Annotated in this window: 105 protein-coding genes and 4 tRNA genes (2 of these 109 only partly in view); 25 read left to right on the top strand and 84 right to left on the bottom strand. The window is 67.4% G+C overall.

All coding sequences use genetic code 11. From position 1 onward, the window contains the following. The 5 genes from FHX60_RS04025 to uvrC all read right to left on the bottom strand — a co-directional run. A tRNA-Cys gene (locus tag FHX60_RS04025) sits at positions 1-59 on the bottom strand (it extends 15 nt beyond the left edge of the window). A gap of 123 nt (positions 60-182) precedes the next feature. After that, a tRNA-Gly gene (locus FHX60_RS04020) sits at positions 183-258 on the bottom strand. A 60-nt stretch (positions 259-318) separates the two neighbouring features. After that, positions 319-394: transfer RNA gene (locus FHX60_RS04015), tRNA-Gly, on the bottom strand. 171 nt (positions 395-565) lie between these two features. Then, positions 566-1,165: a CDP-diacylglycerol--glycerol-3-phosphate 3-phosphatidyltransferase gene (gene pgsA / locus FHX60_RS04010; protein ID WP_092309570.1), complete on the bottom strand. Its 600-nt coding sequence runs from the start codon at positions 1,163-1,165 to the stop codon at positions 566-568. 116 nt (positions 1,166-1,281) lie between these two features. Then, positions 1,282-3,282, bottom strand: a complete 2,001-nt coding sequence (gene uvrC, locus FHX60_RS04005; RefSeq protein WP_183282835.1) for an excinuclease ABC subunit UvrC — start codon at positions 3,280-3,282, stop codon at positions 1,282-1,284. A gap of 172 nt (positions 3,283-3,454) precedes the next feature. On the opposite strand from uvrC, the gene earP reads away from it, so the two are divergent. Together earP and efp are read left to right on the top strand one after the other, a co-directional pair. After that, the gene (gene earP / locus FHX60_RS04000) at positions 3,455-4,642 is read left to right on the top strand and encodes an elongation factor P maturation arginine rhamnosyltransferase EarP (protein WP_183282596.1); all 1,188 of its coding nucleotides are present in this window, start codon (positions 3,455-3,457) and stop codon (positions 4,640-4,642) included. Between the two features lie 205 nt (positions 4,643-4,847). Next, complete coding sequence (gene efp, locus FHX60_RS03995) at positions 4,848-5,408, top strand: elongation factor P (RefSeq protein ID WP_010814696.1); 561 nt, start codon at positions 4,848-4,850, stop codon at positions 5,406-5,408. Between the two features lie 96 nt (positions 5,409-5,504). Here efp and nagZ read toward each other — a convergent pair whose 3' ends face one another. The 23 genes from nagZ to FHX60_RS03880 all read right to left on the bottom strand — a co-directional run bounded on the left by nagZ (position 5,505) and on the right by FHX60_RS03880 (position 25,654). Next, positions 5,505-6,554, bottom strand: a complete 1,050-nt coding sequence (gene nagZ, locus FHX60_RS03990) for a beta-N-acetylhexosaminidase (protein WP_183282595.1) — start codon at positions 6,552-6,554, stop codon at positions 5,505-5,507. A gap of 14 nt (positions 6,555-6,568) precedes the next feature. Next, a complete protein-coding gene (gene acpS, locus FHX60_RS03985; protein WP_112773975.1) occupies positions 6,569-6,991 on the bottom strand; it encodes a holo-ACP synthase in 423 nt (140 codons plus the stop codon). Next, positions 6,988-7,770 carry a pyridoxine 5'-phosphate synthase gene (gene pdxJ / locus FHX60_RS03980; protein WP_112773974.1) on the bottom strand — a complete coding sequence of 261 codons (783 nt, stop codon included), beginning with the start codon at positions 7,768-7,770 and terminating at the stop codon, positions 6,988-6,990. The genes acpS and pdxJ overlap by 4 nt, the downstream gene beginning before the upstream one ends. A 34-nt stretch (positions 7,771-7,804) precedes the next feature. Continuing rightward, positions 7,805-8,692, bottom strand: coding sequence for a DNA repair protein RecO (gene recO / locus FHX60_RS03975; protein WP_092309588.1), 888 nt, complete (start codon positions 8,690-8,692; stop codon positions 7,805-7,807). Positions 8,693-8,746: 54 nt separating this feature from the next. Next, the gene (gene era, locus FHX60_RS03970) at positions 8,747-9,682 is read right to left on the bottom strand and encodes a GTPase Era (RefSeq protein ID WP_112773972.1); all 936 of its coding nucleotides are present in this window, start codon (positions 9,680-9,682) and stop codon (positions 8,747-8,749) included. Next, complete coding sequence (gene rnc / locus FHX60_RS03965) at positions 9,679-10,449, bottom strand: ribonuclease III (protein ID WP_012353305.1); 771 nt, start codon at positions 10,447-10,449, stop codon at positions 9,679-9,681. Before rnc ends, era begins: the two co-directional genes overlap by 4 nt. 1 nt (position 10,450) lies before the next feature. After that, positions 10,451-10,846, bottom strand: coding sequence for a DUF4845 domain-containing protein (locus tag FHX60_RS03960; protein ID WP_183282594.1), 396 nt, complete (start codon positions 10,844-10,846; stop codon positions 10,451-10,453). Between the two features lie 46 nt (positions 10,847-10,892). Then, a complete protein-coding gene (gene lepB / locus FHX60_RS03955) occupies positions 10,893-11,792 on the bottom strand; it encodes a signal peptidase I (RefSeq protein ID WP_092309597.1) in 900 nt (299 codons plus the stop codon). Between the two features lie 92 nt (positions 11,793-11,884). Beyond that, positions 11,885-13,678, bottom strand: coding sequence for a translation elongation factor 4 (gene lepA, locus FHX60_RS03950; protein WP_092309600.1), 1,794 nt, complete (start codon positions 13,676-13,678; stop codon positions 11,885-11,887). 196 nt (positions 13,679-13,874) lie between these two features. Then, positions 13,875-14,180, bottom strand: a complete 306-nt coding sequence (locus tag FHX60_RS03945) for a glutaredoxin family protein (RefSeq protein ID WP_092309603.1) — start codon at positions 14,178-14,180, stop codon at positions 13,875-13,877. A 6-nt stretch (positions 14,181-14,186) separates the two neighbouring features. Beyond that, complete coding sequence (locus tag FHX60_RS03940; RefSeq protein WP_112773968.1) at positions 14,187-15,674, bottom strand: DegQ family serine endoprotease; 1,488 nt, start codon at positions 15,672-15,674, stop codon at positions 14,187-14,189. Positions 15,675-15,804: 130 nt separating this feature from the next. Next, positions 15,805-16,884, bottom strand: coding sequence for a MucB/RseB family sigma factor regulatory protein (locus FHX60_RS03935; RefSeq protein WP_183282593.1), 1,080 nt, complete (start codon positions 16,882-16,884; stop codon positions 15,805-15,807). 8 nt (positions 16,885-16,892) lie between these two features. After that, positions 16,893-17,522, bottom strand: coding sequence for a sigma-E factor negative regulatory protein (locus FHX60_RS03930; protein WP_092309609.1), 630 nt, complete (start codon positions 17,520-17,522; stop codon positions 16,893-16,895). Between the two features lie 120 nt (positions 17,523-17,642). Further along, entirely contained in the window at positions 17,643-18,242 is a 600-nt protein-coding gene (rpoE, locus tag FHX60_RS03925) for an RNA polymerase sigma factor RpoE (protein ID WP_012353313.1), read from the bottom strand. Positions 18,243-18,298: 56 nt separating this feature from the next. Then, positions 18,299-18,895 (bottom strand): hypothetical protein, encoded by a 597-nt coding sequence (locus tag FHX60_RS03920; RefSeq protein ID WP_221209887.1) that lies wholly within the window; start codon positions 18,893-18,895, stop codon positions 18,299-18,301. Continuing rightward, on the bottom strand, positions 18,876-20,108 hold the full coding sequence (gene fabF / locus FHX60_RS03915; protein WP_183282592.1) for a beta-ketoacyl-ACP synthase II: 1,233 nt from the start codon (positions 20,106-20,108) through the stop codon (positions 18,876-18,878). Before fabF ends, FHX60_RS03920 begins: the two co-directional genes overlap by 20 nt. 190 nt (positions 20,109-20,298) lie before the next feature. Further along, positions 20,299-20,538, bottom strand: a complete 240-nt coding sequence (gene acpP, locus FHX60_RS03910; protein WP_008644813.1) for an acyl carrier protein — start codon at positions 20,536-20,538, stop codon at positions 20,299-20,301. 169 nt (positions 20,539-20,707) lie between these two features. Next, positions 20,708-21,457 carry a 3-oxoacyl-ACP reductase FabG gene (gene fabG, locus FHX60_RS03905; RefSeq protein WP_112773966.1) on the bottom strand — a complete coding sequence of 250 codons (750 nt, stop codon included), beginning with the start codon at positions 21,455-21,457 and terminating at the stop codon, positions 20,708-20,710. 16 nt (positions 21,458-21,473) lie between these two features. Beyond that, the gene (gene fabD, locus FHX60_RS03900) at positions 21,474-22,403 is read right to left on the bottom strand and encodes an ACP S-malonyltransferase (protein WP_183282591.1); all 930 of its coding nucleotides are present in this window, start codon (positions 22,401-22,403) and stop codon (positions 21,474-21,476) included. A gap of 83 nt (positions 22,404-22,486) precedes the next feature. Then, on the bottom strand, positions 22,487-23,467 hold the full coding sequence (locus FHX60_RS03895; RefSeq protein ID WP_112773964.1) for a beta-ketoacyl-ACP synthase III: 981 nt from the start codon (positions 23,465-23,467) through the stop codon (positions 22,487-22,489). A 52-nt stretch (positions 23,468-23,519) separates the two neighbouring features. Next, complete coding sequence (plsX, locus tag FHX60_RS03890; protein ID WP_062800881.1) at positions 23,520-24,599, bottom strand: phosphate acyltransferase PlsX; 1,080 nt, start codon at positions 24,597-24,599, stop codon at positions 23,520-23,522. A 165-nt stretch (positions 24,600-24,764) separates the two neighbouring features. After that, positions 24,765-24,944, bottom strand: a complete 180-nt coding sequence (gene rpmF / locus FHX60_RS03885) for a 50S ribosomal protein L32 (RefSeq protein ID WP_010814675.1) — start codon at positions 24,942-24,944, stop codon at positions 24,765-24,767. Positions 24,945-25,063: 119 nt separating this feature from the next. Continuing rightward, positions 25,064-25,654, bottom strand: coding sequence for a DUF177 domain-containing protein (locus FHX60_RS03880; RefSeq protein ID WP_092309624.1), 591 nt, complete (start codon positions 25,652-25,654; stop codon positions 25,064-25,066). Between the two features lie 195 nt (positions 25,655-25,849). On the opposite strand from FHX60_RS03880, the gene FHX60_RS03875 reads away from it, so the two are divergent. Continuing rightward, a complete protein-coding gene (locus FHX60_RS03875) occupies positions 25,850-26,449 on the top strand; it encodes a Maf-like protein (RefSeq protein ID WP_112773961.1) in 600 nt (199 codons plus the stop codon). Positions 26,450-26,474: 25 nt separating this feature from the next. After that, positions 26,475-27,206, top strand: coding sequence for an SAM-dependent methyltransferase (locus FHX60_RS03870; protein WP_183282590.1), 732 nt, complete (start codon positions 26,475-26,477; stop codon positions 27,204-27,206). Between the two features lie 74 nt (positions 27,207-27,280). Here the strand turns inward: FHX60_RS03870 and FHX60_RS03865 are convergent, their stop codons facing one another. The 4 genes from FHX60_RS03865 to FHX60_RS03850 are packed head-to-tail and all read right to left on the bottom strand — an operon-like array spanning position 27,281 to position 30,565. Continuing rightward, a complete protein-coding gene (locus tag FHX60_RS03865) occupies positions 27,281-28,459 on the bottom strand; it encodes a S49 family peptidase (protein WP_112773959.1) in 1,179 nt (392 codons plus the stop codon). Between the two features lie 23 nt (positions 28,460-28,482). Further along, a complete protein-coding gene (locus FHX60_RS03860) occupies positions 28,483-28,881 on the bottom strand; it encodes a Rieske (2Fe-2S) protein (protein WP_183282589.1) in 399 nt (132 codons plus the stop codon). Further along, on the bottom strand, positions 28,874-29,533 hold the full coding sequence (locus FHX60_RS03855; RefSeq protein ID WP_112773957.1) for an HAD-IA family hydrolase: 660 nt from the start codon (positions 29,531-29,533) through the stop codon (positions 28,874-28,876). The genes FHX60_RS03860 and FHX60_RS03855 overlap by 8 nt, the downstream gene beginning before the upstream one ends. A gap of 30 nt (positions 29,534-29,563) precedes the next feature. Further along, the gene (locus FHX60_RS03850) at positions 29,564-30,565 is read right to left on the bottom strand and encodes an RluA family pseudouridine synthase (protein ID WP_183282833.1); all 1,002 of its coding nucleotides are present in this window, start codon (positions 30,563-30,565) and stop codon (positions 29,564-29,566) included. 793 nt (positions 30,566-31,358) lie between these two features. On the opposite strand from FHX60_RS03850, the gene FHX60_RS03845 reads away from it, so the two are divergent. From FHX60_RS03845 to FHX60_RS03825, 5 genes are all read left to right on the top strand, one after another. Beyond that, positions 31,359-34,505, top strand: coding sequence for an Rne/Rng family ribonuclease (locus FHX60_RS03845; protein WP_183282588.1), 3,147 nt, complete (start codon positions 31,359-31,361; stop codon positions 34,503-34,505). Positions 34,506-34,741: 236 nt separating this feature from the next. Continuing rightward, positions 34,742-35,866: a GTP 3',8-cyclase MoaA gene (moaA, locus tag FHX60_RS03840; protein WP_183282587.1), complete on the top strand. Its 1,125-nt coding sequence runs from the start codon at positions 34,742-34,744 to the stop codon at positions 35,864-35,866. A gap of 20 nt (positions 35,867-35,886) precedes the next feature. Then, positions 35,887-36,486, top strand: a complete 600-nt coding sequence (gene mobA / locus FHX60_RS03835) for a molybdenum cofactor guanylyltransferase MobA (protein WP_183282586.1) — start codon at positions 35,887-35,889, stop codon at positions 36,484-36,486. A gap of 36 nt (positions 36,487-36,522) precedes the next feature. Then, a complete protein-coding gene (gene moeA / locus FHX60_RS03830) occupies positions 36,523-37,821 on the top strand; it encodes a molybdopterin molybdotransferase MoeA (RefSeq protein ID WP_183282585.1) in 1,299 nt (432 codons plus the stop codon). Positions 37,822-38,014: 193 nt separating this feature from the next. Then, the gene (locus FHX60_RS03825; protein ID WP_018005172.1) at positions 38,015-38,296 is read left to right on the top strand and encodes a hypothetical protein; all 282 of its coding nucleotides are present in this window, start codon (positions 38,015-38,017) and stop codon (positions 38,294-38,296) included. A 96-nt stretch (positions 38,297-38,392) separates the two neighbouring features. On the opposite strand, the gene FHX60_RS03820 is transcribed toward FHX60_RS03825, so the two are convergent. The 5 genes from FHX60_RS03820 to pncB all read right to left on the bottom strand — a co-directional run bounded on the left by FHX60_RS03820 (position 38,393) and on the right by pncB (position 44,461). Further along, positions 38,393-39,901 (bottom strand): DNA recombination protein RmuC, encoded by a 1,509-nt coding sequence (locus FHX60_RS03820; RefSeq protein ID WP_183282584.1) that lies wholly within the window; start codon positions 39,899-39,901, stop codon positions 38,393-38,395. 9 nt (positions 39,902-39,910) lie between these two features. Next, positions 39,911-40,906, bottom strand: coding sequence for a 2-hydroxyacid dehydrogenase (locus tag FHX60_RS03815; protein WP_092309659.1), 996 nt, complete (start codon positions 40,904-40,906; stop codon positions 39,911-39,913). 4 nt (positions 40,907-40,910) lie between these two features. Further along, positions 40,911-42,329: a sodium:proton antiporter gene (locus tag FHX60_RS03810; protein WP_112773950.1), complete on the bottom strand. Its 1,419-nt coding sequence runs from the start codon at positions 42,327-42,329 to the stop codon at positions 40,911-40,913. A gap of 158 nt (positions 42,330-42,487) precedes the next feature. After that, positions 42,488-43,174 (bottom strand): LutC/YkgG family protein, encoded by a 687-nt coding sequence (locus FHX60_RS03805; RefSeq protein WP_183282583.1) that lies wholly within the window; start codon positions 43,172-43,174, stop codon positions 42,488-42,490. A gap of 108 nt (positions 43,175-43,282) precedes the next feature. Next, a complete protein-coding gene (gene pncB / locus FHX60_RS03800) occupies positions 43,283-44,461 on the bottom strand; it encodes a nicotinate phosphoribosyltransferase (protein WP_092309668.1) in 1,179 nt (392 codons plus the stop codon). Between the two features lie 365 nt (positions 44,462-44,826). On the opposite strand from pncB, the gene fdxA reads away from it, so the two are divergent. The 3 genes from fdxA (at position 44,827) to FHX60_RS03785 (ending at position 46,659) form a co-directional block, all read left to right on the top strand. Next, positions 44,827-45,150: a ferredoxin FdxA gene (gene fdxA / locus FHX60_RS03795; protein ID WP_012353337.1), complete on the top strand. Its 324-nt coding sequence runs from the start codon at positions 44,827-44,829 to the stop codon at positions 45,148-45,150. An 86-nt stretch (positions 45,151-45,236) separates the two neighbouring features. Continuing rightward, positions 45,237-46,346 (top strand): NAD(P)/FAD-dependent oxidoreductase, encoded by a 1,110-nt coding sequence (locus FHX60_RS03790; RefSeq protein WP_260163417.1) that lies wholly within the window; start codon positions 45,237-45,239, stop codon positions 46,344-46,346. A 237-nt stretch (positions 46,347-46,583) separates the two neighbouring features. After that, a tRNA-Asn gene (locus FHX60_RS03785) sits at positions 46,584-46,659 on the top strand. 122 nt (positions 46,660-46,781) lie between these two features. Here FHX60_RS03785 and FHX60_RS03780 read toward each other — a convergent pair. The 12 genes from FHX60_RS03780 to FHX60_RS03725 form a co-directional block, all read right to left on the bottom strand. Then, positions 46,782-47,549 carry an IclR family transcriptional regulator gene (locus FHX60_RS03780; protein WP_183282582.1) on the bottom strand — a complete coding sequence of 256 codons (768 nt, stop codon included), beginning with the start codon at positions 47,547-47,549 and terminating at the stop codon, positions 46,782-46,784. A gap of 60 nt (positions 47,550-47,609) precedes the next feature. Next, positions 47,610-48,770 (bottom strand): CaiB/BaiF CoA transferase family protein, encoded by a 1,161-nt coding sequence (locus tag FHX60_RS03775; RefSeq protein ID WP_183282581.1) that lies wholly within the window; start codon positions 48,768-48,770, stop codon positions 47,610-47,612. Positions 48,771-48,782: 12 nt separating this feature from the next. Continuing rightward, complete coding sequence (locus FHX60_RS03770; protein ID WP_092309676.1) at positions 48,783-49,949, bottom strand: acyl-CoA dehydrogenase family protein; 1,167 nt, start codon at positions 49,947-49,949, stop codon at positions 48,783-48,785. 40 nt (positions 49,950-49,989) lie between these two features. Then, a complete protein-coding gene (locus FHX60_RS03765) occupies positions 49,990-50,967 on the bottom strand; it encodes a Bug family tripartite tricarboxylate transporter substrate binding protein (RefSeq protein WP_183282580.1) in 978 nt (325 codons plus the stop codon). 47 nt (positions 50,968-51,014) lie between these two features. Next, a complete protein-coding gene (locus tag FHX60_RS03760; RefSeq protein ID WP_112773944.1) occupies positions 51,015-51,404 on the bottom strand; it encodes a cupin domain-containing protein in 390 nt (129 codons plus the stop codon). Positions 51,405-51,579: 175 nt separating this feature from the next. After that, positions 51,580-52,275 carry a two-component system response regulator KdpE gene (gene kdpE / locus FHX60_RS03755; RefSeq protein ID WP_116295664.1) on the bottom strand — a complete coding sequence of 232 codons (696 nt, stop codon included), beginning with the start codon at positions 52,273-52,275 and terminating at the stop codon, positions 51,580-51,582. A 31-nt stretch (positions 52,276-52,306) separates the two neighbouring features. After that, positions 52,307-55,174: a DUF4118 domain-containing protein gene (locus FHX60_RS03750; protein WP_183282579.1), complete on the bottom strand. Its 2,868-nt coding sequence runs from the start codon at positions 55,172-55,174 to the stop codon at positions 52,307-52,309. Between the two features lie 75 nt (positions 55,175-55,249). Further along, entirely contained in the window at positions 55,250-55,879 is a 630-nt protein-coding gene (gene kdpC, locus FHX60_RS03745; RefSeq protein ID WP_183282578.1) for a potassium-transporting ATPase subunit KdpC, read from the bottom strand. Between the two features lie 28 nt (positions 55,880-55,907). After that, a complete protein-coding gene (kdpB, locus tag FHX60_RS03740) occupies positions 55,908-57,986 on the bottom strand; it encodes a potassium-transporting ATPase subunit KdpB (protein WP_260163556.1) in 2,079 nt (692 codons plus the stop codon). A 136-nt stretch (positions 57,987-58,122) separates the two neighbouring features. Then, complete coding sequence (kdpA, locus tag FHX60_RS03735) at positions 58,123-59,940, bottom strand: potassium-transporting ATPase subunit KdpA (protein ID WP_183282577.1); 1,818 nt, start codon at positions 59,938-59,940, stop codon at positions 58,123-58,125. Next, positions 59,940-60,029: a potassium-transporting ATPase subunit F gene (locus tag FHX60_RS03730; protein ID WP_062800936.1), complete on the bottom strand. Its 90-nt coding sequence runs from the start codon at positions 60,027-60,029 to the stop codon at positions 59,940-59,942. The genes kdpA and FHX60_RS03730 overlap by 1 nt, the downstream gene beginning before the upstream one ends. Beyond that, complete coding sequence (locus FHX60_RS03725; RefSeq protein ID WP_181486959.1) at positions 60,029-60,178, bottom strand: hypothetical protein; 150 nt, start codon at positions 60,176-60,178, stop codon at positions 60,029-60,031. Before FHX60_RS03725 ends, FHX60_RS03730 begins: the two co-directional genes overlap by 1 nt. A 451-nt stretch (positions 60,179-60,629) precedes the next feature. Between FHX60_RS03725 and rpsU the strand changes: the two genes are divergently transcribed. The 4 genes from rpsU to FHX60_RS03705 all read left to right on the top strand — a co-directional run bounded on the left by rpsU (position 60,630) and on the right by FHX60_RS03705 (position 63,187). After that, complete coding sequence (gene rpsU / locus FHX60_RS03720; protein ID WP_010814647.1) at positions 60,630-60,842, top strand: 30S ribosomal protein S21; 213 nt, start codon at positions 60,630-60,632, stop codon at positions 60,840-60,842. Positions 60,843-61,004: 162 nt separating this feature from the next. Beyond that, positions 61,005-61,916, top strand: a complete 912-nt coding sequence (gene nodI / locus FHX60_RS03715) for a nodulation factor ABC transporter ATP-binding protein NodI (protein ID WP_092309696.1) — start codon at positions 61,005-61,007, stop codon at positions 61,914-61,916. Between the two features lie 25 nt (positions 61,917-61,941). After that, positions 61,942-62,793 (top strand): nodulation factor ABC transporter permease subunit NodJ, encoded by an 852-nt coding sequence (locus tag FHX60_RS03710; RefSeq protein WP_092309699.1) that lies wholly within the window; start codon positions 61,942-61,944, stop codon positions 62,791-62,793. Positions 62,794-62,836: 43 nt separating this feature from the next. Beyond that, a complete protein-coding gene (locus tag FHX60_RS03705; RefSeq protein WP_183282576.1) occupies positions 62,837-63,187 on the top strand; it encodes a hypothetical protein in 351 nt (116 codons plus the stop codon). A gap of 4 nt (positions 63,188-63,191) precedes the next feature. Here the strand turns inward: FHX60_RS03705 and FHX60_RS03700 are convergent, their stop codons facing one another. From FHX60_RS03700 to FHX60_RS03565, 28 genes are all read right to left on the bottom strand, one after another. Further along, positions 63,192-64,397 carry an O-succinylhomoserine sulfhydrylase gene (locus FHX60_RS03700; RefSeq protein WP_183282575.1) on the bottom strand — a complete coding sequence of 402 codons (1,206 nt, stop codon included), beginning with the start codon at positions 64,395-64,397 and terminating at the stop codon, positions 63,192-63,194. Between the two features lie 313 nt (positions 64,398-64,710). Beyond that, positions 64,711-66,240, bottom strand: a complete 1,530-nt coding sequence (purF, locus tag FHX60_RS03695) for an amidophosphoribosyltransferase (RefSeq protein ID WP_183282574.1) — start codon at positions 66,238-66,240, stop codon at positions 64,711-64,713. A 103-nt stretch (positions 66,241-66,343) separates the two neighbouring features. Further along, positions 66,344-66,841, bottom strand: a complete 498-nt coding sequence (locus tag FHX60_RS03690) for a CvpA family protein (protein WP_025585719.1) — start codon at positions 66,839-66,841, stop codon at positions 66,344-66,346. A gap of 41 nt (positions 66,842-66,882) precedes the next feature. Continuing rightward, positions 66,883-67,623, bottom strand: coding sequence for an SPOR domain-containing protein (locus FHX60_RS03685; protein ID WP_183282573.1), 741 nt, complete (start codon positions 67,621-67,623; stop codon positions 66,883-66,885). A 107-nt stretch (positions 67,624-67,730) separates the two neighbouring features. Next, on the bottom strand, positions 67,731-69,041 hold the full coding sequence (gene folC / locus FHX60_RS03680) for a bifunctional tetrahydrofolate synthase/dihydrofolate synthase (protein ID WP_112773935.1): 1,311 nt from the start codon (positions 69,039-69,041) through the stop codon (positions 67,731-67,733). A gap of 147 nt (positions 69,042-69,188) precedes the next feature. Next, positions 69,189-70,061, bottom strand: a complete 873-nt coding sequence (gene accD, locus FHX60_RS03675; RefSeq protein ID WP_112773934.1) for an acetyl-CoA carboxylase, carboxyltransferase subunit beta — start codon at positions 70,059-70,061, stop codon at positions 69,189-69,191. A gap of 181 nt (positions 70,062-70,242) precedes the next feature. Next, positions 70,243-71,040 (bottom strand): tryptophan synthase subunit alpha, encoded by a 798-nt coding sequence (gene trpA / locus FHX60_RS03670; protein ID WP_112773933.1) that lies wholly within the window; start codon positions 71,038-71,040, stop codon positions 70,243-70,245. 2 nt (positions 71,041-71,042) lie between these two features. Next, the gene (locus FHX60_RS03665; RefSeq protein WP_183282572.1) at positions 71,043-71,957 is read right to left on the bottom strand and encodes a DNA-methyltransferase; all 915 of its coding nucleotides are present in this window, start codon (positions 71,955-71,957) and stop codon (positions 71,043-71,045) included. Beyond that, the gene (gene trpB / locus FHX60_RS03660) at positions 71,957-73,150 is read right to left on the bottom strand and encodes a tryptophan synthase subunit beta (RefSeq protein WP_092309723.1); all 1,194 of its coding nucleotides are present in this window, start codon (positions 73,148-73,150) and stop codon (positions 71,957-71,959) included. The genes FHX60_RS03665 and trpB overlap by 1 nt, the downstream gene beginning before the upstream one ends. A gap of 125 nt (positions 73,151-73,275) precedes the next feature. Further along, a complete protein-coding gene (locus FHX60_RS03655) occupies positions 73,276-73,998 on the bottom strand; it encodes a phosphoribosylanthranilate isomerase (protein ID WP_112773931.1) in 723 nt (240 codons plus the stop codon). Next, on the bottom strand, positions 73,985-74,803 hold the full coding sequence (truA, locus tag FHX60_RS03650; RefSeq protein ID WP_092309725.1) for a tRNA pseudouridine(38-40) synthase TruA: 819 nt from the start codon (positions 74,801-74,803) through the stop codon (positions 73,985-73,987). The genes FHX60_RS03655 and truA overlap by 14 nt, the downstream gene beginning before the upstream one ends. A gap of 129 nt (positions 74,804-74,932) precedes the next feature. Next, a complete protein-coding gene (locus FHX60_RS03645) occupies positions 74,933-77,767 on the bottom strand; it encodes a motility hub landmark protein FimV (protein ID WP_183282571.1) in 2,835 nt (944 codons plus the stop codon). 283 nt (positions 77,768-78,050) lie between these two features. After that, on the bottom strand, positions 78,051-79,187 hold the full coding sequence (gene asd / locus FHX60_RS03640; protein ID WP_183282570.1) for an aspartate-semialdehyde dehydrogenase: 1,137 nt from the start codon (positions 79,185-79,187) through the stop codon (positions 78,051-78,053). Positions 79,188-79,508: 321 nt separating this feature from the next. Next, positions 79,509-80,576 carry a 3-isopropylmalate dehydrogenase gene (leuB, locus tag FHX60_RS03635; protein ID WP_183282569.1) on the bottom strand — a complete coding sequence of 356 codons (1,068 nt, stop codon included), beginning with the start codon at positions 80,574-80,576 and terminating at the stop codon, positions 79,509-79,511. A gap of 22 nt (positions 80,577-80,598) precedes the next feature. After that, on the bottom strand, positions 80,599-81,249 hold the full coding sequence (gene leuD, locus FHX60_RS03630; protein WP_183282568.1) for a 3-isopropylmalate dehydratase small subunit: 651 nt from the start codon (positions 81,247-81,249) through the stop codon (positions 80,599-80,601). A gap of 20 nt (positions 81,250-81,269) precedes the next feature. Beyond that, the gene (gene leuC, locus FHX60_RS03625; RefSeq protein WP_183282567.1) at positions 81,270-82,679 is read right to left on the bottom strand and encodes a 3-isopropylmalate dehydratase large subunit; all 1,410 of its coding nucleotides are present in this window, start codon (positions 82,677-82,679) and stop codon (positions 81,270-81,272) included. Between the two features lie 344 nt (positions 82,680-83,023). Further along, complete coding sequence (locus FHX60_RS03620; RefSeq protein WP_018005201.1) at positions 83,024-83,725, bottom strand: ABC transporter ATP-binding protein; 702 nt, start codon at positions 83,723-83,725, stop codon at positions 83,024-83,026. Next, positions 83,725-84,498 (bottom strand): high-affinity branched-chain amino acid ABC transporter ATP-binding protein LivG, encoded by a 774-nt coding sequence (gene livG, locus FHX60_RS03615; RefSeq protein ID WP_112774257.1) that lies wholly within the window; start codon positions 84,496-84,498, stop codon positions 83,725-83,727. The genes FHX60_RS03620 and livG overlap by 1 nt, the downstream gene beginning before the upstream one ends. A 20-nt stretch (positions 84,499-84,518) precedes the next feature. Next, positions 84,519-85,799: a high-affinity branched-chain amino acid ABC transporter permease LivM gene (locus FHX60_RS03610; RefSeq protein WP_244981198.1), complete on the bottom strand. Its 1,281-nt coding sequence runs from the start codon at positions 85,797-85,799 to the stop codon at positions 84,519-84,521. 12 nt (positions 85,800-85,811) lie between these two features. Then, the gene (gene livH, locus FHX60_RS03605; protein ID WP_018005204.1) at positions 85,812-86,738 is read right to left on the bottom strand and encodes a high-affinity branched-chain amino acid ABC transporter permease LivH; all 927 of its coding nucleotides are present in this window, start codon (positions 86,736-86,738) and stop codon (positions 85,812-85,814) included. Between the two features lie 85 nt (positions 86,739-86,823). Then, positions 86,824-87,939: a branched-chain amino acid ABC transporter substrate-binding protein gene (locus tag FHX60_RS03600; protein WP_183282566.1), complete on the bottom strand. Its 1,116-nt coding sequence runs from the start codon at positions 87,937-87,939 to the stop codon at positions 86,824-86,826. A 534-nt stretch (positions 87,940-88,473) separates the two neighbouring features. Beyond that, the gene (gene gltA, locus FHX60_RS03595; protein WP_092309742.1) at positions 88,474-89,775 is read right to left on the bottom strand and encodes a citrate synthase; all 1,302 of its coding nucleotides are present in this window, start codon (positions 89,773-89,775) and stop codon (positions 88,474-88,476) included. A 43-nt stretch (positions 89,776-89,818) separates the two neighbouring features. Further along, entirely contained in the window at positions 89,819-90,106 is a 288-nt protein-coding gene (locus tag FHX60_RS03590; RefSeq protein WP_012353370.1) for an FAD assembly factor SdhE, read from the bottom strand. Between the two features lie 78 nt (positions 90,107-90,184). After that, positions 90,185-90,886, bottom strand: coding sequence for a succinate dehydrogenase iron-sulfur subunit (locus FHX60_RS03585; RefSeq protein ID WP_011298473.1), 702 nt, complete (start codon positions 90,884-90,886; stop codon positions 90,185-90,187). A gap of 34 nt (positions 90,887-90,920) precedes the next feature. After that, positions 90,921-92,699 carry a succinate dehydrogenase flavoprotein subunit gene (gene sdhA / locus FHX60_RS03580; protein ID WP_092309745.1) on the bottom strand — a complete coding sequence of 593 codons (1,779 nt, stop codon included), beginning with the start codon at positions 92,697-92,699 and terminating at the stop codon, positions 90,921-90,923. A 3-nt stretch (positions 92,700-92,702) separates the two neighbouring features. Then, positions 92,703-93,068, bottom strand: a complete 366-nt coding sequence (gene sdhD, locus FHX60_RS03575) for a succinate dehydrogenase, hydrophobic membrane anchor protein (RefSeq protein ID WP_012353372.1) — start codon at positions 93,066-93,068, stop codon at positions 92,703-92,705. Between the two features lie 11 nt (positions 93,069-93,079). Beyond that, positions 93,080-93,490, bottom strand: a complete 411-nt coding sequence (gene sdhC, locus FHX60_RS03570; RefSeq protein ID WP_012353373.1) for a succinate dehydrogenase, cytochrome b556 subunit — start codon at positions 93,488-93,490, stop codon at positions 93,080-93,082. A gap of 274 nt (positions 93,491-93,764) precedes the next feature. After that, the gene (locus FHX60_RS03565; RefSeq protein ID WP_092309751.1) at positions 93,765-94,667 is read right to left on the bottom strand and encodes a GntR family transcriptional regulator; all 903 of its coding nucleotides are present in this window, start codon (positions 94,665-94,667) and stop codon (positions 93,765-93,767) included. 412 nt (positions 94,668-95,079) lie between these two features. Between FHX60_RS03565 and FHX60_RS03560 the strand changes: the two genes are divergently transcribed. From FHX60_RS03560 to FHX60_RS03530, 7 genes are all read left to right on the top strand, one after another. Further along, positions 95,080-96,063 carry a malate dehydrogenase gene (locus FHX60_RS03560; RefSeq protein WP_092309754.1) on the top strand — a complete coding sequence of 328 codons (984 nt, stop codon included), beginning with the start codon at positions 95,080-95,082 and terminating at the stop codon, positions 96,061-96,063. Positions 96,064-96,191: 128 nt separating this feature from the next. Next, positions 96,192-97,172, top strand: a complete 981-nt coding sequence (locus tag FHX60_RS03555) for an HpcH/HpaI aldolase/citrate lyase family protein (protein ID WP_092309757.1) — start codon at positions 96,192-96,194, stop codon at positions 97,170-97,172. A 53-nt stretch (positions 97,173-97,225) separates the two neighbouring features. Beyond that, on the top strand, positions 97,226-98,434 hold the full coding sequence (gene prpC / locus FHX60_RS03550) for a bifunctional 2-methylcitrate synthase/citrate synthase (protein WP_183282565.1): 1,209 nt from the start codon (positions 97,226-97,228) through the stop codon (positions 98,432-98,434). 175 nt (positions 98,435-98,609) lie between these two features. Continuing rightward, entirely contained in the window at positions 98,610-99,191 is a 582-nt protein-coding gene (locus tag FHX60_RS03545; RefSeq protein WP_183282564.1) for a hypothetical protein, read from the top strand. Positions 99,192-99,467: 276 nt separating this feature from the next. Continuing rightward, complete coding sequence (acnA, locus tag FHX60_RS03540; RefSeq protein WP_183282563.1) at positions 99,468-102,185, top strand: aconitate hydratase AcnA; 2,718 nt, start codon at positions 99,468-99,470, stop codon at positions 102,183-102,185. A gap of 211 nt (positions 102,186-102,396) precedes the next feature. Beyond that, the gene (locus FHX60_RS03535) at positions 102,397-102,552 is read left to right on the top strand and encodes a hypothetical protein (protein WP_165835099.1); all 156 of its coding nucleotides are present in this window, start codon (positions 102,397-102,399) and stop codon (positions 102,550-102,552) included. A gap of 106 nt (positions 102,553-102,658) precedes the next feature. Then, positions 102,659-103,861 (top strand): DUF2863 family protein, encoded by a 1,203-nt coding sequence (locus tag FHX60_RS03530; protein WP_062800995.1) that lies wholly within the window; start codon positions 102,659-102,661, stop codon positions 103,859-103,861. A gap of 61 nt (positions 103,862-103,922) precedes the next feature. Here the strand turns inward: FHX60_RS03530 and trmB are convergent, their stop codons facing one another. Further along, a complete protein-coding gene (trmB, locus tag FHX60_RS03525; RefSeq protein WP_183282562.1) occupies positions 103,923-104,609 on the bottom strand; it encodes a tRNA (guanine(46)-N(7))-methyltransferase TrmB in 687 nt (228 codons plus the stop codon). A gap of 117 nt (positions 104,610-104,726) precedes the next feature. On the opposite strand from trmB, the gene FHX60_RS03520 reads away from it, so the two are divergent. Then, positions 104,727-106,367: an ABC transporter substrate-binding protein gene (locus tag FHX60_RS03520; RefSeq protein ID WP_183282561.1), complete on the top strand. Its 1,641-nt coding sequence runs from the start codon at positions 104,727-104,729 to the stop codon at positions 106,365-106,367. Positions 106,368-106,422: 55 nt separating this feature from the next. Here FHX60_RS03520 and FHX60_RS03515 read toward each other — a convergent pair whose 3' ends face one another. The 6 genes from FHX60_RS03515 to FHX60_RS03490 form a co-directional block, all read right to left on the bottom strand. Continuing rightward, positions 106,423-107,295: a class I SAM-dependent methyltransferase gene (locus FHX60_RS03515; protein WP_092307307.1), complete on the bottom strand. Its 873-nt coding sequence runs from the start codon at positions 107,293-107,295 to the stop codon at positions 106,423-106,425. A 55-nt stretch (positions 107,296-107,350) separates the two neighbouring features. Beyond that, the gene (locus tag FHX60_RS03510; protein WP_112774594.1) at positions 107,351-108,103 is read right to left on the bottom strand and encodes a hypothetical protein; all 753 of its coding nucleotides are present in this window, start codon (positions 108,101-108,103) and stop codon (positions 107,351-107,353) included. Positions 108,104-108,317: 214 nt separating this feature from the next. Continuing rightward, positions 108,318-108,755 (bottom strand): universal stress protein, encoded by a 438-nt coding sequence (locus FHX60_RS03505; protein WP_092307303.1) that lies wholly within the window; start codon positions 108,753-108,755, stop codon positions 108,318-108,320. A gap of 232 nt (positions 108,756-108,987) precedes the next feature. Beyond that, complete coding sequence (locus tag FHX60_RS03500) at positions 108,988-109,500, bottom strand: DNA-deoxyinosine glycosylase (protein WP_183282560.1); 513 nt, start codon at positions 109,498-109,500, stop codon at positions 108,988-108,990. A 99-nt stretch (positions 109,501-109,599) separates the two neighbouring features. Then, positions 109,600-111,501, bottom strand: coding sequence for a molecular chaperone HtpG (gene htpG / locus FHX60_RS03495; protein ID WP_092307299.1), 1,902 nt, complete (start codon positions 111,499-111,501; stop codon positions 109,600-109,602). 117 nt (positions 111,502-111,618) lie between these two features. Next, complete coding sequence (locus FHX60_RS03490; RefSeq protein WP_183282559.1) at positions 111,619-113,166, bottom strand: aminotransferase-like domain-containing protein; 1,548 nt, start codon at positions 113,164-113,166, stop codon at positions 111,619-111,621. 84 nt (positions 113,167-113,250) lie between these two features. Between FHX60_RS03490 and FHX60_RS03485 the strand changes: the two genes are divergently transcribed. Further along, a protein-coding gene (locus FHX60_RS03485) for a VOC family protein (RefSeq protein WP_183282558.1) crosses the window boundary here: on the top strand, positions 113,251-113,761 show its 5' portion. It continues 167 nt past the right edge of the window; only the first 511 of its 678 coding nucleotides appear in the window; the start codon lies at positions 113,251-113,253; its stop codon lies off the right edge, out of view.

The raw sequence follows: 113,761 nt of genomic DNA, 5'->3' as shown, positions 1-113,761 counted from the left end.
GAATCGAACCGGCGTACACGGCTTTGCAGGCCGCTGCATAACCACTCTGCCACCCCGCCAGGTGACGTGCTGCTGGATTGTATCCGCATTCAGCCGAGGCTGCCGCAGCGCTTCGATGCGGCATGCCGCGGTGCGGCGATTCAATCCAAACAAAAAGGGAAGCGCTGCTTCCCTTTGGGGATTGGAGCGGGAGACGAGTCTCGAACTCGCGACCTCAACCTTGGCAAGGTTGCGCTCTACCAACTGAGCTACTCCCGCATACAACTTTTACTGCCAGCCCCGCACCGCGATGACCACGCTGCCGGACCTGATTTGACCTGGAGCGGGAGACGAGTCTCGAACTCGCGACCTCAACCTTGGCAAGGTTGCGCTCTACCAACTGAGCTACTCCCGCAGGGCACCACTAAAATCGAATCAAGGTGTTTTATGCCACAAAACGCCGACATCTCACAACATCTTGCGTCAAACCCACCTTATCTCGCTGCTTTCGCTTGCGTCGTCAGCAACGAGAATGAGATTATGCAAAGAACTGCCCTCTCCGTCAACCACTTTTTCGAATTTCTTTTCATTTCGGCGCGCCTGCGCGCGCCACCACGTTGCTGCGTTCGCGAATCTGCGGCCACGCCAGCTTCATGTAGTAGATCATCGACCACAGCGTCAGCACCGCCGCAACATAGATCATCCAGGTGCCGAGCAGATGGGCATTGAAGCCGAACAGGTGGTCGCTGAACAGCAGCAGCGGAATCGCCACCATCTGCGCGGTGGTCTTGAGCTTGCCGAGGAAATTCACCGCGACGCTCTTGGAGGCGCCGATCTGCGCCATCCACTCGCGCAGCGCCGAAATGGTGATCTCGCGGCCGATGATCACCAGCGCGATCAGGTCGGTGACCCGGTCCAGCGCCAGCAGCGACAGCAGCGCCGCGGTCACCATCAGCTTGTCGGCGACCGGGTCCAGGAACGCGCCGAACGACGAGGTCTGGTTCCAGCGCCGCGCGAGGAAGCCGTCGAGCCAGTCGGTCACCGCGGCGATGATGAAGAACGCCGCCGCGGTCAGGTTCTTGGTGTGCATCGGCAGCCAGGCGTCGGGCAGGTAAAAGACCCCCACCACCAGTGGAATCATGGCGACGCGAAGCCAGGTCAGCAGGATCGGGATATTGAAGGGCATGGAACTCGGACGGCGGGGGGACGGTAACCAATCCTGCGATTGTCGCCGATTTCGGGGCCAATCGAGCATTTCCGGCGATTGGCGTGCCGGCCCGCCGCGGGTCGCGGCGGGCGCGGTCAGTGCAGCTGCCGGTAGATTTCCTCGGCAAGGCCGCGCGAAATGCCCTCGACGCTGGCCAGTTCGTCGACGCTGGCGGCCATCACGCCGCGCAGGCCGCCGAAGCGGGTCAGCAGCTTCTGGCGCCGGCGCGCGCCGATGCCCTCGATCTCTTCCAGCCGCGAGGTGGTGCGCGTCTTGGCACGGCGCGCGCGCATGCCGGTGATGGCAAAGCGGTGCGCCTCGTCGCGGATCTGCGCCACCAGCATCAGCGCGGCACTGCCCTGGCCCAGTTCCAGCGCGGGGCGGCCATCGGCGAACACCAGCGTCTCCAGTCCCACCTTGCGGCCCTCGCCCTTGGCGACGCCGACCAGCAGGCCGATATCCAGGCCCAGCTCCTCGAACACCTGCCGCGCCACCTCGACCTGGCCCTTGCCGCCGTCGATCAGCACGATCTGCGGCACCAGCGCCGCGGCCTCGCTGCCTTCGATGCCGCCGTCTTCCTGGATCTGCTCGACCAGCTTCTGGTAGCGCCGCGTCAGAACCTGGCGCATCGCCGCGTAGTCGTCGCCCGGGATGATGTCCTGGATGTTATAGCGGCGGTATTCGCTGTTCTGCATGTCGTGGTGGTGGTACACCACGCACGATGCCTGCGTGGCTTCGCCGGCGGTATGGCTGATGTCGAAGCACTCGACGCGCAGCAGCGCCAGGTCATCAAGATCGAGCCCGATGGTTTCCGCCAGCGCACGCGTGCGCGCTTCCTGGCTGCCCTGCTCGGCCAGGCGGCGCGACAGCGCCAGCGCCGCGCCCTGCTGCGCCATCTCCAGCCAGATCTTGCGCTGGCCCTGCGGCTGGCGCACCAGCGTGACCTTGCGCCCGGCGTGCAGCGCCAGCGCCTCGAGCACCGCGCCGTCGTCCGGCACATGGCTGACCACGACGATGGGCGGCGCCGGCTGCTCCAGGTAGTGCTGCACCATGAAGGCCGACAGCACGCGCGTGGCGATGCGGTCTACCGTCAGCGGCAGCGCGGCGTCCGCGGCGCTATCCTCGACGCTGTCCTCGGCGCGCTCGTCGGCGTCCTCGACGATCATTGCCGCTTCATCCGCATGGGCCGGGAAGTAGGCCTTGTCGCCCAGGTGGCGCCCGCCGCGCACCATCGCCAGGTTGACGCAGGCGCGGCCACCCTCAACCGCAACCGCCAGCACGTCGATGTCGCGCGCCTGGCCGCCCACCTCTTCCACCGCCTGGCGCTTGAGCACGGTCGACAGCGCCGCGATCTGGTCGCGCACCGCCGCCGCCAGCTCGAACTCCAGCCGCTCGGCGTGCTGCTCCATCTTGCCCTGCAGGCCCTCCAGTACCTCGCTCTGGCGGCCTTGCAGGAAGCGCGCCGCGTTGGCGACATCGCGCGCGTAGTCGTCCTCGCTGATGGCGTTGACGCACGGCCCGGTGCAGCGGTGGATCTGGTGCAGCAGGCATGGCCGCGTGCGGTTGTTGAAGACGGTGTCCTCGCAGGTGCGCAGCTGGAACACCTTCTGCAGGATCTGCATGCTCTCGCGCACCGCGTAGGCGCTCGGGAACGGGCCGAAGTACTGGTGCTTGCGGTCGGTCGCGCCGCGGTAGTACGCCATGCGCGGGAAGCGGTGCCCGGTCAGCTTCAGGAACGGGTACGACTTGTCGTCGCGGAACAGGATGTTGTAGCGCGGCGCCAGCGCCTTGATCAGGTTGTTCTCGAGCAGCAGCGCCTCGGCCTCGGTGCGCACCACCGTGGTCTCGATGCGCGCGATGCGCGACACCATCATCGCGATGCGCGGCGACAGCTGGGTCTTGTTGAAGTAGCTCGCCACCCGCTTCTTCAGGTCGCGCGCCTTGCCCACGTAGAGCACGTTGCCGTTCGCGTCGAAATAGCGGTAGACGCCAGGCAGGCCCGGCAGGCGCGAGATGACGGGACGGGCATCGAAGGGCTCGGCCGGAGCCTCGGCCGGGGCTTCAGATTGCGTTTGCGCTGGCGCAGCCGAAGGCATCTCGGCGTGCGCCTCGGCCGGTACCTCGTCGGCGGGTTTCGGGGAATCGGGTTGCTGGTCTGACATGTGGGGACGGTGACCGCTGCGGACCGGCGCGCGTCAATGCCGCGCGGCCTCTAAAATCGCAAGTTTAGAGCAATTCAACCGCGCGCCCCGCCGGCCACCACCTCTCATGCCTATCCGCTCCTGGGACATCTTCTGCACCGTGATCGACAACTTCGGCGACATCGGCGTCTGCTGGCGGCTGGCCCGCCAGCTGGCGCAGGAGCACGGGCACGCGGTGCGGCTGTGGGTCGATGACCTGGCCAGCTTCGCCCGGCTGGCGCCGGAGCTGGATACTGCCGCCGCGGTCCAGCACATTGCCGGCGTGGAAATCCGCCCCTGGCATCCGTCCGCCGCGGCCGGCGAGGTGGACGGCGAAGCGGACAGCGAAGCGGACGGCACCGCCGGCGCCATGCCGCACGATGCCGTCATCGAAGCCTTCGCCTGCCACCTGCCGGCGACGTTCCTCGAGCGCATGGCGGCGCGTGCGCCCAAACCCGCGTGGATCAACCTGGAGTACCTGAGCGCCGAACCATGGGTGCGCGAACACCACGCGATGCCGTCGCCCCACCCACGCCTGCCGATGGTCAAGCACTTTTTCTTTCCCGGATTCGAGCCCGGCACCGGCGGGCTGCTGCGTGAATCGATGCTGGGCGCGCAACGCGCCGCCTTCCTCGACGGCGCGGCGGCGCAGGCGTCATTGTGGCACCGGCTGGGCGTGACGCCGCTGACCGACGCGCTGCGCGTGAGCCTGTTCGCCTACCGCAATCCGGCGCTGCCCGCGCTGCTGGAGCAATGGCGCGACAGCACCGAGGCCGTCCATTGCCTGGTGCCGGCCGGCCTGGCGGCAAGCCAGGCAGCGGAGTGGCTCGGCGCCCCGCTGCAGCCGGGCCGGCCGGTCGCGCGCGGCAGTCTGTGCGTGCAGGCTATCCCCTTCGTGCGGCAGGAACACTATGACGAACTGCTGTGGGCCTGCGACCTCAATTTCGTGCGCGGCGAGGACTCCTTCGTGCGCGCGCAGTGGGCGGCGCGGCCGCTGGTCTGGCATATCTATCCGCAGGACGACGACGCCCACCGAGCCAAGCTCGACGCCTGGCTCGACCTTTTCGCGAAGAGCGGCGTGGCGACGGAAGCGGCCGCGGCGCTGGCCGATTTCTGGCACGCCTGGAACGGCTACGGCAATGCGCCCGACTGGCCGCGACTGCGGGCGCAGCTGCCGGCACTTGCGGCGATCGCGCCGCGCTGGGAGCGGCGTTTGCTGCATCCCGGCGACCTTGCCGCCAACCTGGTGGCGTTTTGCGAAAATCAGGTAAAATAACCGGTTGATCCAAATGGCGACCGGGCCGGAGAACCAGGGTCTTGCCGGGCGTGAAATCACCACGCGAGGCAACGGCCCAAAGCAAGCTGGGCACGGGGTCGCGAGCGCGTGGATCCTGGCTCTCGCGGGCTTACCGCGGGCACGCCGGCAGCGCGCCTTCGCCATTCCAAATTCCTAGACTTTATTTTTCAGGAAATCAGTTCAGATGAAAATCGCACAGGAACTCCGCGTCGGTAACGTGTTCATGATCGGCGGCGATCCGATGGTCGTGCAGAAGGCCGAGTACAACAAGTCGGGCCGCAACGCCGCTGTGGTCAAGATGAAGTACAAGAACCTGCTGACGGACGCACCGGGCGAGTCGGTGTTCAAGGCCGACGACAAGTTCGAAGTGGTGGTGCTCGAGCGCCGCGAATGCACCTACTCGTACTTCGCTGACCCGATGTACGTGTTCATGGACGCCGACTACAACCAGTACGAAGTCGAGAAGGACAGCATGGGTGACTCGCTGAACTACCTCGAGGACGGCATGAACGTTGAAGTCGTGTTCTACAACGACAAGGCCATCTCGGTCGAAATGCCGACCACGCTGGTCCGCGAAATCGTCTACACCGAGCCGGCCGTCAAGGGCGACACCTCGTCGGGCAAGGTGCTCAAGGGCGCCAAGATCAACACCGGCTTCGAGCTGCAAGTGCCGCTGTTCTGCAACATCGGCGACAAGATCGAAATCGACACCCGCACCGGCGAATACCGCAGCCGCGCCAACTAAGGCGCTGGTCTGGCCCCGCTTCAACGCGGGGCGGGCAATAAAAAATGGCAGCCTCGGCTGCCATTTTTGTTTGCGCACGACGCGCGGCTCACGCGTTCAGGCGATCAGCTCGTGTTCCTTCAGCGTGCGCAGCGCGGCGCGGTACTCGCCCTCCTGCTGCAGCTTGTTCCAGTCGAGCGGCTTGCGGCGCGCAAACAGCTTGCGGATGCGGCGCTGCGAGGGCTTGTCGATCTCGACGTCGAGCTCGCTCAACAGCTGGTCGGCGCGGTCCGGGTGGTTGCAGATCAGCACCATGTCGCAGCCCGCGCCCAGCGCGGCGCGCGCGGCCTCGGTGACGGTGCCGGCGACGCTGGCGCCTTCCATGCTGAGGTCGTCGCTGAAGATCACGCCCTCGAAGCCCAGCTGCGCGCGCAGCACGTCCTGCAGCCAGTAGCGCGAGAAGCCGGCCGGGCTGGGGTCCACCTTGGGATAGATCACGTGCGCCGGCATCACCGACGACAGCGACAGCCCCAGCCATTCATACGGGCGCGCGTCCTGGCCCAGGATCTGGTCCAGCGTGCGTTCGTCGACCGGGATCGCCACGTGCGAATCCGCCTCGACGTAGCCGTGGCCGGGAAAGTGCTTGCCGCAGTTGCTCATGCCCGCCAGCAGCAGGCCGTGGTTCAGGTGGCCGGCCAGCATCGACACCACGCGCGGGTCGGCGTGGAAGGCGCGGTCGCCGATCACGGCGCTGCGGCCGTAGTCGAGGTCCAGCACCGGAGTGAAGCTCAGGTCGATATCGCAGGCGCGCAGCTCGGCGGCCAGCACGTAGCCGCAGGCGACCGCCGCCTTGGTCGCGGCCAGCACATCGCGTTCCCACAGTTCGCCCAGGCGATGCATCGCCGGCAGGTGGGTAAAGCCGTCGGTCTTGCAGCGCTGCACCCGGCCGCCTTCATGGTCGATGCAGATCAGCACGTCGTCGCGCACCGCGCGGATCGCGCGCGTCAGCGCCTGCAGCTGCGCGCGCGACTCGAAATTGCGCGCGAACAGGATCACGCCGCCGGTGAGCGGATGCGCGATGCGGCGCGCGTCTTCAGCGTCGAGCTGCTTGCCGACGACATCGAGGACCACCGGGCCCGGCCGCTTGCCGGAATTCTTCTTGGACATGGAAGTGGTTGGGTTCACAAGGCTGTAGGTTGAGACGCCGCCGCGCCGCTGCGCTCGGCAATGGCAAAGGCGACTGCGTAATCATGTTCGTCACTGACACTGACCCGCACGACCAGCCCGCGTTCCGCCAGCCACGCAGCGAGCTCGCCATGGCACACCGCGGTGGGCTCGCCGGACGGCAGGTTCATCAGTTCCATCGCGCGCCACGTCATCGGCCAGCGCATGCCCAGGCCGATCGCCTTGGAGAACGCCTCCTTGGCGGCGAAGCGCGTCGCCAGGAACGCCAGGCCGCGCTTTTCCGAACGCGCCTTGCGGGCATGGTACTTGGCCAGCTCGTCGGGGCCCAGCACCTTTTCGGCGAAACGGCCGTTGGTGCGCGTCATCACGCCCTGCACGCGGGCGATCTGGATGATGTCGGTGCCGAGGCCGTAAATCACGCCGGGGTGCCCCCGGCCGGATATTGCGTGCCCAGGCGCGCGGCCACCATGATCGCCTTCATCTCGCGCACCGCATTCTCCCAGCCTGCGAATACCGCATGCGCGACGATGGCGTGGCCGATGTTCAGCTCCTTGATGCCCGGCAGCGCCGCGATCGGCTGCACGTTGGTGTAGTGCAGCCCGTGGCCGGCATTGACCACCAAGCCGTGCTTCTGGCCGGCATCGGCGCCGTCGGCGATGCGGCGGAACTCGGTGGCCTGTTCGTCAGGCGTATGCGCGTCGGCATAGCGGCCGGTATGCAGCTCGATCACGGGCGCGCCGCAGGCCGCGGCCGCGGCGATCTGGTCCACGTCCGGATCGATGAACAGCGACACGCGGATGCCGGCGCCGGCCAGCTGCGCGCACGCCGCCTTCACCTGCTCGAAACGGCCGGCCACGTCGAGCCCGCCTTCGGTCGTCACCTCTTCCCGGCGCTCCGGCACCAGGCACACGTCCTGCGGGCGGATCTCGCAGGCGATGTCGAGCATCTCCTGCGTGATTGCGCATTCCAGGTTCATGCGCGTGGCCAGCTGCGGGCGCAGCGCGCGCACGTCGGCATCGCGGATGTGGCGGCGGTCTTCGCGCAGGTGCAGCGTGATCAGGTCGGCGCCGGCCTGTTCGGCCAGCAGCGCGGCGCGAATGGGATCGGGGTACACGGTGCCGCGCGCGTTGCGCAGCGTGGCCACGTGGTCGATGTTGACGCCAAGGTCGATGACGCCCGGATTTGCGTGGAAGATCATGCGAGCAGGTGCAGGAGTAAGTCGGAGGTTCTTGTCAGAGGTACTGCAGGTCGATCAGTATCTGGCGTGTCTTCAGCGGCGCGCCTTGCAGATAATAATGCAGCAGGAACCGCATCAGCGCGCGGCTTTGCGCGGCGGTCTGCGCGCGGCTGTAGTCGTCCTGCGCCATGTCCAGCAGGGTCTGGCCCGACACTACCGGCCAGGTCGACGGATCGCTCGGCTGGGCGCGGCGCACGCCGCGCTCGGGCTGGTAGACATAGTCAAGGCCCGGCAGCACCCGCTCGCCGGTGCTCAGGCACTGGTCGAACGCCACCGCGAAACCGGTTTCCTGCAGCAGCACGCGCTCGAAGCCGCGCAGCACCAGCCCGGCCGGCTCGCCGTGCGCCAGCCGCGTGAGCGTCGACAGGTAATGGCGGAACAGCACCGGATGGGCGTCCTCGCGCGGGCAAAAGCGCATCAGCAGTTCGTTCAGGTAGAACGCCGACAGCAGCGCGTCGCCGGCCAGCGGCGGCATGCCGCCGACCCACTCGGCCTTGGTCAGGGTCTTGACCTCGCCGCGGCCGCTCCATGACACCGAGACCGGATGGAAGTGCTGCAGCACCGCGCGCAGCGCCGAGTGCGGGCGCTTGGCGCCCTTGGCCACCATCGAGATGCGGCCGTAGTCGCGCGTGAACACGTCCAGGATCAGGCTGGTCTCGCGGTAGGGCCAGGCGTGCAGCACGAAACCCGGCTGCTCGGCCACGCGCGACTCGGGCCGCGCCGGCACGATGCGCATGGCACGATCCATCATCGCGCGCGCGGCGGCGTCGGCCATGCCGGGCAGCGCGCCGCTGTCGAGCAGTTCGGCGGCCTCGTCGACCACGGGGTCGGCGCGCCGGCCCTTGGGCGCGGGCGCGCGCGCGATGTCAGCGGTCTTGCTCACGGGGCGCTCGCTGGGGGCTCGCTGTCAGGTTGGGCTTCGGGACCGTTGCCGGGTTCACTCGTAGCCGTACGCGCGCAGGCCGGCTTCATTGTCGGCCCAGCCGCTCTTCACCTTGATCCACATTTCCAGGTAGACCTTGCCGTCGAACAGCTTTTCCATGTCCAGGCGCGCCTCGGTCGAGATCTGCTTGAGCTTGCTGCCCTTGTTGCCGATGATCATGGCCTTGTGCGCATCGCGCTCGACCAGGATGGTGGCAAAGACGCGGCGCAGGCGCCCTTCGGTCTCGAACTTGTCGATGATCACGGTGCTGGTGTACGGCAGTTCGTCGCCGGTCCAGCGGAACACCTTCTCGCGGATGATTTCCGAGGCCAGGAAGCGCTCGCTGCGGTCGGTCATGGCGTCGGCGTCGTACATCGGCTCGCCTTCCGGCAGGTAAGGCCGGATGATGTCGAACAGCCGCGCGATATGGTCGCGGGTCTTGGCCGACATCGGCACCACTTCGCGGAACGGGAACAGCTGCCCCATCTTTTCCAGGAAGGGCATCATCACTTCCGAGCGGTTCTCGCCGATGCGGTCGAGCTTGTTGGCCACCAGCAGCACCGGCGTGTTCTTCGGCAGCAGCGACAGCACCTTCTCGTCGTCGGCGCCGTAGTAGCCGGCCTCGACCACGAACAGCACCAGGTCCACCGACGACAGCGTGGACGTGACCGCGCGGTTCAGCGAGCGGTTCAGCGCGCTGGCGTGGCGGGTCTGGAAGCCCGGCGTGTCGACGAACACATACTGCGCGTCATCGGTGGTCTGGATGCCGACGATGCGATGCCGCGTGGTCTGCGCCTTGCGCGAGGTGATGCTGATCTTCTGGCCGACCAGCGCGTTCACCAGCGTGGACTTGCCCACGTTGGGGCGGCCGACGATGGCCACGGTGCCGCAGCGGAACGCCGCGGCCGGGGTATCCGCCGCGTCTTGCTGCGGATGGGTAGATTCGGTCATTCCTTCAACCTGAGAGACAGCTGCGGGTCCTGCGGCTGGGGTTGCTTGCGGGTCTTGCCGGTACGCTCGGCGCGGCTGCGCTTGAGCAGCTGCGGCACCAGCTTCTGGACTTCGTCCAGCGCCAGCTTGGCGGCGGCCTGCTCGGCGGCGCGCCGTGACGCGCCGGTGCCGAACACCCGGACTTCCAGTTTAGGCACGGTGCACTCGACTTCAAACTGCTGGCTGTGCGCGGCGCCATGTGTGGCGATTACGTTATATTGCGGCAGGGCAATCTTGTGGCCCTGCAGGTATTCCTGCAGCAGGGTTTTGGCGTCCTTGCCCAGCGTGCGCGGGTCGACCTGCTCCAGGATCGGGATATAGAGCTTGCGGATCAGCGCGCGCGCGGCATCGAAGCCGGCGTCGAGAAACACCGCGCCGACGATGGCTTCGAGCGCATCGGCCAGGATCGACGGGCGGCGGAAGCCGCCGCTCTTCAGCTCGCCCTCGCCCAGGCGCAGGGTGTCGGACAACTGCAGCATCTGGGCGATCTCGTACAGCGCCTGCTGCTTGACCAGGTTGGCCCGCACCCGCGACAGGTCGCCCTCGTCGAGCTTGCCGAACATGCCATAGAGCATGTCGGCCACGGCGCAGTTGAGCACCGAGTCGCCGAGGAATTCCAGGCGTTCGTTGTGCTGGGCGCTGTGGCTGCGGTGCGTCAGCGCCTGTTGCAGCAATTCGGGCTTGCTGAATCGGTAGCCGAGTCGTTGCTGCAAGGCGTCGAGGTTCATATCAGTGCTGCGTTCCTGAATAGGTAATCAACAGGCTCAGGGGTCCGTAGACAGGCACCTCGGTGCGGTACGAGAAATCGACCGACTGGATGGTGCCGTTATCGTCTTCCCGGATCAGCAGGTCCTCGCCCTTGACCGCGGTAATGCGGTCGATGGCGGCCTGCTTCTCGAAGAATTCGACCACTTCACGTTTGTTGGCGGCGCGCTGCTTGGCATAGCCGGCGGCGCGCTTGACCGAAAAATATTCCACCAGGCTCGGGATCGCGCGCAGCGCCGGCAAGGCCACGCCGACCACGAACACCACGATCACCAGCAGCGTCCAGACGGAAAATCCGCCGGTTACGCCCCGGCGCCATGCCGGATGGTTTCCTGCCCCCACCTTCCCAAATCGACCCATCGCGCCTGCCCTCGTTTTGTTGAGTGTTCTTGCGCCGCGGAGATGCTTATTTAAACGATCCCACGCGTCCGAAATTGCCCAGGTTCATCCAGATCACGAACGCCTTGCCGACGATGTTCTGGTCCGGCACGAACCCCCAGTAGCGGGAATCGAGGCTGTTGTCGCGGTTGTCGCCCATAACGAAATAGTGACCTGCAGGTACCTTGCAAGTCACACCCTGTTGATTGTAGGTGCAGTTGTCCCGGTACGGAAAATCAGGATCCGCGCCGGCGATAAAGGCTGGGCGGTCGGCGTCGTTCAGGATGCCATGGTCGACGCTGCCCGGGAGCTTTTCGCGGAAATGACGCGAATAGGCCAGGCGCTCCTCGTCGAGGAAATCAGGCAGCGTGGTGTACTCGGCCGGCTTGCCGTTGATGGTCAGCCGCTTGTTGGCGTACTGCACCACATCGCCCGGCACGCCGATCACGCGCTTGATGTAGTCGAGCGACGGATCTTTCGGGTAGCGGAACACCATCACGTCGCCGCGCTGGGGTTCGCCCATGTCCATGATCTTCTTGTTCACCACCGGCAGGCGGATGCCGTACTCGTACTTGTTGACGAGGATGAAGTCGCCGATCAGCAGCGTCGGGATCATCGAGCCTGACGGGATCTTGAACGGCTCGACCACGAACGAACGCAGCACGAACACCGCCAGGATCACCGGGAAGAAGCTGGCCGAATATTCCAGCCACCACGGCTGGCGCAGCTTCTCCTCGGCCAGGCGCTTGCGCGTGGCGTCGGCATCGGCCGTGCCGAAGCTGCCCTGCAGGCGGCCCTGCTGCGAATCGAACTCGGCCAGCGCGAGCCGCGCCGAAGAGCGGCGCTGCCGCTCGAACACGAGCTTGTCGGCCACCCACGCCACGCCCGTAATCACCACCAGCACAAAAAGGATCAGTGCAAAATTCATGACGGCTTCTGGTTCTTGGAAATCCTGGTACAGCCTGTTCTGTCACCACGCCGGCAAGGCTGCCGGGCATGGCCCTGCCCTGCGCGCGGCAATTATTTGTCGTCGACTTGCAGGATGGCCAGGAAGGCCTCCTGCGGAATCTCGACGGTACCGACCTGCTTCATCCGCTTCTTGCCCGCCTTCTGCTTTTCCAGCAGCTTCTTCTTGCGCGAGATATCGCCGCCGTAGCACTTGGCCAGCACGTTCTTGCGCAGCGCCTTGACGTTTTCGCGGGCGATGATATTGGAGCCGATCGCGGCCTGGATCGCCACGTCGTACATCTGGCGCGGAATGATCTCGCGCATCTTGGCCGCGACTTCGCGCCCGCGGTATTGCGAATTGGAGCGGTGCACGATCACCGACAGCGCATCGACCTTGTCGCTGTTGATCAGGATATCGACCTTGACCACGTCGGACGGACGATATTCCTTGAACTCGTAATCCATCGACGCGTAGCCGCGCGACACCGACTTCAGGCGATCGAAGAAGTCCATCACGATTTCCGCCATCGGGATCTCGTAGGTGAGCTGCACCTGCTTGCCGTGGTAGCTCATATTGATCTGCGAGCCACGCTTCTGCGTACACAGCGTGATCACCGAGCCGACATACTCCTGCGGCATATACAGATTGACCGTGACGATCGGCTCGAGGATCGCCTCGATCTTGCTGGGGTCCGGCATCTTCGCCGGATTTTCCACGGTGACCGTGGTGCCGTCGCGCATCTCGACCTGGTACACCACCGTCGGCGCGGTCGTGATCAGGTCCATGTCGAACTCGCGCTCCAGGCGCTCCTGCACGATCTCCATGTGCAGCAGGCCCAGGAAGCCGCAGCGGAAGCCGAAACCCAGCGCCTGCGACACTTCGGGCTCGAACATCAGCGAGGCATCGTTGAGCCGGAGCTTTTCCAGCGACTCGCGCAGCGCCTCGTACTGGTTGGCTTCGACCGGGTACAGGCCGGCGAACACCTGCGGCTTGACTTCCTTGAAGCCCGGCAGCGGCGCTTCGGCCTTGCGCTGCACCGTGGTGATGGTATCGCCCACCTTGGCGGCCTTCAGTTCCTTGATGCCGGCAATGACAAAGCCCACCTGCCCGGCGGTCAGCGCGTCGCGCTGGATCGACTTGGGCGTGAACACGCCCACCTGCTCGACCAGGTGCTGCGAGCCGGTAGCCATCAGCAGGACCTTGTCCTTGGGGCGCAGCGTGCCGTTGACCACGCGCACCAGCATCACCACGCCGACATAGTTGTCGAACCACGAATCGATGATCAGCGCCTGCAGCGGTGCATCGGCATCGCCCTTGGGCGGCGGCACCTTGGCGATCAGCGCCTCGATCACGTCCTGCACGCCCTGGCCGGTCTTGGCCGAGCACGGCGTGGCGTCCTGCGCATCGATACCGATGACGTCCTCGATTTCCTGGATCGCGTTGTCCGGGTCAGCCTGCGGCAGGTCGATCTTGTTCAGCACCGGCACCACTTCCACGCCCAGCTCGATCGCGGTGTAGCAGTTGGCCACGGTCTGGGCCTCGACGCCCTGCGAGGCGTCGACCACCAGCAGCGCGCCTTCGCAGGCGGACAGCGAGCGGCTGACTTCATAGCTGAAGTCGACGTGTCCCGGGGTGTCGATCAGGTTCAGGTTATAGACCTTGCCGTCGCGCGCCTTGTAGCTCAGCGCGGCGGTCTGCGCCTTGATGGTGATGCCGCGCTCTTTTTCGATATCCATCGAATCGAGAACCTGCGCTTCCATCTCCCGATCCGACAGCCCTCCACAAAGCTGAATGATCCGGTCGGCCAGGGTGGACTTCCCATGGTCGATGTGGGCAATGATCGAGAAATTACGGATATGGTCCATCTAGTGTTCAGGGAAGCGCCGGCTGAAAGCCCGGGCGGCAACAAGCAGTGAAGCGGCCCGGCGCCGCGCGCCGCAAGGCGAGCGCGGGCGTACCGCGGGTTCGGGGGTGCAATTTTTGCGCCAATCCGCAATTTTACCGGATTTTCAATGACTTCCGGGTCGTCATATGGTGGCGTGGCGCGGATGCGGGCGGCGTTCAGCGATCGGTGCGCGCGGCGCCATGTGCGGCAAGCCATACCCTTGTCGCCGCCTCGTCGAGGAAATAGTGACAAAGGGGCGCGGCATTCGCCGACGAGTCTGCCGACAAGTCCGCCGGCGTGCCGGGCATCAGCACCGGTACCAGCTCGCCAAAGCGCGCCTCCAGCGCGGCATCGGCGTCGACATCGACTTCATGAAGGATGAAAGAAAAATCGCGCCGGAGCGTCTCCAGCGCGACTTTCATGTCTTCGCAAAGGTGGCAGTACGCCCGGCCGTACAGCGTCAGCGCGGGCGTGCCAGCCATGGCGGATCAGCGCGCCGAGGCGGCGCCGGGTCGCAGCGTCAGCACCTGGGTGGCGTCGCCGCGCCGCACGAACACCGCGGCGATCCGGCTCTTGTCCAGGCCGCGCACCAGCTCGTTGAACTGGCGCGCGTTGGTCACGTCGGTGTCGCCCAGGCGCAGGATGATGTCGCCCGGACGGATGCCGGCACGCAACGCCGGGCCGTCGGCCACTTCGACCTCGACGCCGGACTTGAGCTTGAGCTCTTTCAGGCGCGCCTCGGGCAGGTCGCTGACCACCAGGCCGAGCGCGTTGGGCTTGCCCGCCTGCGGCGCGCTGTCGTCCTTCGGCGTCGCCCCGCTGCGGGCGCGGGCCTTGCCGTCCGGCTCCAGCTCGGTGACGGTGATGCTGACCTCGCGGGTCGCGCCCTTGCGCCACAGCTGCAGCGGCACGCGCGTGCCGGGCTTGGTCTCGCCGACCATGCGCGGCAGGTCCGAGGCCCGCTCGATATCGCGGCCGTTGAACTTCAGGATGATGTCGCCCGCCTCGATGCCGGCCTTCTCGGCAGGACCGCCCGGCTCGACGCTGCCGACCAGCGCGCCGCGCGCACGGCCCAGGCCCAGCGAATCGGCGACTTCCTTGGTGACGTCGCCGATCGCCACGGCAATGCGGCCGCGCGTCACGCGCCCGGAGGACTTGAGCTGCTCCGACACGCGCATGGCCTCGTCGATCGGAATCGCGAACGAGATCCCCATGTAGCCGCCGCTGCGGCTGTAGATCTGCGAGTTGATGCCGATCACTTCGCCGCGCAGGTTGATCAGCGGCCCGCCGGAGTTGCCGGGATTGACCGCCACGTCGGTCTGGATGAAGGGCAGGTAGTCGCCGGTGTCGCGGCCCTTGGCCGAGACGATGCCGGCGGTCACGCTGTTGTCCAGCCCGAACGGCGAGCCGATCGCCAGCACCCACTCGCCGGCGCGGACCTTGTTGGAATCGCCCAGCGGCAGGCGCGGCAGCCCGCTGGCCTCGACCTTGAGCAGCGCCACGTCAGTGCGCTTGTCGGAGCCGATCAGCTTGGCCTTGAACTCGCGCTTGTCCGGCAGCGTCACGTAGATGGTCTCGGCGTCGGCGACCACGTGCGCGTTGGTCATCACATAGCCGTCCTGGCTGATGATGAAGCCCGAGCCCACGCCCCGGCTCTGCTCTTCCTGCTGCGGCGGCTGGCCGCGGCGCGGCGGGGTGCCGGGTGCGGGGGCGCCGGGCATCGGCACGCCGAAGAAGCGGCGGAAGAACTCGGCCATCTCGTCGTCGTTGCCCGGCACGCCGCGCTGGCGCACCAGTTCGGTGGTGCGGATATTGACCACGGCCGGGCTGGCCTTCTCCACCAGGTCGGTGAAGTCAGGCAGGTTGTAACTGGAGGCAGCGGCCTGGGCGTGGCTGACTTCGGCAACGGTCGGGCCGAGCAGCATCATGGCAGCCATGACCACGGTCCGCGCCAGGGCTGGAGATCTGAACATCATCGACAACTCCCGGGATTCAGCGAAAAGAAGAAAAACCGACTGGATGTGATCCCGTGGCGGGGGACCCCTGCGCAGGTTTCATGGAGCCGGCTCCGGACGAAATCCGGGCACCGGCTGCACCTGCTCACGCTCAGTGTACCGTCTTGGGCGGACGGTACTCTACGGCCGTCGCAAACTGGCGCACGGTGCTCGCCGGCACCTCGCCCACCACCGTGATCCAGAAATCGGCAACCCGGCGCACCACGACCTGGGTCGCGCCGAGCGCGGCCACGCCTTCGCGGCGCGCACGTTGCTCGGAAACCGGCTCAATGAAGACCGACAGGCCGGTCAGCCCGTCGCTGTAGACCACTTGCAGCACTTCGAACACCTGCCCGCGGGCATTGCCGGCAGCCGGAGCGCGCAACTCGCCGAGCGGGCGGCGCACCTCGCGAATCTTCTGGAACCCCTTGAGCGGCACCGCGATCGTCCAACCCTCGTCGGCGATGTTGGTGGGCTGGTAGGTCACCTCGTAGTGATTCCAGCTGCTGGAATTCTTGATCGCACCAAGGATGCGCTGCTTCTCGGACGGCACGCCGATCTGCACCTGCGAGAACGATACCTGCTCCAGCACCTTGCCGCCGTCGCCGATGGTCTGCGCGCGCATCAGCAGGCCGGAGTTCTTCTCCGCCCACAGGCGCACCGCATAGCGCGCGGCATCGTGCGGTTCCAGCGCAAACACCTCGCACTCCATGCCGGCCACGCGCTCGGCGGGCATCTTGCGCATGTCGTACAGGTCCAGCACATCGTTCTTGTTGGTGGCGAGCAGCGCCGGGAAGCGGTCCTTGGCTTCCTGCTTTTCCACCACCACCAGCTTGGCTTCAGGGATCAGGCTGTGCACCACGTCGTTCTGCCGCAGCACTTCGCGCGGCTTGCCGTCGAGGGTTTCCAGCCGCTCGTATTCGTTGTGGACGAGGTCGCTGTAATGCTGGATACGCGAGGCGTGCATGACGCTGCCGCGCTGATAGATCAGCGTGCCGACATAGTTCTCGCGCTGTGCGGCTTTATGGATCTTGTTGAGCCAGGCAGTGGCGTCGCGTCGGTTCAGCGTATTGTCCGCGGGCTGCGCGGTGGCCGCTGCAGCGCTCAGACACAAGGCCAGAAAAAAGGACCTACGCAGGGCCCTAATTCTCTGCGCGCCCGCTACATAGGCGGACGAACCTCCTTTATGCATGTCCGGCATTATTCCTGCGTATTTTCCTGAGTGAAGTTTGCACCGTTGGCAACCGTGCGCATGGTCGGCACGAAAGCATCCGTTGCCACTGAAGTGCGATGCGCACGCAGGTATTCGTCCAGGCGCGGGTCGCGGATCATCTGCGGCGCGTCCGCGGCGACCGTGACGATGCCGGCGGCCTGGCCGGCGGCCGGCTGCTCGGCACGGGCCACCACGGCGTCAGGCGTTCCGACCGTGGCCGGGCCGCGCATCTGCGGCACCACCACCCAGCTCACCGCGGCCACGGCGGCGGCGATCGCGGTGCCCGGCATCACGCGGCGCACCCACGACGGCCTGACCAGCAGGCGATGGCGGGCGCCGGCCTGCGCCACCGCCGGCACCAGCACGTGCGGCTCGGCCTCCAGGCGCGCGGAGAAACGCGAGAGGAAATCGGCGGTCGACCCAGCCTGCGTCAGGTCTTCGGAACGCAGCGCGTCGCCGATCAACTGGTATGTGGTCCAGTCGGAAAGGCCGGCCTCGCTCTTGGCGAGATCCAGCACGGCATCGACTTCGTGCGGTGCCAGTTCGCCATCCATCAATACGGAGATCTGCTCCGCTGCTTCCACTACATGAACCGACTGCTTATGAGCCTGACCCATTTCCCACCCCAAGACATTCCATTGAACACCGATAATCCCGTTACTGCTGTCGCTTATCGATGCAGGAATAGGCTGCAACGCTGGCCGCACGACATTCTTCTCTACCACCTGAACCGCCACTTACCACCGCTTGCCCTCTGCCGTTCCCAGCAGCGGGCGCAATCGTTCGGCAATCGCCTCGCGCGCACGGAAGATCCGCGAGCGCACCGTGCCGATCGGGCATCCCATCGCTTCGGCGATTTCCTCGTAGCTGAGGCCCTCGATCTCGCGCAGCGTGATGGCGGTCCGCAATTCTTCCGGAAGTGCTTCCATCGCGCGGTTCACCGTCTCGGCGACTTGCCGCGTGTGGAGCATCGACTCCGGCGTATTGATATCCCTTAGTTGTTCACCGTCCGCAAAAGTTTCAGCCTCTTCCGCATCGATATCGCTGGACGCTTCCGGGCGGCGGCCCTGGGTGGCCAGGTAGTTCTTGGCGGTATTGACGGCGATCCGGTACAGCCACGTGTAGAAGGCCGACTCCCCGCGGAACTGGGGCAAGGCGCGGTATGCCTTGATGAAGGCATCCTGCGCCACATCCTCGACTTCAGCGGGATCCCGGACCAGGCGCGAGATCAGGCGAATGATCTTCCGATGGTATTTGGTCACCAGAAGTTCAAAGGCCCGCTTGTCGCCCTGCTGGACGCGTTCAACTAGGAGCTGATCGGCTTCGCGTTCGCTCACGTATGGCTCACCTGCAGTGTATCTCTTGGTTTGGTCGTCACGACAAACGTTGTATTTTACCTACGATTCTCAGCCCGCCCGGTGAAGCAACGCGCATCCTGTGACCGCAAGCTAACAAAATCGTTCCCTGTCCCGGCACCAGGTTGCACCCGCAGTGCAACTCGCGCGGACCGTCGCAGCCATCGCGCCAGTTCGGGGCCGGCTGCCTGCCAGGGGAGAAGAATGACGCCGGGCATGGCACGGCCGCCGGGGGCAAGGCACACCACTGTGGCGCCGCCGATCTGCCAGCACTGCCGCACGATGGCCTCGCGCCGCGCACCGCCTGGGGCCTCCAGCCAGATACGCAGAGGTCCTTCGGCGTCGGCGTCCTGCACGGCCGTACAGGTCCAGCGCAGGCCGCGCCACCATGCCGGCCACGCGCGCAGGGTCGTCACGGCGGCCAGCGCGAGGCCCGCGCCCGCGGCGAGGTGCCACCACGGGAATCCGGCCTGGCTGCCAGCGAGGGCGTCGGCCAGCGCGCGCGCCAGCAGCGCGAGCGCCAGCAATTCGCCGGCACAAAACACGAACAGGGCCCACCCCAGCGGGTGGACCCTGCCATGGCGCAGCCCGGTGCGGGCCCGCCTCAACCACGGATCAGGCGCGGCGGAAAACAAGCGTGCCGTTGGTGCCGCCGAAACCGAAGTTGTTCTTCACCGCCACCTCGATCTTCATCTCGCGCGCCGTGTTGGCCACGTAGTCCAGGTCGCACTCGGGATCCTGGTTGTCGAGGTTGATCGTCGGGGGCGAGACCTGGTGGTGCAGCGCCAGCACGGTGAAGACCGATTCCAGGCCACCGGCGCCGCCCAGCAGATGGCCGGTCATCGACTTGGTCGAGTTCACCACCATCTTGTAGGCCTGGTCGCCGAATGCCGCCTTGATTGCATCGGACTCGTTCTTGTCGCCCAGCGGCGTGGAGGTGCCGTGCGCGTTCAGGTAGTGCACCTGGTCGGTGTTGATGCCGGCATCCTTGATCGCGTTGACCATGCAGCGGCGCGGGCCGTCCATGTTCGGTGCGGTCATGTGGTAAGCGTCGCCGCTCATGCCGAAGCCGATCAGCTCGGCATAGATGCGCGCGCCGCGCGCCTTGGCCGACTCGTACTCTTCCAGCATCATCACGCCGGCGCCCTCGCCCAGCACGAAGCCGTCGCGGTCCTTGTCCCACGGACGCGAGGCCGCTGCCGGATCGTCGTTGCGCGTCGACAGCGCGCGCGCGGCGGCGAATCCGCCGATGCCCAGCGGCGACACGGTCGATTCGGCACCGCCCGCGAGCATGGCGTCGGCATCGCCGGCCTGGATCAGGCGGGCGGCGAGGCCAATGCTGTGCAGGCCGGTGGTGCACGCCGTCACGGCTGCCAGGTTCGGGCCCTTGATGCCGTGGATGATCGACAGGTGGCCGGCGATCATGTTGATGATCGAGCCCGGCACGAAGAACGGCGAAATCCGGCGCGGACCGCGCTCGCTCAGCACGGCATGGGTATCTTCGATCATCGGCAGACCGCCGATGCCCGAGCCGACCAGCACGCCGATGCGGTCGGCATTGGCTTCGGTCACTTCCAGGCCGCTGTCTTTAAGCGCCTGGGTCCCGGCCGCGATGCCGAAATGGATAAACGTATCCATGTTGCGGGCTTCCTTGGCCGGGATGTAGTCCTCGGCATTGAAACCCTTTACCTCGCCGGCGAAGTGCACGGACAGCGCGGAGTGATCGAATTTGGTGATGGTGGCGATGCCGGACTTGCCGGCTACCAGGTTGGCCCAGCCTTCGGCAACCGTGTTTCCGACCGGAGACACAAGGCCAAGCCCAGTGACGACGACGCGACGACGGCTCACTATGTTTTCCTACGGGTGCGTGAAACGGGAACGGAACGCGGAGTTGCCCGCCGCCGGCCTACCAGGCCGCGCGGCGAGGCTCATTCCATTCTGCTTCTTCGAACAGACGAAAGCCACAGAAAACAGCAAGGCGCGGCCGCAACGGCCCGCCCACCTGCCTTCTGTGGCTCGGAATGCAGAGACGACGGGCTTAGGCCTTGACGTGCGCGGTGGCGTAGTCGATAGCCTGTTGCACGGTCGTGATCTTTTCGGCTTCCTCATCAGGAATTTCCATGCCGAATTCATCTTCCAACGCCATCACGAGTTCAACCGTGTCCAGCGAGTCCGCACCGAGATCGTTCACGAACGAGGATTCGTTCTTGATGTCTGCCTCGGCCACGCCAAGCTGTTCTGCCACGATTTTCTTGACGCGTTGTTCGATATTGTCCATGTAACCCTCCAGGGAAGTTCGACAAAAAGTGGGCGCATTTTAGCAGGTTTGGGACAACAGAAATGCTGCCTGCCAAGCTTTGCAAGAATCGCGCCCGATTGGTTCGGAAAACTACGACTTCCGGCGGCTTCTTCCGGCTTCTTGGCCGAAAAACCGCGCCGGAAAACCATTAATTCATGTACATCCCGCCGTTCACATGCAGCGTGGTGCCGGTGATGTAGGCGGCTTGCGGACCGGCCAGGAAGGCGACCGCATTGGCGATATCCTCGGGCTGCCCCAGGCGCCCCAGCGGGATCTGCGTCTTGAGCGAAGCATGCTGCTCTTCGGACAGCGCCTTGGTCATGTCGGTATCGATAAAGCCCGGCGCGACGCAGTTGACGGTCACGTTGCGGCTGCCAATCTCGGCGGCAAGCGAACGGGTCATGCCAGCCACGCCGGCCTTGGCCGCGGAGTAGTTCATCTGGCCGGGATTGCCGACCGAGCCCACCACCGAGGTGATGTTGATGATGCGGCCCTGGCGCGCCTTCATCATCGGGCGCAGCACCGCGCGCGACAGCCGGAACACCGAAGTCAGGTTGGTCTGGATCACGGCCAGCCAGTCCTCGTCTTTCATGCGCATCGCCAGCTGGTCCTGCGTGATGCCGGCATTGTTGACCAGCACGCCGATGCCGCCATGGCCCTTGACGATCTCGTCGATGAGCGCGTCGCAGGCAGCGGCGTCGTTGACGTTGAGCACGGCGCCCTTGCCCTTCAGGCCTTCGGCGCCGAGGTAGTCGGTGATGCCGGCCGCGCCGGCTTCGCTGGTCGCGGTGCCGATCACGGTGGCGCCCTGCCGGGCCAGTTCCAGCGCGATGGCGCGGCCGATGCCGCGCGAGGCGCCGGTGACCAGCGCAACCTGGTTGTCGAGTAGTTTGGTCATGCGGTTGTCCTGTTGCTTACTTCAGCAATGCCAGCGTGTCCTGCAGCGAGGCGGGATCGAAGATCGCGCCGCCGCTCAGGTTGCCGTCGATGCGCTTGGTCATGCCGGCCAGCACCTTGCCCGGACCGCATTCGATCACGTGGGTGATGCCTTCGGCGGCCATCTTCTGCACGCACTCGACCCAGCGCACCGGCGCGGCGGCCTGGCGCACCAGCGCATCCTTGATCGACTCCGGATCGTTGACGATGGCGACGTCGACGTTGTTCACCAGCGGGATCGACGGCGCCGAAAAAGCCAGGCCGGCCATGCGCTCGCGCAGGCGGTCCGAGGCCGGCTTGAGCAGCGACGAGTGGAACGGCGCCGACACCGGCAGCGGCAGCGCGCGCTTGGCGCCCTTGGCCTTGGCGATTTCGCAGGCGTTCTCGACCGCGCCCTTGTGGCCGGCGATCACCACCTGCGACGGCGCGTTGAAGTTGACGGCCTCGACCACGCCCGCGGCCGACGCTTCGGCGCACGCGGCGCGCACGTCGTCATCCGACAGGCCGAGGATCGCGGCCATGCCGCCCTCGCCCACCGGCACGGCTTCCTGCATGGCCTGCGCGCGGAAATGCACCAGCGGTACGGCGTCGGCAAACGGAATCACGCCGGCGGCTACCAGCGCGGAGTACTCGCCCAGGCTGTGGCCAGCCACCAGTGCCGGCGCCGGGCCACCGGCACCGAGCCAGGCGCGGTAGATCGCCACGGCGGCAGTCAGCATCACCGGCTGCGTATTGGTGGTCAGGTTCAGTTCTTCGGCAGGGCCTTCGGCGATCAGGCGGCCGAGATCCTGGCCGAGCGCCGCCGAGGCTTCTTCCACGGTGGCGCGCACCACGGCGTTGTCAGCGAAGGCATTGAGCATGCCGACCGACTGCGAACCCTGGCCGGGAAATACGAAAGCGAATTTCATCGGATGGAAACCCTAACAAGAAATCGGGGGCCGGCGCCGGGGCAGGTCGTGCCTGCGCGGCACGCCCCGGCACCGGCCGCGTATTACATGCGCAGCAGCACCGCGCCCCAGGTGAAGCCGCCGCCCACGCCTTCCATCAGCACGGTGTGTCCCGGGCGGATGCGGCCGTCGCGCACGGCGACGTCCAGCGCCAGCGGGATCGAGGCGGCCGAGGTGTTGCCGTGCTCGTGCACGGTCGCGACCATGCGCTCGGCCGGCAGGCCCAGCTTCTTCGCCGTGCCCTGCATGATGCGGATATTGGCCTGGTGCGGAATCAGCCAGTCGACCTGGTCAGGCGACACGCTGGCGGCTTCCATCGCTTCGCGCGCCACCTTGTCCAGCACATTCACGGCAAGCTTGAACACTGCCTGGCCATCCATGTGCAGGAACGGGTTGCCGGTGATGTTGCCGCCGGCGACGTTGCCCGGCACGCACAGGATGTCGACATGGCTGCCGTCCGAATGCATGGCGCTGGACAGGATGCCCGGCTCGTCGGACGCCGACAGCACCACCGCGCCGGCACCGTCGCCGAACAGCACGCAGGTGGTACGGTCGTTGAAGTCGAGGATGCGCGAGAACACTTCGGTGCCGATCACCAGCACGTTGCGGTGCGAGCCGCTGCGGATGAACTTGTCGGCGGTGGCCAGCGCGTAGACAAAGCCGGAGCACACCGCCTGCAGGTCGAAGGCCGGGCAATGGTTGGTGATGCCCAGCTTTTCCTGCACGATGCAGGCGGTGCTGGGAAACACGAAGTCCGGCGTCGAGGTGGCGACGATGATCAGGTCGATGTCCTGGCGGTCGATGCCGGCGGCCTCGAGGGCCTGCTCGGCGGCCTTGACCGCCAGCGTGCTGCTGGTCACATCGGGTTCGGCCCAGTGCCGCGCCGAGATGCCGCTGCGCGAGACGATCCACTCGTCGCTGGTCTCGATACCCTTCTCGGCAAGCTGCGCGGCCAGGTCATGGTTGGTCACGCGCCGCGGAGGCAGGTAGCTCCCGGTACCGATGATTTTTGCGTACTTGGTCATGTATTGTCGGATCGTATGGCCCGCGGGCACCCTCGACCGGCGCGCGTGGCGCTCAGGCGACGTGGGGGCTGGGATGCGCGCCGGGCGCCTCTGTCTCCGGGGCGGGCTGGGCACCGCCCGCGGCGCTGGATTTATCGGCGAAAGCCCGGGTAATGCGGGCGATCACGCCATTCTTGGCGGCATCATACCCGCGTTTGATAGCCCACTCAAAAGAATGGGCATCGGCCGAGCCGTGACTCTTGATCACCAGCCCGCGCAGGCCCAGCAGCGACGCGCCGTTGTAGCGCGCCGGGTCGAGCCGCTTGGCCAGGCGCGACAGCACCGGCATGGCGACCGCGGCCAGCAGCTTGGTGAACCACGAGCGGGTGAATTCTTCCTTGATCATGCTGCCGATCATCTTGGCCAGGCCCTCGGTGCTCTTGAGCGCCACATTGCCGACGAAGCCGTCGCAGACCACGATGTCGGTGGTGCCCTTGAAGATGTCGTTGCCTTCCACGTTGCCGTAGAAATTCAGCTCCGAGGCGCGCAGCAGTTCGCCGGCGCGCTTGACCACCTCGTTGCCCTTGATGACTTCCTCGCCGATGTTGAGCAGGCCCACCGTGGGGTGTTCCTTGTGGTCGACGACGGCCACCATGGCCTCGGCCATGCGCGCGAACTGCAGCAGGTGCTCGGGCTCGCAGTCGGCATTGGCGCCGAGGTCCAGCACCGTGGTGCCCCAGCCCTGCTCGTTGGGGATGGTGGTGGCGATGGCCGGCCGCTCGATGCCTTCGAGCGTCTTCAGCACGTAGCGCGATACCGCCATCAGCGCCCCGGTGTTGCCGGCGGAGATGCAGGCCCCGGCCAGCCCTTCCTTGACCTGGGTGACGGCAACGCGCATCGAGGAGTCGCGCTTCTTGCGCAGTGCCACCTCGACCGGGTCATCCATGGTGATGACCTCGGTGGCCTCGACGATGCTGACGCGCGGATGGTCCAGCGCGTGCAGCTTCTTCAGCTGCGCCCGGATGGCGTCGGGCAAGCCGACCAGCACCATCTCGGCATCGTCGTGGCGGGAAAGAAAACTGATCGCCGCGGGCACCGTCACGGAAACTCCGTGATCGCCGCCCATGCAGTCGATAGCGATTTTGATCGTCATTGTTCCTGGTACGGATAGCGCGGCGGCGCACGCCACGCCCGGCGGGAATCCCGAGCGCCCAACAAAAAAGCGGCAACGATCTTGCCGCTTTTTTGTGTCTGACCGATTATTGTCCGACCCACAGGCATGCGCGAGCGAGACGCAACGTCACGCCTAGCGAAGCTATCAGTCGTTCTTGGTCTTGATGACCTTGCGACCACGGTAGTAGCCGTTCGGGCTCACGTGGTGGCGCAGGTGGGTTTCGCCGGTGGTCGGCTCGACTGCCAGCGGCGCGGCCGACAGGTGGTCGTGCGAACGGTGCATGCCGCGCTTGGACGGCGACTTCTTGTTCTGTTGAACAGCCATGATGACTCCTTCGAGAATTTTTCAATATTAACACACGCATCCCGCCCAAGGCGTAGCCGGGGCCCGGCCGGATGCTTCAGATTCACCTGCAAAACCCTGCAGGCCGCGCGCTGGCGGCTTCAGTGCCGGGTCTTCAGGCCGGCCAGCGCCGCGAAGGGCGAAGGCCGCTTTTCTTCCTCTGGCTCAGCTTCAGGCTGGGCCTCGCCGTCCGATCCGGTCACGAGGCTTTCGTGCACCGTCGGGCAGACGTCATGCTTGGGTGCCACCGGCAACGCCAGCAGCACTTCATCTTCTATCAGTTCCAGCAGCGAGAACCGCTTCGAGCCGGCGATCACGTCGACTTCGTCGTCGTCCATCGGCGCGGCATCGGCCGCTTCTTCGCTTTCCACCACCTCGAAACGCGTCGCCGCATCGATCGGCTGGGCATAGGGCGCCAGGCAACGCTGGCAATCCAGCCACATCCGGCCCTGCACCGTCACGTCCAGGAACAGCCGCTGCGCCACCGGGGCGCCGGGCTCGGCCGCCTCCTCGCGCACGAAGCCGGTGGCCGTATAGGCGAAGGTCTCATCGGGTGCCGAAGCTGGCGCTTGCGCGGCGGTCTCGGCTAAGATGCGCGGCAAATCCCGCACCGCCACGTCGCCGGCCAGGCTTTCACCCTTTCGGCACATGGCGAAGAGGTCAAGCGCGCGCAGGTCGATCGGCTGGGTCATGTGCGTGGCTCCTGTCGCAAATCAATGACGGGTTCGCCACATTCCTTGCCTGACGGACTGCGGGCCGCGCACATTGGCGGCACTGCGCCCGGGTGCGGATGCGGCTAAACGCGCGATTATACGGTGTAAACCTACCCGAGGTCAAAGGCCTTGCTCCGGAAGCCACACGGCTTCCTGCCCCTGATTCTATTACTTATGTCTCCAGACCCACGCCCCCGGCTTATCCTCGGCTCCGGCTCTCCCTACCGCCGCGAACTGCTGGAGCGGCTGCGCATTCCCTTCGAAGTCGCGGTGCCGGACATCGACGAAACCCCGCTGGCCGGCGAAGCGCCCGAGGCCACGGCGCTGCGGCTGTCGCAGCGCAAGGCCGAGGCCATCGCGGCGCGCCACCCCGGCGCGCTGGTGATCGGCTCCGACCAGGTGCTGACGCTGGACGGCGCCCAGATGGGCAAGCCTGGCACGCATGACAACGCCGTGGCCCAGCTGCGCCGCATGCGTGGCCGCACCGCGACCTTTCACTCGGCACTGTGCCTGCTGGATTCCCGCACGGGGAGCGCGCAGCTGGCCGACGTGCAGACCCGCGTGACGATGCGCGATCTCAGCGACGCCGAAATCGAGACCTATCTGCAGCTGGAGCGCCCCTACGATGTGGCCGGCAGCGCCAAGTCCGAGGGACTCGGCATCACGCTGCTGGCGCGGGTCGAGTCCGACGATCCCACCGCGCTGGTCGGCCTGCCGCTGATCGCGCTGACCGGCATGCTGCGCCAGGCCGGCTACCCTCTCCTTTCCGCATGATCTGCACCCACCGCACCTACCCACGATGAGCGGCACCCTGTACCTGATCCCCAATACCCTCGGCAAGCGCGACGAAGCCGACCCGCTGGCCGACGTGATCCCGGCCGGCGTGCAGCAGGTCGCAGCCGGGCTGGACTACCTCGTCGCCGAGAACGCCAAGACCGCGCGCGCCTTCCTGAAAAAGCTGGGCGAAACAACGCCGCTGGCGCGCCCGATCCAGCAGATCGAGATCCAGGAACTGAATGTCAATACGCGCGCCGACGCCCTGGCGGCGCTGCTGGCGCCGCTGCAGGCCGGCCGCGACGGCGGCCTGCTGTCAGAGGCCGGCGTGCCGGCGGTGGCCGACCCGGGCGCCGACCTGGTGCGGCTGGCGCATGCGCGCGGCATCCGCGTGCGGCCGCTGGTGGGTCCCAGTTCGATCCTGCTGGCGGTGATGGGCTCGGGCCTGAACGGCCAGAGCTTTGCCTTCAACGGCTACCTGCCGGTCGATGCCGACGAGCGCGCGCAGCGGCTGCGCGAACTGGAACAGCGCTCGCGCAAGGCCAGCCAGACCCAGGTCTTCATCGAAACGCCGTACCGCAACGGCGCGCTGCTGGAGGCCATGCGCCAGCACTGCGCCGGCACCACGCTGCTGTCCGTGGCGGTGGACCTGACCCTGCCCGGCGAGACCATCGTCACGCTGCCGCTGTCGGACTGGCGCCCGGAGCGGATCGCGCTGCACAAGCGCCCGGCGATCTTCTCGCTTCTCGCCCTATAGGGGTAAACAGCGGGACAGCAAATGACAAAAGGGGCGCTCGCGCCCCTTTTTTTCCCTCGCTGCCGCGGCAGGCTTCAGCGCATGCCCTGCATGCCGGTGCTCCACAGCATGGTTTTCATCGCCGCGGTGCCCACGGCCGCGCCGAAGCGCTTGGCCACGCGTTCGGCGATGTTCTCCTTGACCGTGTAGTCGACGATGTCCTCGGCCTTGAACAGGTCGCGCGCGACGTACTCGGCACTGCCCAGGCCGTCTGCCAGCCCCAGCGCGACGCTGCGCTCGCCCGACCAGAACAGGCCGGAGAACAGTTCCGGGTCGTCCTTGAGCCGATCGCCCCGGCCTTCCTTGACCACGTCGATGAACTGCTGGTGGATCTGCTTGAGCATGGCTTCGGCAAAGGCCTTCTGCTTCGGCACCTGCGGCGAGAACGGGTCGAGCATGCCCTTGTTGGCGCCCGAGGTATAGAGCCGGCGTTCGACCCCCAGCTTGTCCATCAGCCCGGTAAAGCCAAAGCCGTCCATCAGCACGCCGATCGAGCCGACGATGCTGGCCTTGTCGACATAGATCTTGTCGGCCGCCGCCGCCACGTAATAGCCGCCGGAAGCACAGATTTCCTCGACCACCACATACAGTGGCTTGGACGGGTAGAGGCCGCGCAGGCGATGGATCTCGTCGTTGATGATGCCTGCCTGCACGGGCGAGCCGCCGGGCGAATTGATCTTCAGGATCACGCCGGCGGCATTGCTGTCGGCAAAGGCCGCCTGCAGCGAGGCGTTGATCGCTTCGGCGCTTGCCGGCGTGCCGGCGGCGATTTCGCCTTCGAGCGTAACCATCGCGGTGTGGCGGCCCGAGGCGCTGATGGCGCCGTCACCCTTGAAGTCGAACACCGCGAACAGGATCAGCGCCAGCAGGCCCAGGGTCACCAGCCGGAAGAAGATGCGCCAGCGCCGCGCCGCGCGCTGTTCGCGCAGCGAGGCGGTCAGCACCTTTTCCAGCACATCGCGCTCCCAGCCGCCACTTACTTGCGCGCCGCCAGTGGCGCCGGCCAGGCGCGCCTTGCGCTCGCGCGCTTCGCGCCGCGCGGCGTCATCGCCCGCGCGGAGTTCGTCTTCCAGCGGAAACTCGGCACGCGGTGCGGTCACCAGGCGCTCGGACTCGGGCACGGGGGCCGCTCCGGCCTCGCCGGCGGGCTTGCGCGGGTCCGGCTGGCCCGGTTCGTTAGGCTCATCCGAGGGCGGTTTCTGTTGTTCTGTCATGCAAATCGCTCGTGGAAATCGATTCAGGCGTCGCCGGAAGGCCCGGGCGCGCGGTACGGGGTCCGCGGCAGCCAGTAGACCTGGCCGTCGCGTTCTTCGACCTGCAGCTTGGCCAGCGCGGCGCCGCGGCAGGGACCGCCAACGCACTCGCCGCTATCCGGCGCGTACACCGCGCCATGAGTGGCGCACATCAAGTATAGGCCCGAGGCATCGAAGAACCGGCCCTCCTGCCAGTCCAGCTCCATCGGCACGTGCGCGCACTGGTTCAGGTAGGCATGGGCAACGCCATCGAAACGCACCACAAAGGCACCGATCTCGCGCTGGTCGAGCGCCACCGAGAAGCGCACGCCGAGCCCGCCGTCCTGCAATGCATCGGCGTCGCACAGCCGCACCGGCGCCTGGCCGGAGGCCGCCTCAGGCATGGGCCAGCAGCCACTCGGTCAGGTCCGGGATCGAACTGGCGCAGTGCACCGGCGCCATGGCGCGCAGCGACTCGGCCGGATGCGCCCCGTAACAGACCCCCAGGCCCTTGGCACCGGCGTTGGCCGCCATCTGCAGGTCATGGGTGGTGTCGCCGATCATCACCGTGCGCTCCACGTCCTGGCCCAGTTCGCGCGTGAGTTCGTGCAGCATGGCCGGGTGCGGCTTGGAGAAGGTCTCGTCGGCACAGCGCGTGGCGTCGAACAGCGCGGTCAGGCCGCTGGCTGCGAGCGCGCGCTGCAGGCCAACGCGGGTCTTGCCGGTAGCCACGCCGAGAAAGTAGTGTTCCGCGCGCAGCGTTTCAAGCATTTCGCGCACGCCGTCAAACAGCACCAGATCGGCGTCGCGGGTCAGGAAATGGTAGCGATAGCGCTCGGCCAGCCGCGGATAGTCGGCGGGATCCAGCGTCGGCACCGCATACGACAGCGCATCCTTCAGCCCCAGCCCGATCACGTGGCTGGCGGCGCTGTCGTCGGGCACCGGCAGGCCCAGGTCCCGGCTGGCGAGCTGGATGCACTTGGCGATGGTCGGGGTCGAGTCCATCAGCGTCCCGTCCCAGTCGAAAACGATCAGGTCAAACTGTTGCCTGGCCATGGAAGTCCTTGTGGCGTTTGAGGCACTACCCTACTCCGGGGCGTGCAGTTCTCGCAATTGTTGCAGGAATCCGACGCATTCGTCGGGCAGGGGCGCCTCCACGGCCAGCGGCTCGCCGGTGGCAGGGTGGATAAACACCAGCCGGTGCGCGTGCAGGAACATGCGCTTGATGCCGGGCTTGGCCGCGGAACGCGCCAGCGACTTGTTCAGCGTGAAATCGCCATATTTTTCGTCGCCGACAATCGGGAACCCCGAATGGGCCAGGTGGACGCGGATCTGGTGCGTGCGCCCCGTCTTAAGTTCGGCCTCCAGCAGCGTGAAACCCTGGAACGCCTCGATCCGGTTGAACACGGTATGCGAGGCCAGTCCGTCGGCCTGGACCCGCACCCGGCGCTCACCGTCCGGCGTGCTGTATTTATATAGCGGCAGCTTCACGTGCTGGCGGGCGTTGGGGAATTCGCCGGCGACGCAGGCGAAATAACGCTTGTCCATGGCGTTGCCGCGAATCTGCTCATGCAGGTGGACCAGCGCCGTGCGCTTCTTCGCCAGCACCAGGATGCCCGAAGTCTCGCGGTCCAACCGGTGCACCAGTTCCAGGAACTTGGCCTGCGGCCGCGACCGGCGCAGTTGCTCGATCACCCCGAAGGCGACGCCCGAGCCGCCATGCACGGCGACGCCCGCCGGCTTGTTGATGACCAGCAGGTGCGCGTCCTCGAACAACACCGGGAATTCGCCGGCCGGCACGGGAGCCGCGCCGGATTGCGTTGCACTCGCCACCCGCATCGGCGGGATGCGCACCACATCGCCGGACTGGAGGCGATAAGTGGCGTCGATACGCCCTTTATTGACACGGACCTCGCCCGAACGGAGCACCCGGTAGATATGGCTCTTGGGTACCCCCTTGGCCACCTTCAACAGGAAGTTGTCGATGCGCTGGCCTTCGGAGCCTTCGTCAATCGTGACATACGCCACCTGGGGGCTGACCGGCGCAGCTTCGGCAGCCTTTTCAATTTGATGGCGTAACTCATTCATTTTCAATATAATTTCCTCGCTGTTCCGGCTCGTGGCCGGCAGCGCAAGACCTGTGTAAGCGATGGATCTTCGAGTTTTATTCGATTTTTCGCATTCTACACTTGGGGTTGCCGTCGACCCCGCCCGTCTCCCGCTATTCGCGTTACGCCAAGCGCCAGACGGGCAAATGGCAGCAAAAAGCAGCACGCACGGTGCCGCCGGCATGCAGGAAGTCGCCCAAAGGTGGCTTCGGCACGGGCAGGCGGTGACGTGGGAACTGAGTGTTCAGGTAAAACAGAATTTAAAGGCGGATGCCGCAGCCGGCATCCGCTTCGGTGAGAGAAGTCCCGCCCGCACCGGGAAACGGTGCCGGCCGGCAGGTTGACCTGCCGCCTGACTGGAAATTACCGGCGCCCGGTCGCAGAACTCCAAGAAGTAGTAGGTGCGCCCGCCAGGAGAAGTCAGGCAGCAACGGCAACCATGCCGTGTCCGAAAAATTTGCTCTTTGACGCGTCTAGGCCTTCCGCGGCCGGCCGCGATGCCACCGGCGCTGGTTGCGCCGGCCCCAGCATCGCCTCCGGGATGGGAATGCGCCGGATGTCTGCGCAAGAGCAGCCTCCGGTGTTCTCTCCTGCCCTGCGGTCGTTACCCCGACGTCATCGCTCTCTTTCACCCGCGCCCAGCCGCTCGCATGTCCTGCGCAGCGGCGCTTTCCGGCAATTCTCGCGCCTCGCTCGCTCCCTCGCGTGCTCCATGGATCGCCGCGGACACCGCCCAGACGGTGCCACCCGCGACACTGGAGTGAGGTATTGCGATGAAACGCATGCTGTTCAACGCGACGCAACAGGAGGAATTGCGCGTCGCCATCGTCGACGGTCAGAAGCTGATCGATATCGACATCGAGACTGCCGGGCGCGAACAGCGCAAGGGCAACATCTACAAGGGTGTCATCACCCGCATCGAACCTTCGCTGGAAGCCTGCTTCGTCAACTACGGCGAAGAGCGCCACGGCTTCCTGCCGTTCAAGGAAGTCGCGCGCGCCTTCTTCAAGGAAGGCATCGACGTGCGCAACGCGCGCATCCAGGACGCCCTGCATGAAGGCCAGGAACTGATCGTCCAGGTCGAGAAGGAAGAGCGCGGCAACAAGGGCGCGGCCCTGACCACCTTCATCTCGCTGGCCGGCCGCTACCTGGTGCTGATGCCGAACAACCCGCGCGGCGGCGGCGTGTCGCGCCGCATCGAGGGCGAAGACCGCCAGGAGCTGCGCGAGACCATGGCGCAGCTGACCGTGCCGGAAGGCATGAGCATCATCGCCCGCACCGCCGGCATCGGCCGCTCGGCCGAGGAACTGCAGTGGGACCTGAACTACCTGCTGCAACTGTGGAAGGCCATCGACGGCGCCGCCGGCGACAACAAGGCGCCGCTGCTGATCTACCTGGAATCCAGCCTGGTGATCCGCGCCATCCGCGACTACTTCCAGCCGGATATCGGCGAGATCCTGATCGACACCGACGAGATCTACGAACAGGCCCGCGCCTTCATGAGCGTGGTGATGCCTGACAACATGAACCGCGTGAAGAAGTACCGCGACGACGTACCCCTCTTCTCGCGCTTCCAGATCGAGCACCAGATCGAATCCGCGTACTCGCGCATGGTGATGCTGCCGTCGGGCGGCGCCATTGTGATCGACCACACCGAGGCGCTGGTCTCGGTGGACGTGAACTCGGCGCGCGCCACCAAGGGCGCCGACATCGAGGAAACCGCGCTGCGCACCAACCTCGAGGCCGCCGACGAGATCGCCCGCCAGCTGCGCCTGCGCGACCTGGGCGGCCTGATCGTGATCGACTTCATCGACATGGAGTCGGGCAAGGCCCAGAAGGACGTGGAAACGCGCCTGAAGGACGCGCTGCGCCACGACCGCGCGCGCGTGCAGATGGGCAAGATCAGCCGCTTCGGCCTGATGGAGCTGTCGCGCCAGCGCCTGCGCCCGTCGCTGTCCGAGGGCTCGCACATCACCTGCCCGCGCTGCAACGGCACCGGCCATATCCGCGATACCGAATCGTCCGCCCTGCAGGTGCTGCGCATCATCCAGGAAGAGGCGATGAAGGAAAACACCGCCGCTATCCACTGCCAGGTGCCGGTGGAGGTTGCCGCCTTCCTGCTGAACGAGAAGCGCCAGGAAATCAATCTGATCGAGCTGCGCTTCAAGGTCAACGTGCTGCTGATTCCCAACAAGCACCTGGAGACGCCGCACTACAAGCTGGAGCGCCTGCGCCACGACGACCCGCGCCTGGAAGACAGCACCGCCAGCTACAAGATGGCCGAGGCCGCCGCCAAGGAACTGGAAGCCGACACCAGCTACAGCAGCCGCCGCAAGGAAGAAGCCAAGCCGCGCCAGGAAGCCGCGGTCAAGGGCATCACGCCCGAGCAGCCCGCCCCGGTCTCGGTGCCGCGCCCCGAGCGCGCCGCGCGCCCGGAAGCCGCTCCGGTGGCCCCGCCCGTGCCGGCCACCAAGCCGGTGGAAGCCGGCGGCTTTATCGCCTGGCTGAAGGGCCTGTTCGGCGCCCGTCCGGCCACCCCGCCGGTGGTGGAGCCGGCCAAGCCGGCTGCCGCCGCGGAAACCCGCAGCGCCGATGGCCGCCGTGAGCGCGGTCCGCGTGGCGAAGGCCGCGGCCAGCGTGGCGAGCGCGCCGAACGTGGCGAGCGTGGCGAACGCACCGAGCGCGGCGAACGTGGCGAGCGCCAGGCCCGCGGCCAGCGCGGTGAGCGTGGCGAACGCGCCGAGCGTGGCGAACGCCAGGCCGCGGAGCGCGGCGAGCAGCGCGAGGGCCGTGGCGAACGCCAGGGCCGCCAGCCGCGCCAGCAGGGTGAAGGCCAGGCCACGCCGGCCGTGGCGCGCCAGGCCGAGGCCGTTCCCGGCGAACGCGCCGAGCGTGCCCAGGGCGAACGCGCCGAGGCGCGCCAGGAAGGCCGTCGCGACCGCAACCAGGAACGCCGCGAGCGCCAGCGCGAACGCCAGCGCGAGCGCAGCGAGCTGCGCGAAGCCGAAGCCGGTGAAGCGCCGCAGCCGGAAGCCATCGCTGCCGCCCAGGCCCTGGGCGTGTTGCCCCAGGCCTTGACCGAAGACGCCCAGGCGCGCGCCGAACTGCCGGAAGGCGCCGAAGGTGTCGCCGAGACCGCGGAGACCGCCGAGGGCGAGGAACGCCGCCGCCGCAACCGCCGTGGCCGCAACCGCTATCGCCGCGAACGCGACGAGTCGGTGCAAGGCGTGGCGGGTGAAGACGAAGGCGCCGCCGCCGAAGGCTTCGCCCCGGCCAGCGCCGAAACCGGCGCGCCGGCCGAGCCTGCGCCGCAGGCTGCCGTGGCCGCGCAAGCTGCACCCGAACCCGTCGAAGCCATCCGCATCGCGGTGCCGGCAGAGGTGACGCCGGCCCCGGCGGCGCAAGCCACCCCGGTGATCCAGCCGGTGGCCGCGCAAGCTGCCGAACCTGCCGAAGCTGTGACGGCGGTGCCCGTGGCGGTGACCGAGGCCGTTGCTGCGGAAGCCGTCTCCGAGCCTGCGATCAGCGCGGCAGTCGAAACCGCTGCGCCGGTCGTGCCGGCCGCTGCCCCCGCCGCTGCCCCTGCCCCGGTACCCGCACCGGCGCCCGTGCCCGCACCGGTCGCGGCAACCGCTGCGGCGGCCGAGCCGGTCGTTTCGGTCCCGGCCCCTGCCCCGGCTACGGTCCCTGCCGCAGCGCCGGCGTCGCTGGAAAACCTGGAGCCGATGCTGGCCACCGCCGGCCTGCAATGGGTCCATACCGACAGCGACAAGCTGCGCTCGGCCCAGGAAGCCGCCGCCCGCATCGTGCCCGCCCCGCGCGTGCCGCGCGAGCGCAAGCCGCTGCCGCCGCTGCCCCAGGGCCCGATGATCCTGGTGGAAACCGGCAGCCGCGAAGTGCAGATGGCATCGCAGCAGTAAGCGGCGCCGCTGCGCTGCAGCCAAAGCAAGAAGGGGACGGCCTGGCCGTCCCCTTTTTTCATGGGCAACGGGCGCGAGGCAAGCGCGGTGAATCCCCGTCATCACCGCGGGATGCGGATGCTCCGCCCCGGCCTCGGCTAGAATGGCAGCAGAATGCGTCCGGTCCCCGAGCGCCCGCGCCACATCGCTTCTTGCGTTGCCGTCGCGCTCCCCGGACGCCGTGCCACCCACAGGCCATGACCGAATCCGTCATCCCGATTTTCGACCTGCGCGACCATCGCTACCGCTCGATGACGCCCAGCATTCCAGGCGACCTGGTTGCGCCGACCGGCCTGGTGGCCGACCGCCGCGGCCGGCCGCTGCACGACCTGCGCATCTCGGTGACGGACCGCTGCAACTTCCGCTGCGTCTACTGCATGCCGAAGGAGGTGTTCGACAAGGACTACACCTTCCTGCCGCATTCCGAGCTGCTGAGCTTCGAGGAGATCGAGCGCACCGCACGCCTGTTCGTAGCCCACGGCGTCGAGAAGATCCGCCTGACCGGCGGCGAACCGCTGCTGCGCAAGAACATCGAGCATCTGGTCGAGATGCTGGCGAAGATCGAGACCGTATCGGGCAAGCCGCTGGACCTGACGCTCACCACCAACGCCTCGCTGCTGGCACGCAAGGCGCGCGCGCTGCGCGACGCGGGCCTGACCCGGGTCAGCGTCAGCCTGGACGCGATCGACGACGCCACCTTCCGCCGCATGAATGACGTCGACTTCGCCGTCGCCGACGTGCTGCGCGGCATCGAAACCGCGCAGGCCGTGGGCCTGGCGCCGATCAAGGTCAACATGGTGGTCAAGCGCGGCACCAACGACCAGGAAATCGTGCCGATGGCGCGCCACTTCCGCCACAGCGGCATCATCCTGCGCTTCATCGAGTTCATGGACGTCGGCGCCAGCAACCACTGGCAGATGGACGAAGTGCTGCCGTCGGCCGAAGTGGTGAAGCGCATCGACGCCGAATTCCCGCTCGAGCCGGTGCAAGCCAACTATACCGGCGAGACCGCCGAACGCTGGCGCTACCGCGACGGCGCCGGCGAGATCGGCGTGATCTCCAGCGTCACCCACGCCTTCTGCGGCGACTGCAGCCGCATCCGGCTGTCCACCGAAGGCCGGCTCTACCTGTGCCTGTTCGCCACCGAGGGCTTCGACCTGCGCGCGCTGCTGCGCGGCGGCTACAGCGACCTGGAAATCTCCAACGCGATCGCCCAGGTATGGCAGGGCCGCACCGACAACTATTCCGAGCAGCGCAGCGACCCGTCCGTGCGCGCCAGGCGCGCCGAGCGCAAGATCGAGATGTCCTATATCGGCGGCTGAACCCGCCGCACAACCCATCCATGATTGCACGCGACGACATCACCGGCCTGATCCTCGCAGGCGGCAGGGGCAGCCGCATGGGCGGCACCGACAAGGGCCTGCAGCCGCTGCAGGGCACGCCGATGGCCATGCACACGATGATGCGGCTGACGCCCCAGGTGGGCGCGCTGATGATCAACGCCAACCGCAACCTGGCGGCCTATGAGTCCTTCGGCGTGCCGGTCTACACCGACAGCGTGCCCGACTTCGCCGGCCCGCTGGCCGGGATGCTGGCCGGCCTGGAACAGTGCGGCACCCCATGGATGGTGACGGCGCCGTGCGACTCGCCGTTCCTGCCGACCGACCTGGTGGCGCGCCTGGCGCAAGCAATCGAGGCCGAAGGCGCCGAACTGGCGATCCCGGTCACGCTGGACCAGGACGGGCGGCGCCAGACCCAGCCGGTGTTCTGCCTGATGCCGGTCAGTGCGCTCGACAGCCTGGTGGCTTATCTTTCCGGGGGCGGCCGCAAGATCGAGACCTGGGCCGCCTCGCACCGGCTGGCCGAAGTGCTGTTCGACGACGCCGCGGCCTTTGCCAATATCAACACCCTGGACGAACTGCGCGCGCACGAAGCGCGCTGAATCCCTGCCCCAGCCATCGCCGACCGCCGAGCCGCCATGCCATCGCTGCAATCCGTCATTTCCTGCCTGTCCGACTACGATCCCACCGCGCTGCCGGTGGACCAGGCCAACCGCATCATTGGCGAGGTGGTCGAGCCGGTACGCGGCATCGAGCAGCTGCCGATACGCAGCGCGCTGGACCGGGTGCTGGCCGAGGACATCGTCTCGACCATCGACGTGCCGGCGCATGACAACTCGGCGATGGACGGCTATGCCTTCCACGGTGCGGCCCTGGCCGCGGCGCAGACCGCCACGGTCGAGCTCGAGGTGATCGGCAGCGCGCTGGCGGGCGGTGCCGGCGCGCTGGCCCCCACCGCCGTGCAGGCGGTGCGCATCATGACCGGCGCGGTGATGCCGGCCGGCTGCGATACGGTGGTGCCGCAGGAATTTGTCGAAACCGTCGCCGGCGGCGCGCGCATCCGCTTTGCAGCGGACTGCGTCCGTATCGGCGACAACCGGCGCCTGCGCGGCGAAGACCTGGCCCGAGGCCAGGCGGCGCTGCAGGCGGGTCGGATCCTGCAGCCGTCCGACCTCGGCCTGCTGGCGTCGCTGGGCGTGGCCGAGGTGCGCGTGCGCAGGCGCCTGCGCGTGGCGTTCTTCTCCACCGGCGACGAGCTGCGCTCGATCGGCGAGCCGCTCGACCCCGGCTGCGTCTACGACTCCAACCGCTACACGCTGCACGGCATGCTGCGCCGGATGAACGTGGACCTGCTCGACATGGGCGTGGTGCGCGACGATCCCGAGTCGCTCGAAGCCGCTTTCCGCACCGCCTGCGAGAGCGCCGACGCAGTCATCACCTCGGGCGGGGTCTCGGTCGGCGAGGCCGACTACACCAAGCAGATCATGGCGCGCCTGGGCGATGTCACGTTCTGGAAGATCGCCATGCGCCCGGGCCGGCCGATGGCCTTCGGGCGCATCCAGGCCGACGGCGCGGGCGCGCACTCGGCCCTGCTGTTCGGCCTGCCCGGCAATCCGGTGGCGGTGATGGTCACCTTCTACCATTTCGTGCGCGCGGCGCTGCACCGGCTGATGGGCGCAACGGTGCCGCCGCTGCCGCTGCTGCGCGTGCGCAGCGCGCAGGCGATCCGCAAGAAGCCGGGGCGCACCGAGTACCAGCGCGGCATCCTGGCGCGCGCCGGCGACGGCGAGTGGGAAGTGCGCATCACCGGCCAGCAGGGCTCCGGCGTGCTGCGCTCGATGAGCGAGGCCAACTGCTTTATCGTGCTCGGCCACGAGCAGGACTCGGTCAAGGCCGGCGACGCGGTCGAGGTAATGCTGTTCGACGGGCTGGTTTGAGCGGTACCGCGGGGGCCGCGGGCAACCATTCGCTACGCGATCGTAGCAATGTGTCGTTTTTGTGCTGCACATTTGCCGCCGCGGCACCGTTGCTGCCGGGCTTTCGGCGGCCCCGCGGCCGCCGGGCTATGCTTGGCATCGGCCAATCGCTACACTTGGCGCACGATTCAGAAACATTCGAGTATCCCCCGTCATGAATCAGGAGATTGCGTACCTCCACCCCGTCAAGACCGCCCGCGCGCTGGTGCTGGTCTACCTTTGCTTCTCCCTGCCGATCGTGTCGCTGGGCCTGTTCGTCACCTTCGTCCGCTATGGTGATCTGCCGGCAATCACGGTCTTCAGCGCGATCATCCTCAATGCGCTGATCGGTTTCGGCCTGCTGTGGCTGGCCTGCAAGGCCTACAACTGGGTCGCCGCCCGCTTCGGCGGCATCGAAGTCCACGTGCGCGAGCTGTCTCCCGAAGAAGACCGCTGAACGGCGCACTGCCGCTGCCGGCCGGGCGCCAGACCGGCCGGCAGACCGGCCGCTTTTCCTGCTTTTCCAGCTTTCCCCCACACCTGCCCTGCCCGCTCAGGCCCGGCTGTTTTCCACGTTATCGGTGCCTGCCACGTTTTCGGGCGTGCCGTCCACCGCCGTGTCGACACCAAGGCCCAGCAACTGCTGCGCGGCTTCACCCGGCAGCGCTTCCACCGTGCGCAGCTTGCGCGCCATCTGCCGCGTGCGCACTTCCGCCTGTTCGATATTGCGCGCGGCACGCTCGAGCGTATCGCGGGTCTTGGCCAGCACGTCGCCGAACTTGCCGAATTCGGTCTTGACCGCGCCCAGCACTTCCCACACCTCGCTCGAGCGCTTTTCCAGCGCCAGCGTGCGGAAGCCCATCTGCAGGCTGTTCAGCAGCGCGGTCAGCGTGGTCGGGCCGGCCACGGTCACGCGATAGTCGCGCTGCAGCTGATCGGTCAGGCCGGGACGGCGCAGCACCTCGGCATAGAGCCCTTCGGTGGGCAGGAACAGGATGGCAAAGTCCGTGGTCTGCGGCGGCGCCAGGTATTTTTCGGCAATGGTCTGGGCTTCGCGCCGCAGTGCCGTTTCCAGTTCGCGGCCGAACGCCAGCACGCCGTCCGGATCGCCGCGCTCCTGTGCGTCGACCAGGCGCTCGTACTGTTCCTTGGGAAACTTGGCGTCGACCGGCAGCCAGACCGGCGCGTTGTCCGCGCCCGCCGCCTTGCCTGGCAGGCGGATGGCAAACTCCACCCGCGCCCCCGAGTTGCGCACGGTCTCGACATTCTTGCCGTACTGCTCCGGCGTCAGCATCTGCTCCAGCAGCATCTCCAGCTGCACCTCGCCCCAGGTGCCGCGCGACTTGACGTTGGTCAGCACCTTCTTCAGGTCGCCCACGCCCTGTGCCAGCACCTGCATCTCGCCCAGGCCGCGATGCACCTGCTCGAGGCGGTCCGACACCAGCCGGAACGATTCGCCCAGCCGCTGCTCCAGCGTCGCGTGCAGCTTCTCGTCGACGGTGCGGCGCATTTCCTCGAGCTTGGCGGCATTGTTGGCCTCGATATCCTGCAGCTTCTGCTCCAGCGTGGCGCGGACCTCGGCCAGGCGCCGCTCGTTGGCCTCGGACAGTTGCGCCAGCTGCTGCTGCAAGCCGTCGCCGAAGCGGCGCAGCGTGCCGGCCTGCTCGTCGCGCGCCTGCTGGGACTGCAGCATCAGGTGCTGGCGGACCTGCTCCAGTTGCTGGGTGTTGGTCTCGGTCAGCTTGGCCAGCTGCTGCGCGAAGGTGTCGATCTGGTTGTTCTGCAGGGTGGCGATGCCGGTCAGCTGCGACGACAGCGCCTGCTGGAAGCGCAGCATCTGCTGCGCCGACTCGCCGCGGCTGCCGCGCGCGGCCTCGGCCACCTCGGAGCGCACCTCGCGCTCCAGCCGCTCCATGCCGCGCGCGTGCTCCAGCCGCATCTCGTCGAGCTGCCGCGCCATGCCGGCGCCCGATGACCCGGCCTGCTGGCGCAGCAACACGATGACCAGCAGCACGACCGCGAGCAGCGCCGCGGCCAGCGTCAGGAACGGAATCAGGGTCATGCGAAAACCTCAGCGGCGATGCGCCATCACTTCAGGGTTGATCACGGTGGGCGGATGGCCGGCCTGCGGGCCCTGGTCGAGCGCCGCGATCAGGTTGTCGGCCGCGAGCATGGCCATGGCGCGGCGGGTTTTCTCGGACGCGCTGGCGATATGCGGCGTCAGTACGACGTTGGGCACCGTCAGCAGGTCCGGGTGGACGGCCGGTTCGCCTTCGAACACATCCAGGCCGGCGCCGAAGATGCGCTTGTCGCGCAGTGCCTGTGCCAGCGCGGCATCGTCGACGATGCCGCCCCGCGCCAGGTTCACCAGCGTCGCGGTGGGCTTCATCAGCGCCAGCTCGGCGGCGCCGATGGCATGGTGGCTCTGGGGGCCGTACGGCAGCACCAGCAGCAGGTGGTCGGACTGGCGCAGCAGGTCTTCCTTGCTGACATAGCGGGCGTTGAGCGCGCGCTCGGTCTCGGCCGGCAACTGGCTGCGGTTGTGGTACAGCACCTGCATGCCAAACCCTCCCGCGCGCCGTGCCAGTGCCTGGCCGATGCGGCCCATGCCCAGGATGCCCACGGTGCTGCCGTACAGGTCCATGCCGACCAGCATGTCGTAGCTCCAGCGCTGCCACTTGCCGGCGCGCAGGTAGTGCTCGGCCTCGGTGACGCGGCGCGCGGTTGCCATCAGCAGGGCCCAGCCGAAATCGGCTGTGGTCTCCGTCAGCACATCCGGCGTATTGGTGGCAACGATGCCCGCGGCCGTCAGCGCCGGCAGGTCCAGGTTGTTGTAGCCGACCGCCATGTTGCACACCGCGCGCAGCGCCGGCAGCCCGGCGATGACGCCGGCGTCGATGCGGTCGGCGGCATTGGCCAGCACGCCGGCCTTGCCCGCCAGCCGCGCCTTCAGCGCGGCGGCGTCGAGCACCGCGTCCTGCTGGTTGTCGTCGACATCGAAATACTGCGCCAGGTGCGCGATGACTTCGGGATAGATGGCGCGGGTAACCAGGACGGACGGCTTCATGGCATCAGATATGGAAGAAGAGGAAGGTCATGATGACAAACAGCGGCATCAGGAAAATGCCCGAATACAGCATGTAGCCGAAAAAGCTCGGCATGCGCACGCCGCGGTTTTCGGCGATGGCCTTGACCATCAGGTTGGGCGCATTGCCAATATAGGTGTTGGCGCCCATGAACACCGCGCCGGCCGAGATCGCGGCCAGCGTCGAGGCATCGCGCGTCATCAGCGTGGCGGGATCGCCACCGGCGGTATTGAAGAACACCAGGTAGGTCGGCGCGTTGTCGAGGAAGGACGACAGCACGCCGGTCGCCCAGAAATACATGCTGTCGACCGGCTGGCCGTTGGCGTCGCTGACCGCGCGGATCACCCCCGAGAAGGCACCATCGGTACCCGCCTTCAGCATGGCAATGACCGGGATGATGGTCAGGAAAATGCCGGCGAACAGCTTGCCCACCTCGAGGATGGGCTCCCAGTTGAATTCATTGCCCACGCGCGCCGCCTGCGGCGTGACCAGCAGCGACACCACCGCCACCACTACCAGCAGTGCGTCGCGCACCGCGGCCTGCAGCGGCACCTCGGTGCCCATGAGGTCGAACGAGATCCCCGGCTTCCATAGCCCGCTCATCAGCACCAGGCCGACCACGGCCAGCAGCAGCACGAAGTTGAACTTGCCTTCGATAGTGATGCTGCCCGAATCCGGGGTGGGATCGACCGGCAGTTGCTCTTCCTTGTTGTGGTAGTAGTGCCGGTCGACCAGGTAGAACACCAGCAGCAGCAGCGCGCAGATAAAGAACGTTTCCGGGAAGATGTTGCGCACGGTCCAGAAGAAGTCGACGCCCTTCAGGAAGCCCAGGAACAGCGGCGGGTCGCCCAGCGGCGTCAGCGCGCCGCCGGCGTTGGCCACCAGGAAGATAAAGAACACTACCACGTGCGCCACGTGGCGGCGGTTGTCATTGGCGCGCAGCAGCGGCCGGATCAGCAGCATGGCCGCGCCGGTGGTGCCCATGAAGCTGGCCAGGAACGTGCCCAGCGCCAGGATGCCGGTATTGAGCCGGGGCGTGCCGTGCAGGTTGCCGCGCACGCAGATGCCACCGGCAACGATATAGAGCGTGGAGATCAGCGCGATGAACGGAATGTACTCGGCCAGCAGCGCGTGCACGGTGCTGACGGCGGCGGCATGCGCGCCGAACACGAACGCGAACGGCAGCAGGAACAGCAGCCCCCACCCGGCGGCGATCTTGCCGTAATGGTGGTGCCAGAACTTCGGCCCCAGCAGCGGCCACAGCGCGATCGACAGCAGGATGCCGGCAAAGGGCAGCCCCCACAGCGGCGACAGCGACGCGCCGTCGAGATCGGCGGCATGGCCTGCGGCGGGAAAGGCGGCCAGCATGGCCAGCAGTGGCAACAGCACGGGGGCACGTCGCATCAGGCAGGAACTCCTCGAACAATGCAGCGGTCATGGGCGCGCGCGGCGCGATGCCAAAGCGCGCGGGCAAGCCTGCAAGTGTAATGCAAGGCCCTGCCGCGCTTCCCCCTGCGGCGTGCATTTTCTGATTGCGGCGCGCCGGGTTCGCGCCACGCAGGTCAGGCCGAGTCGACCAGGATCACATGCACGCGGTACGGGCCGTGGGCGCCCAGCACGATGGTCTGCTCGATATCGCCGGTACGCGAGGGCCCGCTGATGATGTTGGTGGCGCGCGGCAGTTCGCCGCGCTCGCTGCGCACCAGCGCAAACGCATCTTCCAGGCCGGCGACGATGCGCGCGCGCGGCACCACCGCGACATGGGTCTCGGGCAGCAGCGCGGCCGAGGCGAAGGTGGCCGGGCCGGACAGCAGCATCAGCGAGCCGGTCTCGGCAATCGCGCAGAAGCAGCCGGTAATGCCGACCAGGTCGCCATGCTCGCGGTCGGCCACGGCATCGCGCACCGGCGGGCGGCACTCCACCGCCAGCCCGGCGTCCTGCCACGGCAAGCGGTCAAACTCATCCCACGCGACCGCGCGGCGCACCAGGCCCAGGCTGTCGAGATAGCGCACCGTGGCGGCGGGCACGTCGGCCAGGGTCGCGACGCGGTCCACGGTCGAGGCCATGCGCTGCGCCTGCGCCAGGAACGCTTCGGCCAGGTCGGGCGCGGCGGCCGGACGCGGGCCCTGCGGGTGGCGGGCCAGGTAATCGGCAACGGCGCCACGCTCGCCCGCGCTCGGCCGGGCCGGCCTGCCCTGGGCGGCTCGGATACGGGCAAAGATGCGGTCGCGGGCGTCGTTGGTTTCCATGGTGCCTGGCTTGGGGTGGCAGTGCGCAAAGGCGCGATGCGGCGATTATAGGGGCGATACAGCGGCGCGCTGCAGGGGCGATACAGCGGCGCGCCGTGCAAAAGCCTGCTACGCGGCGGGCTGCACCGAATACACCTGGCGCAGGTAGGCCAGGTAGCCGGGATCGTCGCACATGGTCTTTTCCGGCGTGTCCGACAGCTTGGCCACCGGCTGCCCGTTACAGCGCACCATCTTCAGCACGATCTGCAGCGGCGTGTAGCCCAGGTCGTTGGTCAGGTTGGTGCCGACGCCGAACGCCAGCCGGCAGCGGCCATGGAAGCGCTGATACAGCTCGATCACGCGCGGGATGTCGAGGCTGTCGCTGAAGATCAGCGTCTTGGTGCGCGGGTCGACGCGGTTGGCGGCATAGTGGGCCACCATGCGCTCGCCCCACAGCACCGGATCGCCGGAATCGTGGCGCACGCCGTCGAAGAGCTTGCAGAAATACAGGTCGAAGTCGCGCAGGAAGGCGTCGAAGCCATAGGTATCCGACAGCGCGATGCCCAGGTCGCCGCGGTACTCGCGCGCCCAGCGCTCCAACGCGAACACCTGCGAGTCGCGCAGCCGCGGCCCCAGCGCCTGGCAGGCCTGCAGGTATTCATGTGCCATCGTGCCCAGCGGCACCATATTGTGCAGGCGCGCGAAGTGGACATTGCTGGTGCCGGCCAGCTGCGGGCCCAGCAGGCGCCGCATGGTCAGCAGCACCTCTTCCTGCCAGTCGCGCGAGAAGCGCCGGCGCGTGCCGTAGTCGGCGATCACGCAGTCGCCCAGCTCGGGCGTTTTCAGCAGCGCCAGCTTGGTTTCCAGCCGGCGGCGGCCTTCGGCCAGGTCGGGCTGGGGCTGGGTGCGGCGGAAATAGACTTCGTTGACGATGGCGAGCACCGGCACTTCGAACAGGATGGTGTGCAGCCACGGGCCGGTGATCGAAATCTCGATCTCGCCGTTGCCCTGCGCCGACGGGCGCACCGACACATATTTCTCGTTGAGGTGGAACAACCCGAGGAAATCGACGAAATCGCTCTTGATGAAGCGCAGGCCGCGCAGGTAGGCCAGCTCTTCCTCGGTGAAGCGCAGCTGGCACAGGTGCGCCACCTCGGCGCGGATCTCGTCGATATATGGGGTCAGATCGATGCCCGCGTTGCGGCACTTGAAGCGGTACTCCACTTGCGCTTGCGGAAACTGATGCAGCACCACCTGCATCATCGTGAATTTGTACAGGTCGGTGTCGAGCAGAGACTGGATGATCATAGCGGGCCAGACGGCGATGCCGGGTCAGAACGCCATGCTACCCGAAGTCTGCCCGCTGCCGGCTGGCCGGGTGCTGCCGCGCAGCATGCCGGCGAGCAGACAAAGCCGCCAGCCGGCCACCATGCGTTAAATCAAAAGTACATAAAGAAATAAGAAAACTATCTGATCCGGCTATATAGACCGGCTATCCTTGCCAGAAGGCTCGGCTACAATATCGGTTTCCGAAAGGCCTCGGCCGGCGCTCGCCCAGCCCATGCTGCCCTGCGGCACGCGGGCACCCCCATGTGATGGATGCGGCGCGTCACGCCGGCAAGAAGCGGCCCCACAGTTTCCCATTAAAAGCCGACCGTTTTCCTGGAACCGAAATGACTCACGTTGTCACCGAATCCTGCATCCGTTGCCGCTACACAGACTGCGTTGACGTGTGTCCGGTCGATTGTTTCCGCGAAGGCCCCAACTTCCTGGCCATCGACCCGGATGAGTGCATCGACTGCGCCGTGTGCGTGGCCGAATGCCCGGTGAACGCCATTTACGCCGAGGAAGACGTACCGGGCGACCAGCAGCAGTTCATCGAGCTGAATGCCGAGCTGGCGCGCGCATGGCCCTCCATCACCAAGACCAAGGCCCCGCTGGCCGAGGCCGAGGAGTGGAAGGACGCCACCGACAAGCTGCAGTACCTGGAGCGCTGAGCGCACCGGGCAGCAAAGAAAGCCGTCCCCACGCGCTTTCCGCAATGCCGGGCACCCGCGTGCCCAACCAACGTATCAGGACGAATATGGACTTGAGCATTCCAAATCCCGTTGCCGACACGACCAGGCAGGTCGAGGGCGGCAGCCCCGCAGGCGGCCAGCCGCTGGAAATCGACGCGCTGATCGTCGGTGCCGGCCCGGTAGGTCTGTTCCAGGTGTTCGAACTGGGCCTGCTCGAAATCAAGGCCCACGTCATCGATTCCCTGAAGGTCGTTGGCGGCCAGTGCGTGGAGCTGTATCCGGACAAGCCCATCTACGACATCCCGGCCGTGCCCAGCTGCACCGGCCAGGAACTGACCGACAACCTGCTCAAGCAGATCGAGCCGTTCGAGCCCACCTTCCACCTGGGCCAGGAAGTGTCCGTGGTCGAGCGCCGTGAAGACGGCCGCTTCTTCGTCGAGACCTCGCTCGGCACGCGCTTCATCACCAAGACCATCTTCATCGCCGCCGGCGTGGGCTCGTTCCAGCCGCGCACGCTGAAGGTCGATGGCATCGACAAGTTCGACGGCAAGCAGCTGTTCTACCGCGTCAAGGATCCGAGCCGCTTCCACGGCCGCAACCTGGTGATCGTCGGCGGCGGCGACTCGGCGCTGGACTGGACCCTGGACCTGGTCGGCAAGGCCGAGTCGGTGGTGATGATCCACCGCCGCGACGGCTTCCGCGCCGCGCCGGCGTCGGTCGCCAAGATGAAGGAACTGTGCGAGCAGATGGAAATGCAGTTCCTGGTCGGCCAGATCGGCGGCTATGAAGAGAAGGACGGGGTGCTCACCGAGATCAAGGTGACCGGCGCCGACGGCGTGACCCGCCGCCTGCCGCTCGACGACCTGCTGGTGTTCTTCGGGCTGTCGCCCAAGCTGGGCCCGATCGCCGAATGGGGCCTGGACCTCGAGCGCAAGCAGATCAAGGTCGACACGGAGAAATTCCAGACCAATATCCCCGGCATCTTCGCGGTCGGCGATATCAACACCTACCCCGGCAAGAAGAAGCTGATCCTGTCGGGCTTCCACGAGGCCGCGCTGGCCGCGTTCGGTGCTGCGCCGTATATCTTCCCCGAGAAGAAGATCCACATGCAGTACACCACCACCTCGCCGAAGCTGCACAAGGTGCTGGGCGTGGAATCGCCGGTGTTCGACTGACCTGCTGCCGATCGCAGAAAAAACCGCCGCGAGGCGGTTTTTTTCTGGCACAAAGCGGGAACCGTCGCTATAATGCGGCCTCGCTGTTCAGCGCCACGGTCGCGAAGCCGGCAACCCGCCCCTTTGCACCGCCGTCCGGCAGCAAGCCAGCCTTCCCCGCACCCATGACAGGAACTGAATGTCGAAAGGGTGTTGACGAAGAAAAGAGAAACTGGCTATAATCTCTTTCTCAGCTGTTCCCCGATAGCTCAGTCGGTAGAGCGACGGACTGTTAATCCGCAGGTCCCTGGTTCGAGCCCAGGTCGGGGAGCCAACCGATACGGAAGCCCGGTGCAAACGCACCGGGCTTTTTCGTTTTGCGGTTGATCCTGTCAGGCTGATGCGGAGCGCCCCGGCCGATCCGGCCGCAACGCCCCCTCCTCTCCCTCTCTTCCCCTACCCTTGCAGTGACGGTGCCGCGGCCTCCAGCGCCGCGATGATGCCCTGCGCATTGATTTCGACCCGGTGCAGCGGCCCCGCCACCGACAGGCCATAGGTTGCGCCCCCGATCGTCACCGGCACGGCGATGGCGCCAAGGTCGGGAAACGATTCGCCGAAATTCGGATACCAGCCCTGCTTCTGCCAGCCCTGCATCGCCGCTTCCAGCGCCTGCGCCGAGCTGATGGTGCGCGGCGTGCGCGCCGCAAAGGACACGCCCGACAACAGCTCGGCGCGTGCGGCCGGCGCCAGCGTGCCCAGGATGGCGCGGCCGATCGAATTGACATGCGCATCGCGCAGCTCGCCCGGCGCCGCGATATAGCGCACCGGATTGGGGGATTCGCGCACTTCCAGATACAGCACGCGCCCGTCGTCCTGCAGCTTGCCGAACACCACGGTCTCGCCGGTGGTGTCGCGCAGCGATTCCAGCACCGGCTGCACGCGCTCCAGCAGCGGGTCGTTGCGGGCGATGCGTTGCGCGATATCGAGCAGCCGGCGCGTCGGATAGTAGCCCTGGCGGCGCCCGGTCTCGTACAGATAGCCCAGCGAAGCCAGCGTGCGGATCAGCCCCAGGCAGCTCGACATCGGCGCGCCCAGCAGCCTGGCCAGCTCGGTCAGCGTCAGCGAGCGGCCTTCGCGCGCATAGATTTCCATGATCTCGATCACGCGCAGCGCCGTCTTGACGCTGCCGTAACCGGACTTCTCCGCCGCTTCGTTTGCTGCCATCGTTTGGCTTCCTCGACTTCAGTATCCGTTGGCCGGGATTGTACGCGGCGGCAGCGCGGCTCAGTCCTCCTGACGCGCGGCCGGCGGCAAGGCCTGCGGCCAGGTGCGGATATTGCCGGGCGTGCGCGAGAAGCGCGTGGGAATGCCCACGCCGCGCAGGCGCCCTTCGCTCGGATGGTCGTACTCGAACATCATGCCGGTGGTGCGCAGGTGGGGGTCGTCGGCGAGGCTGTCGAAGTGCGGCACCTCGCTGTGCGGGATGTCGGCATCGCGCAGCAGCGCCAGCCATTCGGCGGTGGTGCGCTGCGCGACGATCTCGGCCAGCGTGGCATAGAGCGCGTCGATATTGGCGCTGCGCGCGGCCGGCGTGGCATAGCGCGGATCGCTGGCCAGCAACGCATGGCCGGAGACATCGAAGAAGCGCTGCCATTGCGCGCTGGTGTACGGCAGCAGCGCGATATGCCCGTCGCGGGTGCGGTACGGCTTGCGGTGCATCGACATCACGCGCGGATAGCCGGCCGGACCGAGCGGCGGCACGAAGGTCTGCCCGGCCAGCTGCTCGGTCGCCAGGAACGACACCAGCGTCTCGAACATCGGCACCTCGATGGCCTGGCCGCGGCCGGAGCGCTCGCGCTCGTACAGTGCCATCGGAATCGCATAGGCCACGGTCAGCCCGGCGACCTTGTCGGCGAGGATGGTGTTGACGTACTGCGGCCCTTCGTTCGAATTGGCGCCCTGGAACTGCGCCATGCCGCTGCGCGCCTGGATGATGTCGTCGAACGCCGGCGCGCCGGCGTACGGCCCAGACTCCGAATAGCCATAGGCACCGCAGTAGACCAGCCGCGGATGGTCCGCGCACAGCGAGGCATAGTCGAGCCCGAGCTTGCGCAGCGACTGCGGCCGCACGTTCGAGACAAAGACATCGGCGCCGGCGATCAGCGCCTTCAGCGCCGCCAGGTCGTCGGGCTGCTTCACGTCCAGCACCACGAACTGCTTGTTGCGGTTCAGGTTGAGGAAGCTCGCGCCCATGGCGGCGTGCCGCGCCGGCTCGGCGTGGCGGAATACGTCGCCGGCGGGCGGCTCGACCTTGATCACCTCCGCGCCCATGTCGCCAAGGATCTGCGTGGCATACGGCCCCATCGCCACCGAGGTCATGTCTATCACGCGGATCCCGGCCAGCGGCCCGGTCGGCGCACTGGCCTGCACTGGCTTGTCTTGCATCGGCACTCCCGCTCAGTAGGACTTGGGCAAGCCCAGCACGCGCTCGGCGATAAAGCACAGGATCAGCTGCGGGCTGACCGGCGCGATGCGCGGGATATACGATTCGCGCAGCAGCCGCTCGACGCGGTACTCGCGCGAATAGCCCATGCCGCCCAGCGTGAGGATCGCGGTCTGGCAGGCATTGTGCCCGGCCTCGGCGGCGAGGTACTTGGCGGCATTGGCCTCGGCCCCGCACGACTGGCCCGCGTCGTAGCGCGCCGCGGCCTTGAGCATCATCAGGTTGGCCGACTCCAGCTGCATCCACGCCTGCGCCAGCGGATGCTGCACGCCCTGGTTCATGCCGATGGGGCGGCCGAACACCACGCGCTCCTTGGCGTACTGCGTGGCGATGGCCAGCGCCGCGCGGCCCAGCCCGATGGCCTCGGCGGCGATCAGGATGCGCTCCGGGTTGAGCCCGTGCAGGATGTACTCGAAGCCCTTGCCCTCTTCGCCGATGCGGTCCTCGTCGGGGATAAACAGGTCGTCGATGAACAGCATGTTGGTGTCGACGGCGGCGCGGCCCATCTTGTCGATCTCGCGGATCTCGATCTTGCTGCGGTCGACCCTGGTGTAGAACAGCGACAGCCCCTCGGTCGATTTCTTCACCGACTCCAGCGGCGTGGTGCGCGCCAGCAGCAGCATGCGGTCGGCCACCTGCGCGGTCGAGATCCAGATCTTGCGCCCGCTCACGGAATAGCCGCCCGGGACCTTGCGCGCAAAGGTCTTGAGCTTGGTGGTGTCGAGCCCCGCGTCGGGTTCGGTCACGCCGAAGCAGGCCTTCTCCTGCCCGGCGATCAGCGGCGGCAGGAAGCGGCCCTTCTGTGCGTCGGTGCCGAACACCACCACCGGGTTCAGGCCGAACACATTCATGTGCACCGCCGACGCGCCGGTCATGCCCGCGCCCGACTGCGAGATGGTCTGCATCACCAGCGCCGCTTCCAGGATGCCCAGCCCCGCGCCGCCGAAGGCCTCGGGCATGGCCACGCCGAGCCAGCCGCCTTCGCACAGCGTCTTGTAGAACTCGTGCGGATAGGTGCCGGACTTGTCGAGGCGGTCCCAGTATTCCATGTCGAATTGCGCGCAGACCTGCTGCACCGCCTCGACGATGGAGGCCTGTTCTTCGGAGAGATCGAAATTCATCGTGTTACCTGCTTGCTGTCGTTGTCGGTTCGGTGGTGTCTTATTCCGGCTGGATGCCTGCGTCCTTGACCAGCCGCGCCCACTTCTGCAGTTCGGCCACGACAAACTGGTTGAGCTCGGCCGGCGTGCTGCCGAAGGGCTCGAAGCCGAGCGCGTGGAACTGCGCCGCATGCTGCTTGCTGGTGGCGATCGCCACCAGTTCGCGGTTCAGGCGCTCGACCACCGGGGCCGGCACCCCGGCCGGGGCGAACACGCCGTTCCACGAGGTCACGTCGAAGCCCTTCAGTTCCGGCACGCTCGCCAGCGGCGGCAGGTCCGGCAGCAGCGCGCTGCGTTGCGCGGTGGTCACCGCCAGCGCACGCAGCTTGCCGGCGCGCACGTTGGCGATGCCGGCGGCGAAGTCGACGAACATCGCCTGCACCTGGCCGCCCATCACGTCGGTCATCGCCGGCGGCGTGCTCTTGTACGGCACGTGCAGCATCTTCAGCCCGGCCATCTTCGACAGCGTCGCGCCCGAGACGATGCCGGTGCTGTTGCCGCTGGCATAGGTCAGTCCCGGATGCGCCTTGGCGTAGTCGACGAACTCGCGCAGCGTCTTGACCGGCAGCGCCGGGTTGACCACCAGCATGAACGGCAGGTTGCCCATGCGCGAGATCGGCGTGAAATCCTTGACCGGGTCATAGCGCAGCTGCTTCATCAGCGACGGGTTGGCCGAATGCGTGGTGTTGGTGGTCATGAACAGCGTATAGCCGTCGGCGGGCGCCTTGGCCACGAACTCGGCGGCGATGGTGCCGTTGGCGCCGGGCTTGTTGTCGACCACCACCGGCTGCTGCAGCGACTCGCCCAGGTACTTCGCGGTCAGGCGCGCCACCGCATCGGTGCCGCTGCCGGCGGCAAACGGCACCACCAGGCGCAGTGGCTTGGCGGGGAATGCATCGGCGGCCAGCGCCGGGGTGGCGGCCAGCGCCGCGCCGCAACCCAGCACCAGGCCGGCAAAAGCGTTCTTGAAGGACTTCACGGTGATTGTCTCCTGTAGTTTTGTGCCCTGCCCGCGACCGCCGCCCGTCAGGCGGGCCGTATCACGCGTTCAGGGGATTCCTCGTAAGGCGGGGAATAGATCACCAGAATCTTCGCCGGCTCGTCGCTGACCACCGTGAAGACGTGCATCTGGTCCGGCGGGAAGAAGCAGCAGTCGCCCGGACCCAGTTCGCGGCGCTGGCCGCCGACCTCGGCAATGGCGCGGCCTTCCAGCATGTAGCAGACCTGTTCGATGCCGGGATGCGCATGCGGCAGCGCGCCCTTGCCCTTCTCGATGGTGCCGTGGATCACTTCCAGATGGCGCGAGCCGACGGTCTCCGGCGCGATCAGCCGGCGGTTGAGGGTGCCGACATGGTTGGCAGGGTGGTAGCCCTCGACCTCGGCGGTCGAGACGAAATACACGGGTTGGTCCGGCATGCGTGCCTCCTGCATGAATTCATGTTTATGAATATTAGTTTATACACATGAATTTCCCCGTCAAACGTTTTCGACAGGATTGCGGGTTTACCGGGAGCGGCTGGCATGGACGAGCGCCGCCCTCACGCGGCGCGTGATCGGTCGGGAACGGATGGTGTGAAGCGGCTTCCGGGACTCAGCCGGCGAAGCGGTATCCCACGCCGACCTCGGTCAGCAACCACGCCGGCTGGGCCGGGTCGGCCTCCAGCTTGTGGCGCAGGTGGCCCATGTAGACCCGCAGGTAGTGGCTGCTGTCGGCATGGGACGGCCCCCACACTTCGCGCAGCAGTTCGCGATGCGTCATGACCTTGCCGCGGTGCGCCAGCAGCACGGCAAGCAGGCGGTATTCGATCGGGGTCAGGTGCACCGCCTCGCCCCCGCGCGTGACCTGCCGGTTGGCGAGGTCGACGGCAACATCGCCGAACGCCACCTGCGCCCGCCCCTGCGCGCCGGCGCGCGCATGCCGGCGCAACAGCACGCGCAGCCGCGCCACCAGCTCGCCCACGCCGAAGGGCTTGGTCAGGTAGTCGTCGGCGCCGGCGTCGAGCGCGCGGATCTTCTCGGTTTCGTCGGTGCGCGCCGACAGCACCAGCACCGGCACTTCGGTCCAGGTGCGCAGCTCGCCGATCATCGAGACGCCATCGCCGTCGGGCAGGCCCAGGTCCAGGATCACCAGGTCAGGCTGGCGCGTGCCGGCCTCGATCAGGCCGCGCTGCAGCGTATCGGCCTCATGCACGGTGCAGCCCTCGTCCTGCAGCGCCGCGCGCACGAAGCGGCGGATATGGGGCTCGTCTTCCACCAGCAGCACCGTGGGCGAAAACTCGAATGGCATGACGCGTTGCTTCCTTGCAAGTTTGGCGGGTTCAGGCCGGCACGCCGGCCGCTTCGGGCTCCAGCACGGGCGGGGTGCCGCGCGGCAGCGTGACCACGAAGCGCGCGCCCGCAGCCCCGGCCTGCGCCGGATGCACCGGCTCGACCCGGATGCTGCCGCCGTGCGCCTGCACGATCGCCTCGCACACGGCCAGCCCCAGGCCGACGCCGCTGGTGGCGGATTCGCGCTCGCCGCGCGTGAATTTCTCGAACACCTGGCGCGCCATCGCGCCCGGCACGCCGGGGCCGTCGTCCTCGACGATCAGGTGCACGGCGGTTTCGGTCACCTCGCCGCGCAGCCGGATCTCGGTGCCCGGCGCGGTGTACTTGGCCGCATTCTCGAGCAGGTTGCACAGCACGCGCTCGATCAGCACGCCGTCGCACGCCACCAGCGGCAGCGCCGACAGGTCGGCCACCACCACGCGGTGCCGCGCCAGCGCGTCGCGCAGCGATGCCAGCGCCGCGCCGGCGAGTTCCTCGAACGACTGCCAGGTCTTGCGCAGCGCCACGTTGCGGCTCTGCAGCCGCGCCATGTCGAGCAGGTTGGCCACCATCGCGTGCATGCGCCGCGCCTGGTCGCGCATGACACCGACCGTTTCGGCCACCTCCGGTGCCAGCGGCGGGGTGCCGCGCTGCAGGGTCTCGGCCATGCCGATCAGGCTGGTCAGCGGCGTGCGCAGGTCGTGCGACACCGCCGCCAGCAGCGAGCTGCGCAGGCGCTCGGACTCCATCGTCAGCAAGGCCTGCTGCGCGACCTCGACGTAATGCAGCCGCTCCAGCGCGATCGCGATCAGCGTGGCGAAGACATCGGCCTGCCGCCGCAGCGCGGGCTGCGCCAAGGCACGCCAGGCGCGCGGCTCGACCGCGAGCACGCCGCGCACCTGCATCGGCGCTTTCAACGGCAGGTACAGCACCGTGCCCGCCGGCAGCGTGTCGGTGCCGGTGCCGGCCGGCTGGCCGTGGTCGAACACCCATTGCGCCAGCACATGGTCGATGGCATCGCTCTGCGCGGCGACGCCGGCTTGCGCGTCGCTTTCGGCATCGTTTGCGGCATCGTTTGCGGCAGGCAGCAGTCGCCCTTGCGGGCCGGCCAGGAAGAACGCCGCGCGCGCGTCGAACGCCGCCCGCAGGAAGCGGCCGCCGATGGCGACGATCTGCGCATCGGTCAGCGCCGCCGACAGTTCGCGCGCCAGCTCGTACAGCGTGCGCGCATCGGTCTCGCGCTGGACCGACACGCGCGCCTGCTCGCGCAGCCCGGCGGTGAGCTGACCGATCACCAGCCCAACCGCCAGCATCACCAGGAAGGTCACCAGGTATTGCACGTCGCTGACCGCGAACGACAGCTGCGGCGGAACGAAGAAGAAGTCGAACGCGCCCACCGCCACCAGCGCGGCGAAAGCTCCGGCGGTGCGTCCGTGGCGCAGCGCCACCCCTGCCACCGCCAGCAGGAACAGCATGGCGATATTGACCAGGTCGAACCATGGCCGCGCCAGCACCGACAGCGCGGTGGCGCCGGCGCACCAGGCCACCGCCCACAGCAGGCCGGGCCACTGCGCCGGACCGGCCTCCTCAACCTGCGCAGCGATGCCATGCGCGCTGCGGGCGGTATCGGGCGCGTCATGCCGGACCCCGTCGGCCGCGACGCGGATCACGTCGACCTCCGGACACGCGGCCGCCAGCGCATCGGCAAAGCTGCTGCGCCCGAACAGCCAGGCGCGCGCGCCCAGCCACGGCGCCAGCCACTGCGCCAGCCACGCGTGCAGGCGGCCCGGCAGCGCACCGCCGCGGTCACGCCAGCGCGCCGGCGTGCGGCCGACCAGGACCTTGGTCAGGTTGTGCCGCCGCACATAGCCGGCCACCGCCGCCACCATGTCGCTGCCGGCCAGGGTCTCGGTGCGCGCGCCCAGCGACTCGGCCAGGCGCATGGCCTCGTCGAGCTGCGCGCGCAGCGGGTCCGGCACCGGCGCCAGCCGCGGCACCGACACCGTCACCACATGGCAGTCGCAATCGAGCTGCGCGGCCAGCCGGCGCGCGCTGCGCACCACCTGCGCGGCATCGCTGCCCAGGCCGATGCAGGCCAGCACCGCTTCGCGCGTGCGCCACACCGGCTCGATCGACGCCTGCCGGCGGTAGGCGCGCACATCGTCGTCGACGCGGTCGGCGGTGCGGCGCAGCGCCAGCTCGCGCAGCGCGATCAGGTTGCCCTTGCGGAAGAAGTGCTGCACCGCGTGGCGGGCCTGTTCGGGCACGTACACGCGGCCTTCGCGCAGCCGGCGCAGCAGTTCGTCGGCGGGCAGGTCGACCAGCACCACTTCGTCGGCCTCGTCGAAGACCGCGTCGGGCACGGTCTCGCGCACGCGGATGCCGGTGATGCCGGCCACCGCCTGGTTCAGGCTGTCGAGGTGCTGGACGTTGACGGTGGTCCAGACGTCGATGCCGGCCGAGCGCAGCTCGGCGATGTCCTGCCAGCGCTTGGGATGGCGGCTGCCGGGCGCGTTGCTGTGGGCCAGCTCGTCCACCAGCACCAGCGCCGGCCGGCGCGCCAGCGCCGCGTCGAGATCGAATTCCTGCAGCGCGCGGCCGCGGTGCTCGAGCGCGCGCCGCGGCAACTGCTCGAGGCCTTCGGCCAGCGCCTCGGTCTCGGCGCGGCCATGGCTTTCCACCACGCCCACCACGACATCGCCACCCTGTTCGCGCAATGCGCGCGCCGCCGCCAGCATGGCAAAGGTCTTGCCGACGCCGGCCGAGGCGCCGAAGTAGATGCGCAGGCGTCCGCGCGCGGCGCGTTCGCCGTCGGCCTGCATGCGTTGCAGCAGGTGGTCGGGATCGGGGCGGAGGTCGTCGGCTGGGCGCACGGGCATGGTGGGCGCGCTCACGTTGCGGCAGCGCGAGCGCAGCCAGATTGTGCCATGCAGGCCGGCACACGGCCCGCCGCCTCAGCGCGCCGGCAGCGCATCCAGTGCCAGGTTCAGCTGCAGCACGTTGACGCCGGCCTCGCCCAGCACCGGCAGCAGCGGCTTGTCGGTATGCGCGGCGATCAGCGCGCGCACCTGCGCCAGCGGCAAGCCCCGCGCGCGCGCCACGCGCGCCGCCTGGTACTCGGCCGCGGCCACGCTGATATGCGGATCCAGGCCGCTGCCGGATGCGGTCACCAGGTCCACCGGCACCGGCGCGGTGTTGCCGGGATCGGCCGCGCGCAGCGCGTCGAGGCGCGCGCGTGCCGCGTCGGCCAGCGCCGGGTTCGAGGGCCCCAGGTTGGAGCCGCCGGAAGCTCCGCCGTTATAAGGCATGGGCGCGGTCGCCGAGAGCCGGCCCCAGAAGTCGCCGGGCGCGGAGAACGGCTGGCCGATCAGCTCGGATCCCAGCACCTTGCCGTCGCGCACGATCAGCGAGCCGGCCGCCTGGTGCGGAAAGGCCGCGCCGGCAATCATCGTGATCGCCGCGGGGTACAGCAGGCCCGTCAGCAGCGACAGCGCCAGCAGGATGACCAGCGCCGGGCGCATCAGGCCGCCCTGCCCGTCGGGTTGCGCGGCGTGCGCGGTGTCGGCAGTGATTGGATTGGACATGGTTGCTCCGAACATTGTTTGGGGTCGGTCAGGCCCAGCCCATGGCGGCCAGACCCAGGTCGATCAGCTTGATGCCGGCAAACGGCACCGCGATGCCGCCCAGCCCGTACACCAGCAGGTTGCGGCGCAGCAGCGCGGCGGCGCCGAGCGCGCGGTAGCGCACGCCGCGCAGCGCCAGCGGGATCAGCACCACGATGATCAGCGCGTTGAAGATCACCGCCGACAGGATCGCCGAGGCCGGCGTGGCCAGGCCCATCACGTTGAGCAGGCCGAGTTGCGGATAGGTGGTGGCAAAGGCCGCGGGAATGATCGCGAAATACTTGGCCAGGTCGTTGGCCACGCTGAAGGTGGTAAGCGCGCCGCGGGTCATCAGCATCTGCTTGCCGATGCCGACGATCTCAATCAGCTTGGTCGGGTTGCTGTCGAGGTCGACCATGTTGCCGGCCTCGCGCGCGGCCTGCGTGCCGCTGTTCATGGCGACCGCGACGTCGGCCTGCGCCAGCGCCGGGGCGTCGTTGGTGCCGTCGCCGGTCATCGCCACCAGGCGCCCTTCTGCCTGGTACTGGCGGATCAGCGCCAGCTTGGCTTCGGGCGTGGCCTCTGCCAGGAAGTCGTCGACGCCCGCCTCGGCGGCGATCGCGGCGGCGGTCAGCCGGTTGTCGCCGGTGATCATCACGGTGCGGATGCCCATGCGGCGCAGTTCGCCGAAGCGCTCGCGGATGCCGCGCTTGACCGTGTCCTTCAGCTCCACCACGCCCAGCACGCGCACCTCGGCCCCGGCCCGCTCGGCCACCACCAGCGGCGTGCTGCCGGCCCGGGCCACGTCCTCGACCGCGTGCGTGACCGCATCCGGGAACTTGCCCGCATGCTCGGCCACGTAGCGGCGCACGGCGTCGGCCGCGCCCTTGCGCACGCTGCGCCGCGACGCGCCCTCGCCGAGGTCGACGCCGCTCATGCGCGTCTGCGCGGTGAACGGCACGAACACCGGCCGCGCCGCACCCATGCCGGGCGCCTCGGCGCCGGCCTGCTGGCGCGCCAGCGCCACGATGCTGCGGCCCTCGGGGGTTTCATCGGCCAGCGACGACAGCCACGCGGCGGCCGCCAGCTGGCGTTCGCCCACGCCCGGCGCCGGCAGCAGCCGCGCGGCCTGGCGGTTGCCGAGCGTGATCGTGCCGGTCTTGTCGAGCAGCAGCACGTCGACGTCGCCGGCCGCTTCCACCGCGCGGCCCGAGGTGGCGATCACGTTGGCCGCCATCATGCGGCTCATGCCGGCCACGCCGATCGCCGACAGCAGCCCGCCGATGGTGGTCGGGATCAGGCACACCAGCAGCGCCACCAGCACGGTCACGGTGACCGGCAGCCCCGCCCCCGTCGCCAGCACGCTGTAGGCGGAAAACGGCAGCAGCGTGGCCGTGGCCAGCAGCAGCACCATCGACAGCCCGACCAGCAGGATGGTCAGCGCCAGCTCGTTGGGCGTCTTCTGGCGCCGCGCGCCTTCGACCATCGAGATCATCCGGTCGATAAAGCTCTCGCCGGGATTGGTGGTGATGCGCACCACGATCCAGTCGGACAGCACGCGCGTGCCGCCGGTAACGGACGAGAAATCGCCGCCGGATTCGCGGATCACCGGTGCCGACTCGCCCGTGATGGCGCTTTCGTCGACCGAGGCCACGCCTTCGATGACCTCGCCGTCGCCGGGGATCATGTCGCCGGCCTCGGCCAGCACCACGTCGCCGCGGCGCAGCGTGGTGGCCGGGCGCACCTGCACGGCGCCGTCGCGGCGGCCCTCGGTCAGCACGCGCGCGCTCGCGGTGCTTTTCAGCCCGCGCAACGACGCGGCCTGCTGGCGGCTGCGTCCTTCGGCCAGGGCCTCGGCAAAGTTGGCAAACAGCACGGTGACCCACAGCCAGATCGCGACCGCGACGATAAAGCCGGCGCTTTCGGTGGCATGCGGCAGCGGCGACACCATCGCGCGCACGGCCAGCAGCGTGGTCAGGATGGCGCCGGCGTAGACCACGAACATCACCGGGTTGCGCAGCTGCTCGCGCGGCGACAGCTTGCGCAGCGCCGCGAGCAGCGCCGGGCGCACCAGTTCGGGCGACAGCATGCGGCGCGGCGCGCGCGCGGGATCGTGGGCGGCGCCGTCCTCGGCGCGCTCCGGGGCGGCCTGGGGCCGCGTGGTCAGGGTATCGGGTTGCATCATGGAGACAGGTTCGCGATTGGCGATTCGTCAGGACAGGCGTTCAGCGCGCGGCGCCGGCCAGCACGCCCTGCAGGTGTTCGGCAACGGGGCCCAGCGCCAGCGCCGGGACATAGGTCAGCGCGCCCACCATCAGCACGGAGCCGGCCAGCAGCACCACGAAGAGCGCGCCGTGCGTGGGCATGGTGCCGCCGGTGGCCGGCAGCTTCGGCTTGGCCGCCAGCGAGCCCGCCAGCGCCAGCACCGGGATCACGATCCAGAAGCGGCCGAACCACATCGCCGCGGCCAGCAGCGTGTTGTAGAACGGGGTGTTGGCGGACAGCCCCGCGAACGCGCTGCCGTTGTTGTTGGCCGCCGACGACAACGCGTAGAGGATCTCGGAAAAACCGTGCGTGCCCGGGTTGAGCACGCCCGCGCGGCCCGCGCCCGCCATCACCGCCACCGCCGTGCCCAGCAGCACCAGCAGCGGCGTGACGAGGATCACGATCACGGTCATCTTCATCTCGAAGGCTTCGATCTTCTTGCCGAGGTATTCCGGCGTGCGGCCGATCATCAGGCCGGCGATGAACACCGCCAGCACCGCGTAGACCAGCATGCCGTACAGGCCGGAGCCGACCCCGCCGAACACCACCTCGCCCAGCTGCATCAGCAGCATCGGCACCATGCCGCCCAGCGCGGTGAAGGAATCGTGCATGGCATTGACCGCGCCGCACGACGCCGCCGTGGTGATCGCCGCGAACAGCGCGGAGGCGGCCACGCCGAAGCGCGTTTCCTTGCCTTCCATATTGCCGCCCGCCTGCAGCGCGGAGCCGGCGTGGTCCAGCGGCAGCGCGGACAGCACCGGTCCGGTACGCTGCTCGGCCAGCGCGGCCAGGCTGGCCATGGCCACGAACAGCAGCGTCATCGCCGCCAGCACCGCCACGCCCTGGCGGCGGTCCCGCACCATTTCGCCGAAGGTGAAGCAGAGCGCGGCGGGGATCAGGAAGATCGCCAGCATCTCGATCAGGTTGGACAGCGCGGTCGGGTTCTCGTACGGATGCGCCGAGTTGGCGTTGAAGAAGCCGCCGCCGTTGGTGCCCAGCATCTTGATCGCCTCCTGCGAGGCCACCGGCCCCAGCGGCAGGGTCTGCGTGTGCGCCGTGGCCGGACGCGTCAGCGCCTGGCCCTGGGCATCGGCGACCGGATTGCCGGCGGCGTCCGTCACCGGCTGGCTGTAGGCCACCGGACGCAGCAGCGCTGCGTCGCGGTAGCCGCTGAAGTTCTGGATCACTCCCTGGCTCGCCAGCATCAGCGCAATTGCCGATGCCAGCGGCACCAGCACGTACAGCGTGATGCGGGTCAGGTCGACCCAGAAGTTGCCGATGCCCCCCGCGCGCTGGCGCGCAAACCCGCGGATCAGTGCGAACACCACCGCGATTCCCGTGGCCGCGGAGACAAAGTTCTGCACCGTCAGCGCCAGCATCTGCGTCAGGTAGCTCATGGTCGATTCGCCGCCATACCCCTGCCAGTTGGTATTGGCGACAAAGCTGACGGCGGTGTTGAAGGCCGAGTCCGGCGCCACCGCGCCGAAGCCCTGCGGGTTCAGCGGCAGCCAGCCCTGCAGGCGCTGCAGCGCATAGACCGCCACCGCGCCGAGCAGGTTGAAGGCGAGCACGGCCAGCGCGTAGCGCCGCCAGCCCATCTGCGCGCCGGGCCGCACGCCGGCGAGCCGGTACAGCGCGCGCTCGAGCGACCGGCCCCAGCCGGTCAGGCGATAGCCGTCGTCTTCGACCGCGCGGCGCAGGTAGCGGCCCAGCAATGGGGCCAGGGCCAGCAGGATGGCCAGGTACAGGGCCAGCAGGCCCGGGAAATCGGTCGGCATCAGAACTTCTCCGGACGGCACAAGGCAATCAGCAGGTAGAGGAAGATGGCCACGGCAAGCGCGCCGGCCAGCAGTTCGGTCCAGTCCATCAGCGCTCTCCGCCGGTGGTGGCGTCGGGCTGCGGCCGGTCCGCGGCAGATACCGGCCGCACCGGGCCGCACAGCCACGCGCACAGCGCTATCAGGGCGACGCTGGCGGCGCCGAAGGCAATCAGAACGAGCAGGAACATCGCATCCATGGCGAGCAGAATCGTGAGTGGCAGACGTCACCCAGATTAGGGATGCGGGGATAAAAACGGGGTAGAAAGGTCCGCCGCGGCCATAAAAACGGTATAAAGACAGCCTGCGGTCCGGCGTGGACGCCGCGGCGCGCATGAAGTGGCCTGGCGATAACTTTCAGGCCCGGCCGCCGCGCGTACATTGCACTGCATTCTTGACAGCCCCGTCGTATACGTGCCATAGTTACGGGCGTATAGCATTCATGGAAACCGGTACTGTCAGGCTCCAGTTATGTTCGGACCTGGCGCTATCACCCCTGACACTGGTTGCACGGACTGAAACGTCCACATCTTTCAGGTTCGCGGGGGCGCACCAGGGCATCGCCCGGCGTGCAATACCAGTCGCTCCGGCGACCGCAGTTTCCCCCCGTTTGAACCAGCCGCCCCGGCGGCAATCCCCTAAAGGACTGAATTGACTAAGATCGTCTTGAAACCCGGTGAGCCCGTTGAAGTTGCAATGCGGCGTTTCCGTCGTGCCATTCTGCAGACTGGCCTGATCGTTGAACTCAAGAGCCGCACCGCTTACGAGAAGCCGACGACCGAGCGCAAGCGCAAGAAGAAGGCCGCCGAAGCACGCCTGCGCAAGCGTCTGCGCATGCAGATGCTGCCGAAGAAGATGTACTGATTCCGGTACGCTTCGCTGCCTGGTCTCCAGGCAAGAAAAACCGCCAGTTCGCTGGCGGTTTTTTTATACCCGCGCCTGCTGCAATGCGCCAACTGAGGCCGGCGCGGATGACCGGCATAATGGCGGATATTGCGCCGTTGCGGCGCCACACCGGACCCTGCCTTGACTGCCATCCTCGAGTTGCGCAAGGTGCGCAAGCAATACGGCGACACTGTCGTGGTCGACGACCTCGACCTCCAGGTTTTCCGCGGCCAGTGCTTCGGCCTGCTGGGCCCCAACGGCGCCGGCAAGACCACCACGCTGCGGCTGCTGCTGGGCCTGACCACGCCCATGGCGGGCACGCTGACGCTGTGCGGCGAGCCCATCCCCGAACGCGCGCCGCAGGCGCGCATGCGCGTGGGCGTGGTGCCGCAATTCGACAATCTCGACCCGGACTTCTCGGTGATCGAGAACCTGCGCATCTTCGGGCGCTATTTCGGGCTGTCATCGGCCGAGATCGAGCGGCGCGTGCCGCGGCTGCTGGAATTCGCGCGACTGGAAAACCGCGCCGACGCGCAGGTGCGCGATCTCTCCGGCGGCATGCGCCGGCGCCTAACCGTGGCGCGCGCGCTGATCAACGACCCGGACCTGCTGGTGATGGACGAACCCACCACCGGCCTCGACCCCCAGGCGCGCCACCTGATCTGGGAGCGGCTGAAATCGCTGATGGCCAGCGGCAAGACCATCCTGCTGACCACGCACTTCATGGAAGAAGCCGAACGGCTGTGCAACTACCTGTGCGTGATCGACGGCGGCCGCAAGATCGCCGAAGGCAAGCCGCACGAGCTGATCGACAGCCAGATCGGCTGCGACGTGGTCGAGGTCTATGGCGATGAACTGGACACGCTGCGCGGTACGCTGACGCCGCTGGCGCAGCGCACCGAAATGAGCGGCGAGACGCTGTTCTGCTACGTGCGCGAGCCCGCCCCGCTGCTGGCGGCGCTGCACGGCAGGAGCGGCGTGCGCTACCTGCACCGCCCCGCCAACCTCGAGGACGTGTTCCTCAAGCTGACCGGCCGCGAGATGCGGGATTGAATGCGGGACTGAACCAAGGGACGACATGAGCGAACAGGACCCCCGCGCGGACGCCGCCGACGCCTCCGCTGCCGCCGGCACCGCGGTGCGGCAGACCTATCCGCAGCCGCTGCTGCCGCGCAACCTGCGCAACTGGATGATGGTCTGGTACCGCAACTACATGGTGTGGAAGAAGCTGGCGATTCCGTCGATGATCGGCAACCTGGCCGACCCGATGATCTACCTGTTCGGCCTCGGCCTTGGGCTGGGGCTGATGGTGGGCCAGGTCGACGGCGTGTCGTATATCGCCTTCCTGGCGGCCGGCACCACCGCGTCCAGCGTCATGATGTCGGCCAGCTTCGAGTCGATGTATTCGGCATTCTCGCGCATGCACGTGCAGCGCACCTGGGAAGCGATCATGCATGCCCCGCTGACGCTGGGCGACGTGGTGCTGGGCGAAATCGCGTGGGCCGCCAGCAAGGCGGTGCTGTCGGGGCTGGCCATCATGCTGGTGGCGGGGGCGCTCGGCTATGCGCAGATGCCGGGCGCGCTGCTGGCGCTGCCGGTGATCGTGCTGGCCGGGATTGCCTTCGCCGCGCTGGCGATGATCGTCACCGCGCTGGCGCCCAGCTACGACTTCTTCATGTTCTACCAGACCCTGGTGATGACGCCGATGCTGCTGCTGTCGGGCGTGTTCTTCCCGCTGGAACAGCTGCCCGAAGGCGTGCAGGCCGCCACCGAGGCGCTGCCGCTGGCGCACGCCGTGGCGCTGATCCGGCCGCTGATGCTGGGCCGCCCGGTCGATGACGCGGGCCTGCACCTGGCGGTGCTGGCCGTCTATGCCGTGGCCGCGCTGGTGGTGTGCCTGGTGCTGCTGCGCCGCCGCCTGCTGCGCTGACTCCGCCCCATGCCAGGCTCAACCACTACCAAGAAAGAGTTACATGCCGTCTTTATTTCCCCGCTTGCGTCGCAACCTGCGCAACGATAGCGAAACCTCCGCCACCCTGCCGCGCGTCGCGCTGATGCTGGCGCCCGCCTGTGCCGTCGCGACGCTGTCCGGCTGCATGGTGGTCGGTGCCACCGTGGCGGTCGGCAGCGCCGCGGTGTCGACGGTGGCCACGGTAGGCTCGGCCGCGGTCAGCGTGGCCTCGACCGCGGTCGGCGCCACCTACGACGTCACCGCCGCCGGCGTGAAGGCGATGGCCGGCAGCGATGAGCCTGCGCCGCAAGCGCCGGCACCGCAAGGGCCGACCCTGCAAGAACCGGCCCCGGTGGTCGCGGCGACAGAGTAGCGCCTCAGTCGCCCAGGCCGCGCAGCAGGTCGGCCTTCAGGTCTTCGACCGACTCCAGCCCCACCGCCAGGCGGATCAGCCCTTCGCCGACGCCCGCGGCCGCCTTGGCCTCGGGGCTGACGCGTGCATGCGTGGTGGTGTACGGGTGCGTGATGGTGGTGCGGGTGTCGCCCAGGTTGCCGGTGATCGAGCACAGCCGCGTGTTGTCGATCACGCGCCAGGCATTGGCGCGCTGCTGCTCGGGCGTCGCGCCCTTGAGCTCGAACGACACGATCGCGCCGCCGCCGCTCTGCTGGCGCATGGCGATCTGGTGCTGCGGGTGCGACGCCAGCGCCGGGTGGAACACGCGCGCCACCGCCGGATGCGATTCCAGGAACTGCGCCAGCGCCAGCGCGCTGGCCGAATGGCGCTCCATGCGGATCGCCAGCGTCTCCATGCCCTTGAGCAGCACCCACGCATTGAACGCCGACAGCGTCGGCCCGGCGGTGCGCACGAACGGGAACACCTTGCCCATGATGAAGTCGTGCGAGCCCAGCACCGCGCCGCCCAGCACGCGGCCCTGGCCGTCGATATGCTTGGTGGCCGAGTGCACCACGATGTCGGCGCCGAACTTCATCGGCTGCTGCAGCGCGGGCGAGCAGAAACAATTGTCGACCACCAGCAGCGCGTTGGCATCGTGGGCGATGTCCGCCACCGCCGCGATGTCAGCCACCTCGGTCAGCGGGTTCGACGGCGTTTCCAGGAAGAACAGTTTGGTGTTCGGGCGGACTGCCGCGCGCCACGCTTCCAGGTCGGTCGGGTCGACGAAGGTGGTCTCGACGCCGAACTTGCCGAAGATATTGCTGAACAGCGTCATGGTCGAGCCGAAGATCGCGCGCGAGCTGACCAGGTGGTCGCCGGCCTGCATCGACGACAGCACCACCGACAGGATCGCGCTCATGCCCGAGGCGGTCGCCATGCAGGCCTGCGCCCCTTCCAGCGCGGCCAGGCGCGACTGGAACATCGACACGGTCGGGTTGGTGAAGCGCGAATAGGTATAACCCTCTTCCGAGTTGGCAAAGCGCTCGGCGGCTTCTGCGGCGCTGTTGAAGCAGAAGCTCGAGGTCAGGTACATGGCCTCGGAGTGCTCCATGAACTCGCTGCGCAGCGTGCCGGCGCGCACGCCGAGGGTATCGATGCCGAGCGATTCAGGGTTGAGCGGTTCGTTCATGCTGGTGGCGCGGTCGTACCCGCGCGAATGCAATGGTTGTGGCCTGCCGCGGCAAGGCGGCCGGCCATGAAAAAAGCCCGTGCGATCGAATGGTCGGATCGACGGGCTTGCTGTTCTGCGGAGGCCTTCGGCAGGCTGTGGCGGTTGGGCGGCCAGTTGCGCAGGCACTGCGCGGACTGGCAAACACTGCAACCACCATCTCTTTAGCTGTTTCGGGCTGGACCCGCGTCCGCAAGCTGACTATCAAATCGACGCCCGGCCATGTTACGGCCGGGCTTCGCATCCGTCAACGCACGGGCGCGCGGCGCGCGGCTTACTCGTTGCCGCCGGAGCGCTGCAGGTGCAGTGACGAGCGCTCGGTGTCGCCGCCGGTGCCGTCGCGGTCGGCCTGGCTGCGCGCCGTTTCCAGGCGCTCCAGGTAGGCCTCGTCGATATCGCCGGTAACGTAGCGGCCATCGAAGCACGATGCATCGAAGTCGTTCAGCGCGGGGTTGATATCGCGCACCGCCTGCTTCATCGCTTCCACGTCCTGGTACACCAGCTTGTCCGCGCCGATGATCTTGGCGATCTCTTCGTGGGAGCGGCCATGCGCCACCAGTTCGCTGCGGGTCGGCATGTCGATGCCGTACACGTTGGGGAACTTAACCGGCGGCGCGGCCGAGGCGAAGATCACCTTGTTGGCGCCGGCGTCGCGCGCCATCTGCACGATCTCGAACGAGGTGGTGCCGCGCACGATCGAGTCGTCGACGATCAGCACGTTCTTGCCCTTGAACTCCACGCCCATGGCGTTGAGCTTCTGGCGCACCGACTTCTTGCGCACCGCCTGGCCCGGCATGATGAAGGTGCGGCCGACGTAGCGGTTCTTGAAGAAGCCTTCGCGGTAATTGACGCCCAGGCGGTTGGCCACCTGCATCGCGGCCGGCCGGCTGCTGTCCGGGATCGGCATGACCACGTCGATATCGCCGGCCGACACTTCCTGGCGGATCTTCTCGGCCAGGTAGTCGCCCATGCGCAGGCGCGCGTCGTAGACCGGCACGCCGTCGATGCACGAGTCCGGGCGGGCCAGGTAGACGTACTCGAAGATGCACGGCGTCAGCACCGGGTTGTCGGCGCACTGCCTGCTGTAGAGCTTGCCGTCGAGGTCGATGAAGATGGCCTCGCCCGCCGCCACGTCGCGCTCGAACTTGTAGCCGATGCCTTCCAGCGCCACGGACTCGGATGCCACCATCCATTCCTTGCCGGTCGGGGTCTCGACGCTGCCCAGGCACAGCGGGCGGATGCCGAACGGGTCGCGCACCGCCAGCATGCCGTAGCCGGCGATCTGCGCCGCGATCGCGTACGAGCCGCGCACGCGCCGGTGCATGCCCGCCACGGCCTTGAAGATCATTTCCGGATCGAGCGCCATGCCGTTGCTGGCGCGCTGCAGCTCGTCGGCCAGCACGTTCAGCAGCACTTCGGTGTCCGAGTGCGTGTTGATGTGGCGGCGGTCGCGGCGGAACATTTCCTCGCGCAGCTGCTGCCAGTTGGTCAGGTTGCCGTTATGCGCCAGGATGATGCCGTAGGGGGCGTTGACGTAGAACGGCTGCGCCTCTTCCTCGCTCGAGGCCGAGCCGGCGGTCGGGTAGCGCACCTGGCCGATGCCCGCAGTGCCCGGCAGGCCGCGCATGTTGCGGGTGCGGAAGACATCGCGCACCAGGCCGTTGGCCTTGTGCATGTGGAAGGTACTGCCGTTGGCGGTGGCGATGCCGGCAGCATCCTGTCCGCGGTGTTGCAACAACAGCAGGCTGTCGTAAATCAATTGGTTGACAGGCGTGGCTGAAACCACACCGACGATACCGCACATGCCAAGCTCCCAGGAAAGGCTTTGATTCAGGGGGCGCAGCCCGGCCCGGGAACCTCCGGGCCCGAAGGCCTGCGTTACTACCAGCCGCGCAACGTGCCCGGCCTTATGTCTTCACGTACTTCGCCAGCTCCGGCGGCAGCCATGGCTTGATCGACTCCATGGCCTGCATCACATAGGGGCGGCTCACCGCATCGCGCCAGAACGGTTCTTCCGGCAATTTCGTCAGGCTGGCCAGCGTCACCATCACCATCACCAGCAGCACGCCGCGCAGCAGCCCGAACACCAGTCCCAGGCCGCGGTCTGCGGGCTTGAGGCCGGTGCTCTCGAGCAATTGCCCGACCACCATGCCGGCCAGCGAGGCCCCCAGCACGGTGCCGATCAGCAGCACCACGAAGCCCAGCGCATGGCGGGCCAGCTCGCCGCCCGGCAGCGACTCGGGCATCCAGCCCGCGGCCACCGCGCCGTAGCGGAACGCCACCCAGAACGCCACCACCCAGCCGATCAGCGACAGCACCTCGCGCACCAGCCCGCGCAGCACGCCCAGCAGGCCCGAGGCCAGCAGGATGAAGACCACGGCATAGTCGAAGAAAGTCGGCTGCATCGTTGCTGGCGGCCGCGCACGCGCGCCGGCCGCGGCGCCCCTTACTGTTCCACGACCTTCGAGGTCAGCCCCACCGCCCGCACACGCTTGTCGGCGGCATCGGCGGCGTCGCGGTCGTTGAAGGGACCGGCACGCAGCAGGATGCGCTCGCCATCGGCCAGCACTTTCTTTTCGACATAGGCCGGCACCTTGCTCGCCTTGAGCTTGGCCAGCCAGCCCTTGGCGCGCTCTTCGGAAGAAAACGCGCCGATCAGGATCAGGTACTTGCCGCTGCCGGTCTTGGCTTCGGCCCTGGTTTCGGGCTTCGGCTCGGGCTTGGCTTCGGTGCGCTGCGCGGGCTTGTCGGCGGCAGCCGCCGAGGGCTTCGGCGCATTGACGATTTCCTCGCCGGCATCGAGCGCGGCGGCATCGTTTCGCGACGCCGGCAAGGCCGGCGCGGGCGGCAACGGATCGGCCTTGCGCGGCTCGACGCGCGGCTTGTGCGAACTGGTGACACCGTTGGCGACCTTGACCGAGACGTCGTCGGACACCGGCCGCGGCTTGGTTTCGAACACGATCGGCAGCACGATCACGGCGGCCACCATCAGCACCACGGCGCCGATCAGCCGGCGGCGCGCGCGCTGCTTCTGCGGAAATTCAGGGTCCAGCGTGTCGTCGGCATACTCGTCGGCCAGTCGGCGCGACGAGGCGATGCCCGCACCCGTATCGGCGCGCTGGCGCCGGGCACGCTCGGGTGCCGGGTCGTTGCCCTTGCGGGAGGAAAACAGCGAAAGCAGGCCCATAGATTGGTTCGGTGATACGGCCCGGTGGGCCGCTCGTTGCGTTTGCCGCTCAGTGATCGGCCAAGGCCGTCGGGGTTGCCAGCACAGCGCGCGCCGGGACGCCCGCTTCAGTTAGCCTGCGTGGCACGGTAGGCCATCACGCCGGCGACGGTATAGAACGATCCGAAGACCAGAATTCTATCATTCTCGGTGGCACGCTCGATGGCGTCGCGGAATGCCGCCTCGGGACTGGAAAAACAGGCCGCGGTCGCATCCGGGCCGGGCTGGAAGCCCCCTGCCTCGAGCTTGCCGAGCAAGTCCGCGGCGCTGGCCGCGCGTTCGGTCGGCAGATCGCACAGGCACCAGTGGTCGACCTTGTCGGCCACATGCTGCAGTACCCCGGCGATGTCCTTGTCCTGCATCGCGCCGAATACCGCGTAGGTGTAGCGGAAGAAGCCCATGTTCTCGAGGTTCTGCCCCAGCGTCGCCGCCGCATGCGGATTGTGCGCCACGTCGAGGATCACGGCCGGACGGCCCGGCAGCACCTGGAACCGGCCCGGCAGCTCGACGAAGGCCAGGCCATTGCGCACTTCCTGGGCGCTCACCGGCAGGCGCTCGCGCAGCGCCTGCAGCGCCGCCAGCGCCGCCGATGCATTCAGCAGCTGGTTGGCGCCGCGCAGCGCCGGATAGCCCAGGCCGTTGAGCTTGCGCCCGCCTCCGCTCCAGTCCCATTGCTGGCGCTCCTGGCCCTTGGCGGCCTGGAAATGGTAGTCGCGCCCCACCAGCCACAGCTCGGCGCCGACCGCTTCGGCGTGTGCCAGCAGCGACTTGGGCGGCACCGGGTCGCCGCAGATCGCGGGCACGCCCGGGCGGAAGATGCCGGCCTTCTCGAAGCCGATTTCCTCGCGGGTGTTGCCCAGGTACTGGGTATGGTCGATGTCGACGCTGGTAATGATGGCGCAGTCGGTATCGATCACATTGGTCGCATCGAGGCGGCCGCCCAGCCCCACTTCCAGGACGATCGCATCGAGGCCGGCCGCGGCAAAGAAATGCAGGATCGCCAGCGTGGTGAATTCGAAGTAGGTCAGGCTGACCGGGTCGGCAAAGCTGGTGCGCGCATGCTCGACCGCCTCGAAGTGCGGCAGCAGCTGCGCATCGGTGGCGATCTCGCCGTTCAGGCGCGCGCGCTCGTTGAACGAGATCAGGTGCGGCGAGGTATGGCAGCCCACCTTGTAGCCGGCCTCCAGCAGGATGCGCTCGAGCATGGCGCAGGTCGAGCCTTTGCCGTTGGTGCCGCCCACGGTGAAGACGGCGGCGTCGATGCGCAGCCCGAGGGCTTCCTTCACGCGCGTGATGCGCGTCAGGCCCATGTCGATGCCCACTGGGTGGGCGGTTTCGAGATGGGAGAGCCATTCGGGGAGCGTGTGGAAGACAGGCATTTCGGGTGTGCGAGGGAAGCGTTTTGAAGCGTTTGCTACCAGATTCGGGCAGGCGGGCGCAAAGTCAAGGGCCGGCGCCGCGCCCGTCCAGAAAAGGCGAAAGGCGCGTCAACCACCCGCGCCTTCGGTATCGCGATCGTGGCGGCGTTATGCCACCGCGTCGGCGGGCTGCTTCTGCAGCAGCGCCAGCAGTTGCGCCAGTTCGGCGCGCATCTTGCGGCGGTCGACGATCATGTCGATGGCGCCCTTGGTCAGCAGGAACTCCGAGCGCTGGAAGCCTTCCGGCAGCTTCTCGCGCACGGTCTGCTCGATCACGCGCGGGCCGGCAAAGCCGATCAGCGCCTTGGGCTCGGCGATCACCACGTCGCCCAGGAAGGCGAACGAGGCCGACACGCCGCCCATGGTCGGGTCGGTCAGCACGCTGATGAACGGCAGCCTGGCCGCGCTCAGCTGGTTCAGCATCGCCGTGGTCTTGGCCATCTGCAGCAGCGACAGCAGGCTTTCCTGCATGCGCGCGCCGCCGGTGGCGGTAAAGCAGATGAACGGCACCTTCTGCTCGAGCGCGGCCTGCGCGCCGCGCACGAAGCGCTCGCCCACCACCGAGCCCATCGAGCCGCCCATGAACTCGAACTCGAAGCAGCTCGCCACCACCGGGATGGTGTGGATGGCACCGCCTATCACCACCATGGCATCGGTCTCGCCGGTGTCTTCCATGGCGGCCTTGATGCGGTCCGGGTACTTCTTGGAATCCTTGAACTTGAGCGCGTCGACCGGCACGATCTCCTGGCCGATCTCATAGCGGCCTTCGGCGTCCAGCAGCGCGTCCAGGCGCGCGCGCGCGCTGATGCGCATATGGTGGTCGCACTTGGGGCAGACGTGCAGGTTGGCCTCGACGTCGGTCCGGTACAGGGTGGACTCGCACGACGGGCACTTGACCCACAACCCCTCGGGGATGCCCTTGCGGGTGCTGGGGTCGGTCTGTTGAATCTTGGGGGGCAGGAGTTTATCCAACCAGCTCATGAAAGCTCCTTTCGGATGACTGCGGTCCGCCGGCAGACCCATGGGTCGGGGCGCCGGTTGGCGGAAGGCAGGGAATCAACCCGCGAATTTACCACGCCGGCCCGGGGAGCTCGAAGCGCAACGCGCGAATTGCGCACGATAACGCACCTCTCGCCCCACCCCAGGCCGACAATGAATCACTTCAGGCATCCAGCGCCTGGCGAATTTCGGCGATGAACGATTGCAGCGTCGCCACCGCCTGCTCGCGCGGGGTGTCTTCCAGCAACTGCACCAGCCGGCTGCCGATCACCACGGCATCGGCCACGCTGCCGATCGCGCGCGCGGTCTGCGCGTCGCGGATGCCGAAGCCCACCCCAACCGGCAGGTTGGCGTGCTGCTTGATCAGCGGCAGGCGCGCCGCCACGCTGTCGAGGTCGATCGCGGCCGAGCCGGTCACGCCCTTGAGCGAGACGTAGTACAGGTAGCCGCTGGCGACGCGCGCCACTGCCTGGATGCGCGCATCGGTCGAGGTCGGCGCCAGCAGGAAGATCGGGTCCATGCCGTGGTCGCGCATCAGCCCGGCGAACGACTCGCACTCCTCGGGCGGATAGTCCACCACCAGCACGCCGTCGACACCGGCGGCGCTGGCGGCCTTGGCGAAGGCCGCCTCGCCCATGCGCTCGATCGGGTTGGCGTAGCCCATCAGCACCACCGGCGTGTCGGCGTTGGCCTGGCGGAACTCGCGCACCCACTGCAGCACCTGAGTGAGCGACACGCCCTGGGCCAGCGCGCGCTCGGAGGCGCGCTGGATCACCGGACCGTCGGCCATCGGGTCGGAGAACGGCACGCCCAGCTCGATCACATCGGCGCCGCCCGCCACCAGCGCGTGCATCAGCGCCACGGTCAGGCCGGGCTCGGGGTCGCCGGCGGTGATGAACGGAATCAGGCCCTTCTTCTGCTGCGCGGCCAGCGCCGCGAACGTCTTCTGGATACGGGACATATTCAGGGAATCAGGTGAGGCCGCGGCGCCGGCGAGACATCGTCGTTGGCGGCGGCCAGGGTTGGGGTCGCATCGGGCTCGATCGCGGGCATGGCCTCTGCAGCAGCGGCCACGCGCCCGCACGCCACCTGCACGTACTCGGGGTTGATCTCGTAGCCGACAAAGCGCCGGCCGTGGCGCAGGCAGGCCACCGCGGTGGTGCCGCTGCCGGCGAACGGATCCAGCACCAGGCCGCCCGGCGGGCAGCTCGACAGCACCATGCGCTCGACGATCTCCAGCGGCTTCTGCGTCGGGTGGTTGGCACGCTCCGGATCCTGGCGGTGGATGCGCGAGACGCTCCACAGGTCCTTCGGGTTGTAGCCCACCTCCAGCCACTTCTTGCCCTCGAAGCGTGGACGGCTGCGCGCCTTCTTGGTCTCGGGGTCGTACGGGATGCGCACCGGGTCGAGATCGAAGTAGTAGTCGCGCGCCTTGGCAAAGAAGCCGATGTTGTCGTGCACCGACGAGAACTTGCGCGTGGTGCCGCCCATGCTGGGCACGCGGCGGTCCCAGATGATCTCGTTGATCATGGTCAGGCGCCGCTTCAGCATCACGAACAGTTCCGGCGAGTACTGCCACGTGCAGAACAGGTAGAGCGTGCCCTTGGGCGCGAGCTTGGGCACCACCGCGTCCATCCAGCGCTCGGACCAGTCCAGATAGGCCTGGCCCGACAGCAGGTCGGAATCGTTGCCGTAGTCCTTGCCCAGCCCGTACGGCGGATCGGCGACGATCAGGTCGACCGACCCATCCGGAAGGCGCGCAATGCCTTCGAACATGTCTTCCTGGAACAGGCGCAGCGGGGCGGAGTCGGGGGCGCCGGCAGCATCCGGCGCGCCGGCGCCGCCCACGGCAAGTCCGATCGGAGGCAGCGCGCGCATCAGAGCTTGAGCCCCGCGCGCTCGGCCACGGTGTGCATGTCCTTGTCGCCGCGGCCGGACAGGTTCACCAGCAAGAGCTTGTCCTTGGGCAGCGTCGGCGCCAGCTTGCAGGCATAGGCGATGGCGTGGCTCGATTCCAGCGCCGGGATGATGCCCTCGATGCGGCAGCAGTCGTGGAAGGCCTTGAGCGCTTCCTCGTCGGTGACCGGCACGTACTGCGCGCGGCCGCTGTCCTTGAGCCAGGCATGCTCGGGGCCGACGCCGGGATAGTCCAGCCCGGCCGACACCGAATGGGTCTCGATGATCTGGCCGTTGTCGTCCTGCAGCAGGTAGGTGCGGTTGCCGTGCAGCACGCCCGGCGTGCCGCCGGTCAGCGAGGCCGCGTGGCGGCCGGTGTCGAGCCCGTCGCCGGCGGCTTCGACGCCGATCAGCTGCACATCCTGGTGCTCGATGTACGGATAGAAGATGCCCATGGCATTGGAGCCGCCGCCGACGCAGGCGATCACCGCATCCGGCTGGCGCCCGGTCATTTCGGGCATCTGCACCTTGGCTTCCTCGCCGATCACGCACTGGAAGTCGCGCACCATCATCGGGTACGGGTGCGGGCCGGCCACGGTGCCGATGATGTAGAAGGTGTTCTCGACGTTGGTGACCCAGTCGCGCATGGCCTCGTTGAGCGCGTCCTTGAGGGTGCGCGAGCCGCTTTCCACCGGCACCACGGTCGCGCCCAGCAGCTTCATGCGGTAGACGTTGGCGGCCTGGCGCCTGACGTCCTCGGCACCCATGTAGACCACGCACTCCATGCCGAAGCGGGCGGCGATGGTGGCGGTGGCCACGCCGTGCTGCCCTGCCCCGGTCTCGGCGATCACGCGCGGCTTGCCCATGCGCCTGGCCAGCAGCGCCTGGCCGATGACGTTGTTGATCTTGTGCGCGCCGGTGTGGTTCAGGTCCTCGCGCTTGAAGTAGATCTGCGCGCCGCCGAGCGTCTCGCTCCAGCGCTGCGCGTGGTAGATCGGCGACGGGCGGCCGACGAAGTGCTTCAGCTCGCGGCGGAATTCGGCGTCGAACTCGGGATCCTTCTGGTAATGCGCATAGGCGTCGCGCAGCTCATCGAGCGCGTGCACCAGCGTTTCGGACACGAAGGTGCCGCCATAGGGGCCGAAATGGCCGCGGGAATCGGGCAGGTCGTACATGTCTAGGCTCTTCGGAACAGCGGCCTTGCCTCAGCCGGCAAGGGCGCGTGGTTGACTGGGTGCGCGACGGCCGCCTGGAAGCGGCGGGACACGGAGGTGGGCAAGGGATCGGTCTTCGCCCCGGCTCATCCGGCCTCGGCGCTGCGGACAGCGCGCACGAACTCGGCAATGCGGGCGTGGTCCTTCACGCCCTTGGCGGCCTCTACCCCGCTGCTGACATCGACGGCGTAGGGGCGCACGCGTTCAATCGCGCCAGCGACGTTTTGCGCGTTCAACCCACCACTCAAAACGATGCGAGGAGCGCCGCTTGCGTTCGGGTTGCCGGTTGCCATAACCGGGGGATTGGGCGGAAGCCATGCCGGAGGAATCAGGGTCCAGTCGAAGACGTGGCCGCCACCGCCATAGCCTTCGACGAAGGCATCGAGCAGCAAGGCAGCGGCATCACGGTATTGGTCGGCGAATTCTACCAAATCGAGCCCCGCACGGACACGGGCGGCGCGCAGGAACGGCAAGGCGCAGCGCTGGGCGGCCTGGGTGCAGAACTGCGGGGTCTCGTCGCCGTGCAACTGCAGCAGCGTCAGCGGCACACGCTCGGCGACGTGTGCGATGTCTTCGAGGTCGGCGTTGACGAACAGGCCCGTCACCGTGACGAACGGCCCGGCGGCCTCGGCCAGCGCCGCGGCCCGCGCCACGTCGACGTAGCGCGGGCTGTTCGGGTAGAACACCAGCCCGATCGCGTCGGCGCCGGCATCGACGGCGGCGCGCACGTCGTCCTCGCGGGTCAGGCCGCAGATCTTGATGCGGGTGCGCTGCGGCAGGTGCGCCGCACTGCCCTCAGGCTGCGTCATCGAACACTCCATGGAACAGACTCGCGGACGGGTCGGCCGCGGGGATCGGGTAAGCATCAGGATACTTGACCCCGACCAGGTAGAGGCCATCCGGCATGAAGGTCGGCGCCGCCAGCTTGCGGTCGCGCCCGGCCAGCACCTGGGCCAGCCACTGCGGCGGGTAGCGCCCGCGCCCCACCGCCACCAGGCAGCCCATCAGGTTGCGCACCATGTGGTGCAGGAAGGCGCTGGCGCGGAAGCGCAGGAACACCCAGTTGCCGTCGTCGCGGATGGTGACGTCGTACATGGTCTTGACCGGGGATTTCGCCTGGCATTCGGCGGCGCGGAACGCGGAAAAGTCGTGTTCGCCGATCAGGTGCGCCGCGGCTGCGCGCATGGCGTCGACGTCGAGCCGTTGCCCGGGCGGCAGCATCTGGTAGCCGGCGCGGCCATGCACCAGCGGCACCCGGTGCGGACCGGTGTAGAGCGCGTAGTAATACATGCGCTCGTACGCCAGGAAGCGGGCATGGAAGCCGTCATCGACCGGCAGCGCCCACTGCAGCGCGATCGACGGCGGCAGGAAGGCGTTGACGCCGCGCACCCAGGAAAAGGGCTCGCGCTCCAGTTCGGTATCCAGGTGGATCACCTGGCCCAGCGCGTGCACGCCGGTATCGGTGCGTCCCGCCACCGTGGTCAGCAGGCGCACGCCGGCAAAGCGCTCGATGGCGTCTTCGAGGTGGTCCTGGACGGTATTGCGGTGCGGCTGCGACTGCCACCCGGAAAAGGCGGCGCCGTCGTAGTGCAGGCCAAGGGCGATGCGGTTCATGTCAGGGGAAAAAGCATGGCGGTGCGCAGGCTATGCGCGCCGGAAAAGCAAATGCGCCGGAAGGGACGCTTCCGGCGCATCGCTTCTGGCCGCGGCAGCGCGTGCCGCGGCCGGACCGCCAATGATAGCTCAGGCCACTTCGAGCAGCAGCGAGCGGGCCTCGGCCTGCAGCGGATCCTGCGACTGCTCGACCACTTCCTGCAGCAGTTCGCGCGCCCCTTCCTTGTCGCCGATCTCGATATAGGCGCGCGCCAGGTCCAGCTTGATCTGCATGTCGCGCCCGCCGTCCAGGCCGTCGGCCGACAGCGTGCTCGGCGACACGCTCTGGCCCAGGCTGCCGGCGGTGTCGGGTGCCACTCGCGACAGGTCGATCGGCTCGGCCAGCTTGCCGTCGCGCAGCATGGTGGTGGCGGGAAGCGGCACCGAGGCCTCGTCGAGCGCGGCGGGGGCCGCGGCATTGCCTTGCGGCGTGCTGCCCAGGTCCAGCGACAGCCCGGACATGTCGAACTCCAGCGGGCGGCCGCGGGTCGGCGTGTCGAGCGTGGGCACGTCGTCATCGGCAAGCGGATCGGTGCCCGGCAGGCCCATGTCGAGGCGCACCGCCTCGCCCGGCTGCGGCGTCTCGGCGCCAAACACCATCGCCGCCGAAGCCGGCGCGACGATCGGGTCGCCGGCGGCCGGCGCCGGGAAGGCATCAAGCGGCAGCGACAGGTCGCCCAGGGACGGCTCCAGCCGCGCGATCGAGGCGGGATTCTGCGACGGATCCTGCGTGCGCCACTGGTCGGTTGCCGGCGATGCCGTATCGAGGCCCGCAGCCTCCGGCGTCACCACCATGAACAGCGCGTTGCCGGGCTCCAGCGCACGCCCCATTTCCGCGGCCTTCAGCCATTCCGCTCCGTGTCCGCCGGTCTGGGCGAACATTTCCTCTGCAATCACGCGGAACCCTTCCACATCCTGTCTGTTGCTGTAAATCTCCAGGAGCTTGAGCCGTACCGGCTGCTGCTCCGGGTGTTTCTCCAGGGCTTCGCGCAGGATTTCCTCTGCCTGCACATCGCGCCCGTAGGCGATATAGACCTCGGCCTCGGCGATCGGGTCGACCTCGTTGGCTTCGGGCGTGTTGTTGCCGATGCGGAAATCGGCGCCGAACACGCTGTGCTGCGAGGTGTCGACGCTCTGCCCGCCGGCGGTGCCGAACAGCGAGTTGGCGCCGGCCATGACGGTGCTTTCCTGCGACAGGATGCTGTCGCCAAAGCCAGTGGCCTCGCCCTCCTTCTGCTTCTGGCGGCGGCGATAGATCGCGTACACGCCCAGCAGCGCCACCACCAGGCCGCCGCCCGGCAGCAGCATGGGATTGGCCAGCAGGCCGTCGAGGAACGACGGTTCGGGCACCGGCTCGGGCTGCGCGACCACCGGCGGCACAGGCTTGGCCGCAGGAGCCGATGCGGCTCCTTGCGCCGCGTTGGCTGCCACGTCCGCGGCGCGCTGCGAGGCGGGAGCCGCGGCCACGGCGGACGCTGCCGCGGGCGCCACCGCAGCCGCGGCACTGGCGCCGGCCGCCGGCACGACAGGCGCGCTTGCCGCATTCGCCACGGCGGCAGCGGTTGCTGCGGCCGCTGCGGTGGCCGCTACCGCGTCGGCCTTCGGCGGCTCGGCCGGCACCACGGCGGGCGCGGCGGTTGCCGCCCTGGCGGCGGCGTCAGCCTTTTCCTTGTCGGCCAGCGCGGCCTGGTTGGCCTGGCTGAGCTTGGCGATCTCGGCGTTCTTCAGCTCGAGCAGCTTCTGCATGTCGCCGACATTCTTTTGCAGCTGGGCCAGGCGCGCCTCGGCTTCCTTCAGCTGGCGCTCGCGCGCGACTTCGGCTTCGGCCTTGGCCGCGGCGTCGGCCTGCGCGCCACGCGCGGCCTTGCTGAGCTTGAGCTCATCGCGCGGGCCGTCGGTGGGCGCCGCCTGCTCCTGCACGCGCGCGGTCACGTTACCGGACTGCTGGCGGCCGCTGTCGGGCTCGACCGACTTGGCCGCGGCGGCGCTCGCCAGCCGGCTGCGGTAGGCGTCAAAGCCCTGCGTGCGCGCCACCACTTCACGGCGCGCCGCCCTGGGCGTCACGGCCTGCGCCTGCTGCTGGGTCGGCACCTGCAGCACTGCGCCGCTGCGCAGGCGGTTCATGTTGCCGCCGATAAAGGCGTTGGGGTTGTTGCGATAGAGCGCCACCAGCATCTGGTCCAGCGAGACCGATTCCTGGCCCTGCACGGCCTCGCCGGCAATGCCATAGAGCGTGTCGCCGCGCTGCACGGTGTAGCCGCCGCCGGCGGCCATGTCGGTGCCGGCGGCCGGCGCCGCGGCGCGCCTGGCGCTCTGTCGCGCGGGACGGGCGGGTGCGGCCGGCCGGGCCGGCTCGGCCTCGGCGCCGGGCGCGGCCTGCTGCGCCGGCGCAGGTGGCGCGGCGGCAGGTGCCGGCGCGGCCGGTGCGTCGGGCGTGGCGGCCTGCACCACCGGTGCCGGCGAGAAGGTCTGGTTGGAAGCCCGGGCCCCGGCGGGGTCGAGCAGGAAGGTGTAGGCGCGCGAGACCTTGCCGCTGGCCCAGCTCATGTCGACCAGGATATCGACGAAGGGCTCGCTGATCGGCTGGCTGGAACGGACCCGTGCCACGTAGCTGCCGTTGGCGCGGCGCTCTACTTCCAGCCGCAGGCTGCCCACGGCTGGCAGGTAGGTCAAGCCGGCCGCGGCATAGGCGCCCGGCGGCGCCAGCTTGACGCTGAGCCCCGCGGCCTCCTCGGCGGTGACCCCGCTGATGTCGATCTCAGCCTGCAGCGGCTGCCCCAGATTCGACTGAACCCGCAATTGCCCGAACCCCGCGGCATATGCGGCCGGCTGCGCAAGCAGCAGGCCCAGTGCCGTGACGGCCAGCGTTGACCAGCGCTGACGGGCAGTAGGCGCATCTTTCCGGCGATGTTGGCTCACACTCACCTTGTGCTCCGTTATGTTTTAGTAGCGATATGAATCGACAAACCGACCCCATAAACCAGGTCCGCCCGGCCGGCGGAGCATTCTGAACGGCCCCTTTGCCAGCCCGCGCGCAGGCGCCCGTCCCTGCGGACGGGGGCGCATGCCGGCGTATTGTGACGCATCGCCCAGGAAAATAGGCGCCCGGATACAACAACGCCGCGCACGGGCGCGGCGTCGTAAGCAAAGCGCTGCATTCTGTTGCCTGGCTGCAACGCGCGCAACCAGGCCACGGCGGCGCCTGCGATCAGGACTCGATCAGGATACGCAGCATGCGGCGCAGCGGCTCGGCCGCGCCCCACAGCAGCTGGTCGCCGACCGTGAAGGCCGACAGGTACTCGCCGCCCATCTGCATCTTGCGCAGGCGGCCGACCGGGATGGTCAGCGTGCCGGTCACGGCCGCGGGGGTCAGGTCGGTCATGCTGGCTTCGCGCGTATTCGGCACCACCTTGGCCCACGGGTTGTGCGCGGCGAGCATGCCTTCGATCTGGTCCAGCGGCACATCGCGGCGCAGCTTGATGGTCAGCGCCTGCGAGTGGCAGCGCATCGCGCCGATGCGCACGCACAGGCCGTCGACGGCGATCGGCGTAGCGCCGGTCGCGCCCAGGAAGCCCTCGCCGCGGCCCAGGATCTTGTTGGTCTCGGCGCCGCCCTTCCACTCTTCCTTGGACTGGCCGTTGCCCAGGTCCTTGTCGATCCAGGGAATCAGGTTGCCGGCCAGCGGCACGCCGAACTGCTTGGTTTCTTCCGCCGACAGGCCGTGCTGGGTCGACAGGATCTGGCGATCGATCTCCAGGATGGCCGACGCCGGGTTGTCCAGCAGCGGCTTGACCGACGCGTTCAGCGTGCCGAACTGGGTCAGCAGTTCGCGCATGTGCTGGGCACCGCCGCCCGAGGCCGCCTGGTAGGTCATCGAGGTCATCCACTCGATCAGGTCGGCCTGGAACAGGCCGCCCAGGCCCATCAGCATGCAGCTGACGGTGCAGTTGCCGCCGATGAAATTCTTGACGCCCTTGGACAGCGCGTCCTTGATCACACCCTGGTTGACCGGATCGAGCACGATGATGGCATCGTCCTTCATCCGCAGCGACGACGCCGCGTCGATCCAGTAGCCCTTCCAGCCCGCCGCGCGCAGCTTGGGGAAGACCTCGTTGGTGTAGTCGCCGCCCTGGGCGGTCAGCACCACGTCGCACTTCTTCAGTGCCTCGATGTCGTTGGCATCCTTGAGCGTGGTTTCGTTCTTGGCCATGGCGGGCGCCTTGCCGCCGGCGTTGGACGTGCTGAAGAAGACGGGCTCGATATGGTCGAAATCACGCTCTTCCTGCATGCGCTGCATCAGGACGCTGCCGACCATTCCCCGCCAACCGACGAGACCTACAATCATGATTTACCTCGGATGTGATTTTTACTTCCCCGCCATTTTCCTCGCCCGGCGTGGCTGCGCGGGGAAGACGGGCAGGCACGACGAACGGATCTAGGCGATCGCGGTTTTAATAATGGTTTTAATCGTCGTTGCGGTCTGGCCGAGCGAAATCGTGCCAACCGGGCCGCGGGTAGCGGTCAGGGCGACAACAGCAGTCAGGGTGGACTGGGAAAATCGGGCCATCGGCAGAGTCTACACGATTTTGCGGCGCTGCCGCAGCGTGCAAATTGGGGACAAATAAAACGCAGGGCACCGCGATTGCGGTGCCCTTTTGCATGTGACTTACAGTGCCGCCAGCACGGCTTCACCCATCTCGCGGGTGCCGACCTGCTTGCAGCCCGGCGTCAGGATGTCGCCGGTGCGGTAGCCCTGGGCCAGTACCTTCTTGACGGCATTCTCGATGCGGTCGGCCTGCTCGGCCTTGTTCAGCGAGTAGCGCAGCATCATCGCCGCCGACAGGATGGTCGCCAGCGGATTGGCCACGCCCTTGCCGGCGATGTCCGGCGCCGAGCCGTGCGAGGGCTCGTACAGGCCCTTGTTGTTCGCATCCAGCGACGCCGACGGCAGCATGCCGATCGAGCCGGTCAGCATCGCCGCCTCGTCCGACAGGATGTCGCCGAACATATTGCCGGTGACGATCACGTCGAAGCTCTTGGGCGCCTTGACCAGCTGCATGGCCGCGTTGTCCACATACATGTGCGACAGTTCGACCTCCGGATATTCCTTGCTGACATCGATCACGATGTCCTTCCAGAACTGGAAGGTCTCGAGCACGTTGGCCTTGTCGACGCTGCACAGCTTCTTGCCGCGCTTGGCCGCGGCCTGGAATGCCACGTGCGCGATGCGGCGGATTTCCGGCTCGCTGTAGCGCATGGTGTCGAAGGCTTCGCGCTCACCCTTGAACAAACCGTCCGGCGCTTCGCGCAGTCCGCGCGGCTGGCCGAAGTAGATGTCGCCGTTCAGCTCGCGCACGATCAGGATGTCGAGGCCGGCCACCAGCTCGGGCTTCAGGCTCGAGGCGCCGGTCAGCTCCGGATAGCAGATCGCCGGACGGAAGTTGGCGAACAGCTGCAGGTGCTTGCGCAGGCCCAGGATGGCCTGCTCGGGGCGCAGCGCGCGCTCCAGGCTGTCGTACTTCCAGTCGCCGACGGCGCCGAACAGGACGGCGTCGGCTTCCTTGGCCAGCTTGAGCGTGTTCTCCGGCAGCGGATGGCCTTCGGCCTCGTAGCCAGCGCCGCCCACCGGCGCGGTTTCCAGTTCGAACTTCTCGTCGAGCGCGTTCAGGACCTTGACGGCCTCTGCAACGATTTCGGGACCGATGCCGTCACCCGGCAGGACTGCGATCTTCATTGTTGTCTTTCCTCGTAGAGCCTTATCCGACCAGGCGGTTGTTCAGCCACGGCATCTTCGCCACGCGCTCGGCCTCGAAGGCCTTGATCTTGTCGGCATGACGCAGGGTCAGGCCGATATCGTCGAAGCCATTCAGCATGCAGTACTTGCGGAACGGCGCGATGTCGAACTCGTAGCCCTGCCCCGACGGCGTCAGCACCACCTGCTGGTCCAGGTCGATGGTGAGCTGGTAGCCGTTGAACGCGTTGGTCTCGTTGAACAGGTGGTCGACCTGCTGCTCGCTCAGCACCACCGGCAGCAGGCCGTTCTTGTAGCAGTTGTTGAAGAAGATGTCGGCGAAGCTGGGCGCGATCACGGCGCGGAAGCCGTATTGCGTCAGCGCCCACGGCGCGTGCTCGCGCGAGCTGCCGCAGCCGAAGTTGCGGCGCGCCAGCAGGATCGACGCACCCTGGTAGCGCGGCTGGTTCAGCACGAAGTCCGGGTTCAGCGGACGCTTGCTGTTGTCCATGCCGGGCTCGCCCACATCCTTGTAGCGCCACTCGTCGAACAGGTTGGGACCGAAGCCGGTGCGCTTGATGGACTTCAGGAACTGCTTCGGGATGATGGCGTCGGTGTCGACGTTCTCGCGGTCGAGCGGCGCGACCAGGCCGCTGTGTACGGTGAACTTTTCCATGATGCTCTGTCCTTGCTTGTTCAGCCCAGCTTGCGGATATCGACGAAATGGCCCTCGATGGCAGCCGCGGCGGCCATCGCCGGGCTCACCAGGTGGGTGCGCCCGCCCGCGCCCTGGCGGCCCTCGAAGTTGCGGTTCGAGGTCGAGGCGCAGCGCTCGCCCGGATCGAGGCGGTCGGCGTTCATCGCCAGGCACATCGAGCAGCCGGGCTCGCGCCATTCAAAGCCGGCGGCCTTGAAGATCTGGTCCAGGCCTTCGCGCTCGGCCTGTTCCTTGACGAGGCCCGAGCCCGGCACCACCATCGCCAGCTTCACGTTCGCGGCGACCTTGCGGCCCAGCTTCTGCACCACCCACGCGGCGGCGCGCATATCCTCGATGCGGCTGTTGGTGCACGAACCGATGAAGACCTTGTCGATGCTGATGCTCTCGACCGGCACGTTGGGCCGCAGGCCCATGTATTCCAGCGCGCGCTCCATCGCGTTGCGCTTGTTCGGATCCTTTTCCTTCTCCGGGTCCGGCACGCGGTCTTCGATGCTGATCACCATTTCCGGCGACGTGCCCCAGGTCACCTGCGGGCGCACGTCCTCCGCGCGCAGCTCGACCACCTGGTCGAACTTCGCACCGGCATCCGAATGCAGTGTGCGCCAGTAGGCCACGGCCTGCTCCCACTCAACGCCCTGCGGCGCGTACGGGCGGCCCTTGACGTATTCCAGCGTGACATCGTCCACCGCCACCAGGCCGGCGCGCGCGCCCGCTTCGATGGCCATGTTGCAGACCGTCATGCGGCCTTCCATGGTCAGGTCGCGGATGGCCGAGCCGGCGAACTCGATGGTGTAGCCGGTGCCGCCGGCGGTGCCGATCTTGCCGATCACGGCCAGCACGATGTCCTTGGCGGTGCAGCCGCGCGGCAGCTTGCCTTCCACCCTGACCAGCATGTTCTTCGCCTTCTTGCCCAGCAGCGTCTGCGTGGCCAGCACGTGCTCGACTTCGGAGGTGCCGATGCCGTGCGCCAGCGCGCCGAAGGCGCCGTGGGTGCTGGTATGCGAGTCGCCGCACACCACCGTCATGCCCGGCAGCGTCGCGCCCTGCTCCGGCCCGATCACGTGCACGATGCCCTGGCGGTGGTCGTTCATCTTGAACTGGGTAATGCCGTAGCTGTCGCAGTTGGCATCGAGCGTATCGACCTGCAGCTTCGACACCGGATCGGCAATGCCCTGGCTGCGGTCCGTGGTCGGCACGTTGTGGTCCGACACCGCCAGGTTGGCGCTGATGCGCCACACCGGGCGCTCTGCCATCTTCAGGCCCTCGAACGCCTGCGGGCTGGTCACTTCATGCAGCAGGTGGCGATCGATATAGAGCAGCGTGGTGCCGTCTTCCTCGACGTGGACGGTGTGGTCATCCCAGAGTTTGTCGTAGAGCGTCTTGGCCATGATGCGATGGCGGGACCGATGACCGTGCCTTGGCAGGCCGGACCGCGGGGACCGCGCAGTAGTTTGCAGGGGTTTTTTCCGCTCCGGTCGGGGCGTGCGAACCGGCAGGCAATCATGACGATCGCGCCGGAAGCCGCCGGAAGCGGGCGTTATTTCAAGCGTTGCGGCAATGCTTGACTTGGCAATCGATTATGCCACAGGGGGTATGGGCAACCGCGCCCAGCCTGGCCCGGAAGGCGCCCGCCGTGTAATGTGATTGGCGAAAGGGGGATTTCGCGGATGGCGAAAACGCGGAGAAGAGAAGGAAGCGGCCGCCGCGGCGAGCGGCGGCCGGCCGGCCGGCATCAGCCGCCGAGGTAGGCGGCCTTGATCCGGTCGTTGGCGAGCAGGTTGGCGCCGGTATCGGCCAGCACCACCTTGCCGGTTTCCAGCACATAACCCCGGTCCGCCACCTGCAGCGCCTTGTTGGCGTTCTGCTCGACCAGGAACACGGTGACGCCCTCGTCACGAATGGTGCGGATGATGTCGAAGATCTGCGCAATGATCAGCGGCGCCAGGCCTAGCGTGGGCTCGTCCAGCAGCAGCAGGCGCGGCCGGCTCATCAGCGCGCGGCCGATTGCCAGCATCTGCTGCTCGCCGCCCGACATGGTGCCGGCGCGCTGGCCCGCGCGCTGGTTCAGGCGCGGGAACAGCTTGAAGACATGCTCGATGCCCGCCTCGATCTCGTCGCGCCTGGCGAAGAACGCGCCCATCTTCAGGTTTTCCAGCACCGTCAGGCTCGGGAACACGCGCCGGCCCTCGGGCGAGATCGCCATGCCCAGGCGCATGATCTCGTGGGTCGAGCGATGGGTAATATCCTGCCCTTCGAACAGCACCCGCCCGCTCGAGGCGCGCGGCGTGCCGCACACGGTCATCATCAGCGTCGTCTTGCCGGCGCCGTTGCTGCCGATCAGGGTGACGATCTCCCCCTTGTTGACTTCGATCGATACGCCCGACAGCGCCTCGACGGCGCCGTAGTGGGTATGGACCTGTTCCAGCTTCAGCATCAGTCCTCTCCCAGGTAGGCCTTGATCACGCGCGGGTCGTTGCGCACTTCTTCGGGCGCGGCCGTAACGATGGGCTTGCCGTGCTCCATCACCAGGATGCGGTCGGACACGCCCATCACCAGGCTCATGTCGTGCTCGATCAGCAGCACGGCAATGCCGAACTCGCGCCGCAGCTGGTCGATCAGCTGCTGCAGCTCGATCTTTTCCTGCGGGTTCAGGCCGGCGGCGGGCTCGTCCAGCATCAGCAGGCGCGGCTGGGTGATCATGCAGCGCGCGATCTCGAGCCGGCGCTGGTGGCCGTACGAGAGCGTGCCCGCCTCGCGGTTGGCGACGCTGGTCAGGCCCATGCGCTCCAGCCACTGCGCGGCGCGCTGCAGCGCCTCGCGCTCGGCGCGGCGGTAGGCCGGGGTCGCGAACAGGCCGCGCAGGATGCCGGACTGCACCTGCAGGTGTTGCGCCACCATCAGGTTCTCGACCACCGTCAGGTTCTTGAACAGGCGGATGTTCTGGAACGTGCGCACCAGGCCCTTGCGCGCCACCATGTGGCTGGGCAGGCCGGCGATGGCTTGGCCGTCGAGCGTGACGTCGCCCGCGCTCGGCTTGTAGAAGCCGCCGACGCAGTTGAACACCGTGGTCTTGCCGGCGCCGTTCGGGCCGATGATGGCGAAGACCTCGTCCTTGCGCACATCGAAATCGATGCCGTCGACGGCCAGCAGGCCGCCGAAGCGCATCTGCAGGCCCGACACCCTGAGCAGTTCTGCCGTTGCATTGATCGGCGCACTCATTGCTGCATTCATCGGGGAAGCTCCACGTGCGGGCGGCTCGCGGGCAGCAGGCCCTGCGGACGCCACATCATCATCAGCACCATCACCAGGCCGAAGATCAGCATGCGATATTCGGCAAAGCCGCGCGCCACTTCGGGCAGCACCGTCAGCAGGATCGCCGCCAGGATCACGCCCAGCTGCGAGCCCATGCCGCCCAGCACCACCACGGCCAGCACCAGCGCCGATTCGATGAAGGTGAACGATTCCGGATTGACCAGGCCCTGGCGCGCGGCGAAGAACGCGCCGCCCAGGCCGGCGAACGATGCCCCCAGCGTGAACGCCGACAGCTTGATGCGGGTCGGGTTCAGGCCGAGCGAACGGCAGGCGATCTCATCCTCGCGCAACGCCTCCCAGGCGCGGCCCATCGGCATGCGGATCAGCCGGCTGGTGACGAACAGCGTGAAGCCGACCAGCAGCAGCGCGATCAGGTAGAGGAAGATCACCATGTGCTGGCTGGCGTAGTCCAGGCCGATCAGCTCGTGGAAGGTGCGCGTGCCCTCGACGCTGGCGCTGCGCGCCATCTCGACGCCGAACACGCTGGGCTTGGGAATGCCCGAGACGCCGTCCGGACCGCCGGTCAGGCTGGTCAGGTTGTTCAGCAGCAGGCGGATGATCTCGCCGAAGCCGAGCGTGACGATCGCCAGGTAGTCGCCGCGCAGGCGCAGCACCGGGAAGCCGAGCAGGAAGCCGAACCCCGCCGACAGCGCCGCCGCGATCGGCAGGCATTCCCAGAAGCTCAGGCCGAAGTACTGGTTCAGCAGCGCGTAGGTGTAGCCGCCCACGGCATAGAAGCCGACGTAGCCCAGGTCGAGCAGGCCGGCATAGCCCACCACGATATTCAGGCCAAGGCCCAGGATCACGTAGATCAGCGCCAGCGTGGCCACGTCGACGGCGCCGCGCGAGCCGAAGAACGGCCACACCAGCCCCACCGCCAGCAGCACCCACACCGCCACGCGCTGCTGCTGCGCACCCAGCTGCGGCAACGCCGGCAGGCGCACCGCGCTGCCCGCGCGCGACAGCACCGGCTTGAACAGCTGGAACAGGAACACCGCCGCCACCGCCAGCCATACCGGCCGCCAGTGCGGTTCCAGCACCACCTGGTAGCCTTCCAGCTTGAGCTGCAGGCCGAGGATGGGGATGGTCAGGATGGCGGTCACCACCGCCGCCGTGATCGCATTCTTGAGCGACTGGCCCGGCGTGGCGCCGCGCACGGCGTGTCCGGCGGACATCGCAGAAACTTGGTTGGTCATGTCTCGCCTCCCTCAGACCTTTTCGACATCGGGCTTGCCCAGCAGCCCGGTCGGACGGAACAGCAGCACCAGCACCAGCAGGCTGAAAGCGACCACGTCCTTGTATTCGGCCGGCATGTAGCCCGAGGCGAAGGTTTCCGCCAGGCCCAGCAGAACGCCGCCGAGCATCGCGCCCGGGATGCTGCCGATGCCGCCCAGCACCGCCGCGGTAAAGGCCTTGATGCCGGCAATGAAGCCGATGAAGGGATTGAGCTTGCCGATGGTCAGCCCGATCAGCACGCCGCCCACCGCAGCCAGCATCGCGCCCAGCACGAAGGTGAACGAGATCACCTTGTTGGTGTCGATGCCGAGCAGGTTGGCCATGCGCATGTCCTCGGCGCAGGCGCGGCAGGCGCGGCCCATGCGCGAGCGGCCGATAAACAGCGTCAGCGCCACCATCAGCGCCAGCGTCACGCCGACGATCAGCAGGCGCGAGTACGGCACCGTCACGGTGAAGTCGCCGCCCATCTGGAACTCGATGGCGCCCGAGATCAGCACGGGCACCGACACATCACGGGCGCCCTGCCCGATCTGGACATAGTTCTGCAGGAAGATCGACATGCCGATCGCCGAGATCAGCGGCACCAGCCGCGGCCCGCCGCGCAAGGGGCGGTATGCCACCCGCTCGACCGCATAGCCGTAGACGCCGGTGACCAGCACCGACACCAGCAAGGCGGCGCCGAGCACCAGCGGCAGGGGGTAGCCTGCCTGGGCGCCGATCGCGGTGAGCGTGACAAGGCCAACATAGGCACCGATCATGTAAATCTCGCCGTGCGCGAAATTGATCATGCCGATGATGCCGTAGACCATTGTGTAGCCGATGGCGATCAGCGCATAGATCGCACCCAGCGTCAGGCCGTTGACCAGCTGCTGGGTGAACTGTGGAAGGAATTCATTCATTGGGGAAGCCTCAGGAACTTGAAGCCCGATACCAGAACGCCCCGCCCGGGGTACGGGCGGGGCGTGTGCGGGAAGGAGCGCCTGCTTAGTTCGCGGTGGTCTTGCTGGCGTCCTTGTGCCAGGTGTAGACCACGAACTTGAAGGACTTCAGGTCGCCCTTGGCGTCGTATTCGACCTTGCCGATCGGCGTGGTGAAGGCGTTCTTGTGCATGTACGCCGCGACCTTGGTGGGATCGGTGCTCTTGGCGCCGGCGATGGCGTCGCCGATGATCTTGACCGCGGCATAGGCCGGCATCTGGAACGGACCGTTGGCGTCACGCTTCTTGTCGGCAAAGGCCTTGACCAGGCCGGCGTTGGCCGGATCGGCCGAGAAGTCGGCCGGCAGCGTCACCAGCATGCCTTCCGACGACGGGCCGGCGATCGCGGTCACGTCCTTGTTGCCCACGCCCTCGGGGCCCATGAAGGTGGCCTTCACGCCCTGCTCGCGCGCCTGGCGCAGCAGCAGGCCCATTTCCGGGTGGTAGCCGCCGAAGTAGACGAAGTCCACGCCCTGCGACTTGAGCTTGGTGATCACGGCCGAGTAGTCCGAGTCGCCGGCGTTGATGCCTTCGAACACGGCCACCGGGATCTTGGCGGCTTCCAGGTCCTTCCTCACCGAGCTGGCGATGCCCTGGCCGTACGACTGCTTGTCGTGCAGCACCGCGACCTTCTTCGGCTTGATCTTGCCGATGATGTACTGGGCGGCGGCCGGGCCCTGCTGGTCGTCGCGGCCGATGGTGCGGAAGATGAAGTTGCGCTTCTTGGTCTCGGTCAGCTGCGGCGCGGTGGCCGACGGCGTGACCATCACGATGCCCTCGTTCTCGTAGATGTCCGAGGCCGGGATGGTCGAGCCCGAGCACACATGGCCGATCACGTACTTGATGTTCTGGCTGACGATCTTGTTGGCCACCGCGACCGCCTGTTTCGGCTCGCAGGCGTCATCCATCAGCACCACCTCGAACTTGTTGCCGCCGGCGCCGCCGGCTGCGTTGATCTGTTCGACGGCAGTCAGCGCACCGGCCTTGACCATGTCGCCATACTGCGCCACCGAGCCGCTCATCGGGCCGGCAATGGCGATCTTCACGGTTTCGGCGTTGGCGGCGGCGCCAAAGGTAGCCAGCATGGCAGCCAGCGAAATGGTGGAAAGACGGGACAGCGTCATCAGGAGCTCCTCGATTTATGTTTGGGTCATCCGGGCAGAAGCGGTATGACCTGCGCAATCGAACAACACCCGCGGACGACTGGGATCGGGATTGGCGGAAGCGCCACCCGAGACGCGGAAGTCGGGCCTGCAAGGAAGAGACAGCGTATGCGGGGCCCGGCAAGTGTCAGTCCCGCTGAGGTATGGGGACCAAGGTTCGGAAAGACAACGTTTGATGCGTTCTCTATTGCGCAAGCGATTCGCCTGCCCCGCTTGCCGCACCGCACGCCGGAAGGGTGGCCCGGCTGCCGTCGGCAAAGCAGCCCGCATTATAGGGTCAAATTTCCTGCCGCACGCGACTATCGCACAATTTATGCGGAACCGATTTGGGAAAACGCGACACAATCGTCCACGAATTGCGCCCGGGACCATTCAAGGTGCAATTTCCTGCCCTTTCCGGCGCCGCAGTGCACAACCGCGCCCGCACCACAAAGACAAACGCCCCGGCGGGGCCGGGGCGTCTGGAATTGCTGCACTGCGCAGCGGCGGACCAGCTTAGCGCTTGGCCACGTCCGGCACGTCGCGGGTAGCGGCGCCGACGAACAGCTGGCGCGGACGGCCGATCTTGTATTCCGGATCGGTGATCATCTCTTCCCACTGCGAGATCCAGCCCGGGGTACGGGCCAGCGCGAAGATGCAGGTGAACAGCGAGGTCGGGATGCCCAGCGCGCGCTGCACGATGCCCGAGTAGAAGTCGACGTTCGGGTACAGCTTGCGGCTGACGAAGTACTCGTCTTCCAGCGCGATCTTTTCCAGCTCCATGGCCAGCTTGAACAGCGGGTCGTTGTGCAGGCCCAGCTCGTTCAGCACTTCATGGCAGGTTTCGCGCATCAGCTTGGCGCGCGGATCGTAGTTCTTGTACACGCGGTGGCCGAAGCCCATCAGGCGCACGCCCGAGTTCTTGTCCTTCACCTGCTTGATGAACTCGCCGATGTTATCGACGCTGCCGATCTCTTCCAGCATCTTCAGCGCGGCTTCGTTGGCGCCGCCGTGGGCCGGACCCCACAGGCAGGCCACGCCGGCGGCGATGGCGGCGAACGGGTTGGTGCCCGACGAACCGGCCAGGCGCACGGTCGAGGTCGACGCGTTCTGCTCGTGGTCGGCGTGCAGGATGAAGATGCGGTCCAGCGCGCGCTCCAGCACCGGGTTCACGGTGTACGGTGCGCACGGCGTGCCGAACAGCATGCGCAGGAAGTTGCCCGAGTAGGACAGGTCGTTCTGCGGGTAGATGTACGGCTGGCCGATGTTGTACTTGTACGCCATGGCGACCATGGTCGGCATCTTGGCGATCAGGCGGATGGCCGAGATCTCGCGCTGGTGCGGATCATCGATGTCCATCGCGTCATGGTAGAACGCGCTCATGGCACCCACCAGGCCGGTCAGCACGGCCATCGGATGGGCATCGCGGCGGAAACCGCGCATGAAGAACTGCAGCTGCTCGTGAACCATGGTGTGGTTCATCACGTGGCCGACGAATTCTTCCTTCTGCTTGGCGTTGGGCAGCTCGCCCTTGAGCAGCAGGTAGCAGGTCTCGAGGTGGTCGCACTTCTGCGCCAGCTGCTCGATCGGGTAGCCGCGGTACAGCAGCTCGCCCTTGTCGCCGTCGATATAGGTGATCTTGGAATTGCACGAAGCCGTCGACATGAAACCGGGGTCGTAGGTGAACTTACCGGTTTGTCCGTACAGCTTGCGAATGTCGATCACGTCCGGGCCAACCGTACCCTTGTAGATCGGCAGCTCAACGCTGGGGGAACCATCGGAGAACGATAGCGTGGCTTTCACATCGGACGGCGTCATGTCGGATCCTTCAAATGCTGTGAATAATAATGTTGACCAAAACTCAGACCGTACGCAGCAGGGCGATGACTCGCTGCATCGGGGGCGTGTCGAGCTCACCGTCCAGTTCCTTGCGCGCAAGGAGCAGGTCCATCAACTCGTTGTCGCTGAGCTCGAACAGCTGGCTCAGCGCAGCCACATCCTCGTCGGACAGGCTCTCCTCGTAACGGTTGAAGAAACGTTCGACGATGATGTCGTTCTCCAGGAGGCCGCGGCGGGCACGCCAGCGCAACCGGGCGCGCTTGTGCGGATCGGCCTGATGGGAGAAGGTGGTGGCAGGACTCTCAGTCATGGCTTCCTACTTTCGGCGCGCCCGCCAGATATAGCCGCTCTGGCTGACGCGCCGCTTACTACTTAGACAGCCGCGGGATCAGACCGCGCGGCGGACCATCAGCTCCTTGATCTTGCCGATGGCCTTGGTCGGGTTCAGACCCTTCGGGCACACGTCGACGCAGTTCATGATGCTGTGGCAGCGGAACAGTCGGTACGGGTCGTTCAGGTTGTCCAGGCGCTCGCTGGTGGCCTGGTCGCGGCTGTCCGCGATGAAGCGGTAAGCCTGCAGCAGGCCGGCCGGGCCGACGAACTTGTCCGGGTTCCACCAGAACGACGGGCACGAGGTCGAGCAGCTGGCGCACAGAATGCACTCGTACAGGCCGTCCAGCTCGTCACGCTCTTCCGGCGACTGCAGGCGCTCTTTCTCGGGCGGCGGCTCGTCGTTGATCAGGAACGGCTTGATCGAGTTGTACTGCTTGAAGAAGTTCGTCATGTCGACGATCAGGTCGCGCACCACCGGCAGGCCGGGCAGCGGACGCAGCACGATGCGGTCCGGCAGCTCGCGCATGTTGGTCAGGCAGGCCAGGCCGTTCTTGCCGTTGATGTTCATCGCGTCCGAGCCGCACACGCCTTCGCGGCACGAGCGGCGGAACGAGATGGTCTCGTCCAGCTTCTTGAGCTTTACCAGCGCGTCCAGCAGCATGCGCTCGTGACCGTCCAGCTCGACCTCGTAGGTCTGCATGCGCGGCGCCGCATCCTTGTCCGGATCGTAGCGGTAGACTTCGAAAATACGCTTCATTTCTGTGGGTCCTGTTATCTCTACGATGCGGTGCTCAGAACGTGCGGGCCTTCGGCGGCACGCTTTCCACCGTCAGCGGTTCCATCTTCACCGGCTTGTAGTCGAGGCGGTTGCCTTCGCTGTAGAACAGCGTGTGCTTGAGCCAGTTCTGGTCGTCGCGGTTGGGGAAGTCGCTGTGCGCGTGGGCACCGCGCGATTCCTTGCGGGCGGCCGCCGAGATCATGGTGGCCTTGGCCACTTCCACCAGGTTGGCCACTTCCAGGGCTTCCACCAGCGCGGTGTTGAAGACCTTGGACTTGTCCTTCAGGTGGATGTTGTCGGCACGCTCGGACACTTCCAGGATGCGCTCGACGCCTTCGTCCATCAGCTTCTGGGTACGGAACACGCCGGCATGCGACTGCATGTTCTTGCGGATGTCGTTGGCGACATCCTGCGTGTACTCGCCCGACGACGAGGCCTGCAGCTTGGCCAGGCGCGACAGCGCGCGGTCGGCGGCATCGGCCGGCAGCGGCTTGTGTTCCTTCTGCTTCAGGTTCTGCGCGATGATGTGGTTGCCGGCGGCGCGGCCGAACACCACCAGGTCGAGCAGCGAGTTGGTGCCCAGGCGGTTGGCGCCGTGCACCGACACGCACGAGCATTCGCCGATCGCGTAGAAACCGTTGACGACCTCGTTCGGGTTGCCGTTCTTCGGCACCACTACCTGGCCGTGGTAGTTGGTCGGGATGCCGCCCATCTGGTAGTGGATGGTCGGGACCACCGGGATCGGTTCCTTGATCGCGTCGACGTTGGCGAACTTCAGGCCGATCTCGCGGATCGACGGCAGGCGCTTCATGATGGTCTCGGCGCCGACGTGGGTCAGGTCGAGCAGCACGTAGTCGCCGTTCGGGCCGCAGCCGCGGCCTTCCTTGATTTCCTGGTCCATCGAGCGCGAGACGAAGTCACGCGGCGCCAGGTCCTTCAGCGTCGGGGCATAGCGCTCCATGAAGCGCTCGCCGTCCTTGTTGCGCAGGATACCGCCCTCGCCGCGCACGCCTTCGGTGATCAGCACGCCCGCGCCGGCCACGCCGGTCGGGTGGAACTGCCAGAACTCCATGTCTTCCAGCGGCACGCCCGCGCGGGCGGCCATGCCCAGGCCGTCGCCGGTGTTGATGAAGGCGTTGGTGGAAGCGGCGTAGATGCGGCCGGCACCGCCGGTCGCGAACAGCGTGGTCTTGGCCTCGAGGATGTAGACCTCGCCGGTTTCCATTTCCAGCGCGGTCACGCCCACCACGTCGCCGTCCTGGTCGCGGATCAGGTCCAGCGCCATCCATTCGACGAAGAAGTGGGTCTTGGCGCGCACGTTGCGCTGGTACAGCGTGTGCAGCAGCGCGTGGCCGGTACGGTCGGCCGCGGCGCAGGCGCGCTGCACCGGCTTCTCGCCGTAGTTGGCGGTGTGGCCGCCGAACGGGCGCTGGTAGATGGTGCCGTCGGGGTTGCGGTCGAACGGCATGCCGAAGTGCTCGAGCTCGTACACGACCTTCGGCGCTTCCCGGCACATGAACTCGATCGCGTCCTGGTCACCCAGCCAGTCCGAGCCCTTGATGGTGTCGTAGAAGTGATAGTGCCAGTTGTCCTCGCTCATGTTGCCCAGCGAGGCACCGATGCCGCCCTGCGCCGCCACGGTGTGCGAGCGGGTCGGGAACACCTTGGACAGCACGGCCACGTTCAGGCCGGCTTCCGCGAGCTGGAGGGATGCGCGCATCCCGGCGCCGCCAGCACCGACGATGACCACGTCAAAGCGGCGACGCGGCAATCCAGTCTTGACTGCGACCATTTATTACACCCTCCAGAGAATCTGAGCAGCGTAGCCCGCGCAACCGACGAGCCACAGAATCGTAAGAACTTGCAGCACGAGGCGCACCGCCATCGGCTTCACATAGTCCATCCAGATATCGCGCACGCCGATCCAGGCGTGATACAGCAGCGACAGAATGGTCAGGAACGTGATGATCTTCATCCACTGGTTGGCGAAGAGCCCTGCCCACGCTTCATACGAAGCGCCGTTCGACAGCAGGAAGGCAATCGCCAGGATCACGGTGAAGACCACCATGACCACGGCGGTGACGCGTTGCGCGAGCCAGTCTTTCAGACCGTAGTGCGCACCGACGACAAGACGCTTGGGACCGATATTGTTATTTGCCACCTTGATTCTCCTCAGAACAGGCCGAACAGCTTCAGGCCGAAAATCAGGGTAAGCAGCAGGCTCACAACCAGCACGCTGATGGCAGACTTGGCCGAGGCGGGCTTGGAGACACCAACGTGCACATCCAGCAGCAGGAAGCGAATCCCGGCGCAGAAGTGATGCAGATAACCCCAGATCAGGGCCAGCACAACCAGCTTGACAAAGCCGCCGGACAGAAGGGCCGAGAACTTTGCGAAGCTCAGTTCGGAGGTGATGCTCTGCTCAAACAGATACAGGACGAAGGGAAGGAGGAGGAACATCAGTGCACCGCTCACGCGATGCAGGATGGATACCTTGCCGGCCCAGGGCAACCGGTATTTCGCGATCTGCGAAATACCGATATTCCGGAACTCCGGCCTGGCTTGTTTGACGGCTTCAGCCATGCGAGACCCCATTAGCGGTAAACAAAGAAACGAAACTGCCATTGCCTGCATGCAACGGGATGCATTAGGGCAAATCCATGAGATTTTAGCGCCTTTGTTGCGCGCTGCACCAATAATTTTCTGCTATCACACCCCGACAAGCGCCGCCCGACAATCGCACACAAAGCACATTGGACGGCCCGCGCCCCGCGACAACCTCCGCGTCGCGCAACAGACGGCATTTCCATGGCCAACCGACAATAACCAGCGCGCGTGCAGGGGGCGGCGCCGCGTTTCAGCTCAGGTCGTTCTGGTAATAGTGCCGGGTCGTGACATAAAGCCCACGGCGCACTTCCACGGGACGGTCGCCATAGGTGTAGGAAACGCGCTCGACCGACAACAGCGGCGAGCCCACCGGCACGGACAGCAGCCCGGCCGCGGTTTCATCGGCCGGCACGGCGCGGATTTTCTCCGAGGCGCGGATCATGCGCGTACCGAATTCGGCCTCGAACAATGCATACATGGGCCCCTTCCACTCGGTCAGCTTTTCCGCGGTCAAGCCCTTGAAGTTGGCGCCGAGCAGCCAGATTTCGTCCAGCACGGTCGATTCGCCGGAGAAAGTCAGCACCCGGCGGATCTGCACCACGCTGTCGCCGGTGCGGATGTCGAGCAGCCGCGCGATCTCGGCCGGGGCGCGCAGGCGCTTGCATTCCAGCACATGGCTGGCGCCATAATGGGGTTCGCCCTCGTCCGGGACGAGGCGCAGGAAGCGGAACTTGACCACGTCTTCATGGTGCGTGGTCACGAAGGTGCCCTTGCCCTGGCGGCGCGCCACCAGGTTTTCGGCGGCCAGTTCGTCGATGGCCTTGCGCACCGTGCCCTGGCTGACCTTGTAGCGCGACGCCAGCTCCATCTCGCTGGGAATCATCTCGCCCGGCTTCCATTCGCCGGATTGCAGGCTGCGCGTGATCAGCGCCTTGATCTGCTGGTAAAGCGGGCTGAACGTGGGCGATGGCACTGACTGCAGACCAGGAGCGGGACCAGAAGCGGCACCAGTTGGCGGGGCGGCCTGCGGCGCGGCGGCCGGCGCGGGCGCCGGCGGCGAAAGCGGCTGCGTCCCGGCGCCAGGCGTGGCGGCGCCAGATTCCTGCGCGCCGGGTGTGGCTGCGCCGGTCAGGGACGTAGGCAGGGAGGACATAGCGCGATTTCACCACAAAAGGGCGAGTAACGTCCAGCCTTACGTTAATTGTCTTATGTCTTATATAAGACATATGAATTGACAGGATAGAGAGGCCAGGCCTACACTCGCGCTGGTCCACGCCCGCGATCGCCCGCCTCCAGGCCCGCCAGCTGCCGCCCCAGGGCGGAAATGTACCGCGTCCGCGGCGGCACGGTCTGGAAATGGCGCCTCGCTTCGCAGTAGACTAACGCTTTGTTGCATCACCATGACCCGTTGTGGCTCTCCCCCACCGGCCCCGCCACCTGGCTCCGGCGGACGGCCGCTCCCCGCTGTGGCGACAACCAGCACCCGGTGACACACCGCGCGCCTCTGCATGGCGCCGGCGCGCCACCGACCGGCATCCCCCCTTCTATCGTTTGGAGATTTACTCATGGCTAAAGCCCCAATGCGCGTCGCAGTGACCGGCGCCGCTGGCCAGATCGGCTACTCCCTGCTGTTCCGCATCGCCAACGGCGACATGCTGGGCAAAGACCAGCCGGTCATCCTCCAACTGCTCGACCTCCCGCAAGCCCAGCAAGCCGTCAAGGGCGTGGTGATGGAGCTGGAAGACTGCGCGTTCCCGCTGCTGGCCGGCGTGGTCATCACCGATGACCCCAAGGTTGCCTTCAAGGACGCCGACGTGGCCCTGCTGGTGGGCGCCCGTCCGCGCAGCAAGGGCATGGAGCGCAAGGACCTGCTCGAAGCCAACGCCCAGATCTTCACGGTGCAGGGCAAGGCGCTGGACGAAGTCGCCAGCCGCAACGTCAAGGTGCTGGTGGTCGGCAACCCGGCCAACACCAACGCCTACATCGCCATGAAGTCGGCCCCCAACCTGCCGCGCGAGAACTTCACCGCGATGCTGCGCCTGGACCACAACCGCGCGCTGTCGCAGATCGCCGCCAAGACCGGCAAGCCGGTGTCGTCGATCGAGAAGCTGTTCGTGTGGGGCAACCACAGCCCGACCATGTACGCCGACTACCGCTACGCCACCGTCGACGGCCAGAGCGTCAAGGACCTGATCAACGACCCGGTGTGGAACAACGACGTGTTCCTGCCGACCGTCGGCAAGCGCGGCGCCGCCATCATCGAGGCCCGTGGCCTGTCGTCGGCCGCCTCGGCCGCCAACGCCGCCATCGACCACGTGCGCGACTGGGTGCTGGGCAGCAACGGCAAGGTCGTCACCATGGGCATCCCGTCCAACGGTGAGTACGGCATCCCGGCCGACACCATGTTCGGCTACCCGGTGACCACCGCCAACGGCAAGTACGAAATCGTCAAGGGTCTGGAGATCGACGCCTACAGCCAGGAAAAGATCAACATCACCCTGAATGAACTGGAAGAAGAAAAGGCCGGCGTGCAGCATCTGCTGGGCTGATCTTCCGAACGCTCGAAAAAAGGACCGGGGTTCCGCAACGATTCAAGAATCGGCGCGGACCCCGGTTTTTTCATAGGCAGCGCCCAGGCGCCCTGCCCTGTCCGCCAACTTCAACTTCCCGAATCCACGTGCATCCTTCCGAGGTCTTGTTCCAGGGCGAAGCCATCCCGGTCCAGTTGCCGGTGTGTGACCATTACGCGGGCAGCGAAAAGCTCATGCGCAAGTCGCTGGCCCTGCAACAAGAGCTTGGCCCGGTCTTCGACATCACCTTCGACTGCGAGGACGGCGCCGCCGTGGGCCACGAGCACGAGCACGCCGAACTGTGCGCGCAACTGGTCAACGGCCCGCTCAATGCCCACAACCGCGTGGGCGTGCGCATCCATGACCCGGCCCACCCCAGCTGGCGCCAGGACGTCGACGTGCTGGTGCGCGCCGCCGGGGCGCGGCTGGCCTATGTGGTGGTGCCCAAGGTCACCGACGTGGTCGAGGTGGCGCGCGTGACCGACCATGTCAACCAGGTCGCGCGCAGCGCCGGCATTGCCCGCCATATCCCGATCCATGTGCTGATCGAAACCCATGCCGCGCTGGAGCAGGCCTTCGATATCGCCGCGCTGGTGCAGGTGGAATGCCTGAGCTTCGGCCTGATGGACTTTGTCTCGGCGCACCATGGCGCGATCCCCGGCGAGGCCATGCGCTCGCCGCAGCAGTTCGAGCACCCGCTGGTGCGCCGCGCCATGCTGGAAATCTCGGCCGCGTGCCACCGCCACGGCAAGGTGCCGTCGCACAACGTCAGCACCGACGTGCAGGCGCCGCAGCGCGCCGGCGACGATGCGCTGCGCGCGCGCTGCGAATTCGGCTACCTGCGCAAGTGGAGCATCCATCCGGGCCAGATCGCCCCGATCGTGGCGGCGTTCCGCCCCGGCGCCGAAGAAATCGGCGCGGCCAGCCAGATCCTGCTGGCCGCGCACGAGAACAACTGGGCGCCGATCCGCCATGAAGGGCAGCTGCACGACCGCGCCAGCTACCGCTATTACTGGTCGCTGCTGCAGCGCGCGCAGGCCACCGGCACGCCGCTGCCGGCCAATGTGGAAGCGCTGTTCTTCGGCTGAAGCCGGTCCACGAACCCATCCCATCATCATCCGCAGTGCCCAAGGAGACACGGATGCCTGCCTCGAAGCTCGCCGCGACCGACCCCACGCCCGACCCCGCACCCGACACCGGGGCCAGCGCGCCGGCGGCGCCGCGGGCCAAGAAATCCGTCGCGCTGTCGGGCGTGACCGCCGGCAATACCGCGCTGTGCACCGTCGGCCGTACCGGCAACGACCTGCACTACCGTGGCTACGACATTCTCGATATCGCCGAGACCTGCGAGTTCGAGGAAATCGCCCACCTGCTGGTGCACGGCAAGCTGCCGACCAAGTCCGAGCTGTCCGCCTACAAGGCCAGGCTGAAGAGCCTGCGTGGCCTGCCGGCCAATGTGAAGGCGGCGCTGGAATGGGTGCCCGCCAGCGCGCACCCGATGGACGTGATGCGCACCGGCGTGTCGGTGCTCGGCACGGTGCTGCCGGAGAAGGAAGACCACAACACCCCGGGCGCGCGCGACATCGCCGACCGGCTGATGGCCAGCCTCGGCTCGATGCTGCTGTACTGGTACCACTACAGCCACAACGGCCGCCGCATCGAGGTGGAGACCGACGACGACTCGATCGGCGGCCACTTCCTGCACCTGCTGCACGGCGAGAAGCCGTCGGCGCTGTGGGAGCGCGCCATGAACACCTCGCTCAACCTGTATGCCGAGCACGAGTTCAACGCCTCGACCTTCACCGCGCGCGTGATCGCCGGCACGGGTTCCGACATGTACTCGTCGATCGCCGGCGCGATCGGCGCGCTGCGCGGCCCCAAGCACGGCGGCGCCAACGAGGTCGCGTTCGAGATCCAGAAGCGCTACGACAACCCGGACGAGGCCCAGGCCGACATCACCCGCCGCGTCGAAAACAAGGAAGTCGTGATCGGCTTCGGCCACCCGGTGTACACCACCGGCGACCCGCGCAACCAGGTGATCAAGGACGTCGCCAGGCGGCTGTCGAAGGACGCCGGCTCGATGAAGATGTTCGACATCGCCGAGCGGCTCGAAACCGTGATGTGGGACATCAAGAAGATGTTCCCCAACCTGGACTGGTTCAGCGCGGTCAGCTACCACATGATGGGCGTGCCCACCGCGATGTTCACGCCGCTGTTCGTGATCTCGCGCACCTCGGGCTGGGCCGCGCACATCATCGAGCAGCGCATCGACAACAAGATCATCCGCCCCAGCGCCAACTACACCGGGCCGGAGAACCTGAAGTTCGTGCCGATCAAGCATCGCAAGTAAAACCGCGCAAGTGAAGCCGGCCCAACAGCGGCGCCGATTATGTAACCAAAGCCCAGAGCACTACGCCGCCCCGGCCAAATCGTAGAGAATAGCGGCGGCAATGATCCCAGCGCCGCCCGCCTGCCGGCGGCACATGACCATCACTCGATTTCAGTATCCGAAAGGCACTCACAAAATGAAACATCTTGTCCTTGCCGCCTGCATCGGCGCCTTCAGCCTGACCACCGCCACCGCCGTGATGGCGCAGGAGCCGGCCAAGAAGACCACCACCAAGAAGAAGTCGTCGACCAAGAAGAAGGCCGCCGCAGGCGCAGCCGCCGCGGCCGGCACCGCTGCCGCGGTGGCACCGAGCGGCGAGAAGTGGCAGTGCGAGCTGGGCAACAGCCTGTATATCGCCGGCGACATGCTGCGCGACGAGGTCCTGACCCTGCACTGGCAAGGCCGCGACTACAAGCTGCCGCGCCAGGCCACCGTGACCGGCGCCGACCGCTACTACGACGCCCGCACCGGCCTGGACCTGGTGGTGATCCCGAGCAAGGCCATGCTGTTCAACAAGAACCTGGGCCAGCGCCTGGCCGACGACTGCCAGAGCGCCGCCATGCAGGCCGGTGCCGCGGCCCCGACCCAGGCCGGCGGCCTGCGCGCGCCGGCGACCTCGCCGCTGCTGGTCACGCCCCCGGGCGGCCCGACCCAGGTGCCGGGCGGTCCGCTGCTGCAGACCGAAGGCGGTCAGCAGCCCGCCGCGCCCAAGCAGTAAGTCCTTGACGGGGGCGCTGGCGGCCGCATGAGTGGCCGCCAGCGCCCTTTTTGCCTTGCCGGGGCGGTTCTTCCCGGCCGGGCAGGCGGTCGCGCCGGGGGTGGTTTGACCGGCGGGTTGCCGCGCCGGGTGGCGGCGACGCCGCGCGGCGGTTAGAGTATGCAGTTGCAGTGCGCTGCCGGCCTCGGACCGCGGTCATCACCGCGGCAGCGCATCGGGGTCCCGAGTCAGGTCCGAGCCAAATGCATCGCATCATCCTTCGATCGGAGTACGGCAATGCCCCACAACCTCAAGAACACGCTAAAAGAATTCAGCATCGGCTCTTCCGGCAAGGGCCAGTATTACTCCCTGCCCAAGTTGGGCGAGGCACTGGACCTGGACATCGGCCGCCTGCCGGTGTCGATCCGCGTGGTGCTGGAATCGGTGCTGCGCAACTGCGACGGCAAGAAAGTCACCGAGGAACACGTCCGCCAGCTGGCCAACTGGAAGCCCAACGCCGAGCGCGTCGACGAGATCCCCTTCGTGGTGGCGCGCGTGGTCTTGCAGGACTTCACCGGCGTGCCGCTGCTGGCCGACCTGGCGGCGATGCGCAACGTCGCCGAGAAGATGGGCAAGAACCCCAAGCAGATCGAGCCGCTGGTGCCGGTCGACCTGGTGGTCGACCACTCGGTGCAGATCGACCACTTCCGCGAAAAGAAGGCGCTGGACCTGAACATGCAGCTGGAATTCCAGCGCAACAACGAGCGCTACCAGTTCATGAAGTGGGGCATGCAGGCCTTCGACACCTTCGGCGTGGTGCAGCCGGGCTTCGGCATCGTGCACCAGGTCAACCTGGAATACCTGGCGCGCGGCGTGCACCGGAAGGACGGCGTCTACTACCCTGACACGCTGGTCGGCACCGATTCGCACACCACCATGATCAACGGCATCGGCGTGGTCGGCTGGGGCGTCGGCGGCATCGAGGCCGAGGCCGGCATGCTGGGCCAGCCGGTGTACTTCCTGACGCCGGACGTGGTCGGCGTGGAACTCAAGGGCCGGCTGCGCGAAGGCGTGACCGCCACCGACCTGGTGCTGACCATCACCGAGATGCTGCGCAAGGAGAAGGTGGTGGGCAAGTTCGTCGAGTTCTTCGGCGAAGGCACCGCCAGCCTGGCCCTGCCCGACCGCGCCACCATCGGCAACATGGCGCCCGAATACGGCGCCACCATGGGCTTCTTCCCGGTGGACGAGAAGACCATCGAATACTTCCGCGGCACCGGCCGCACCGACGAGGAAATCGCCGCGTTCGAGGGCTATTTCCGCGCGCAGGACATGTTCGGCATCCCCGTGGCCGGCGAGATCGACTACAGCAAGGTGGTGACGCTGGACCTGGCCACGGTGGCGCCGTCGCTGGCGGGGCCGAAGCGCCCGCAGGACCGCATCGAGATCGGCAACGTCAAGAGCACCTTTGCCTCGCTGTTCAGCAAGCCGGTGGCCGAGAACGGCTTCAACAAGGACGCCGCCGAGCTGGGCCGCAGCTACAGCACCGCCGACGGCATCGAAGTGCGCAACGGCGACGTGCTGATCGCCGCCATCACCTCGTGCACCAACACCTCCAATCCCAGCGTGCTGCTGGGCGCCGGCCTGCTGGCCAAGAAGGCGGTGGAAGCCGGCCTGACCGTGGCGCCGCACATCAAGACCTCGCTGGCGCCTGGCAGCCGCGTGGTCACCGAATACCTGAAGGCCGCGGGCTTGCTGCCGTACCTGGAACAGCTGGGCTTCGGCGTGACCGCCTACGGCTGCACCACCTGCATCGGCAATGCCGGCGATCTGTCGCCGGAACTGAACGAGGCCATCACCAGCAACGACCTGGTCGCGGCCGCGGTGCTGTCGGGCAACCGCAATTTCGAGGCCCGCATCCACCCCAACATCCGCGCCAACTTCCTGGCCTCGCCGCCGCTGGTGGTGGCCTATGCCATCGCCGGCAACGTCACGCGCGACCTCATGACCGAGCCGGTCGGCAAGGGCAAGGACGGCCGCGACATCTGGCTGGGCGACATCTGGCCAAGCTCGGAAGAGATCCACGCGCTGATGAAGTACGCGATGGACGCCAAGACCTTCAAGGGCAACTACGAGCAGGTCAAGAAGCCGAGCAAGCTGTGGGGCGCGATCCAGGGCACCAAGGGCCAGGTCTACGACTGGCCCCGCTCGACCTATATCGCCGAGCCGCCGTTCTTCCACGATTTCAGCATGGAGCCGTCGGCGGCCTCGGCCAGCGTGCGCGGCGCGCGTGCGCTGGGCATCTTCGGCGATTCGGTGACCACCGACCACATCTCGCCGGCGGGCTCGATCAAGGACACGTCGCCGGCGGGCAAGTACCTGCTGTCGCACGGCGTGCTCAAGGCCGACTTCAACAGCTACGGCTCGCGCCGCGGCAACCATGAGGTGATGATGCGCGGCACCTTCGCCAACGTGCGCATCAAGAACCTGATGATCCCGCCGACGGCCGACGGCGCGCGCGTGGAAGGCGGCATCACCATCCACCAGCCCACCGGCGAGCAGATGTCGATCTATGACGCGGCGATGAAGTATGTCGCCGAGGGCACGCCCACGGTGGTGTTCGGCGGCGAAGAGTACGGCACCGGCTCGTCGCGCGACTGGGCCGCCAAGGGCACGCAGCTGCTGGGCGTGAAGGCCGTGATTGCGCGCAGCTTCGAGCGTATCCACCGCTCCAACCTGGTCGGCATGGGCGTGCTGCCGCTGCAGTTCAAGGGCGCCGACAGCGCCCAGACGCTCGGCATCACCGGCAACGAGACCTTCGACATCGAAGGCACGGGTATGGACAACCCCGGCGATCTGAAGCCGCAGCAGGACGTGGTGCTGGTGATCAAGCGCGCCAATGGCGACGTGCAGCGCGTGCCGGTGCTGCTGCGCATCGATACGCCGATCGAGGTCGACTACTACAACCACGGCGGCATCCTGCCGTTCGTGCTGCGCCAGCTGCTGGCCGCCTGAGCGCCCTGCGCGCCATGGACGCCGCCTGTCCTGCCCTTCCGAGGGCGTGGCGGGCGGCGTTTTTCATTGACGTCTGCGACCCGGGCATCACCTGGAGCGCCACCGGGCGCGTGTAAGTTCCACGCAAGCCATGGCTGTCAAACTGTGGTGCACAACAACGGTCGAATGACCGGAAGCCGGACCCCGGCATCACCCAGAACCAGGAGACACCATGGTCAAGATCCTCATCGCATTCATCGTGGTCGCCGGCGCGGCCCTCTACCTGCTGACCAAGGGCGGCAGCGACGTTTCCATTTCCGGCGAGTCGCACAGCGTCGAAAGCCACGCGCCCGCGGCCCCCGCAGCGTCCGCTCCGGCCGAGAAATAAGCGCGGCGGGGCGTAGCGTCCACATCGACCGCACGCATATAGCGGTCTCCCTGTCAACGCAACGAGTAGAATACCGTTTTACGCAAAAAACGGACGGTTTCTTTCTATGGCAGGTTTTCGCCCCAAGGCTTCCCCGCGACTCTCTCCCGACGCCGAGCGTCTGGTGGCCGATGCGCTCGCCCTCGACGCATCGGGCAGCCGCATGGAGGACGGATACTGGGAGCGGCGGCTTTCGCAGCGCCTTGGCCGCCTGCTGAAGAACGGTAGCCAGACCGCGCTCGACGCGGCGCTGGAGCACCTGTTCAAGCACAATGCCGATGCCTCCGACGTGCTCGCCGAGCAGGCCGAGACGCTGGCCGAATCCGCCTCGATCGAGGTCGACGGCCAGCACTATGACGCGCTGCTGATCGCCGCCCCGATCCTCGCGCACACCCGCTACGCCATCCCGTCCGGCGCGCTCAAGCCGGAACTGGCGCAGACGCTGGCCGTGCACCTGCAGGCACACGTGCTTGCCAACGGCACCAAGGTCGCGCTGTCGCCCTACCTGTACAGCATCGACCAGCTGCCGCGCACGCACAGCGACACCTTCGCGCTGACGCACAAGCTGGCCGCGGCCGCCCTGGCCGGCGCGGTCCCCAAGGTCGACCTGCGCGACCTGCCCGAGACCGCGCCGATCCTGGCCGACCCGCGCTACCTGCTGGCCGTGGTGGTGGCACCGCGCGAGCAGGCGCTGTTCCGCTGGCAGGAAGACGCCAAGGACCATCACGCCGAGCGCTCGACCTGCCTGGAACAATGGCGCAGCCAGGTGCAGCCGTCGGTGGCGCTGCTGCTGCCGGGCTGCGAGTTCGAGCTGCTGCTGCCGGACGCGTTCTTCCTGTCCTGCCGCGAGTCCGACAAGAGCATCCGCCCGCTGACCGTGCGCGCCGCCGTCAACTACCTGTGCGGCACGCTGGACATCTCCGCGGGCCAGCTGGCCGCGGTGGTGGCCGCCTTCGGCGAGGAAGTGGTCGAGGAATACCGCGTCGGCTTCACCATGCGCGGCGAGAAGGATGTGATCTACGGCATCGTCTGGCCGGTCTACGGCCGCGAAGCCGGCGAGGTCGATGCCGACGAAAAAGGCAATCCGCTCGAGCAGATCTGCGAGGAACTGCGCAATGCCGGCGTCGAGGACATCTTCCGCCATGCCGCGCTGTTCGATCCGGAATACTGCGAAGACTGCGGCACGCCGCTGTACGCCGACCGCAATGGCGAGATCGTGCACGCCGAACTGCCGGAAGACGCGCCCACGCAGCAGCCGCTGTTCCACTGACGCGCACTGACGCGCGAGACAGCGAAACGGCCCGCGCTGCGGGCCGTTTCTCATTGGGCGTTCAGCCGGGCTGCCGCTCGCTGACGCAGCGCCACAAGCCATGGCCGGAGGCCGCGTACTTGCGCTCGAACGGCGTCATCGGCTGCGCCGGCGCCCAGGCCTCGACCCGCGCCGGCCGTCCCACCAGTTCCAGCGCTTGCGCGAACTCGTCGATATAGATGCGCCAGTTGCTGCGGCACTCGAGGTAATCGCCACACGCCGCCAGCGCCGGAAACACCGCGTGCCCTTGCCAGCGCCGCCCCAGGTGGCCGATCTTCGGCCACGGGTTCGGGTACAGCACGTAGTGGCGCGCCACCGGCACCGCATCCGCCTGCAGCAGCCGCCAGACATCGACCAGGTCGGCGCGCGCCCAGCAGAAATTGGCCGGCATCGGCGCGTCGCCCCACCAGTCCTTGCCGGCGGCCAGGCGCTTTTCGGACTGGTCGACGCCGATGACGAAATGGTCGGCGAACTGCGTGGCCAGGCGCAGCGTGCTTTCGCCGACGCCGCAGCCGGCATCGAGGATCAGCGGCGCGCCGCCGGCCTGCTGCCAGCGCTGCAGCGCCGCGCCCAGCTCGCGCCGGCTGGGCTCGCCGATGGGCTTGCGGAACGGCTCGGCCAGGTGGCGCGCGACGCGCGCGGCCAGGTGTTCATGGACATCGGACTGCGCCGAGACGATGGTGCGGGAATTGGCGAACATGGACGCCATTTTACCGGGCAGCCCCGGTGGCAAGGCTGCAACCATGCCACTTTAGCGGCACAATGCGGGACAAACCCGTCTGAGAACCCGTCCGCGACCGCGCGGACCGTACGAGGAGCCTGCCCGATGCCAACCTGCCACGCCCTGCCGCCACAACATCCGCTGCGCCGCCCCGCCCGCTCCGCGCGCCGCGCGGCGCTCCGTGCCGCCGCGGCGGTCGTCTTCGGCAGCGCCGCTTTCGCCTTGCTGCCGGCCGGCGCCGCGCATGCCGAAGACCTGCGCATCGGTCTGGCGGCCGACGTCACGTCGATGGATCCGCACTGGAACAACGCCGGCCCCAACAACGCCATCGCCCTGCATGTGTTCGAGTCGCTGGTGTTCATGGACAAGAACGCCCGCTACATCCCCGGCCTGGCGCTGTCGTGGAAGCCGGTCAACGCCATCACCTGGGAAATCAAGCTGCGTCCCAACGTGAAGTGGCACGACGGCTCGCCCTTTACCAGCGAAGACGTCAAGGCGTCGCTGGAGCGCCCGGAGAAGCTGGTCAACAGCCCGGGCTCGTTCACCAGCTACACCAAGCCGATCGCCCGCATCGACACGCCCGACCCGCTCACCGTGCGCCTGACCATGAGCGTGCCCAACTACGCCAACCTGGCCAACGACCTGAACAGCGTGCCGATCATGCCGAAGAAGATCGCCGCCACGCTGACCCAGACCGATTTCGATTCAGGCAAGGCCATGATCGGCACCGGCCCGTTCAAGTTCGTGCGCTTTGCACGCGGCCAGGAAATCGTGATGGCGCGCAATCCCGACTACTGGGGCCCCAAGCCCGAGTGGGACCGCGCGGTGTTCCGCATCATCACCGACAACGGCGCGCGCAGCGCCGCGCTGCTGGCAGGCGACGTCGACGTGATCGAGAGCGTGCCGTCGGCCGACGTCGCCAAGCTCAAGCAGAACCCGAAGTTCAAGATCGAGCAGCAGGTCTCGTGGCGCACGGTGTTTTGGCAGATGGACCAGTCGCGCGACAACCCGCCCTTTGTCACCGACAAGGCCGGCAAGCCGCTGGGCAAGAATCCCTTCAAGGATGCGCGCGTGCGTGCGGCGGTCAGCAAGGCGCTGAACCGCGACGCCATCGTCAGCCGCATCATGGAAGGCCTGGCGGTGCCGGCGTCGTCGATCGTGTCGCCGCAGATCTTCGGGCACCCCGGCACCAAACCCGAGGCCTATGACCCGGAAGGCGCGAAGAAGCTGCTGGCCGCGGCGGGCTACCCCGACGGTTTCGGCCTGACGCTGCACGCCACCAACAACCGCTACCTGAACGACGCCGCGGTGGCGCAGGCCACCGCCAGCATGCTGACCCGCATCGGCATCCAGACCAGGGTGGAAACCATGCCGGTGGCCGCCTACTTCACGCGCGCGCGCCAGGGCGAGTTTGCGTTCCAGATGCTGGGCTGGGGCTCGGCCGCCGCCGACGTGGCGCTGCGCTCGATCACCGGCACGCCCAACCCGAAGACCGGCTACGGTACCTGGAACTGGGGCAAGTACAGCAACCCGCAGCTGGACCAGCTGATCGAGAAGTCGCTGACCACGGTCAGCAGCGACAAGGCGCGCGAGGAAAATGCCCGCGCCGCGGCAAAATTCGCGCTGGCCGACCACGCCATCATTCCGTCGCACAGCCAGCTGGCGATGTGGGCGATGAAGAAAGGACTGAAGTACGAGGCGCGGACCGACGAGTGGTCGCTGGCGCAGTTCTTCCACAAGGAGTGAGGGCGTCCGCGCGCCGAGGGTTTTCTCCTCTCTCCCGCTTGCGGGAGAGAGGCGCTTAAATCCTCAGCCGCTCTTCCTGCCGCGCATTCGCCGCGCGCAGCTTCTTCACCCAGTCCCGCGCCGGCAGCCCGGTGGTGTCCTCGACCACGTCGGCGCGCGCTTCCAGCACCGCCCACGACACATCGATTTCCGGCCCGTTGAAGGCCAGCGCGATGATGTTGCCGTCATGCACTTCCGGGAACACCAGCACGCGGTTGTCGAAGGCATCGCAGATGCGCTCGATGTTCTTCGGAAAGCTGTCGTGGTCGCCGAACAGGTTGATCGTCATCACGCCGGGGGCCTTCAGCGTGCGGCGGCAGGCGCGGTAGAACGCGGTGGTGTCCAGCACCGGGCCGCGCGCGGTGGCGTCGTACAGGTCGACCTGCAGCACGTCGACGGCGCCGGCGTGGGTGCCGTCCATCACGTAGTCCCAGGCGTCCTGCTCGCGCACGGTCAGGCGCGCGTCGTCCTCGCGCAGGCCGAACATGCTGCGCCCGGCGATGATCACGGCGGGATTCAGCTCGACCGCGGTCACGCGCGCGCGGCTGAACTGGCGATGGCAGAACTTGGTCAGCGCGGCGGCGCCCAGGCCCAGCTGGACCACATGGAATTCATCGACCGACGGCGACAGGAACAGCAGCCAGGCCATCATCTGCTGCGCGTATTCCAGCTCGATCGCGTCCGGCTTGCGCAGCCTCATCGCGCCCTGCACCCACTCGGTGCCGAAGTGCAGGTAGCGCACCCCTTCCATTTCCGAGAACGTCACCGGCGCGAAGCGCGGCGTCATGCGTTTTTCTTCGCGGACAGGGGCCTCGCCCCGGGTGCGGGTGCCGCGTGCCGGACGGCGCGAGGCCACGGCTTCAATCGATTTGCGTTTCAGTAGGGTCATGTCGTCGAGAAAGGCGTTCGTTCCCCGCCGGCCGGCGATGGGAACCAACGCGGATTTACTTGCCCAGCGCCGCCTGCGCGCGCTGCAGCCAGGCGCGGTTGTGGTCGCGCGCATGGCGCGGCCAGTGGCGGGCGTCGTGGATGATTTCGGCATAGAGCTGCCGCGCGCGCTCGCGGTCGGCCGGGTCGGGCTGGGTCGCCAGCCAGTCGGCGAACAGGCAGCGCGGCGCGGCATCGCTGGCGCTGGTCAGCGCCTGCTCGAAGGCGGCGCGCGTGCCGGCCGCGCCGGTGGCGGCCAGGGCCTGCGCGTACAGCAGGGCCGGCTCCGGCTGCTGGCGCGCGTGCGGCTGGGCCGCGAACAGCTTCTCCAGCGTCGCCAGCGCGCCGGGCGCATCGCTGGTGGCGAACTGCGCCTGCGCCAGGCCCTGCAGCAGCGCGGGATCGGTCGCGAACGGGCCGTTGGCCGCCGCCTGGTAGTGCTGCAGCGCCTCGGCCGGCTCGCCGGCGGCCAGCAGCGCCGCGCCCAGGCGCATGCGATGCGCCACCGTCGGTGCCCGATCGAAGTCCGAGCGGGCCTCGCGCACGGCGCGGTTGGGATCGACCAGCTGCGTGATGGCGCGCGTCGCCGCGCGCGCCCCGCGCGACTGGCGCAGCTCGGGCAGGTAGATCGCAAAGAAATAGACCACGCTGCCGAGGCCCGGGAACAGGAACAGGATCAGCAGCCAGTACATGTTCTGGTGCGTGCGCACCGCGTGCACGGCAAAGAACAGTGCGACGATGATATGGATGCTGATGCCGAAGATACGCATAGGGAGATCACCTTTGAGACCGTGGCGGGCGCGCCAGCCGCCGGCATTGTGACAGAAAGGCGCGGCGGGGGGCCGGGGCGCAGGCGCAGCACAGGGCTGCGACGAGGCCCTCAGGATGCCAGAAGCGCCTGACCGCGGCAAAAAAGCGGCCCCGGCAGCGCCGGTGTCGCAACCGGTGCCCGCCGGGGCCTGCTGGTTGACGCGCGTTGCCGGGCTAGCGATAGACCAGCACCGGAATCTTGCTGTGCGTCAGCACCTTCAGCGTCTCGCTGCCGATCAGCATGCCCTGGATGCCGCGCCGCCCGTGCGATGCCATCACGATCAGGTCGCAGCCCTTCTCCTCGGCGGTCTTGATGATGGCTTCGTAGGGATGGTCGTTGACGGCGTAGGCGGTGTCGCAGGGCACGCCCGCCGCGCTGGCTTCCTCGGCGCGCTCGCGCAGGTACTGCGTGGCGCCCGCCGCCGCTTCCTTGACGTAGGTTTCGCGCGTGTCCTCCAGCATCTCGACCTGGTAGGTCAGCACGTGGTAGTTCGGACAGACGCGCACCGCGGTGGTACGCGCCCCCATGTCCCGCGCCAGCGCGAGCGCCTTGCGGAATGCCGATTCAGACAGGTCGGAACCATCGACCGCCAGCAGCAGATGCTTGAACATGATTGCCTCCTTGCCTGCAAATTTGCCGGCTCAGGCAACTCACTTCCGATGCATTCGCGCCATGCGTCAGAAAGTGCGAGCCCGCAAGGCGCACAAGGAGCGGCCGATACTTCCGGTCTGGAATCATGGGCCGGCCCGATTCCAGTATAGGTGCGCGATGGCCCACGACAATCCGGAACGCGTCACTTCCGGGCAGGCCGATTCCATACGCCCAATGCCGGCGGCAAGCCCCTCAGTCCAGCAGGCTGCGCCATAACGCCAGCTTCTGCTCGAAGCTGCGCGCGGCATGCGCCGGGCTGGACGATGGCAGCACCACGGTCTCGTAGCCGTGCGCGGCAAACTGCGGCGCAAAGCGGCCGGAGGTGCCGCCATTGAAGCCGATGCGCCGCAGCGACGGCGCCAGCGCGCGCAGGCGCGTGAAATCGTTGGCCTGCGGATAGCGGATATTGCTGTCCAGGCTGCCTTCGCGCTGGCACGCGCCCAGCACATCCCACACGCCGATGCGATGCGCCAGCAGCCGCACCAGCCGTTCGGCATAGGGCAGCTGCGGCAGCGGCTCGCCGGTCAGCGCGCCCAGCAGCGGCCAGAACTGGTTGCGGGGATGAGCGTAATACTGGCGCGCGGCGAGCGACGCGGCACCGGGAAAGCTGCCCAGCACCAGCACGCGGGTGTGGGTGTCGATGACGGGGGGCAGGCCCTGGTGGAGATCGGCCGTGGGGGGCGTAGAAGGCGTAGGGGTGGACATGGCAAACGGGGCGATGCAGACACCGCGAGTAGTGCCTGCCCTCTCCCGCAAGCGGGAGAGGGCAGCAAACCAGCGCCGTGCTGGCCCGAATCGCGAGCTTCAGGCCAGCAGCTTGTTCACGCGCTGCACGTAGGCCGCGGGGTCTTCCAGCATGCCGCCCTCGGCCAGCAGCGCCTGGTCGAACAGCACCTGCAGGCGGTCGCTGAAGGCCTCGCCCTCCGGCAGGTCGCGCAGCTTCCTGACCAGCGCGTGCTCCGGGTTCAGTTCCAGGATCGGCTGGGCATCGGGCGCCTTCTGGCCGGCCTGCTTGAGCAGGCGCTGCAGGTAGCCGCTCATGTCGCCTTCGTCCGAGACCAGGCACGATGCCGACTCGGTCAGGCGCAGCGTCACGCGCACGTCCTTGGCCTTGCCGGCGAGCACGGTCTTGGCGCGCTCGACCACGTCCTTCCAGTCGGCCTCGGCCTTTTCCTGCTCGGCCTTCTCGGCCTCGTCGGCCAGCTTGCCCAGGTCGAGGTCGCCGCGCGCCACCGACACCAGCTCCTTGCCATCGAACTCGCGCAGGAACGACAGCATCCACTCATCGACACGGTCGGTCAGCAGCAGCACTTCGATGCCCTTCTTGCGGAACACTTCCAGGTGCGGGCTGTTCCTGGCGGCGGACCAGGTGTCGGCCGTCACGTAGTAGATCTTGTCCTGCCCTTCCTTCATGCGGCCGACATAGGCGGCCAGCGACACGTTCTGCTCGGCGGTGTCGTTATGGGTCGAGGCGAAGCGCAGCAGCTTTGCCACGCGTTCCTGGTTGGCCTGGTCTTCGCCGGCGCCTTCCTTCAGCGCCTGGCCGAACTGCTGCCAGAAGGTGTCGTACTTGGCGCGCTCGGCTTCGTCCTCGGCGTCGGCCAGCGCTTCCAGCATCGACAGCACGCGCTTGGTGCAGCCCTCGCGGATCGCCTTGACGTCGCGGCTTTCCTGCAGCAGTTCGCGCGACACGTTCAGCGGCAGGTCGGCGGAGTCGACCACACCCTTGACCCAGCGCAGGTAGCCCGGCAGCAGCTGCTCGGCGTCGTCCATGATGAAGACGCGCTTCACGTACAGCTTGAGCCCGGCCTTGTGGTTGCGGTCCCACAGGTCGAACGGCGCGCGCGCCGGGATGTACAGCAGCTGGGTGTATTCGCTGCGGCCCTCGACCCGGTTGTGGGTCCACGCCAGCGGCGCCTCGTTGTCGTGCGCGATGTGCTGGTAGAAGGCGGTGTACTGCTCGTCGGTGATGTCGGACTTGTTGCGGGTCCACAGCGCGCTGGCCTGGTTCACGCTCTCCCACTCGTCGGTGCGCTTGTAGGTGCTGGCCTCCGCGTCCCACACTTCCTTGGGCATGCGGATCGGCAGCGAGATGTGGTCCGAGTACTTCTGGATGATGCTCTTCAGGCGCCAGGCCGACAGGAAATCGTCCTCGCCCTCGCGCAGGTGCAGCGTGATGGTGGTGCCGCGCTCGGGGCGCGCAATGGCATCGATGGTGAACTCACCGTCGCCGGTGCTTTCCCAGCGCACCGCGTCTTCGGCGCCCAGGCCGGCGCGGCGCGTTTCCACGGTGACCTTGTCGGCGACGATAAAGGCCGAGTAGAAACCCACGCCGAACTGGCCGATCAGCGCGGCGTCCTTCTGCTGGTCGCCGGACAGCTGCTGGAAGAATTCCTTCGTGCCCGAGCGCGCGATGGTGCCGAGATTGCGGATGGCCTCGTCGCGGCTCATGCCGATGCCGTTGTCGGTGATCTTCAGCGTGCGCGCCTGGGCGTCGGCCTCGATGCGGATGGCCAGGTCGGCGTCGTTTTCCAGCAAGGAGGGATTCGCGATCGCCTCGAAGCGCAGCTTGTCGGTGGCGTCCGAAGCATTCGAGACCAGCTCGCGCAGGAAAATTTCCTTGTTGCTGTACAGCGAGTGGATCATCAGGTGCAGCAGCTGCTTCACTTCCGCCTGGAAGCTCATCGTCTCGTGCGGTGCGGTCATGGTTCTCCTCTTGAAAACAGGCGAGTCTGGATGGGTTGGGTGGCCGCCGGGGCCGTGCCGGCAAAAATAGGGACGCCCGGGCCATTTTCAAGACCCGGGGCGCGCCGGTTGCCGCGGCTACAGCCGTTCGAGCTGCCGCGCCAGGAAGCGCAGCATGTCGGGGTCGCCACTGCTGGCGACGTTGAAGCGCATCCAGCCGGACGGCATCTGCGACGGCGAAAACAGGCTGCCCGGGGCGAACAGGTAGCCTTCTTCATGGCCGGCGGTGGTGATCGCGTTGGAATCGCGGCCGGTGTCGGCCCACAGGTACATGCCGGCGTGCTGGCCGGGGAACAGGCGCAGGCCCAGCCGTTCCAGCTCGCGCCGGGTGTCGTCGCGGGCACGGTCCAGCCGGGTGCGCACGCGCTCGACGTGCTTGCGGTAATGCCCTTCGGTCAGCACCTTGTACAGCACCCGCTCGTTGATCTCGGGCGTGGCCAGGCCGGCCAGCAGCTTGCTGTCGGTCAGCGCCGCGGCCGTCTCCGGGTGCGCGGCGACAAAGCCGACGCGCAGGTTGGCCGCCAGCGTCTTGGAGAAGCTGCCCAGGTAGATCACCCGGCGCAGCTGGTCCAGGCTGGCCAGCCTGGTGGCGGCATGGCCGGGCGGGCACAGGTCGCAGTAGATGTCGTCCTCGACGATCAGGAAGTCGTACTGCTCGGCCATGCGCAGCAGCTGGAAGGCCTTGGCGGCCGACAGCGAGGTGCCGGTCGGGTTGTGCAGCACCGAGTTGATCACGAACAGCCTGGGGCGGCGCGCCTGCACGATGCGCTCCAGCGCCTCCAGGTCGGGCCCTTCGCCGGTGTAGGGCACGCCGATCACCTGCGCGCCCTGCGCGGCAAAGCGGCCGAACATCACGAACCACGCCGGGTCGCCCACCAGCACCGCGTCGCCGGGTTGCAGGTAAAGCCGCGCGATCAGGTCGAGCGCCTGGGTGATGCCCGAGGTCAGCACGATCTGCTCGGCGCCGGCGCGGATCTCCAGCTCTTCCAGCCGCGTGCGCAGCTGCTGGCGCAGCGGCAGGAAGCCCTGCGGCGTGCCGCTGGCCAGGAAATGGTTGCCGGGCTGGCGGCCAAGCCCGCGCAGCGCGCTGGCGATCAGCTCGCCGTCGAGCCAGTCGTTGGGCAGGAAGCCCAGCCCCGGCGCCTTGTGCGCCTCGGCGGTATGGAACATGCTGCGCAGCAGCCAGGTCACGTCGATCTTGCGCGCTGCCGGCGCGTCGCGCGAGACCGGCGCCGCCGGCGCGGCCGGGGCCCGCTCGCGCACGTAGAAGCCCGACCCGCGGCGCGATTCCAGGTAGCCCAGCGCCACCAGCCGCTCGTAGGCCTCGACCACGGTGAAGCGCGAGATGCCCTTCTCCTGCGCCAGCTGCCGGATCGACGGCATGCGCATGCCGGCGCGGAACACGCGCTCGTCGATGCGCATGCGCGCCCATTCGGTCAGTTGCTCGACCAGCGTCATCTGCGCCGACGGGATCGGGTCGGGCAGCCGCGCCGTGGACGGCAGCACCAGTTGCAGCGCGGGCGCCGGCGCAGTGCCGGCTGCGGCTGGCGCGCCACCTCGGCTATCCTTCTGGCTGGCCACGGCGGCGCTGTTTCCGCCGCCGCCCTTGCTGGTATGGGCATCCATGTGCTGCTCCTGCAACTGTACTGAAGACGATCCGCTCAACTGTACCGGTACTGTACCGAGTACCTTGTCTACCATCAAGCCAAGATGAAGCTAGCCCTCGATCACCTCGTCGTTGCCGCCCCAGACCTCGACGCCGGCACGGACTACGTTGCCGGCGTGCTGGGCATTGCGCCCCAGGGCGGCGGCGCGCATGCGGCCATGGGCACGCACAACCGCGTGCTGGGCCTGTTCGGCGGCATCTACCTGGAAGTGATCGCGATCGATCCGGTCGCCGCCGCGCCGGCACGGCCGCGCTGGTTCGGCCTGGACAGCGATGCAGTACAGCAGCGCCTGCGCGACGGCCCGTTCCTGCTGCACTGGGCCGCGCGCGTGGAACGGCCCGCCGACCTGAGCCGCTGGCAGGCGCAGTATCCCGAACGCATCGCCCCCGTCATTCCCATGAGCCGCGGCAGCCTGCACTGGCGCATCACCGTACCGGCCGACGGCAGCCTGCCGGCCTGGCCCGGCGAAGCCGGCAGCGCCGGCGACGGCGCGCTGCCCAGCCTGATCCAGTGGGACGTGGCCCCCGCCCCCGGCGCCAGCCTGCCGCGGCAGG

The organism is Cupriavidus alkaliphilus, assembly GCF_014191175.1.
GTDB lineage: Bacteria > Pseudomonadota > Gammaproteobacteria > Burkholderiales > Burkholderiaceae > Cupriavidus > Cupriavidus alkaliphilus.
The sequence above is the reverse complement of the archived record's forward strand: the minus strand, read 5'-3'. Positions and strand labels throughout refer to the sequence as shown.

Excerpts from the sequence above, each read along its gene's own strand:
- purF (WP_183282574.1), bottom strand. The coding sequence starts at position 66,240 with ATGTGCGGTATCGTCGGTGTGGTTTCAGCCACGCCTGTCAACCAATTG.
- moaA (WP_183282587.1), top strand. The coding sequence starts at position 34,742 with ATGACCGAATCCGTCATCCCGATTTTCGACCTGCGCGACCATCGCTAC.
- pgsA (WP_092309570.1), bottom strand. The coding sequence starts at position 1,165 with ATGCCCTTCAATATCCCGATCCTGCTGACCTGGCTTCGCGTCGCCATG.
- FHX60_RS03935 (WP_183282593.1), bottom strand. The coding sequence starts at position 16,884 with ATGCATAAAGGAGGTTCGTCCGCCTATGTAGCGGGCGCGCAGAGAATT.
- kdpA (WP_183282577.1), bottom strand. The coding sequence starts at position 59,940 with ATGCCGACCGATTTCCCGGGCCTGCTGGCCCTGTACCTGGCCATCCTG.
- FHX60_RS03610 (WP_244981198.1), bottom strand. The coding sequence starts at position 85,799 with ATGACCAACCAAGTTTCTGCGATGTCCGCCGGACACGCCGTGCGCGGC.
- FHX60_RS03825 (WP_018005172.1), top strand. The coding sequence starts at position 38,015 with ATGAATCAGGAGATTGCGTACCTCCACCCCGTCAAGACCGCCCGCGCG.
- FHX60_RS03770 (WP_092309676.1), bottom strand. The coding sequence starts at position 49,949 with ATGAATTTCGATCTCTCCGAAGAACAGGCCTCCATCGTCGAGGCGGTG.
- acnA (WP_183282563.1), top strand. The coding sequence starts at position 99,468 with ATGCCCCACAACCTCAAGAACACGCTAAAAGAATTCAGCATCGGCTCT.
- truA (WP_092309725.1), bottom strand. The coding sequence starts at position 74,803 with ATGAACCGCATCGCCCTTGGCCTGCACTACGACGGCGCCGCCTTTTCC.
- FHX60_RS03820 (WP_183282584.1), bottom strand. The coding sequence starts at position 39,901 with ATGACCCTGATTCCGTTCCTGACGCTGGCCGCGGCGCTGCTCGCGGTC.
- FHX60_RS03535 (WP_165835099.1), top strand. The coding sequence starts at position 102,397 with ATGGTCAAGATCCTCATCGCATTCATCGTGGTCGCCGGCGCGGCCCTC.
- FHX60_RS03780 (WP_183282582.1), bottom strand. The coding sequence starts at position 47,549 with ATGGCAGCAAACGAAGCGGCGGAGAAGTCCGGTTACGGCAGCGTCAAG.
- FHX60_RS03730 (WP_062800936.1), bottom strand. The coding sequence starts at position 60,029 with ATGGACTGGACCGAACTGCTGGCCGGCGCGCTTGCCGTGGCCATCTTC.
- moeA (WP_183282585.1), top strand. The coding sequence starts at position 36,523 with ATGCCATCGCTGCAATCCGTCATTTCCTGCCTGTCCGACTACGATCCC.
- FHX60_RS03545 (WP_183282564.1), top strand. The coding sequence starts at position 98,610 with ATGAAACATCTTGTCCTTGCCGCCTGCATCGGCGCCTTCAGCCTGACC.
- FHX60_RS03940 (WP_112773968.1), bottom strand. The coding sequence starts at position 15,674 with ATGATGTTCAGATCTCCAGCCCTGGCGCGGACCGTGGTCATGGCTGCC.
- efp (WP_010814696.1), top strand. The coding sequence starts at position 4,848 with ATGAAAATCGCACAGGAACTCCGCGTCGGTAACGTGTTCATGATCGGC.
- FHX60_RS03855 (WP_112773957.1), bottom strand. The coding sequence starts at position 29,533 with ATGGCCAGGCAACAGTTTGACCTGATCGTTTTCGACTGGGACGGGACG.
- leuB (WP_183282569.1), bottom strand. The coding sequence starts at position 80,576 with ATGAAGATCGCAGTCCTGCCGGGTGACGGCATCGGTCCCGAAATCGTT.
- livH (WP_018005204.1), bottom strand. The coding sequence starts at position 86,738 with ATGAATGAATTCCTTCCACAGTTCACCCAGCAGCTGGTCAACGGCCTG.
- FHX60_RS03620 (WP_018005201.1), bottom strand. The coding sequence starts at position 83,725 with ATGCTGAAGCTGGAACAGGTCCATACCCACTACGGCGCCGTCGAGGCG.
- FHX60_RS03500 (WP_183282560.1), bottom strand. The coding sequence starts at position 109,500 with ATGTCCACCCCTACGCCTTCTACGCCCCCCACGGCCGATCTCCACCAG.
- FHX60_RS03870 (WP_183282590.1), top strand. The coding sequence starts at position 26,475 with ATGAGCGGCACCCTGTACCTGATCCCCAATACCCTCGGCAAGCGCGAC.
- FHX60_RS03750 (WP_183282579.1), bottom strand. The coding sequence starts at position 55,174 with ATGCCCGTGCGCCCAGCCGACGACCTCCGCCCCGATCCCGACCACCTG.
- uvrC (WP_183282835.1), bottom strand. The coding sequence starts at position 3,282 with ATGCCTTCGGCTGCGCCAGCGCAAACGCAATCTGAAGCCCCGGCCGAG.
- FHX60_RS03515 (WP_092307307.1), bottom strand. The coding sequence starts at position 107,295 with ATGACCCTACTGAAACGCAAATCGATTGAAGCCGTGGCCTCGCGCCGT.
- FHX60_RS03850 (WP_183282833.1), bottom strand. The coding sequence starts at position 30,565 with ATGAATGAGTTACGCCATCAAATTGAAAAGGCTGCCGAAGCTGCGCCG.
- FHX60_RS03565 (WP_092309751.1), bottom strand. The coding sequence starts at position 94,667 with ATGTCCTCCCTGCCTACGTCCCTGACCGGCGCAGCCACACCCGGCGCG.
- rpmF (WP_010814675.1), bottom strand. The coding sequence starts at position 24,944 with ATGGCTGTTCAACAGAACAAGAAGTCGCCGTCCAAGCGCGGCATGCAC.
- FHX60_RS03845 (WP_183282588.1), top strand. The coding sequence starts at position 31,359 with ATGAAACGCATGCTGTTCAACGCGACGCAACAGGAGGAATTGCGCGTC.
- FHX60_RS03875 (WP_112773961.1), top strand. The coding sequence starts at position 25,850 with ATGTCTCCAGACCCACGCCCCCGGCTTATCCTCGGCTCCGGCTCTCCC.
- FHX60_RS03880 (WP_092309624.1), bottom strand. The coding sequence starts at position 25,654 with ATGACCCAGCCGATCGACCTGCGCGCGCTTGACCTCTTCGCCATGTGC.
- kdpC (WP_183282578.1), bottom strand. The coding sequence starts at position 55,879 with ATGTCCAATCCAATCACTGCCGACACCGCGCACGCCGCGCAACCCGAC.
- fabD (WP_183282591.1), bottom strand. The coding sequence starts at position 22,403 with ATGAAATTCGCTTTCGTATTTCCCGGCCAGGGTTCGCAGTCGGTCGGC.
- FHX60_RS03690 (WP_025585719.1), bottom strand. The coding sequence starts at position 66,841 with ATGCAGCCGACTTTCTTCGACTATGCCGTGGTCTTCATCCTGCTGGCC.
- FHX60_RS03760 (WP_112773944.1), bottom strand. The coding sequence starts at position 51,404 with ATGCCGGACCAACCCGTGTATTTCGTCTCGACCGCCGAGGTCGAGGGC.
- FHX60_RS03590 (WP_012353370.1), bottom strand. The coding sequence starts at position 90,106 with ATGACTGAGAGTCCTGCCACCACCTTCTCCCATCAGGCCGATCCGCAC.
- accD (WP_112773934.1), bottom strand. The coding sequence starts at position 70,061 with ATGAGCTGGTTGGATAAACTCCTGCCCCCCAAGATTCAACAGACCGAC.
- FHX60_RS03895 (WP_112773964.1), bottom strand. The coding sequence starts at position 23,467 with ATGACCAAGTACGCAAAAATCATCGGTACCGGGAGCTACCTGCCTCCG.
- earP (WP_183282596.1), top strand. The coding sequence starts at position 3,455 with ATGCCTATCCGCTCCTGGGACATCTTCTGCACCGTGATCGACAACTTC.
- nagZ (WP_183282595.1), bottom strand. The coding sequence starts at position 6,554 with ATGTCCAAGAAGAATTCCGGCAAGCGGCCGGGCCCGGTGGTCCTCGAT.
- trmB (WP_183282562.1), bottom strand. The coding sequence starts at position 104,609 with ATGGCGTCCATGTTCGCCAATTCCCGCACCATCGTCTCGGCGCAGTCC.
- kdpB (WP_260163556.1), bottom strand. The coding sequence starts at position 57,986 with ATGCTGTCGCCCGAACTGGTGCGCCCGGCGCTGCTCGCGGCGCTGCGC.
- kdpE (WP_116295664.1), bottom strand. The coding sequence starts at position 52,275 with ATGCCATTCGAGTTTTCGCCCACGGTGCTGCTGGTGGAAGACGAGCCC.
- FHX60_RS03775 (WP_183282581.1), bottom strand. The coding sequence starts at position 48,770 with ATGCAAGACAAGCCAGTGCAGGCCAGTGCGCCGACCGGGCCGCTGGCC.
- lepA (WP_092309600.1), bottom strand. The coding sequence starts at position 13,678 with ATGGACCATATCCGTAATTTCTCGATCATTGCCCACATCGACCATGGG.
- FHX60_RS03490 (WP_183282559.1), bottom strand. The coding sequence starts at position 113,166 with ATGGATGCCCATACCAGCAAGGGCGGCGGCGGAAACAGCGCCGCCGTG.
- folC (WP_112773935.1), bottom strand. The coding sequence starts at position 69,041 with ATGCCTGTCTTCCACACGCTCCCCGAATGGCTCTCCCATCTCGAAACC.
- FHX60_RS03945 (WP_092309603.1), bottom strand. The coding sequence starts at position 14,180 with ATGGCTGGCACGCCCGCGCTGACGCTGTACGGCCGGGCGTACTGCCAC.
- sdhC (WP_012353373.1), bottom strand. The coding sequence starts at position 93,490 with ATGGCTGAAGCCGTCAAACAAGCCAGGCCGGAGTTCCGGAATATCGGT.
- FHX60_RS03705 (WP_183282576.1), top strand. The coding sequence starts at position 62,837 with ATGCCGTCTTTATTTCCCCGCTTGCGTCGCAACCTGCGCAACGATAGC.
- trpA (WP_112773933.1), bottom strand. The coding sequence starts at position 71,040 with ATGTCCCGTATCCAGAAGACGTTCGCGGCGCTGGCCGCGCAGCAGAAG.
- asd (WP_183282570.1), bottom strand. The coding sequence starts at position 79,187 with ATGATTGTAGGTCTCGTCGGTTGGCGGGGAATGGTCGGCAGCGTCCTG.
- pdxJ (WP_112773974.1), bottom strand. The coding sequence starts at position 7,770 with ATGATCTTCCACGCAAATCCGGGCGTCATCGACCTTGGCGTCAACATC.
- rnc (WP_012353305.1), bottom strand. The coding sequence starts at position 10,449 with ATGAACCTCGACGCCTTGCAGCAACGACTCGGCTACCGATTCAGCAAG.
- lepB (WP_092309597.1), bottom strand. The coding sequence starts at position 11,792 with ATGAATTTTGCACTGATCCTTTTTGTGCTGGTGGTGATTACGGGCGTG.
- era (WP_112773972.1), bottom strand. The coding sequence starts at position 9,682 with ATGACCGAATCTACCCATCCGCAGCAAGACGCGGCGGATACCCCGGCC.
- acpP (WP_008644813.1), bottom strand. The coding sequence starts at position 20,538 with ATGGACAATATCGAACAACGCGTCAAGAAAATCGTGGCAGAACAGCTT.
- FHX60_RS03685 (WP_183282573.1), bottom strand. The coding sequence starts at position 67,623 with ATGGGCCTGCTTTCGCTGTTTTCCTCCCGCAAGGGCAACGACCCGGCA.
- FHX60_RS03700 (WP_183282575.1), bottom strand. The coding sequence starts at position 64,397 with ATGAACGAACCGCTCAACCCTGAATCGCTCGGCATCGATACCCTCGGC.
- FHX60_RS03805 (WP_183282583.1), bottom strand. The coding sequence starts at position 43,174 with ATGGAAACCAACGACGCCCGCGACCGCATCTTTGCCCGTATCCGAGCC.
- FHX60_RS03510 (WP_112774594.1), bottom strand. The coding sequence starts at position 108,103 with ATGCGTATCTTCGGCATCAGCATCCATATCATCGTCGCACTGTTCTTT.
- FHX60_RS03865 (WP_112773959.1), bottom strand. The coding sequence starts at position 28,459 with ATGACAGAACAACAGAAACCGCCCTCGGATGAGCCTAACGAACCGGGC.
- FHX60_RS03520 (WP_183282561.1), top strand. The coding sequence starts at position 104,727 with ATGCCAACCTGCCACGCCCTGCCGCCACAACATCCGCTGCGCCGCCCC.
- FHX60_RS03815 (WP_092309659.1), bottom strand. The coding sequence starts at position 40,906 with ATGAAGCCGTCCGTCCTGGTTACCCGCGCCATCTATCCCGAAGTCATC.
- FHX60_RS03560 (WP_092309754.1), top strand. The coding sequence starts at position 95,080 with ATGGCTAAAGCCCCAATGCGCGTCGCAGTGACCGGCGCCGCTGGCCAG.
- FHX60_RS03960 (WP_183282594.1), bottom strand. The coding sequence starts at position 10,846 with ATGGGTCGATTTGGGAAGGTGGGGGCAGGAAACCATCCGGCATGGCGC.
- trpB (WP_092309723.1), bottom strand. The coding sequence starts at position 73,150 with ATGTACGACCTGCCCGATTCCCGCGGCCATTTCGGCCCCTATGGCGGC.
- pncB (WP_092309668.1), bottom strand. The coding sequence starts at position 44,461 with ATGATCATCCAGTCTCTGCTCGACACCGACCTGTACAAATTCACGATG.
- FHX60_RS03710 (WP_092309699.1), top strand. The coding sequence starts at position 61,942 with ATGAGCGAACAGGACCCCCGCGCGGACGCCGCCGACGCCTCCGCTGCC.
- leuC (WP_183282567.1), bottom strand. The coding sequence starts at position 82,679 with ATGGCCAAGACGCTCTACGACAAACTCTGGGATGACCACACCGTCCAC.
- mobA (WP_183282586.1), top strand. The coding sequence starts at position 35,887 with ATGATTGCACGCGACGACATCACCGGCCTGATCCTCGCAGGCGGCAGG.
- FHX60_RS03810 (WP_112773950.1), bottom strand. The coding sequence starts at position 42,329 with ATGCGACGTGCCCCCGTGCTGTTGCCACTGCTGGCCATGCTGGCCGCC.
- sdhA (WP_092309745.1), bottom strand. The coding sequence starts at position 92,699 with ATGGTCGCAGTCAAGACTGGATTGCCGCGTCGCCGCTTTGACGTGGTC.
- FHX60_RS03930 (WP_092309609.1), bottom strand. The coding sequence starts at position 17,522 with ATGGGTCAGGCTCATAAGCAGTCGGTTCATGTAGTGGAAGCAGCGGAG.
- fabG (WP_112773966.1), bottom strand. The coding sequence starts at position 21,457 with ATGACCAAACTACTCGACAACCAGGTTGCGCTGGTCACCGGCGCCTCG.
- FHX60_RS03860 (WP_183282589.1), bottom strand. The coding sequence starts at position 28,881 with ATGCCTGAGGCGGCCTCCGGCCAGGCGCCGGTGCGGCTGTGCGACGCC.
- htpG (WP_092307299.1), bottom strand. The coding sequence starts at position 111,501 with ATGACCGCACCGCACGAGACGATGAGCTTCCAGGCGGAAGTGAAGCAG.
- FHX60_RS03665 (WP_183282572.1), bottom strand. The coding sequence starts at position 71,957 with ATGCGCGCGCTGCCTCCGATCGGACTTGCCGTGGGCGGCGCCGGCGCG.
- fdxA (WP_012353337.1), top strand. The coding sequence starts at position 44,827 with ATGACTCACGTTGTCACCGAATCCTGCATCCGTTGCCGCTACACAGAC.
- FHX60_RS03505 (WP_092307303.1), bottom strand. The coding sequence starts at position 108,755 with ATGTTCAAGCATCTGCTGCTGGCGGTCGATGGTTCCGACCTGTCTGAA.
- FHX60_RS03725 (WP_181486959.1), bottom strand. The coding sequence starts at position 60,178 with ATGGATGCGATGTTCCTGCTCGTTCTGATTGCCTTCGGCGCCGCCAGC.
- gltA (WP_092309742.1), bottom strand. The coding sequence starts at position 89,775 with ATGACGCCGTCCGATGTGAAAGCCACGCTATCGTTCTCCGATGGTTCC.
- plsX (WP_062800881.1), bottom strand. The coding sequence starts at position 24,599 with ATGACGATCAAAATCGCTATCGACTGCATGGGCGGCGATCACGGAGTT.
- FHX60_RS03600 (WP_183282566.1), bottom strand. The coding sequence starts at position 87,939 with ATGACGCTGTCCCGTCTTTCCACCATTTCGCTGGCTGCCATGCTGGCT.
- FHX60_RS03585 (WP_011298473.1), bottom strand. The coding sequence starts at position 90,886 with ATGAAGCGTATTTTCGAAGTCTACCGCTACGATCCGGACAAGGATGCG.
- FHX60_RS03530 (WP_062800995.1), top strand. The coding sequence starts at position 102,659 with ATGGCAGGTTTTCGCCCCAAGGCTTCCCCGCGACTCTCTCCCGACGCC.
- leuD (WP_183282568.1), bottom strand. The coding sequence starts at position 81,249 with ATGGAAAAGTTCACCGTACACAGCGGCCTGGTCGCGCCGCTCGACCGC.
- FHX60_RS03655 (WP_112773931.1), bottom strand. The coding sequence starts at position 73,998 with ATGACGCAGCCTGAGGGCAGTGCGGCGCACCTGCCGCAGCGCACCCGC.
- prpC (WP_183282565.1), top strand. The coding sequence starts at position 97,226 with ATGCCTGCCTCGAAGCTCGCCGCGACCGACCCCACGCCCGACCCCGCA.
- FHX60_RS03790 (WP_260163417.1), top strand. The coding sequence starts at position 45,237 with ATGGACTTGAGCATTCCAAATCCCGTTGCCGACACGACCAGGCAGGTC.